Genomic DNA, 90,879 nt, shown 5'->3' on the forward strand with positions numbered 1-90,879 from the left:
ACGATCACACCCGCGAACGCCAGTACCGCGACGAACATCCGCGTCGGGGCTCCGGCCAGCCACAGCAGGCCGAACAGGATGGCCCCGAGGATCATCGCGGTGCCCATGTCCCCGCCCAGCATGATCAGCCCGAGCAGCAGGAAGGCCACCGGGACCAGCGGCACCAGCAGGTGCTTCCACTGGCTCAGCAGCTCCTTGTCGCCCTTGCGGGCCAGCAGGTCGGCGCCCCAGAGGATCAGTGCCAGCTTGCCGAACTCACTGGGCTGGAGCATGAACGGACCGCCAAGGGAGATCCAATTCTGGTTGCCGTTGATCGCCACCCCTATCCCGGGGACCTGGACCAGGACCATCAGGAACAAGGTTCCTGCGAGCACGGGATAGGACAGCGCCCGGTGCAGTTTGACCGGCATCCGGGAGGCGACCAGCAGCAGCCCGGTACCGATCAGGGCGGCCAGGAACTGCTTCTTGAAGAAGTACGCGTCTCCCAGGCCCAGCTGGAGCGCTTTGATCATCGAGGCCGAGTAGACCATCACCAGGCCGAGCACGGTGATGAGCAGCGAGCTGCCGAAAATCAGGTAATACGCGGTGAGGGGCCGGTCCCAGGCCTTGCGCAGCTGCCGCTGCGTACGCCGGACGCTCTCCAGCGGCCCGCGCCCGGCGGGCCGCCGCACGCCCACCGCCGGACGCCTGCGGCCCTGCGCCTTGATCGTCCTGGCGGACCTCGCGGGCTTCGCGTCCTTGACGGACTTGACGGCCTTCGCGGCGGACGGCCGCCGCCCGGGCAGCACTTGCTTGGCCGGCATGTGTGACCTTCCCCTCCACTCGTACGGGGCGAGCAGCCGGTCGGGGAGGACTCGCGGCCTGGGAACGGACCGGCCGGGCCTACGCGCTCTCGGCGGCCAGTTCGCGCACCGCGTCCGCGAATGCGTCCCCGCGCTTGTTGTAGTTCGCGAACATGTCCATCGAGGCACAGGCCGGTGCCAGCAGAACCGTGTCGCCGGGCTCTGCGAGCCGGGCCGCTTCCCGGACCGCTGCGAGCATCGCCCCAGTGTCGGTCCGCTCGAGGTCGACGACCGGGACCTCGGGGGCGTGTCGCGCCAGCGCCTCGGCGATCAGCGCCCGGTCGGCGCCGATCAGCACCACGCCGCGCAGCTGCTTGGCCGACTTCCGGACGAGCTCGTCGAAGGTCGCGCCCTTGGCGAGGCCGCCGGCGATCCACACGACGGGCTCGAAGGCGGCCAGGGAGGCCTCGGCGGCGTGCGTGTTGGTGGCCTTGGAGTCGTCGATGTACGTGACCTCGGCGACCTCGTCCACGTACGCGACGCGGTGCGCGTCGGGGCGGAAGTTGCGCAGCCCGTCGCGGACCGCGCGCGGCGCGACGCCGAAGGCGCGGGCCAGGGCCGCCGCGGCGAGCGCGTTGGCGATGTTGTGCGGGGCCGGCGGGTTGACGTCCTTGACCTCGGCGAGCTCCTGGGCGTTCTTCTGCCGGTTCTCGACGAAGGCGCGGTCGACGAGGATGCCGTCGACGACGCCGAGCATGGAGGGGCCGGGGGCGCCGAGGGTGAAGCCGATCGCCCGGCAGCCCTCCTCGACGTCCGCCTCGACGACCAGGGCCTCGGTCGCGGGGTCGGCGACGTTGTAGACGCAGGCCACCGTGTTGCCCTCGTAGATGCGGCCCTTGTCGGCGGCGTACGCCTCCATCGAGCCGTGCCAGTCGAGGTGGTCGGGGGCCAGGTTGAGCACGGCCGCCGAATGGGCGCGCAGCGAGGGCGCCCAGTGCAGCTGGTAGCTGGAGAGTTCGACGGCGAGTACGTCGTACTTCTCCTCGCCGAGCACCACGTCGATGATCGGGGTGCCGATGTTGCCGACGGCGGCGGTCTTCAGGCCCGCGGCCTTCAGGATCGACGCGAGCATCTGGGTGGTGGTGGTCTTGCCGTTCGTACCGGTGATCGCCAGCCACGGGGCGGAGTCCGGGCCGCGCAGCTGCCAGGCGATCTCGACATCGCCCACGACCTCCACGCCGGCCGCCGCGGCGGCCGCGAAGAGCGGGCTGTCCGGCTTCCAGCCGGGCGAAGTGACGACCAGGTCGGTGCCCTGGGGCAGCGTCTCGGCGTCCGCGAGCCGTACGGAGATGCCCAGCTCTCCGAGTTCGGCGGCCCGGGCCCGGTGGCCCTCGCTGTCGCCGCCGTCCACCACGGTCACCGATGCGCCGAGGCCGGCCAGGGCGCGGGCGGCGCTGATGCCGCTCACGCCGAGACCGGCGACGGTGATGTTCTTGCCCTGCCAGGACGTCACTTGTCCGCTGCCCATCCCGCGTAGAAGAGTCCGAGACCCACGATCACGCACATGCCCTGGATGATCCAGAACCGGACCACCACCAGGACCTCGGACCACCCCTTCAGTTCGAAGTGGTGCTGCAGCGGGGCCATCCGGAAGACGCGCTTCCCGGTGAGCTTGAAGGAGCCGACCTGGATGACGACCGACATGGTGATGAGGACGAAGAGGCCGCCGAGGAGGGCGATCAGGAACTCCGTGCGGGAGCAGATCGCGAGACCGGCGAGGGCGCCGCCGAGGGCCAGCGAGCCGGTGTCACCCATGAAGATCTTGGCGGGCGAGGTGTTCCACCACAGGAAGCCGAAGCAGGCGCCCATCAGCGCGGAGGCGACGATCGCGAGGTCCAGCGGATCTCGTACCTCGAAGCATGCGTTGGGGTTCGTCAGGGTCTGCGCATTGGCGCACGACTCCTGGAACTGCCAGACGCCGATGAACGTGTAGGCGCCGAAGACCATCACCGCGGCGCCGGTGGCCAGGCCGTCCAGACCGTCCGTCAGGTTCACGCCGTTGGACATCGCCAGGATCATGAACAGCGCCCAGACCACGAACAGCACCGGGCCGATCGACCAGCCGAAGTCCGTGACGAACGACAGCTTGGTCGAGGCCGGGGCGTTGCCGCGGGCGTCCTTGAACTGCAGCGCGAGCACCGCGAAGGCGATGCCGACGATCAGCTGGCCGGCCATCTTGGCCTTGGCCCGCAGACCGAGCGACCGTCGCTTGACGATCTTGATGTAGTCGTCGAGGTAGCCGACGAGGCCCATGCCGGCCATCAGGAAGAGCACCAGCACGCCGGAGAACGTGGGCTGACTGCCCGTGATCACCTTCGTCAGGGCGTACGCGATGATCGTCGCCAGGATGAAGGAGATGCCGCCCATGGTGGGCGTGCCCTTCTTCCCGGCGTGGCCGCGGGGGCCGTCGTCGCGGATGAACTGGCCGTAGCCCTTGCGGGCCAGCAGCTTGATCAGCAGCGGCGTGCCGACCACGGTCAGGAACATGCCGATGACACCGGCGAACAGGATCTGCCTCATCGGTCGGCGACCTCGCCCCCGCCGGCCAGCAGCGCCAGAGCGACCCGCTCCAGGCCGACCGACCTGGAAGCCTTCACCAGCACGACGTCACCCGGGCGCAGTTCACTGCGCAACAGGTCGATCGCCGCCTGCGCGTCGGACACGACCACCGACTCCTCACCCCACGAACCCTCGTTATATGCGCCCAGTTGCAGCCAGGACGCTTCCCTGCCCCCGACTGCGACGAGCTTGCTCACGTTGAGCCGGACGGCAAGCCGTCCCACCGCATCGTGCTCGGCCAACGATGCGTCCCCGAGCTCGGCCATGGGACCGAGCACCGCCCACGTACGTCCCCCGTCGGCCCTGGCGGCGCCGCCCATCGCGGCAAGCGCGCGCAGAGCGGCCCGCATGGACTCGGGATTCGCGTTGTAGGCGTCGTTGACGATCGTCACGCCGTCCGCCCGCTCGGTGACCTCCATCCGCCACCGGGACAAGGTGCCCGCCTCGGAGAGCGCGGTGGCGATCTCCTCCACGGACATGCCCAGTACATGGGCGACGGCGGCCGCGGCGAGCGCGTTCGACACGTGGTGCTCACCGTACAGGCGCAAGGTCACTTCGCCGCACCCGGTGGGTGTGTGGAGTGTGAAGGAGGGTTGTCCCGCCGGTGTCATACGGACTTCGGTGGCCCGTACGTCGGCGTCGTCGGCCTCGCCGAAGAGCACCGTACGGGCCTTCGTCCGGGCGGACATCGCGCGCACCAGCGGGTCGTCGGCGTTGAGGACGGCGATTCCGCCCTCGGCCGCGGACGGCAGGGCCTCGACCAGCTCGCCCTTGGCCCGGGCGATCTGCTCGCGGCCACCGAACTCGCCGATGTGGGCGGTCCCGACGTTGAGGACGAGTCCGATGCGCGGCGGGGTCAGGCCGGTGAGGTAGGCGATGTGCCCGATGCCGCGGGCGCCCATCTCCAGCACCAGGTGCCGGGTTTCCTCCGTGGCGCGCAGCGCGGTGAGCGGCAGGCCGATCTCGTTGTTGAGGGAGCCCGGGGTCCACACGGTGGGTGCGTGGGCCTGGAGCACCTGGGCGATGAGGTCCTTGGTGGAGGTCTTGCCGGCGGAGCCGGTCAGGGCCACCACGTCGGTGCCGAGGCGCTCGACGACGGCGCGGGCGAGGGCGCCGAGGGCCTTCTCGACATCGGCGACGACGATCGCGGGGACGCCGACGGGCCGGGCGGCGAGGACGGCCGCGGCTCCGGAGGCGACCGCGCGCTCGGCGTAGTCGTGGCCGTCGACGTGCTCGCCGGCGAAGGCGGCGAACAGGCTGCCGGCCTCCACGTGGCGGGAGTCGATGACGACGGGCCCGGTGATCCGCACGGACGGATCCGGTATGTCGTGGGGCCGCCCGCCGGTGATGTCGGCGATCTCGGCGAGGGAAAGGGCGATCACTGGTTCACCTCGGCCTGTGGGACGTTGCTGCCTTGCTGGCGTTCGATCGCGGCGCGGAGCACCGCGCGGTCGTCGAAGGGACGTACGACGCCCGCGGTGTCCTGGCCCTGCTCGTGGCCCTTGCCGGCCACGAGCACCGTGTCGCCGGGCTCGGCCCGGGCGACGGCGGCGGCGATGGCCGCGGCGCGGTCGGCGTCGACGAGGACCGTGCCGCGCTCTTCGGCGGGTACGGAGACGGCGCCCTCGAACATCGCGGCGAGGATCGCGAGGGGGTCCTCGGAGCGCGGGTTGTCGGAGGTCAGCACGGCGGTGTCGGCGAACCGGGCTGCCGCGGCGCCCATCGGGGCGCGCTTGGTGGTGTCGCGGTCGCCGCCGCAGCCGAGCACGATGTGCAGCCGGCCGGTGGTGACCTCGCGCAGCGCACGCAGCACCGATTCGACGGCGTCCGTCTTGTGCGCGTAGTCGACGACGGCGAGGTACGGCTGGCCCGCGTCCACCCGCTCCAGCCGGCCGGGGACCCCGGGGACCGCGGCGACGCCGTCGGCGGCGGTCTGCGGGTCGAGGCCGGCGGCGGCGAGCGTGACGATCGCGGCGACGGTGTTGGCGACGTTGAACGGGCCGGGCAGCGGAGCCGTGGCCCGTACGCGCTGCCCCTCCGGGCCGACCAGGGTCAGCGTGGAGTCCATGTGCCCGAACACCACGTCCTCGGCGCGCCAGTCGGCGGCCGCATCGCCCGCGGCGGAGAACGAGACCACCGGGATCGCGGCCTCCTTGGCGAGGCGGCGGCCGTACTCGTCGTCGATGTTGACCACCCCGAGGCGGGCGCGGCGCTCGGTGAAGAGCTGCGCCTTGGCCTGGAAGTAGTCCTCCATGTCGGAGTGGAACTCCATGTGCTCCGGGCTCAGGTTGTTGAAGACGGCGACGTCGAAGACGCATCCGTCGACCCGGCCGAGCACCAGGGCGTGGCTGGAGACCTCCATGGCGACGGCCTCGACCCCGCGTTCGCGCATGACCGCGAACAGGGCCTGGAGGTCGGTGGCCTCGGGGGTGGTGCGCTCCGACTTGATGCGCTCGTCGCCGATGCGCATCTCGACGGTGCCGACCAGCCCGGTGCTGCGTCCGGCGCCGCGCAGACCGCCCTCGACGAGGTATGCCGTGGTGGTCTTGCCGGAGGTGCCGGTGATGCCGATCTGGAGCAGGCCCTCGCCGGGGCGGCCGTAGATCGCGGCGGCGAGCTCGCCCATCCGGCCGCGCGGGCCGTCGACGGCGAGGACCGGCAGTCCGGTCGCCGCCGCGCGCTCGGCACCCGCCGGATCGGTCAGCACGGCCGCGGCGCCGAGTGCGGCCGCCTGGGCCGCGAAGTCGGCGCCGTGCAGCTTGGCGCCGGGCAGGGCCGCGTACAGGTCGCCGGGGCGCACGGCACGGGAGTCGTGCGTGATCCCGGTGATCTGCGGGGGCTCCGCCGCGCCGGCTGCGCCGGGGGCTTCGATGCCCAGCAGCGCGGCCAGCTCGCCCAGGGGCGTCGGGCGGGCGGCCTGGGGCCGGGGCGCTCCCGGCGGCGTTGCCGGGGCGTCTTTCTGGGTGGTTCTGGGCTGATCAGCGTGGGGCACGGCGGTGAGCGTACCGGGCGCGGCGGGCCGCTCGCGAAGTGAGGGCCCGGCCGTGCCACCGGCGTCCGTCGGGTTCCCGGGTTTCGGGGTGATCGTTGTCACTGATGGTGCCTCACGGATTTCTGGCGGGCCGGTGGGGCGGCCCGGGTCACTGGCCGGGCTGCGGGGCGGGCTGGGGGGTGGGCTGTGCGGCGGGCTGGGGGCCGGCGTCGAAGGTGACCGGGAGCCCGGCGGGGGCGCCTCCGGTCGGGGCGACCTGGAGGGTCTTGAGCGCGAACTCCATGACCTTCTTGTAGATCGGGCCGCAGATCTGACCGCCGAAGTAGCTGCCCTTGGTGGGGTTCTGGATGGCGCAGTAGACGGTGATCCGCGGGCTGTCGGCCGGCGCGAAGCCGGCGAAGGAGGCGGTGTAGCCCTTGTAGCGGCCGGTGGCCGGATCCACCCGGTTGGAGGTGCCGGTCTTGCCGCCGACCCGGTAGCCGGGGATGCGGGCCTTGGTGCCGGTGCCCTCTTGGTCGTCGACGACCGACTCGAGCATCTCGGACAGCGTCTTGGCGGTCTCCGGGCTGATCACGCGGGTCTGCTCGGGGGCCGGGGCCGGGGTGAAGCGGCCGTCGGGGCCCTTGGTGCCGCGGATCAGGGTGGGCGCGATCCGGACTCCGCCGTTGGCGATCGTCGAGTACACGGAGGCCGCCTGCATGGCGTTGAGGGAGAGGCCCTGGCCGAAAGGGATCGTGTACTGCTGGGAGGTGGACCAGGCCTCGGGCCGGGCGAGGATGCCGCGGGACTCGCCCGGGTAGTTCAGGCCGGTGGGCTGCCCGATGCCGAACTTGTTCAGGTAGGAGTACAGGACCCGGTTGGCCTCGGGCTGGGTGGCGCCGAGCTGGCCGGTGGCCAGGATGGTGCCGATGTTGGAGGACTTGGCGAGGACCCCGTTGAGGGTCAGGTACCAGGTCGGGTGGTCGATGTCGTCCTTGAACAGCCGGTCGCCGCGGTGCAGCCGGTTGGGCACCTCGACGTGGGTCCCGGGGGTGGCCTTCTTCTCCTCGAGCACGGCGGCCATCGACATCACCTTGGCGGTGGAGCCGGGCTCGTACACGTCCTGGAGGGCCGCGTTGCCCATGGCGGCGGAGCTGGCCTTCGACAGGTCGTTGGGGTCGAAGCCGGGGGCGTTGGCCATGGCCAGCACCTCGCCGGTGCGGGTGTCCTGGACGATGACGTAGCCGCGGTCGGCCTCGGACTTGGCGACCTGCTCGGTGATGGCGCTCTGCGCCGCCCACTGGATGTCGCGGTCGATGGTCAGCTCGATGTCCTCGCCGGGTACGGCGGGCTTCTCGCTGGACCCGGCCGTGGGCACGCGGCGGCCGCCGGACTGGGCATACGTGATGGCGCCGTCCTTGCCGGCCAGCTTCTTGTCGAGGGAGGACTCGAGACCGCCGGCCCCCTTGCCCTCGGCGTTGACGTAACCCAGTATCCCGGCGGCCAGGTCCCCGCCCGGGTACACGCGCTTGCTGCTGTCCTCGTTGAACACGCCGGCGAGGACGTTGGCGCCGGGGCCGTTGTTCTTCTTGTCGGCGGCGGCCTTGTCGGCGAAGACCCGCTTGAGGTCCTTGATCTGGTTCCAGACCTGGGGGGTCTGGCGGCGGGCGAGGACGACGTAGCGGGTGTTCTTGGTCTTCAAGCGGGCGGCGAGCTCTTTGGCGTCCTTGCCGAGGATCGGCGCGAGGAGGGCGGCGGCCTGCTCGGGGGCGTCCGGGGCCTTGCTGTCCTGCGGGGTGAACATCTTCGGGTCGGCGGTGATGTCGTACGCGTCGACGCTGGTCGCGAGCGCGACGCCCTTGCGGTCGGTGATCTCGCCGCGCTCGGCGGCCAGGGTGTAGCTCGCGAAGCGGTTCTCGGAGGCCTTGGCGGAGTACGCGGAGGCGTCGACGGCCTGCACCTGGAGCAGCCGCACGACGAAGGCGAGCATGACGAGGGTCAGCCCGACGCTGACGAGGCGCAGGCGGGGCTTGGGGCTACCGAGGCGGATGGTGTGCGGCCGCCTCGCGGGGGCGGGCCGCCGGGTCGCGGGCCGCGAATTGGCCCGCGCCCGCTCGCCGCCGCCGGGCCGCGCCCGCCCGGGCCCGGGCACCCGCCGCCGCCCGTCCTGGCCCCTCACGCCACCACCCCACGGGCCTGTACCGCCGCCGGGGCCGTCTGGGACCCGGTGGGCCGGGTCGCCCGGGCGGCTTCAGCCCCGGCGGCGATCGAGGCGCGGGGGTGCGGGGGCAGGCCCCCGCCTGCGGCGGCGCACCCGTGCGGGGTCCGGGCGGAGCCCGGGGAACGGGGGAAGGGCGGGTGGGGGAAGGCCCCGCGCAGCGGCAGCCCGTCGGGCCCGGCAGGGGCCGGCGATCCGGTGCGGGGGGAAGGTCCCGCCGGGGGTACCCCCGGCGGGAGCGGGGGGAGGGTCCGCGTCACGACGTCACCTTCCGGGGGTCGGGTTGGACTGAGGGGCTCCGCCCGGTGCGGACTGGCCGGTCTGCGGTGCACCCGCCGGGCCGCCGGCCGGGGCGGAGCCCGGGGTGTCGGCCGGGCCGCCGACGGAGCCGCCCGGCTGGGCGGAGCCGGGGGCGCCGCTCGGGCCGGAGCCTTGAGCCCCACCCGGGGCGGAGCCCTGGGGGCCGCCCGAGGCAGAGCCGGGAGCGCCGGACGGGGCGCCCGGGGCCGAGCCGGGAGCGCCGGACGGGGCCGGGCCCGGGGCGGCGGACTGGGTCGGGGGCGGGGGCGGGACCTCCGCTGCTGCCGCCGTGCCCGTGACCTTGCCGTCCGGGCCGATGAAGACCGGGCTGCCCCCCGGGACCAGGCCCAGTTCGTGCGCCCGCCGCTGCAACGCGTCGGGCGCCGAGTACCCGTCCACGTCCCGCTGCAGGGCCTGTTCCTCGTCCGTGAGCGCGGTCGTCTCCTTCTTCAGCCTGCTCAGCTGGAAGGAGCCCTGGTTGAGCGCCGAGTTCAGGAGCAGCAGGCTGATCAGCCCGCCCGCGAGCAGCGCCACCACCAGCAGGACGAACGGCGTCCGCGCCGCCTGCCCCGGCGAGCCGCCGCGCAGCCGCCCCAGTCCCCCGGCTTTGCTCACAGCCGCGCCTCCCGGATGCGCTCGACTCCGCGGAAGCGGGCCGGAGCGGCCCGCCGGTTCTCGGCGATCTCCTCCTCCGTGGGCAGCTCCGCGCCACGGGTGAGCAGCTTCAGCTTGGGCTGGTACTTCTCCGGGACCACCGGCAGCCCGGGCGGGGCCGTCGAGGCCGCGCCCGCCGCGAAGACCTGCTTGACGAGCCGGTCCTCCAGCGAGTGGTAGGAGAGCACCGCGATCCGGCCGCCCACCGCGATCCGGTCCACCGCGGCCGGGATCGCCCGCTCCAGACCGGACAGTTCGCCGTTGACCTCGATCCGCAGCGCCTGGAAGGTCCGCTTGGCCGGGTTGCCGCCCGTCCGCTTCGCCGCCTGCGGCAGCGCGTCCCGGATCAGCTCGACCAGCCGCGCACTGTTGCTGAAGGGCTCCTTCTCCCGCTCGCGCACGATCGCCGACACGATCCGCTTGGCCTGCTTCTCCTCGCCGTACTGGCGCAGGATCCGTACCAGCTCGCCGGGCGCGTACGTGTTGAGGACCTCCGCCGCGCTGATGCCGGTCGTCTGGTCCATCCGCATGTCCAGCGGCGCGTCCTGCGCGTACGCGAACCCGCGGTCGGCCTCGTCCAGCTGCATGGAGGAGACGCCCAGGTCGAAGAGGATGCCCTGGACGGCCGGGATGCCCAGGCCGTCGAGGACCTCGGCGAGATCGGCGTAGATCGCGTGGACCAGGGTGGCCCGGTCGCCGAACGGGGCGAGCCGCTCGCCGGAGAGCCGCAGGGCCTCCTTGTCGCGGTCGAGGCCGATCAGGTGCGCCTCGGGGAACCGGGTCAGCAGGGCCTCGCTGTGGCCGCCGAGGCCGAGGGTGCAGTCGACGACGACGGCCCCGGGCCTCTCCAGCGCCGGGGCCAACAGGTCCAGGCACCGCTGGAGCATCACCGGGACATGTCGGGACTCGCTAGTCAAAGCGCCCTCTCAGATAACGGCGCGGCAGGCATACGCCGCGCCGCGCACGCGGAGTGTTACTGGCGACGCCGGGCGCTGTTGCTCCCCAGGTCGTATGGACCGGGCGGCCGGTGAGGGCCGGGCTCCGGCCGGTTCGCGTCACTTTAGTGCAACGGTCGCCGCGGTCAACGAACCGCCCCGCGCGCCGTGCACCCCTCTCGTACGGAAGCCCCAAAAGCCGCGAATCACCCGAACGGCCGCCCTCACCTCACCCCTGTGGGTTAGCTCACAACAAGGGCGGTTGACCTTCTTTGTCCCCTCTCACTCCATGCCTTTACCTGCGGTGACCACTAACGTCGTATGCATGACGACTTCCGCATCCCTGCCCGCAGAGTCCGCCCCCCAGGCATCCAGCGGCGGCTCCGTCACGGACCGGCTGGTGGCCGCGAACCGGCAGTACGCCGCGCAGTTCACGGACCCGGGCATGGACGCCCGCCCCGTGCTGCACGTGGCCGTGGTGGCCTGTATGGACGCCCGCCTCGACCTGCACAAGGCCCTCGGACTCGAGCTCGGCGACTGCCACACGATCCGCAACGCGGGCGGCGTGGTCACCGACGACACCATCCGCTCCCTCACCATCAGCCAGCGTGCCCTCGGCACCCGCACGGTGATACTGATCCACCACACCGGATGCGGTCTCGAAAGCCTGACCGAGGACTTCCGGCACGAGCTCGAGGACGAGGTCGGCCAGCGCCCCGCCTGGGCCGTCGAGGCCTTCCGGGACGTGGACCAGGACGTCCGCCAGTCCATGCAGCGGGTCCGGACGAACCCCTTCCTGCCGCACCGCGACGATGTGCGAGGCTTCGTCTTCGACGTGCACACCGGACTCCTGAGGGAGATCGATCCCGCCTCGTGAGTGACACAAGGCCACAACGCCGTCAAGAATGCGGGAAGACGCCGCCCGGAAACCCGTCCGGGCCGGCGTCCGTGTCGGGGTGGGCCGGAGTGCGCCGAGGGCGTCGGCCCTGCAGAAAGGGCCGAGGAGAACCAGGTGACGACGTATGACGACCGAGCGAGTCTCGCGGATCTGACGAGCACCGCGGAGCGGGTGCGCCGCTCGGTCGAGAGCGTGATCGAGGGCAAGCCCGAGGTCGTACGCATCGCGCTGACCGTGCTGCTCGCCGAGGGGCACCTGCTCATCGAGGACGTCCCGGGCGTGGGCAAGACCATGCTCGCCAAGACGCTCGCGAAGTCCATCGACTGCTCGGTGCAGCGCATCCAGTTCACGCCGGACCTGCTGCCCTCCGACATCACCGGTGTCAGCATCTACGACCAGCAGCGCCGCGAGTTCGAGTTCAAGCCGGGCGCGATCTTCGCGCAGATCGTCATCGGCGACGAGATCAACCGCGCCTCGCCGAAGACGCAGTCCGCGCTGCTGGAGTCGATGGAAGAGCGTCAGGTCACCATCGACGGCACGACCTACACGCTGCCGAGCCCGTTCATGGTGGTCGCCACCCAGAACCCGGTGGAGATGGAGGGCACCTACCCCCTCCCCGAGGCCCAGCGCGACCGCTTCATGGCCCGCGTCTCCGTCGGCTACCCGAGCCCCGAGGCCGAGCTCCAGATGCTCGACGTGCACGGCGGGATCTCCCCGCTCGACGACCTCCAGGCCGTCGCGCACGCCCACGACATCGTCAAGCTGATAGAGGCCGTGCGCGAGGTCTACGTCGCCGAGCCCGTCCGCCGCTACGTCGTCGACCTGGTCGCCGCCACCCGCAGCCACCCGGACCTGCGCCTGGGCGCCTCGCCCCGCGCCACCCTCCACCTGCTGCGCGCCGTGAAGGCCTCGGCCGCCCTGTCCGGCCGGGAGTACGTGCTGCCCGACGACGTGCAGTCGCTGGCCGCCCCCGTCCTCGCGCACCGTCTGCTGCCCACCGCGCAGGCCCAGCTCAACCGGCGCACCGCCGAGCAGGTCGTCCACGACATCCTCCAGCGCACCCCCGTCCCCGCCGCGCACGTCCGCGGCGAGATGCCGCCCGGCGCGGGCATCCGGAGCTTCTGATGAGCGCCGGTGCCCCGCGCGGCGCCGGCGGCGAAGGCCGGGGCGCGTCCGGCGGCCTGCGCGCCTCGCTGGCGGGGCTGACCACCCGCGGCCGGTCCTTCCTGGCCGCCGGGGTCGCCGCCGCCCTGTGCGCGTACGTACTCGGCCAGGGCGAACTGCTCCGGGTCGGGCTGCTGCTCGCCGTGCTGCCGCTGGTCTGCGTCCTCGCCCTGCACCGCACCCGGCACCGGGTCTCCGGCAGCCGCCGGCTGACCCCGATGCGGGTGGCCGCGGGCTCCGAGGCCCGGGTCCAGCTGCGCATGGAGAACGTCTCCCGGCTGCCCACCGGATTGCTGATGCTCCAGGACCGGGTGCCCTACGTCCTTGGCCCCCGGCCCCGCTTCGTCCTGGACCGGGTCGAGCCCGGCGGGCGCCGCGAGGTGTCCTACCGGGTCCGCTCCGACCTGCGCGGCCGCTACCCGCTGGGCCCGCTCCAGCTGCGGCTGACCGACCCCTTCGGGCTGGTCGAGCTGACCCGCTCGTTCAGTACGTACGACACCCTCACCGTCATCCCGCGCACCGAGGTGCTGCCCCCGGTCCGGCTGACCGGCGAGACCTCCGGCTACGGCGACGGCAGCCGCCGCTCGCTGGCCCTGGCCGGCGACGACGACGTGATCCCGCGCGGCTACCGGCGCGGCGACGACCTGCGCCGGGTGCACTGGCGCTCCACCGCCCGCTACGGCGAGCTGATGGTGCGCCGCGAGGAGCAGCCGCAGCGCAGCAAAGCAACGGTCCTGCTGGACACCCGCGGCATCGCCTTCGAGGGCGCCGGACCGGACTCCGCGTTCGAGTGGGCGGTGTCCGGGGCGGCCTCGTCCCTGGTGCACCTGCTCGAACAGGGGTTCTCGGTACGGCTGCTGACGGACACCGGGACCTCGGTGCCCGGAGACGGCGGCGGCTTCTCTTCCGGCGGGCAGGAGTCCGCGGAGGCGGCCGGGCTGATGATGGACACCCTCGCGGTCGTCGGGCACTCCGACGGCGCCGGCCTCTCGCGCGCGTACGACGCGGTGCGCAGCGGCGGCGCGGGCGGCGGCTTCGGCGGAGCCGGCGGTGACGGGCTCCTCATCGCCTTCTTCGGGGACCTGGACGACGTACAGACGGAACTGGCGGCCAAGATGCGCGTGCGCTGCGGCGGCGCGGTGGCCTTCGTACTGGACTCCGCGCTCTGGTCCGGGCGGCCCTCGCGCGTGGAGGCGCGGGTGCGCAGGCTGCGCGACGCGGGCTGGACGGCGCTGGCCGCACCGCCCGGGGTGGCGTTCGGGGAGCTGTGGCGGCAGGCCGGGAACGTTCCGCTCGGCACGGGTACTTCCGGAGGTTGGGGATGAGCGGGCGAGCGCGCGTGACGCTCTTCGCGATGCTGGCGACCCTGCTCACCTCGTGGTCGCTGGCCTCGCTGGTGGACACGGCGGGCTGGCTGCTGCAGGCAGCGGTGCTGCTGGCCGTGCAGAGCGGGGTGGGGGCCGGGGCCCGGCGGGTGCCGCTGGGGCGCACGCTCACCGCGGCCTCGCAGGTGCTGGTGTCGCTGCTGGTCCTGATGTTCCTGTTCGCGGGCAAGGGCGAATCCACCGGGTCCGGGCCGATGGCCTACCTGGTGACGGACTTCGGCGCCCTGTTCCGGCGGGGCGTCCTGGACGTGGGCGAGTTCGCGATCCCGGCGCCGCTGACGGACGGCATCCGGCTGCTCCTGCTGGCCGGGGTGCTGCTGATCGGGCTGCTGGTGGACCTGCTGGCGGTGACCCTGCGGACCGCCGCGGCGGCCGGGCTGCCGCTGCTCGCGCTGTACTCGGTCGCCGCGGGTCTCTCCGGCGGCGCCGGGGCCTCCGCGGTCTCCTTCCTGCTGGCGGGCTGCGGCTACCTGTTGCTGCTGCTGGCCGAGGGCCGCGACCGGCTCGCGCAGTGGGGCCGGGTCTTCGGCGGGGCCCCGAGCGGGCGGGTGTCGGCGGCCTCGGGGTACGGGGGCGGCGGCGCGGGCACGGGCCAGGCGCTGGCCCCCGTACGCACGGGGCGGCGGATCGGCGCGGTGGCGCTGGGGATCGCCCTGGCGGTGCCGGCGGCGCTGCCCGCGCTCGGCGGCGGGCTGCTGGGCGCGCAGGGCGAGGCCGAGGGCGGCGGCTCCGGCGTCGGCGGGACGATCTCGGCGGTCAACCCGCTGGTCTCCCTGCAGGGCAGCCTGAACGCGCAGGACAACCGGGTCGTGCTGAAGTACCGCACGGACAGCCCGCAGCTCGGCGAGCAGTACCTGCGGATCCTGGCACTGGACGAGTTCAACGGCGTCAAGTGGGAGGCCTCCGGGCGCGCCCTGACCGACGTGCCGGAGCGGCTGCCGGCCCCGCCGGGGCTGAGCGAGCAGGTCCGGGCGACCGGGACCGAGATACGGACGAGCATCTCGGCGGCGGACACGTACGCGCAGCGCTACCTGCCGATGCCGTACCCGGCGACGGGCGTGGACATCCCCGGCAAGTGGCGGTTCGAGCCGGTCGGCCGGACCCTGGTCGGGGACCAGCTGGGCAAGGACAAGTTCCAGAACGTCCAGGGCGCCATGTACACGGTGCGCAGCCTGCTGCTGCGGCCGACGGCGGTGGAGCTGCAGGCGGCGCCGGAGGCGAATCCGGCGATCAAGGCCGAGTACACGAAGCTTCCGGACAATCTGCCTGCCGTCGTCGCCGATACGGCCCGCCAGGTCACCAAGGGCGCGAAGGACGACTACACGCGGGCGGTGAAGCTGCAGGACTACTTCGCCGTGAACGGTGGATTCCGCTACGACACGAAGGTGGCCTCGGGTACGGGGCCGCAGGCCATCGCCCGGTTCCTCGCGGACAAGGAGGGGTTCTGCATCCACTTCGCGTTCTCGATGGCGGCGATGTCGCGCTCGCTCGGGATCCCGGCGCGGGTGGCGGTGGGGTTCACGCCCGGCGAGAAGCAGTCCGACGGCAGCGTGAACGTGTCGATGCGGGACGCGCACGCGTGGCCCGAGCTCTACTTCGAGGGCGTGGGCTGGACCCGGTTCGAGCCGACGCCGCGCCAGGGCATCACGATCCCGGACTACTCCCGGGCCGAGGCCCCGGCGGCCCAGCCGTCCGCGCCGGCGCCGCTGCCCTCGCAGGGTGCGGCGCAGCCGTCGGCGGCGCCGTCGAAGGCCGAGGACTGCCCGCCGGAGCTGAGGAAGCTGGGTGAGTGCGGGGCTGCGGCGGCGCAGCAGAACGCGGGTTCGGGCGGCAGCGGCCCGTCGCTGGCCACGGTCCTGACGTGGACCCTGTCGCTGGGGGTCGTACTGGCCCTTCCCCTGCTGCCCCTGCTGTGGCGCCGGCGGGTCCGTGCACGCCGACTGTCGGGCGGGGCGGTGCTGCCGGCCTGGCAGGAGCTGGGCGACGCGGCCTGGGACGTGGGCATCGCCCCGGACGAGGCGCTGTCGCCGCGGCGCGCGGCGGGCCGTGTGGTGGTACTGGGCCGGCTGGAGCGGGACGCGGCGGATGCGGTGCACCGGGTTGCGGGGGCGGTGGAGCGGGCACTGTACGCCCCGCCCGGCGCGGACGTCTCGTACGAGACCCTGGCGGCGGACGTCCTGCTGGCCCGCGCGGCCCTCCTCGGCTCGGTGAGCCGCGGGTCGCGGCTGCGCGCGCTGCTCCTCCCCCGCTCGGCGATCCGCCTCCGCTGGTCGGCGTCGGCCCGCTGGTCGGCCCTCAAGGCCCGCACGGCACCCCCGCTGGCCCGAGCCACGACCCTCCTCTCCCGCCTCCCCCTCCGGAGCCGCGGCTAGGGCCTGTCTTTCGGATCGCCCGGCATGATCCGAAAGACGCCCCCTAGGGTGCGGCGCCCCCGCAACGGCGACAGCGCGGCGAGGCTCGATCCCCCCGAGCCCCGCCGCGCTGCGTTGCGCCCCCGCTCACGGCGAAGGTACCCGGCCCGCACCGGCCGCCCCGTGTCGGCGGTCCGGGCCGGGTCCCCGTCCGTTGTCCCCAGTCTGGCGTCCGCGCAGGTGGGGGCCCATCCGCCCGCGTACTCATTTCCGCACCTAGGTACACGTACTCAGGCGGCGCCGGCGCCACCAGTTCTACGCCGTCCCGCCCCACCACGGCACCGCCGATCGGGGGGCATCAGACCCCCGCCCGCCCCGCGCCGTCAGCGGTTTCCGCTGACCCGGCCCCGCAGCAGCAGCGACAGCGCCGAGTGGACGTCGTCCAGCGACCGCTCGCTCTGGAACGACTGCCAGTCCAGCGCAGCCACCAGCACCATGCCCACCATCGCGGCAGCAGTCAGCGGCACGTCGATCTCCGCGCTGAGCTCCCCCCGCTCCACACCCTCCCGCAGCACCGTCTCCACGACGGCCACCGCCTCCTGCCGGACCACCATCAGCGTGGACTGCCACGCCCGGTTCGTCCGCCACAGTTCGGCGACGTACAGCTGGGTGAAGGCCGGGTACCGGTCGATGAAGACGAGGCCGGCCCGGATCATCGCGTCGAGCGCCTCGACCCGGCTGCCGCCGCGCTGCTCCGTCTCCTCGGCCGCGGTGCGCAGCGAGGCCGTCAGCAGGCCGACGCCGTGCCGCAGCAGCTCCTCGAAGAGTTCGTTCTTGCTCGCGAAGTTGTAGTAGACGGTGCCCTTCGCGACGCCCGCCCGCTCGGCGATCTCGTCGACCGTGGTCGCGGAGAATCCCTGTTCGGCGATGAGCGTGACGGCCGCCTCGTAGAGCTTCTGGCGCGTCGCCTGCCGGCGGCTGCCGGCGGTACGGGTGCTGCTGGTGTCCATGGCGCTGATTCTCACAGGTCAACCGATCTCTACAGGCTCAGTTCCGGGTGCAGCCGGTCCATCGTCCACACCTGCTTGCCGCGGGCGGCCAGCGTGGTGAGGAGCAGGGAGCCCGCCGTGAAGGCCACCAGGACCGCGCAGCCCACCCAGACCCGGGTGAGGTCGCCGCCGGAGATGAGGCGGCGCAGTCCCTCGACGATGTACGTCATCGGCAGGTACGGGTGGATCCAGTTGAAGAACGCGGGACTGGTCTCAACGGGGTAGGTGCCGCCCGCCGAGGTGAGCTGCAGCATCAGCACCACGAGGACCAGGATGCGCCCGGCCGCCCCGAACTTCGCGTTGAGCCACTGGACCATCGCCGCGAAGCAGCCGGTGGCCAGCGCGAGGAAGCCGATGGCCAGGGCGGGGTGTGCCATCTCCAGGCCGAGGGCCCAGTGGAGTACGGACATCAGCGCGAGCACCTGCAGGACGCCGATGCCCACCACGGGCAACCACCCGGCGAAGGCGATCCGCCAGGGCGAGGCGCCGGCGGCCAGGGCGCGCCGGTTCAGCGGGGCGATGAGCATGTACGCGACCATCGCGCCGACCCAGAGGGACAGCGGGATGAAGTACGGCGCGAAGCCGGTGCCGTAGTTGGGCGCCTTGTGCAGGGACTGGTTGGCGAGCTTCACCGGGTCGGCCATGACCTGGGTGCGGGCGTCGCGCTGCTGCTGGTCGTAGTCCGGGATCTTGCCGACTCCGTCGTGCAGGCCGCCGGCGAGTTCGCCGGTGCCGTCGACGAGCTTGTACATGCCGCCGTCGAGGCGGTGGGCCCCGTCGCCGAGCTTGCCGACGCCCTCCCCGAGGGCCTCGGAGCCGTCGGCGGCCTTGCCCAGGCCGGTGTGGAGCTGGGTCATGCCGGTGGCGACCTTGTGGGCGCCGGTGTTGAGGGCGTTGGCGTCGGCGACGGCCTGGTCGAGCCTGCCGGAGAGGGAGGGGGCACCCGCGGCGAGCTTGCGGGCCTGCTTCTCCAGGTCGGTGAGCTGCTTGCGCAGGTCGGCCAGATCGCCGCCCGAGTCCTTGACCAGGGTGTCGACGTCTCCGGTGAGCTGGGCGGCCCCGGCGGTGAGGTCCTTCAGCCTCTTCATGTCGGCGCAGGTGACCGGAAGGGGCTTGGCGGCGGCGCCCGTGCAGGTGCGGGTGTACGTGTCGGCGGCCAGGTCGGCGGCCTGCTTGCTGACCTTGGCTGCGGCGGGCGCCTTCTTGCTGAAGGTCTCGAGGTGGTCGTTGACGACCCGGGCGGTGTCCGCGACGAGCAGCGCGGTGTCGGCGAGCTGCTTGGGGTTGTCCAGGTAGGGGCGGACCTGGGAGGCGGTGCCGTTGATCTTGTCCGCTACCTGCTGGGTGCCGGCGGCGATGTCCTTCGTACCGGTCTCCAGCTTGCCCGCGGCCGTGTTGAGCTTCGTCAGCCCGCCGGTCAGCTCGCCGTTCTTCTCCTTCGCCGTGTCCAGTCCGTCGGCGAGCTCCTTGGCCCCCTGCTGGGCCTTGCCGGCTCCGTCCTTGAGCTGGTCGGCTCCGTCGGCGGCCTCGGCGGTCTTGTCGTGGAGGTCGGAGAAGGAGACGAAGATCTTGTCGAGGAAGCCGCGGGAGGCGTTGGTGGACGCCGCGGAGCGGACCTCGGAGAAGACGGTGCGCGAGATCGACCCGACGATGTAGTTGTTCGCGTCGTTCGTACGGACCTGCAGGGCGCTGGTGGTGGGGTCGTCACCCGCACTGGAGGTGATCTTCGTGCTGAAGTCGGCGGGCATGGTGAGGGAGAGGTAGTACGTCCCCTTCTCCACGCCCTCGGCCGCTTCTTCGGCGCTGACTTCGCGCCAGTCGAAGGTCTTGCTGTCGTGCAGCTTCTTGGCGATCTCGTCGCCGGCGTCCACGTGCTTGCCGTCGACGGTGGCGCCCTTGTCTGCGTTGACGAGGGCGACGGGCACCTTGTCCAGGTTGTCGTACGGGTCCCAGAAGGAGCACAGGTACAGCGCGCCGTACAGCAGCGGCAGCAGGAGCAGCGCGATGAGGGCGGCCACGGGCAGCTTCCCCCGTCCGAACCGCTTCAGCTCAAGCGCGGCGAGCTTCGGCGAGCGCATCGTCCGCCCCCTTCGTGTCGTCGTCGGTGGCCTTGGTGGCGGGCTTCGCCCCGGCCTTGTCCCCGGCCTTGTCCTCGGCCTTGTCCCCGGCCTTGTCCTCGGCCTTGCCCTCGGGTTCGGCCTGCGTGGTGCCCGTGCGCAGGACCGTCACGTCGTCCGGCGCGTCGCTGCACACCGCGAGGACGGTGGTCCCGCGGGCGGCGATGGAGCGGAGCAGGGTCCAGGCCTCGGCGCGTTCGGCGTCCGAGAGCTTGAGGTCCAGGTCGTCGAGGGCCAGCAGCCGCGGCGAGCCCAGCAGGGCGATGGCCACGGACAGCCGGACCGCCTCCAGGCGCTCCAGGTCCCGTACGGAGGTGCGCGGGCCCTTGGGCAGCCTGGCCAGGTCCAGCCCGGCGGCGGCCAGGGCGGCGTCGATCCGGGCCCGGGTGCCGGCGCGGCGCTCGCCGCGCGGGCGGAGCAGGGCGCGCACGGGGCCCTCGTAACGGCGCTGGAGCAGCGCGCCCTCGCGCAGCTGCTCGGCGACGGTGAGGGACTGGTCGAGCTCGTTGACCCCGGTGACCGGGCCGAGGGCGGCGATCCGGCGGACCGCGGTCATGTGCTTCGGCAGTCGGTGGCCGGCGATCTCGGCGTGCCCCTCGGTGGCCTTCATGCGTCCGGTGAGGGCGAGGAGCAGGCAGGTCCGGCCGCTGCCGGAGGGGCCTTCGACCGCGATGAGCGAGCCGGGCTCCGCATCGAGGCCCACTCCCCGGAACACCCAGCCGCGCGGGCCCTTGAGTCCGAAGTTCTCGGCTTTGACTGCCGCACCGTGCGGGCTGTCCACGCCGTCCCCCCTTCTTTTAGACTGACCGGTCAGTACAAATTTAACACCTTCATGTGCACCACATGCCCACAGGGGGGCAGTTGAGCGGACAGAGGGGGCAAACCAGCAGGTCAGGGCGATTGTCAGTGGTGCCCGTCACGATGGATGCAGGCACAAACACAGACACAGCAGTACGCAACGACAGGAGGTTCGTCATGGCCACACCGTCCCCGTCCCCTGTCCACCCCGTCCCGCGCAGGTCGGCAGCACCGCCGGCCGCGCTCGATCTGCTCGCCAAGGCCCGCGCCGGCCTGGCCGAGGCCGCCCGGCTGTCCCGGCCCAACGAGCGGTACGCCACCGCCCACCTCGCCGCGCTGCGCACCGCCGCGGCCGTGCTCGCCGCGCGCGGGCGGCCGGAGCCGGTCGGCGCGCGGCGCCGGCCCCGGATCCGCAGCGCGTGGGAGGTCCTGCCGGAGATAGCGCCGGAGCTGACCGAGTGGAGCGCGCTGTTCGCCTCCGGCGCCGACCGCCGGGCGCGGGCCGAGGCGGGGATACGGGATGCGGCGTCGGTCCGGGACGCGGACGATCTGGTGCGTGCCGTGGCGATGTTCCTGCGGCTGGTGGAGCGGATGCTCGCCCTCCAGCCGGTGGCTCCGACGCTGCCTCAGCCCCGGCCGGAGCGCCCGGAGTCTGCGGACGCGAGCTGAGCCGGCCGCGGTGACCGGCGGGGCATGCTCCAGGCAATAGGGTGGGGTTCGCATCTCTCACCCTTGTCGCGCCGAGGAGCCATCAGCCGTGTCGGACACTTCCCGCCCCCGTGCCTCCCTCCGCACCGCCGTGGTGTGGGAGGTCCTCAAGGAGGCGCTCGACCGCCGGGTGAAGGCGACCGGGCGGGATGTGCTGGACGTGCTGGACACCGGCGGCGGCACCGGCAAGTTCGCCGTGCCGGTGGCCCGGCTGGGCCACCGGGTGACCGTGGTCGACCCCAGCCCGAACGCGCTGTTCGGGCTGGAGCGCCGCGTCGCCGAGGCCGGTGTCGCCGACCTGGTGCGCGGTGTGCAGGGCGATGCCCAGGGCCTGCTGGACGTCGTCGAGCGCGACGCGTACGACGTGGTGCTCTGCCACGGCGTGCTCGAGTACGTGGACGACCCGGCCGAGGGAGTGGCCAACGCGGTCGCCGCCCTGCGCCCCGGCGGCACGCTCAGCCTGCTGGGCGCCGGCCTCGGCGGGGCCGTGCTGGCCCGCGCCCTCGCCGGCCACTTCACCGAGGCCCGTACGGCGCTCACCGACCCGGCCGGCCGCTGGGGCGCGGGCGACCCGGTACCGCGCCGCTTCACCGCCGAGCAGCTCACCGAGCTGGTCGGTGGAGCCGGCCTGGAGGTCGGCGCGGTGCACGGGGTCCGCGTCTTCGCCGACCTCGTCCCCGGCGTCCTGGTGGACACCGAGCCGGGTGCGGTCGAGGCGCTGCTGCGCCTGGAGGAGGCCGCCGCCGAGCTGCCTGCCTTCCACGCCGTCGCGACGCAACTGCACGTCTTGGGCGAGAAGCACGCCTGATCTGCGCAGCTTCCGCTCACGGAGTGCGCCGGACACCCTCCGATCCGGCGATCGGCCCCGTATGATCGTGCGCAGTGACCGGCATGGTGGACGGGCCGTTGGGGAATAAGCGCCTCAGTGACCGCCCACCCGGCGGTACGGTTTCACGCAGGGTTTTGCTCAGGCGGCGTCTTTCCGGGCGGCGCCTTCTCCGGGCAGCGTTTGGAACCTCGCGTAGAGGGCGGGTATCACGGGGGCGATTCCCCGCCTATCCTGAAGGGGACCCCTGGTCGCTACCCCCCGCGACCGACGGATGAGGAGGACTCCCGTGCCGCTCTCGGAGCACGAGCAGCGAATGCTCGAGCAGATGGAGCGAGCGCTGTACGCCGAAGATCCCAAGTTCGCGACAGCGCTTGAGGGAAGCGGACTGCGTACGTACACCCGGCGACGGGTCTACCAGGCAGTCGCAGGCATTGTGGTGGGTATCGCGCTCCTCATGACCGGTGTGATCATTCCGAACGTACTCTGGGTCAGCGTGGTGGGATTCCTCGTCATGCTCGGCTGTACGGTCCTCGTGGTCACCGGTTGGCGCAAGGCACCCAAGCCTGGCGAGCAGCCCGTCTCCGGCAGTGCAGGCGGTTCGGCCCACGGCCGCAACCGACAGCGTCGGTCGATGATGACCCGCATCGAGGAGCGGTGGCAGCGCCGCCGCGACGAGCAGGGGCAGTAGGCCCCCAGCAGACACGGGTGAGGGGACGGCCGCCACACGGCGGCCGTCCCCTCACCGCTCTGCCGCGCCGATCCGCGCGATCGGCCTGAGTGCCGGATCGCCCCTCCCGCGGCGCGAACCTGCGGCATGATGACCCGGTGAGTGTGCTCCCCCTGGTCTTCACCAGCGGCTGGGCCAGCGGGATCAACGCCTACGCCGTGGTCCTCCTGCTCGGCATCTTCGGCGCGACCGGACTGACCGACGAGGTCCCCGAGTCCCTCCAGCGCACCGACGTGCTCATCGTCGCCGGCGTGCTGTTCCTCTGCGAGGCCGTCGCGGACAAGATCCCGTACGTGGACTCGGTCTGGGACACGGTGCACACCCTGATCCGGCCGGTGGCCGGGGCCGTGGTCGGCGCCCTGCTCGCCGGCCAGAGCGGCTCGCTCTCCGACATCGCAGCCGGGGCGATCGGCGGCTCCACCGCGCTGGCCAGCCATTTCGTCAAGGCCGGAACGCGCATGGCCGTCAACACCTCGCCGGAGCCGTTCAGCAACATCGCGCTGAGCACCGCCGAGGACCTGGGCGTCGCGGGCATCGTCACCTTCGCGATGTTCAACCCTCAGGCCGCCGCGATCATCGCTGCCGTCCTGCTGGCCGCCGGTCTGGCGATACTCGTGTTCCTGTGGACCCGGATCCGCCGCTTCCTGCGCCGCCGGGCCCAGCGCCGCGAGGAGAAGAGACTCGCCGCAGAGGAGCGCGAGGCGGCCGCCCGGGCCGTGGTGCCACCCCGCTGACCTCCCACGATCCCGCTCGATAGGGTCATCCGCATGGCACGAATTGCGGTGATCGGCGCCGGCATGGGCGCGATGGCTACGGCGGCCCGGCTGGCCGTGGCGGGGCACCAGGTGACGGTGTACGAGCGCGGGTCCACCTACGGCGGCTCCGTCGGCCGGTACGAGCGCGACGGCTTCGTCTTCGACACCGGGCCCGGGCTGCTGCACCTGCCCGCCGTCTACCGCGACCTGTTCGTCAAGACCGGCAAGCGCCCCCTGGAGGACTGCGTCGGGCTCGTCCAGGTCGACCCCGCCGTCCGGCACGTCCTGGCCGACGGGACGGCCGTGACCCTCCCGGGCGGCTCGCGCGGCGGGGCCGCTACCGTCCTCGACCAGACCTTCGGCGCGGGCGCGGGCGAGCGCTGGAACGGCGTCCTGGGCCGCGCCCGGGACGCCTGGAACGCCACCCGCCGCCCCCTGCTGGAGGAGCCGCTGCGCCCCGACTGGCAGGTGCTGGGCGGCGATCCGTACCCCGCGCTGCGGGGGAGCGGCCTGCTGCGCCGGCGCCCGCCGACCCTCGCCGAGGTGGCCGGGCGCGAGCTGGGCGGGGAGCTCGGCGAACTGCTGGCAGCCCGGGTGCGGGCGTACGGGATCGACCCCGCCACCGCGCCCTCCGCGGCGGCCGTGCTCCCGTACATGGAGCAGACCTTCGGCAGCTGGTACGTGCGCGGCGGGATGCGGGAGCTGGCCACCGCCGTGTACGAGCGCTGCCGTGAGCGGAAGGTCGCCTTCGTCTTCGATGCGCCGGTACGGGAGGTCCTGGAGCGGGACGGCCGGGCGGCCGGGCTGCTGCTGGCCGACGGCTCCGAGGCAGCGGCCGACCTCGTGGTCTGCGGGGTCGACCCGCGGCAGCTGGGGACCCCGCTGCCGGCCGGCGGCGCCCCGGCCCGCGGGCCGGGCGTGGCCAGCCGGCTGACCCTGCTGCTCGCGCTGCGCGGCGCCCGCCCCGCGGACGCCGTCCACCGCACCCTGGTCCACTCCCCCGGCGCCCAGCTGACGGTGCTGCGTCCCGACGACCCCGCCGTACGGCCCGACGCGGACCACGAGGCGGTCACGGTGAGCGCCGTCTGCGGCCCTGAAGGCGCCTCTGCGCCCCGCGAGGAGGAGTTGCTGGACCTGGCCGCCCGGGCCGTGCCCGGGCTGCGCGAGCGGCTGCTGTGGACGCAGACGCGTACGCCCGCGGACATCGAGGCCGTCACCGGCGCGCAGGGCGGCGCGGTGCCGCCGCCCGCCCTCGCGGGAGCCGGCGGCCGGATGCTCTACCCCGCCAACACCACGGCGCTGCCGGGGCTGTTCCTCGCGGGCGGCTGGGCGCATCCCGGCGGCGGGCTCGCGCACGCCGGGATGACCGGGGCCCTGGTGGCCGGACTCATCGTGGAGGGCGCGGAGTTCCGCGGCTCCCAGTGACACGGACGCCCCCGGGGAACGGTCCCCGGGGGCGCACGCCCTGCTTCACGGCCTCCTCGGCCGCACGGCCTCAGTAGCGGTACTGCTCGTACTCGCCGGAGCCCTGGTACGGGTACTCCTGCGGCTGCTGCGGCTGCTGCTGCGGGTACGGCTGCTGGTCGTCCCCCGGGTAGGGGTGGGCGGCCCCGTCGGTGGACCGCTGCTGCGGCACCCACACCCCGCCCGGCGGGGTGTCCATGGAGTACTGCTGCTGGCCGCCCGCGCTCGCGTACGGGTCGGCGGAGTAGCCGGCGTACGGGGTGTAGTCGTACGGCTGTTGCGGGATGACGGCCCCGCCGGTGCCGATGTACGGGTCCGAGTAGGCGGCGTAGACCTGCTGTTCGCCGCCGGCCGGATAGCCCGTGGAGTAGTCGTAGCCGCCCTGGGTCTGCGGCTCGTAGGACTGCGCGTCGTAGTACGGCGCGTACTGGTGGGCGTCCTGCTCGGCCGTGGAGAACGGCGAGGCGAACGCCGCCGTCTGGCCCGCGTCGGCAGTGGGCGCGAAGCTCTGTATCCCGTACGACCCGGTGTCCTCGGGCAGCGGCTCCGGGCTGTAGAACTCCTCGGTCGCCGCCTGGAACTGCGCCTCCGGCCGCTCCTTGCCGGACGCGTCGGACGTGTCGGCGCCGTCGGCGTCCCCGGCCGTCCCGTCGGACCCGTACTCCAGCCCGGTCACCTGCAGCGCGGGCTCGGGGCGCGGACCGCCCGCCCGGCGGCGCCGGGTCTTCCGTACGGGCTCGCCGCCCCGGCGCAGCGCCCAGCCGGCCTCGAAGCCCTTGCGGAAGGAGAGCGTCACCAGGGTCTGGCCCACGGCGAACGCGGCCGCGCCGACGCCGATGACGAGCACCGAGGGCAACACGACTCCGGCGACCACACCGAGGAACCCGGCGAACGCGAGCAGGCGCCAGCGCAGCCGGGCCTTGTACTGCATCAGGACCTCGGCAAGCAGCCACAGCGCGACGAAACCGAACGCGATGTAGAGGACCGTCATTCCCATGCGTGGCACCTCTCGGTACGGCCGCCCCGCCCAGGAAAACGGGAGCCGGCCGATCAGGCCCGCTGGTGCAGGCCCAGGTTCTCGTAGATCTCGAGAGTCGCCGTGGAATTGTTCAGCGTGATGAAGTGCAGCCCCGGGACACCCTCGGACAGCAGCCGCGCGCAGAACTCCGTGGCGAACTCGATCCCAATGGAGCGTACAGCGGCTGGATCGTCCTTGACGGCGAGCATGCGCTCTTTCACGGCTGCGGGGAAGACTGCGTTGCTGAGTTGTGGCAACCGGTCGAGCTGTTTGATGCCCACAACAGGCATGACCTCGGGGATGATCGGGGTCTCGCAGCCCGCCTTCTCGGCGCTGTCGCGCAGCCGCAGATAATTCTCCGGATCGAAGAACATCTGGGTGATTGCATAGTCGGCGCCGGCGCGGCACTTGTCCACGAAGTGACGGATGTCCGTGTCCCAGTCCGCCGAGCGCGGGTGCATCTCGGGGAAGGCCGCGACGCCCACGCAGAAGTCGCCGGACTCCTTGAGCAGTCGGACGAGGTCGGCCGCGTAGTGCACGCCCTCGGGGTGCGCCACCCACGGACCCATGGGGTCGCCCGGCGGATCGCCGCGCACGGCGAGCATGTTGCGGATGCCGGCGTCGGCGAACTGGCCGATCACATTGCGCAGCTCGGCGATGGAGTGGTCGACCGCGGTGAGGTGCGCGACGGGGGTGAGGGTGGTGTCGGCGGCGATCTGCTGGGTGGCCTTGACGGTGCCGCCTCGGGTGGAACCGCCCGCCCCGTAGGTCACGGAGACGAAGCTCGGGCCCACCGCCTCGATCCGGCGCAGCGCGTTCCAGAGATTGCGCTCGCCCTTCTCCGTCTTGGGGGCCCAGAACTCGAAGGAGTACGACGGGCTCCCGGACGCCATCAGGTCACGGACCGTGCGTGCACGGTCCGTACGGGTGGAAGCGGTACCAAGGGCCATACGGGCAGGTTAGACGCGGGGTCGCGGTCACCGAAGCCGTGTCCGCCTTTTGGACACGTTTTTGGACACCTGCACGGGAGACCGGTGAAGGCTCAGGAGGAAACGCGCTCGCGGACCCGCTTGGCCAGGTCGGCGGCGGCCGCACCCGGGTCGGAGGCCTCGGTCAGGGCGCGGACGACCACGATGCGGGTGGCTCCGGCGTCGAGGACCTCGTCGAGGTTGCCGGCGTCGATGCCGCCGATGGCGAACCAGGGGCGGGCCTGCGCCAGCGAGGCCGCGTACCGGACGAGCCCGAGGCCGGGGGCGTACCGGCCGGGCTTGGTGGGGGTGGGCCAGCAGGGGCCGGTGCAGAAGTAGTCCACGCCCGGCTCGGCGACGGCGGCGTCGACCTCGGACTCGGCGTGGCAGGACCGGCCGATGAGCACCCCGTCGCCGAGGACCGCGCGGGCGGCGGGCACCGGGATGTCGCCCTGACCCAGGTGCAGGACGTCGGAGCCGATGGCGTGGGCGACGTCGGCGCGGTCGTTCACCGCGAGGAGCCTGCCGTGCCGGCGGGCGGCCTCGGCGAAGATCCGGAGGTGCTCGAGCTCCTCGCCGGCCTCCATGCCCTTGTCCCGGAGCTGGACGATGTCCACACCCCCGGCCAGGACCGCGTCGAGGAACTCGGGGAGGTCCCCCTGCCGCTTGCGGGCGTCCGTGCACAGGTAGAGCCGGGCGTCGGACAGCTGGGCGTTCGCGGACATGGGTACCCCCCGGGGTGGAAGCGGTGCACGGGCCGTCCAGGGCCCGTGCACCGCGGATGGATCAGGTGGCTCGGGTCGCTCGGGTCAGAGGGCGAGCGCCTGAGCGCGGCGCTTCACCTCCGTGCCGCGATTCTCGCTCAGCGCCTGTACGGGGGTGCCGGGCAGGGTCGGGTCGGCGGTGAAGAGCCACTCCAGCATCTCCTCGTCGGAGAAGCCGTCGTCGCGGAGCACGGTCAGCAGGCCCGCGAGGCCCTTGACGGTCTTGTCGCCGTCGATGAAGGCGGCGGGCACCTGCAGCGCGCGGTTCTCACCGCGGCGTACGGCGATCAGCTGACCTTCCTTGACCAGCTGGCGGACCCGGGTCACTTCGATGTCGAGCATCTCCGCGATGTCGGGGAGGTACAGCCAGGCGGGGACAAGGGCATCGATCTTTGCGTCAATCTCGGTCACGAGCACAAGCCTGCCACCTCGGACCGACACCCGGTACCCGAGCCGACCCGTCCGGGTCTGCGCCCCCTCCAGGGGGTGTGTTGTGGATCATGCCGGCCTCGCGGCGTCCGGAGCCGGCCCGACCCACGGGACACCGCCTCAGACCAGCGCCGATTTCAACGGGGTCGCGGGGTCGGAGACCTTGGCGGGGTCCACGGCGGCGCCCGTCTCGATCAGTTTCCGGCCCTGCGCCAGGTCCCGCGGCCGGCCCACCGCCAGGACCGCGACCAGGGCCCCGGCCCGGAGCCAGCACACCGACCACGCCGCCTCTTGGGGGTCCCCGCGCCACATCAGCTCGTCCGCCCCCGCGTGGTGCCCCGCGTACTGCACGAAGCGCCCGAACTGCTCGGACCAGAAGTACGGCACCGGGTCGTAGACCTGCGCCGGAGCCCCCGCCACGATGTTCGCCGCGACCACGCGCGGCCCCTGGAGGGCGTTGTCCCAGTGGTGCACCAGCAGCCGCGCCCCGTAGCGCGCCGAAGGGAACGACGCGCAGTCGCCGACCGCGTACACCCCGGGCAGGGAGGTCCGCAGGTACGCGTCCGCCGTGACCGAGCCGTCCGGCCCCAGCTCGACCCCCGAGTCCGCCAGCCACCGGGTCGCCGGCCGGGCCCCGATGCCCACGACCACCGCGCCCGCCGGCAGCTCCCGGCCGTCCGCGAGCAGGACGCGCCCGGACTCCACCGAGGCCACCTTGGCTCCGGTGAGCAGGGCGGCCCCGGCCTCCTCGTACCAGCGGGCCATGGGGGCGGCGACCTCCGCCGGCAGCGCCCCGGCCAGCACCCGGTCCGCCGCTTCGACCACGGTCACCGCGCAGCCCGCCTCGCGCGCCGCGGTGGCGAACTCGGCGCCGATCCAGCCCGCCCCGACGACCACGGTCGCCGGGGCCTGGGCCAGCACCGGGCGCAGCCGGGCCGCGTCGTCCAGGGTGCGCAGCAGGTGCACGCCCTGGACGCCCTCGGAGCCGGGCAGGGTCAGCGGTTCGGCGCCGGTCGCCAGTACGAGCACCCCGTACGGGACCGGTCCCGCCTCGGTGTCCAGCTCGCGCTCGGCGGCCCGCAGCCCGGTGACCTCCACCCCGAGCCGGAGCTCGATGCCCAGCCCCTCGAAGTCCACGTCGAAGGCGGAGTCCTCGGCCTTGCCGAGCAGCACCGCCTTGGACAGCGGGGGCCGGTCGTACGGCTGGTGGGGCTCGGCGCCCAGCAGGGTCAGGGGGCCGCTCCACCCCTGCTCCCGAAGCGCGACCGCGGTCTGCACCCCGGCCATTCCGGCGCCGACGATGACGACGCCGCTCTGTGTCTGTTCCGTCTGCTCGCTCACACCGCCCACCCTAGCGATCTGACGCTCCGTCAGGAACAGCGGCCGGCGAGACGGCCGGGGAGGCAGCCTTACCCGGCCCCGACGCCGGGGTTAGTCTGGCCGTCGTACCTATCGCGGGAGTCCGGGCGCACCGGGCTGAGAGGGAGGCTGGACGGCCTCCGACCGTACGAACCTGATCCGGGTCATGCCGGCGAAGGGAGGGGCTGGACGCCCATGCACTCATCTCGAAAGGGATCCGCCAGGGGATCCGACGTCCTCGTCATCGGGGGCGGGATCATCGGCCTGGTCACCGCCTGGCGGGCGGCCCGGCGCGGGCTGCGGACCGTGCTCGCCGATCCCGCGCCCGGCGGCGGCGCCGCGCAGGTCGCGGCCGGCATGCTCGCCGCCGTCACCGAGCTGCACTACGGCGAGGAGACCCTGCTGGGCCTCAATCTCGCCTCCGCCGGCCGCTACCCGGAGTTCGCCGCCGAGCTGGCCGACGCCAGCGGCGGGATGGACATCGGCTACCGCGCCTGCGGCACGCTCGCCGTGGCCCTCGACTCCGACGACCGGCTCCACCTGCGCGAGCTGCACGCCCTGCAGCGGCGCTGCGGCCTGGAGTCCGAGTGGCTCACCGGCCGCGAGTGCCGCCGCCTGGAGCCGATGCTGGCCCCGGGCGTACGCGGCGGCCTGCGCGTGGACGGCGACCACCAGGTCGACCCGCGCCGGCTGGCGGCCGCGCTGCTGGCCGCCTGCGAGGGCGCCGGTGTGGAGATCCGCCGGGCGAACGCGGAGCAGCTGCTCACCACCGCCGACCGGGCCGTCGGCGCGCTCCTCGACGACGGTACGGAGCTGCACGCCGACCAGGTGGTGCTGGCCGCGGGCTCGCTCAGCGGCCGGCTGGCCGGCGTACCGGCGGACGTGCTGCCTCCCGTACGGCCGGTCAAGGGCCAGGTGCTGCGGCTCGCGGTGCCGGCGGCGTACGCGCCGTTCCTGTCGCGGACGGTACGGGCGGTGGTCCGCGGCAGCCACGTGTACCTGGTGCCGCGCGAGAACGGCGAGCTCGTCATCGGCGCCACCAGCGAGGAACTCGGCTGGGACACCACGGTCACCGCGGGCGGCGTGTACGAACTCCTGCGCGACGCCCATGAGTTGGTACCCGGCATCACCGAACTGCCGCTGACCGAGACCCTGGCGGGGCTGCGGCCCGGCTCCCCGGACAACGCCCCGCTGCTCGGCCCGACCGACCTGCCCGGCCTGCACCTGGCCACCGGTCACTACCGCAACGGGGTGCTGCTGACCCCGCTCACCGGCGACGTGATGGCGGAGCTGCTGACCACCGGCGCGCTCCCGGAGATCGCCCGCCCGTTCACCCCGCGCCGCTTCAGCACCGCACGTCAGGAGTCGTACGCATGACCATCTCCGTCAACGGCGAGCCGCGCGAGGTCGCGGCCGGCACCACCCTCGACGCGGTGGTCGCCATCCTGACCGCGGCTCCGTCCGGCGTCGCGGCCGCGCTCAACGAGACCGTGGTCCCGCGCGGGCAGTGGCCGCTCACGCCGGTCGGCGAGGGCGACCGGGTCGAGATCCTCACCGCCGTGCAGGGAGGCTGAGCGCGATGGCAGACGACGCTTTCGTGCTGGGCGGCCGGACCTTCTCGTCCCGCCTGATCATGGGGACGGGCGGGGCACCGAGCCTGGACGTCCTGGAACGGGCGCTGATCGCGTCCGGTACGGAGCTCACGACGGTGGCGATGCGCCGGCTGGACCCGACGGTCCAGGGCTCGGTGCTGTCGGTGCTGACCCGGTTGGGCATCTCCGTGCTCCCGAACACGGCGGGCTGCTTCACCGCGGGCGAGGCGGTGCTGACGGCGCGCCTCGCGCGGGAGGCGCTGGGCACGGACTGGATCAAGCTCGAGGTCGTGGCCGACGAGCGGACCCTGCTGCCGGACGGGGTGGAGCTGCTGGATGCGGCGGAGACGCTGGTGGACGAGGGCTTCACGGTCCTTCCGTACACGAACGACGACCCGGTGCTGGCGCGGAAGCTCGAGGACGTGGGCTGCGCGGCGATCATGCCGCTGGGGTCTCCGATCGGCTCGGGGATGGGCATCCGCAACCCGCACAACTTCGAGCTGATCGCGGAGCGAGCGGGGGTTCCGGTGATCCTGGACGCGGGGGCGGGCACGGCGTCCGACGTGGCCCTGGCGATGGAGCTGGGCTGCGCGGCGGTGATGCTGGCCTCGGCGGTGACGCGGGCGCAGGCCCCCGTCCTGATGGCGGCGGCCATGCGCGATGCCGTCTCGGCGGGCCGTCTGGCACACCGCGCGGGGCGCATCCCGCAGCGCCGCTTCGCGGAGGCCTCGTCCCCGGCCGAGGGCCGCGCCGCCCTGGACCCGGAACGCCCGGCCTTCTGACGCTCCGCTGCGCGGGGCCCTCTCCCCGCCCCGCCCTTCCCCCGTTCACCGGGCTCCGCCCGGCCCCGGTCCTCACGCGCCGCGCGGGGTCCGGGGCGGAGCCCAGGGAACGGTGGAAGGGCGGGCAGGGGGCAGGCCCCGCAGGGCCGGACCAGCGGCACCCGGCCACCGGCTTCCTGCCGGACGGCAGTGGCGGGAGCACCGACCGGGCACCGCCGGACGGAGTCCGGCGCAGCGCGCCGAGGCCGGTGAGGCCCGCCGGGGCCGAGCCGCGCGAGGGGCGCGTCGAAAAGGGAGTCACGTCACAGCTGCGCTGCAACAAAGCACCACCGGGACGGGACCCCGACCCGCGCTCGTAGAATCGCCGGGTGGATACGACCCTGGATGACCCCCTCGTCGGGCAGACACTCGACGGCCGCTACCGCGTCGACGCCCGCATCGCGGCCGGCGGCATGGCGACGGTCTACCGGGCCGTCGACACCCGTCTCGACCGCGCGCTCGCACTGAAGGTGATGCACCCGGCGCTCGCCGCCGACGGCGGCTTCGTCGACCGCTTCATCCGCGAGGCCAAGTCCGTGGCCCGCCTCGCGCACCCCAACGTCGTCGCCGTCTTCGACCAGGGCACCGACGGGCCGTACACGTACCTCGCCATGGAGTACGTCTCCGGCTGCACGCTGCGCGACGTGCTGCGCGAGCGCGGTGCCCTCCGGCCCCGGGCCGCCCTCGACATCCTCGAGCCCGTCCTCGCCGCGCTCGGCGCCGCCCACCGGGCCGGGTTCGTGCACCGCGACATGAAGCCCGAGAACGTCCTGATCGGCGACGACGGCCGGGTCAAGGTGGCGGACTTCGGGCTGGTCCGGTCCGTCGACTCGGTGACCAGCACCACCGGCTCCGTCCTCGGCACCGTCTCCTACCTCGCCCCCGAGCAGATCGAGAGCGGCAGCGGCGACACCCGCGTGGACGTCTACGCCTGCGGTGTCGTCCTGTACGAGATGCTCACCGGCTCCAAGCCGCACTCCGGCGGCACCCCCGCCCAGGTGCTCTACCAGCACCTGCACGAGGACGTGCCGCCACCGTCGGCCGCCGTCCCGGGGCTGCCGGCCGTCCTGGACCAGCTCGTCGCGTACGCCGCCGCCCGCGATCCGGAGCTGCGCCCCTCCGACGCCGCCGCCCTGCTCGGGCTGGCCCTCGACGCCCGCCGGCTGCTCGGTGACACCGAGCTGGACGCCGTGCCGCCGCAGGCGCGGGCCGAGGCGCGCAGCGCCACCGAGGACCGCACCAGCGTGATCCCGCGGCCCGTCGCGGCGCAGCCGCCCGTGAACCTCACGTCCCGGCTGGAGCTCCCGGACCGTGCGGATCCCGCACCGGCACCGGCCGCGCCGCCGGCCCGGCGCAGGCCGCGGCGCGGCACTCTGCTCGTGATCGCCGGGGTGCTGCTCGCGCTCGGTCTGGGCAGCGGGGTCTGGTACATCAACGCCGGCCAGTTCACGAAGGTCCCCAACCTGCTCGGGAAGAGCGAGGCGCAGGCCAAGTCCGAGCTGTCCGCGGCCGGCCTCGGCGTGAAGCGCATCGACCGGAAGTTCAGCGACGCCTTCGACCGCGGGACGGTGATGAACTCCGACCCCTCGAGCGGCAAGCGCATCCGCGGCAACGGCGCGGTGGTGCTCACGATCTCGCGCGGCCCGGAAGTCGTCGTCGTGCCGGATGTGAAGGGCAGGCCGCTGGACGATGCGAAGGCCGAGCTGACCAAGAGCGGGCTGGCTCCCGGCCTGGTCACGCAGGCGTTCAGCCAGGACGTCGCCCAGGGCTCGGTGATCTCCACCGACCCGACGGGCGGGCAGAAGCGGTCGCCCGACACGGCGGTCGCGATCGTGGTCAGCAAGGGCCGCCCGGTGCAGGTGCCGAACGTGGCCGGGCGCCCCCTCGACCAGGCGCGGGCCGCCCTCCAGGACACCGGCCTCAAGGTCGAGACGGCCGCCGACCAGGTCAACTCGCCGTTCCCGGCCGGTACGGTCGCCAACCAGTCGGTCGGCGCCGGAGCGCAGGCCGCGACCGGTGACACGGTGACGCTCACCGTGTCCAAGGGCCCCCGGCAGATCCCGGTGCCGAACGTGACCGGCCAGGAGGCGGACGTGGCCCGCAGGACGCTGGAGGCGGCCGGTTTCAAGGTGAAGGTGGAGCGTCCGTTCCTGTCCTTCAGCAACACGGTGGACGCCCAGTCGGTACCGGGCGGCCAGAACGCCCCCGAGGGCAGCATCATCGTCCTGCGGACCAAGGGGCTGTAGCAGCAGTGGACCAGAGGGTCATGGACGGGGCCGTGCGCAACCCCGTGGGCGGGCACGTCCCCGTCGCCGGCGGGCTCGCCTCGGTGGGGCTGGCGTACGCGCGGGAGATGGGTGCGGAGGCCGTCCAGGTCTTCGTGGCCAATCCCCGCGGCTGGGCCACCCCGGTCGGCAACCCGGCGCAGGACGAGCTGTTCCGGGCCGGGTGCGCGGCCGGTTCGATCCCGGCGTACGTGCACGCGCCGTACCTGATCAACTTCGGCTCGCACACCGCGGCGACCGTGGAGAAGTCGGTGGAGTCACTGCGGCACTCGCTGCGCCGCGGCCGGGAGATCGGTGCGCTCGGGGTGGTCGTGCACACCGGCTCGGCGACCGGCGGGCGCCCGCGCGAGGCGGCGTACGCGCAGGTCAGGGAGTACATGCTGCCGCTGCTGGACGAGCTGGTGCACGACGACGACCCGTTCCTGCTGCTGGAGTCCACGGCCGGGCAGGGTTCCTCGCTGTGCTCGCGGACATGGGACTTCGGGCCGTACTTCGAGGCGCTGGATCACCATCCGAAGCTCGGGATCTGCCTGGACACCTGCCACATCTTCGCCGCGGGGCACGATCTGGCGGAGCCGGGCGGAGCCAAGCAGACGCTGGACCTGCTGGTGGACACGGTGGGCGAGGGGCGGCTGAAGCTGATCCACGCGAACGACTCGAAGGAGGGCGTGGGCGCCCACAAGGACCGCCACGCCAACATCGGGCAGGGACACATCGGCCGGGACGCCTTCGCCGAGCTGTTCACGCACCCCGCGACGGAGGGTGTCCCGCTGATCATCGAGACGCCGGGCGGCAAGGAAGGGCACGCGGCGGACGTGGCGCTGCTGAAGGAGCTGCGCGAGGTTCACTGAGTCGTTGAGGAATACCCCTGGGGGGTATACGGTTCTGCTATCCGCAGGACCGTTGTCCGGCGTTCCCAGGGGGTTCCGATGGAACACGCGCACGCACACCACGAGCACGACGCACACCACGAGCACAACACGCAGCACCAGCACCAGCACCAGCACCACGGCAGCGACCACGGCGGCACCGGCCGCGGCAAGGCGAGCTGGGCCATGGCGGCCAAGGCCACGCTGCACTGCCTCACCGGCTGCGCCATCGGCGAAGTGCTCGGCATGGTCATCGGCACGGCACTGGGCTGGGGAAACGTCCCGACGATGATCCTGGCGATCGTCCTGGCGTTCTTCTTCGGTTACGCACTCACCCTGCGCGGGATCCTCGCCGCCGGCGTGGACCTGCGTACGGCCGTCCGGGTGGCGTTGGCCGCGGACACTCTTTCGATCGCCGTCATGGAGCTGATCGACAACGGCGTGATCGCGCTGTGGCCGGGAGCGATGGACGCACACCTCGCGGACGCACTGTTCTGGGTCGCGCTGGCGATCTCGCTCGCACTCGCCTTCGTCGTCACGACCCCCGTCAACAAGTGGCTGATCGGCCGCGGCAAGGGCCACGCGGTCGTGCACCGGTACCACCACTGACGGCGGGCGGACCAACGGCTACAGCTCGGGGCCGTCCCCCGGCTCCTCCTGGTAGGAGTAGCGCTGCTCGCGCCAGGCGTCGCCGATGTTGTGATAGCCGCGCTCCTCCCAGAAGCCGCGGCGGTCGGCGGTCATGTACTCGATGCCGCGGACCCACTTCGGGCCCTTCCAGGCGTACAGGTGCGGGACCACGAGCCGTACCGGGAAACCGTGCTCGGCGGTGAGCAGTTCACCGCCCTCGTGGGTGGCGAAGACGGTCCGGTCGGAGGCGAAGTCGGCCAGCCGCAGGTTGGAGCTGAAGCCGTACTCTGCCCACACCATCACATGCGTGACCTGCGGCGACGGCGGCGCCAGGGCGAGGATGTCGCGGGCGAGGACACCGCCCCATTCGGCGCCCTGCATGCTGAACTTCGTCACGCAGTGCAGGTCCGCCACGACCGACTCGAACGGCAGGGCCGTGAATTCCTCGTGGTTCCAGCAGTGTTTGTCACCGTCGGCGGTGGCTCCGAAGACGCGGAACTCCCAGCGGTCCGGCTTGAACTTGGGGACCGGGCCGTAATGGGTGACCGGCCAGCCGCGCTGCAACCGCTGCCCCGGGGGAAGCTCCAGCTGCTCTGCTCCCGGAGATTCCCGGCTTTCCGGCTGACCCATGCCTCCATGGTGACAGACGTGGCGGGGTGGTCACGACCAGCTATGCCCCTATACGGGCAAGTCACGGCAACTCACACTAAGGAGGCACTTACTGGACGGTCTCCTGCGGCGGTGCAAGGATGCGCGCACTCCCCCAGTCACGGCTGGGAGGTACCCCCAGACCCGTCACACAGCTGACATTGCCTGGAAGGAGCCTCTGCGATGCAGGGCGACCCCGAGGTCCTCGAGTTTCTGAACGAGCAGTTGACCGGCGAGCTCACGGCGATCAACCAGTACTGGCTCCACTACCGGATCCAGGACAACAAGGGTTGGACCAAGCTCGCGAACTACACCCGTGCCGAGTCCATCGACGAGATGAAGCACGCGGACAAGATCACCGAGCGCATCCTCATGCTGGACGGGTTGCCGAACTACCAGCGCCTCTTCCACGTACGGGTCGGCCAGACACTGACGGAGATGTTCCAGGCGGACCGGCAGGTCGAGGTCGAGGCCATCGACCGCCTCAAGCGCGGGATCGAGGTGATGCGCGGCAAGGGCGACGTGACCTCGGCGCGCCTCTTCGAGGAGATCCTGGGCGACGAGGAGCACCACATCGACTACCTCGACACCCAGCTGGAGCTCATCGAGAGCATCGGGGAGCCGCTCTACATCGCGCAGCTGATCGAACAGCCGGAGAGCTGAGTCCTACGCGGCTTCCGCGAGCGCCGGGTCGGCCGCGAGCACGGCGGCGACGTTGCCCTTCTCCAGCAGTTCCCGGCGCGGGCAGGCCCCGCGGCCCAGGATGCCCTGGATGGTGCGCACGCAGGATCCGCAGTCGGTGCCGGCCTTGGTGACCGAGGCGATCTGGCGGGGGGTGCAGGCCCCGGCGGCCGCGTGTTCCTTGACCTGCTTGTCGGTGATGCCGAAGCAAGAGCAGACGTACACGCGGTTCACCTCCCTGGAAGGAATGGTTTCTGCAGCCATCCCCTATTCGGTGAGGCTTACCTAACCGTACCCAAAGTGAGGCTTACCTAAAAGCCCTGGCAACGACAGTGGGGCACGGATCACATCGATCCGTGCCCCACTGTCGTACGTTTCTACTTACTGATCGCGGTACATCTCGGCGACCAGGAAGGCCAGGTCCAGGGACTGGCTGCGGTTGAGCCGCGGGTCGCAGGCCGTCTCGTAGCGCTGGTGCAGGTCGTCGACGAAGATCTCGTCGCCGCCGCCCACGCACTCGGTGACGTCGTCACCGGTGAGCTCGACGTGGATGCCGCCCGGGTGGGTGCCGAGGCCCTTGTGGACCTCGAAGAAGCCCTTGACCTCGTCGAGCACGTCGTCGAAACGGCGCGTCTTGTGGCCGGAGGCCGCCTCGAAGGTGTTGCCGTGCATCGGGTCGGTGACCCAGGCGACGGTCGCGCCCGAGGCCGTGACCTTCTCGACCAGCTCGGGGAGCTTGTCGCGGACCTTGTCGGCGCCCATGCGGACGACGAAGGTCAGCCGGCCCGGCTCGCGCTCGGGGTCCAGGCGGTCGATGTACGTCAGCGCCTCGTCCACCGTGGTGGTCGGGCCGAGCTTGATGCCGATCGGGTTGGCGATCTGCGAGCAGAACTCGATGTGCGCGTGGTCCAGCTGCCGCGTGCGCTCACCGATCCAGACCATGTGGCCCGAGGTGTCGTACAGCTTGCCGGTCCGCGAGTCGGTGCGGGTCAGCGCGCCCTCGTAGTCGAGCAGCAGCGCCTCGTGGGAGGCGTAGAACTCGACGGCCTTGAACTCGGCCGGGTCGGTGCCGCACGCCTTCATGAAGTTCAGCGCGTTGTCGATCTCCCGCGCGAGCTGCTCGTAGCGCTGCCCGGACGGGGAGGACTTCACGAAGTCCTGGTTCCAGGCGTGCACCTGGCGCAGGTCGGCGTAACCACCGGTGGTGAAGGCGCGCACCAGGTTCAGCGTCGACGCGGACGCGTGGTACATGCGCTTCAGCCGCTCGGGGTCCGGGATCCGGGCCTCTTCGGTGAAGGCGAAGCCGTTGACGGAGTCGCCGCGGTAGGTCGGCAGGGTGATGCCGTCGCGGGTCTCGGTGTCCTTGGAGCGCGGCTTGGAGTACTGGCCCGCGATGCGGCCGACCTTGACGACGGGCACGGAGGCCGCGTACGTCAGGACGGCGCTCATCTGGAGCAGCGTCTTCAGCTTGGCTCGGATGTGCTCGGCGGACACGGCGTCGAAGGCCTCGGCACAGTCGCCGCCCTGCAGCAGGAACGCCTCGCCCTTGGCGACGGCTCCCAGACGGGCGCGCAGCTGGTCGCACTCGCCCGCGAAAACGAGCGGGGGATACGACTCGAGGTCCGCGACGACAGCGCGCAGTGCCTCGGCATCGGGGTACGAAGGCTGCTGCGCCGCGGGAAGGTCTCGCCAGGTCGCCTTGGCGGCGGGGGCTTGGGTTTCAGCGTTCACGGTCACCTCGTACACATTACGGTGTCTTGCGTCTCGTCCAGCCCGACGCCCACTCCGTGAGACGGGTGTCTCTGCGGGTGCGGGTGGGCTATCGTCGGCGGCATGTACGCGCTCTCGAACCAGAACTGGTGGTGGCCCGCTCCCGGCGGCCCACTTCTCGCGCGTACCCACTGACACGCACGACGCGAAGGCCGCCCGAGGGGCGGCCTTCGGTGCTTTCCGGGCCCGGCCGCTCCTCTTCACCCCGCCGATGGAGAAGGACGCCCGCCCATGGAAACCAGCCGCCTGGAACCCAGCCGCCTGCTCGGCCTGCTCGACGACTCCTGCCCGCCGTTCGCCCTGCTGCGCCGCCGGACCCCCGGCCGCGACCACGACACCGTCGAGGTGTTGATCGGCCCGGTCCACGAGGCCGGGCTCCTCGCCGAGCTGCCCGTACGGGAGCTGCCCACCCTCGCCCTCGTCCCGTTCCGGCAGATCCGCGAGCGCGGGTTCGACGTACGCGACGACGGTACGCCGCTGAGCGTGCTGGCCGCCGAGGAGGCGTACGAGATCCCCCTCGCGGAGGCGCTGGCCGCGCTGCCGGACCACCCGGTGCGGGTCGGGGGCGGCGGCTTCGACGTGCCCGACGAGGAGTACGCGGCGACCGTCGAGCGCGTGATCCGGGACGAGATCGGCCGCGGCGAGGGCGCGAACTTCGTCATCCGGCGCACGTACGAGGGCCGGATCGACGGCTTCGGGCGGGCCGACGCGCTCGCGCTGTTCCGGCGGCTGCTGCTGGGCGAGCGGGGTGCGTACTGGACGTACGTCGTGCACACCGGCGACCGCACGCTGGTCGGGGCCAGCCCCGAGGTCCACGTGCGGATGTCCGGCGGCACGGTCGTGATGAACCCCATCAGCGGGACGTACCGCTACCCGGCCGGGGGCCCGACGTCCGCGTCCCTCCTCGCCTTCCTCGGCGACCGCAAGGAGACCGAGGAGCTGTCGATGGTGGTCGACGAAGAGCTGAAGATGATGTGCACCGTCGGCGACATGGGCGGGGTCGTCGTCGGGCCGCGGCTGAAGGAGATGGCGCACCTCGCGCACACCGAGTACGAGCTGCGCGGCCGGTCCTCGCTGGACGTACGGGAGGTGCTGCGCGAGACGATGTTCGCGGCGACGGTGACCGGGTCGCCCGTGCAGAACGCCTGCCGGGTGATCGAGCGGTACGAGGCCGACGGGCGCGGCTACTACGCGGGCGCGCTGGCCCTGCTCGGCGTGGACGCCTCGGGGTCCCAGACGCTGGACTCCCCGATCCTGATCCGGACCGCGGACATCGCGCCGGACGGCACGCTGCGGGTGCCGGTGGGGGCGACGCTGGTGCGGCACTCGGACCCGGCGGGCGAGGTGGCGGAGACCCACGCGAAGGCGGCCGGGGTGCTGGCGGCGCTCGGGGTCCGCCCGGCGGCCCCGCGGCCGGCGTCCGGTTCGGCCGGCCTCGCCGGCGACCCCCGGGTCCAGGCGGCCCTCGCGGCTCGCCGCCGGGACCTGGCGCCGTTCTGGCTCCGGATGCAGGATCAGCCCCCGGCTCGGCTCGGCCACGCGCTGGTGGTGGACGGGGAGGACACGTTCACGGCGATGCTGGCCCATGTCCTGCGGGTGGCGGGGCTGGAGGTGACGGTACGCCGCTACGACGATCCCGGGCTGCGGGAGACGGCCCTGTCCTGGACCGGCCCGGTCGTCCTGGGCCCGGGGCCGGGGAACCCGGCGGATGCGGCCGACCCGAAGATGCGGATGCTGCGCGGGCTGGCCGGCGAGCTCCTGGCCGGGCACCGGCACGGCCTGCTCGGGGTCTGCCTGGGGCACGAACTGCTGGCGGCGGAGCTGGGGCTGCCGCTGATCCGCAAGGCGGAGCCGGCGCAGGGGGCGCAGACGCGGATCGACTTCTTCGGGAGGGAGGAGGTGGTGGGTTTCTACAACACGTACACGGCGCACTGCCCCGACGCCGCGGCGGCCCGCCTGTCGGAGCAGGGTGTGGAGGTCTCCCGCGACGCGGTGACGGGAGAGGTCCAAGCCCTCCGCGCACCCGCCTTCGCGGGGGTCCAGTTCCACCCGGAATCGATCCTCACCCTCCGGGGCGCCGACCTGCTCCGCGAGCTCCTGGTCGCGGTGACGACGGCCACGGTCTAGTGCTGCGCGGGCCTTTTGCCCCCCAGGGGTCCGCGCGAAAGCGCCGGCGGGGCTGGTTTCAGCCCCGCCGGCGCTTGAGGCGCGGGTCCGGGCGGAGCCCGGTGAACGGGGAGAAGGGCGGGGAGGGGCAGGAGCTCCGCGCGGCGGGAGCCGTCAGGCCGGGGTCGGCTTCGTGCGGCAGGACAGGAGCGTCCGGACCAGCCGGCAGGTCAGGATGGGGCCCAGCAGGGCCGCGCCGGCCAGCAAGACCGTGAGGTTCCCGAAGGCCAGCGCCAGCGACACCGGCGCGCCCACCGCCGGATCCGCGAACGCCAGCCACGCGTCCACCTTCTCCCCCGGCCGGGAACGAAGCGCGGGCCGCAGGGCCCTGACGGCGTACACGAGCTGTACCGCGGCAAAGGCCATCAAGATCCCGCGGCCCCAGGAAGGTATGTCCACGTGGCCGAATTTAGGCCATGCACCCGCCCCGTGCACATGGCCCCCGCCTGAACTCCGGACGAACTCGCGTCACTCGGGGGACAGCGTGTTCTCCGACCTCCGCCCCGCCAGGTAGTCCGCCACGTTCCGGACGGTCGTCTCGACGATCTGGCCCACCGCGTCGTGCGTGTAGTACGCCTGGTGCGAGGTGACCACCACGTTCGGGAACGTGATCAGGCGCGCCAGGGTGTCGTCCTCGACGGGCTCCAGGGACTTGTCCAGGAAGAACAGCCCGGCCTCCGCCTCGTACACGTCCAGCCCGACCCCCTCGAAGCGCCCGGACCGCAGCTCCGACACCAGCGCCTGCGAGTCGATCAGCCCGCCGCGGCTGGAGTTCACCAGGATCGCGTCGTCCTTCATCATCCGCAGCGCGGCCGCGTCGATGATGTGGTGCGTCGACTCCAGCAGGGGCACGTGCAGGCTGACCAGGTCCGCGGACGTGAGCAGCTCCTCCTTGTCCACGTACTTCATGCCCAGCTCCACGCACGCCGGGTTCTGCACGACGTCCCAGCCCAGCAGGTTCATGCCGAAGCCGTGCGCGATCCGGGTGAACGCCTCGCCGATCTTGCCGGTGCCGAGCACGCCCACGGTGCGGCCCCGCATGTCTCGGCCCATCAGCCCGGCCAGCCGGAAGTCGAAATCCCGCGTCCGGTTCGAGGCACGGACGATCCGCCGGTTCACGGCCATCGCCAGGGTCCAGGCGAACTCGGCGACGGAGTGGGGGGAGTAGTACGAGACCCGGCTCACGGTCATGCCGAGCTGCCGGGCGACGTCCAGGTCGATGTTGTTGAACCCCGTGGACCGCTGGGCGATCATCTTCGTCCCGCCCCCGGCCAGGGTCCGCAGCACGCGTCCGTTCAGGTCCGCGTTGACGCTCGACGAGACGATCTCGTACCCGGCCGCGATGGGGGCGGTGTCCTCGGTCAGGAACACGTTCAGGCAGCGCACTTCGTGGTGCCCCGCGGCCGCGAACGCCTTCTCGATCAGCGGCTGCTCGTCGCCCTGCACCCCGAATGCCAGGATTTCCACGTTCACTCCTGCACTGAGCCGCAATTGGACCTTGGGTCGTTTCGTCACTGTACGGCCCTATACGACCCAAGGCCCGCTCGCCCGCTCCGGCTCAGCCGAAGAACACCCCGACCTCCTCGTACAGCGCCGGGTCCACGGTCTTCAGCTTCGCCGTCGCGTCCGCGATCGGCACCCGCACGATGTCCGTCCCCTTCAGCGCGACCATCTTCCCGAAGTCACCGTCGTGCACGGCGTCGATCGCGTGGAGCCCGAACCGCGTCGCCAGCCACCGGTCGAACGCGCTCGGCGTGCCCCCGCGCTGGATGTGCCCGAGCACCGTGGTCCGGGCCTCCTTGCCCGTCCGCGCCTCGATCTCCTTGGCCAGCCACTCCCCCACGCCCGACAGCCGGACGTGCCCGAACGAGTCGGTGGTGGCGTCCTTCAGCACCATCTCCCCGTCCTGGGGCATGGCCCCCTCGGCGACCACCACGATCGGCGCGTAGCTCGCCTTGAACCGGGAGGTCACCCACGCGCACACCTGGTCCACGTCGAAGCGCTGCTCCGGGATGAGGATGACGTTGGCGCCGCCCGCCAGCCCCGAGTGCAGGGCGATCCAGCCGGCGTGCCGGCCCATCACCTCGACGACGAGCACCCGCATGTGCGACTCGGCCGTGGTGTGCAGCCGGTCGATGGCTTCCGTGGCGATGCCCACCGCCGTGTCGAAGCCGAACGTGTAGTCCGTGGCCGACAGGTCGTTGTCGATGGTCTTCGGGACGCCGACGCACGGGATGCCGTACTCCCCGTACAGCTTGGCGGCCACGCCCAGGGTGTCCTCGCCGCCGATCGCGACGAGCGCCTCGACCTCGTACTTCGCGAGGTTCTCCTTGATCCGCCGGACCCCGTTCTCCTGCTTGAACGGGTTGGTCCGCGAGGAGCCGAGGACGGTGCCGCCGCGCGGCAGGATGCCGCGGACGGCGGAGATGCCGAGCGGGACGGTGTCCCCCTCGACCGCGCCGCGCCAGCCGTCCTTGAAGCCGATGAACTCGCACCCGTACTCCTGGACGCCCTTGCGGACGACGGCACGGATGACCGCGTTGAGCCCGGGGCAGTCGCCGCCGCCCGTCAGCACTCCGACCTTCATGGAATCTCCCTTCGCCACAGGGCCCACCGAGCCCGCATGACGGCCACGCTAGTGGTGACTCAGGTCACAGCAAGGGACCGGGGAGGGTCAATTCCGGTGGAATTACGGGGCGTTGCGTCCCCCCGTTCACTCGTACGAGGACGTAAGTACGACGTACGACACCGTGCGCGTCCCCGTTACGCGTCGTCGAGGCCGCGCTCTATCGCGTAGCGGACGAGCTCCACCCGGTTGTGCAACTGGAGCTTGCCCAGGGTGTTCTGCACGTGGTTCTGCACCGTGCGGTGGGAGATGACGAGGCGCTCCGCGATCTGCTTGTACGAGAGCCCCTTGGCCACCAGCCGCAACACCTCGGTCTCGCGGTCGGTCAGTTGGGGGACCTTCGGCTCGTCGGGGGCGGCGGGCGCCGGGTCCGTGGCCAGGCGCCGGTACTCGCCGAGGACCAGCCCCGCCAGGCCCGGGGTGAACACCGGGTCGCCGGCCGCGGTGCGGCGGACCGCGTCGATCAGCTCCTGGGCGCCCGCGGACTTGAGGAGGTAGCCGGTCGCGCCGGACTTCACGGCCTCCAGGACGTCGGCGTGCTCACCGCTGGCGGACAGCACGAGGACGCGCAGCGCGGGGTTGGCGCCGACGAGCTCCTTGCAGACCTGCACCCCGGGCATGCCGGGCAGGTTGAGGTCGAGGACCAGGACGTGGGGGGCGGCGGGCACGGCCCGGCGGACCGCTTCGGGGCCGTCGCCGGCCGTGGCGACCACGTCGAAGCCGGCGGCGGTCAGGTCGCGGGCGACGGCGTCCCGCCACATCGGGTGGTCGTCGACGACCATCACCTTGATCTCGTGCGGCTGCGGCTGCGGCTCGGCGGTCTGGCTCACTGGGTGCTCCCCCTCGGTACTTTCAGTTCCACTTCGGTGCCCTGCCCGGGGACGGACACCAGCTCGGCGCTGCCGCCGAGGTCCCGCAGCCGGCCGCGGATGGACAGGGCCACGCCCATCCGCCCCTCGCCCTCGGCCTGGTCGAGCCGGCCCGCCGGGATGCCCGGGCCGTCGTCGCGGACGGTCACGATCACCTCGTCGCCCCAGTCCTCCACCAGGATCCAGGCCCGGGCCCCGTCCCCGGCGTGCTTGCGCACGTTGTCGAGGGCGGCGCCGACCGCGGCGGCCAGCTCCTTCGCCGCGGGCACCGGCAGCAGCACCGGCGTGCCCGGCTCGGCGAAGCTGACCCGGGATCCTGCGTGCGGGGCGAGGAGGGTCCGCAGATCCAGCTCGCCCTCGTCGGCGCCGGGCTCCTCCACCTCGTACGCGTCCACCAGCGCGCCGAGCGACCCGTCGCGGCAGATCCGGGAGGTGGGCACCAGCCCGCTGGTGACCAGGGTGCGCAGCGCCACCTCCTGCTCCCCGGCCATCCGGCCGAGCTCGGCGGCCTCGCCGCCCAGCTCGGTGCCGCGCCGCTGGACCATGGCGAGGACCTGGAGGACCCCGTCGTGGATGTCGCGGGCCAGGCGTTCGCGCTCGCGGGTGGCGGCCTCGATCTCCAGGGCGCGGGCGAGGGTGGCCTCACTGGCCCGGGCGACCTCGACGACGTACCCGATGGCGATGGAAGCGACCCAGACCAGCAGCACGTTGTGCAGGGTGTCGCGGGTGGGATCGCCGCCGTGGACCAGGACGTTGGCGACGGCCACGAAGGTCGAGGCGAATCCCGCCCAGCGCCAGCCGCCCTTGATCGCGAAGGCGAGGACGGAGCCCGCCGTCCAGATGCTGGGGAGGGTGGGGCCGCCCGCGGCGATCCGCTCGTACGTGTCCGCGACCGGGGTGAGCAGAATCCCGACGAGGGCGACGGTGAGGTCGGCCCCGAGGAAGCGCTTGGTGCAGCTGACGGCGTTCGCCACCTTGCGGTGGGTGGCCACGGTCCAGACGGCGAGCACGGCGAGGTAGCCGGCCGCGACCCAGGGGCGGTCGAAGTCCTTGTACGCCGAGGCGAACAGCAGGGCCGCGTAGACCATGGTGATCAGCCGGTAGGCGGTCAGGGCCCGCCACAACGGCTGCTCGACCGACATGCGCACGACGCGTTCGCGTTTCGCCATCTCCCCCACCCCGTGCGGGCGGTACCGCCCGTTCTGCCCGCGCTGCCCGCCCTGCTCCGCTACTCCGCGCTCTTGGCGGCGTTCTTCTCGGCGGCGGCCTTGGCGGCCTTCTCGGCCTTCTCCGCGTCGGCGATCTGGCGCTTGGCGGCCGTCGCGTAGATGTCGACGTATTCCTGGCCGGACAGCTTCATGATCTCGTACATGACCTCGTCGGTCACCGAGCGCAGGATGAAGCGGTCTCCGTCCATGCCCTGGTAGCGGCTGAAGTCCAGCGGCTTGCCGATCCGGATGCCGGGGCGCATCAGCTTCGGGACGACCTTGCCGGGCGGCTGGATCTTCTCCGTGTCGATCATCGCGACGGGGATCACCGGGGCGCCGGTGGCCAGGGCCACCCGGGCCAGCCCGCCGGGCTTGCCGCGGTAGAGGCGGCCGTCGGGTGAACGCGTGCCCTCGGGGTAGATACCGAACAGCTCCCCGCGCTCGATGACGTCGATGCCGCTCTTGACCGCGGCCTCGCCGGCCCCCCGCGCGCCGGAGCGGTCCACCGGGAGCTGGCCGACGCCCTTGAAGAAGGCGGCCGTCAGCTTGCCCTTGACGCCCGGGGAGGTGAAGTACTCCGCCTTCGCGATGAAGGTGACCTTCCGGTCCAGCACGGCCGGCAGGAAGAAGGAGTCGGAGAACGACAGGTGGTTGCTCGCGAGGATCGCCGGCCCCTCGGCGGGAATGTTCTCGAGGCCCTCCACCCACGGCCTGAAGGCGAGCTTCAGGGAACCCCCGATGGAGAACTTCATTGCGCCGTAGATCAACTCGAAAGCCTTCCTGTGTCTGTCGAACAGACCATATCCCCTGGCTCGGGCGTGAGCGGTCGACGACCCTGGTCGGTGTCACCCCCGTCGCGTACGGTGAAGTCACACAGCGCTACGCACCCCCCACCCGTCGAAGGAGACCCTGGTGCCCGTCCTCCCTGGAGCTGAGCCGTTCCGCCACGAGGGCGGAGAGGTCGGCGTCCTCCTCTGCCACGGCTTCACCGGTTCCCCGCAGTCGCTGCGCCCGTGGGCCGAGTATCTCGCCGGGCAGGGCCTGACGGTGTCGCTGCCGCTGCTGCCCGGGCACGGGACGCGGTGGCAGGACATGCAGCTCACGGGCTGGCAGGACTGGTACGCGGAGGTCGACCGCGCGCTGCGGGAGCTGCTGGACCGGTGCACGCAGGTGTTCGTCTTCGGCCTGTCCATGGGCGGTGCGCTGAGCCTGCGGCTGGCGGCGAAGCACGGGGACGCGATCAGCGGGCTCGTGCTCGTCAACCCGGCCAACAAGGTGCACGACCCGCTGGCCGTCGCCCTCCCGGTGGCCAAGCACTTCATCCGCTCGACCCCGGGCATCGCGAGCGACATCGCGAAGCCGGGCTCGGACGAGGTCGGGTACGACCGGGTCCCGACCCGGGCCGCGCACTCGCTGCGCAAGTTCCTGCAGATGCTGGACACCGAGCTGCCGCAGGTGACGCAGCCGGTGCTGCTGCTGCACAGCCCGCAGGACCATGTCGTACCGCCGGTCGACTCGGCGCGGATCCTCGCGCGGATCTCGTCGACGGACGTCACCGAGACCCTGCTGGAACAGAGCTACCACGTCGCGACGTTGGACTACGACGCGGAGCAGATCTTCGCGGACAGTTTTGCGTTCGTCGGGCGGCTCGCGGAGAGCGTCGGCAGGGAGGGGGCGGCCAGCGGTGGCTGAGCACGAGGAGTCCCCGGGGGGTGTCCCCCCACTGGACGAGGAGGCGGCCTGGGCGGCGATCGTCGCCGGGTACGGGCTGGAGCCCCCGGACCCGCCGGGGTCGAGACCGTTCCGGCCGATCGAGAACCTGATGCTGCCGGAGGAGGACGTGGAGCCGGCTCCGGAGCCTCCGGCGGACAAGGAGCCCCCGGCTCCGGCGCTGGGCAGCTCCGTGGTCTTCGCCCCGGGTGTGGGCGTGCCGGGTCCCGGCACCGGTCCGGGGATCGGGCCGCGGGACCACACGCCGGCGGAGCCGGACGAGAAGGACGAGGGCCACTTCGTCCCCCCGGAGCCGGAGCTCCCGACTGCGGACACGACGGCGAAGTTCGCGTGGCTGGCGGTGGTGGGCGGCCCGGTGCTGCTGCTGGTGGCGGTGCTGCTGCAGTGGGACATGACGTGGTGGCTCACGACGCTGGGCATCGGCGGCTTCCTCGGCGGCTTCGCCACGCTGGTGGCGCGGATGTCGCAGGGCGACGACGAGGACGACGATCCGGGCCGCGGCGCGGTGGTGTAGGACGCGGCCCGGACCCTGCGCCTCAAACGCCGGATTTCCCGGCCGGGAGGCGGAGGGTGGCCAGGACCGGGAGGTGGTCCGTGGCCGCCCGGAGGTCTGTTGCCGTGATGCCGGGTAGATGGGTCGGGACGCCGCAGGTCAGGACCTCCACGCCTTGCGTCGCGAAGATCGCGTCGATCCGCCGCGGCGGGCCGGAGCCGACGAAGGTGTGCTCGTCGCCCCAGGGGGACACCGTCCAGCAGTCCTGGAGGGCGGTGGAGAGACGGCGGAACGCCGGGCCCGACGGCGTCTCGTTGATGTCTCCCGCCGCGATGGCGTACGGGGCGTCCGTGGACGTGAGGCGGTCCACGAGGAGGTCGGCCTGCGCCCGGCGTTCCGCCCCGTCCAGCGACAGGTGCGCGCTCAGCACCGCCACCCGCGCGGCCCCGAAGCGGACCACCGCGGTGGCGAAACCCCGCCGGTGCAGGCCCGGGGTGAGCGGGAGGAGTACGTCCTCCGTCCGCTCCACGAAGGCCCGCAGGGAGCAGAGCAGGAGCGGGCCCGCGGCGGTGGCGCCGCCGCTCAGCACCACCAGGTCCGTCTTCGCGGCCAGCCGCGCCGCGTGCTTGCGCCAGCGGAAGAACCGCGGCGCCTCCTGGATGAAGACGAGGTCGGGGGCGCACGCGCGGATCACCCTGGCCAGCGCCTCCTCGTCGTCCCGCATCGAGCGGATGTTGTAGCTGAGGGCTCGGATCACCGCGGAACCGTCGGGTTCCGTCACAGAGTTCGGCAGCATGCACGGCAACATAGCCAGACTGCCCGCCGTCCCACAGGGGGCGCGGCGGGCAGTCCGGACAACAGGAGGCGCAGGCGTCAGCCCTGGCGGGCCAGGTCCGCAGCGCCGACGAGGCCGGCCCTGCCGCCCAGCTGCGCGGCCAGGACCTGCGCGTGCGGGCGCCATGCGCCGCCGACCAGCCAGCGCTTGAAGGACTTGCGGATCGGGTCGAGGACGAGGTCGCCCTCGTCCGAGACCCCGCCGCCGACGATGAACGCCGACGGGTCGAAGAGCGACGCCAGGTCGGCCAGCCCGGCACCCGCCCAGCGGGCCAGCTCGCGGAATGCGTCGATGGCCACCAGGTCACCGGCCCGCGCGGCCTCGCTGATGTGCTTGCCCTCGATGCCGTCGGCGGTGCCGTCGCCGAGCGAGAGCAGGACCGTCGCGTTCTCGGGGGTGGCCTTGGCGCGCTGCTTCGCGTACCGGACGAGCGCGCGCCCGGAGGCGTACTGCTCCCAGCAGCCCTGGCTCCCGCACCCGCACAGCAGGCCGTCCGGGACCACCCGGATGTGCCCGAACTCGGCCGCCACGCCGAAGCGTCCGCGGCGCAGCTTGTTGCCGATGATGATGCCGCCGCCCAGGCCCGTGCCGAGCGTGATGCAGATGACGTCGTCGTGGCCCTGGCCGGCGCCGAAGCGGTACTCGCCCCAGGCGGCGCAGTTCGCGTCGTTCTCGACGACGACCGGCAGGCCGATGCGCTGCTCGACCTTGTCCTTGAGCGGCTCGTGCCGCCAGTTGATGTTCGGCGCGAAGAGCACGGTCGCGCGCTTGTCGTCCACGTAGCCGGCGGCGCCGATGCCGACGGCCTCGATGGTGTGGTTGCTGCTGACTTCGGACACTGCGGCGCAGATCGCGTCCGTCACTCCGTCCGCGGTCGGCGGGGTGGGCACCTTGTACGTCTCAAGGATGGTGCCCTCTTCGTCGACCACGCCGGCCGCGATCTTCGTGCCGCCGATGTCGACGCCGATGGTGAGTCCCATTAGTCCCTCGGTTTCCGGTCAAACCCCGCCACGGCCAACGGTACCCGAGGGCAGCAGGGTCTCAGTCGAGATCGATCCGCTGCGTCGGACCGCTCCCGCCCTCGTCACGGGGGTCGGAGCGGTCTCCGGAGGGGCGCTCGCCCGAGGGGCGGTCGCCGGAGGGGCCGTCCGGGCCCGTGCCCGCAGCGGACTCGTCGCGGGTCCAGCGGCGCTCGTGGCCCTCGACGGCCGAGCGGTACGCGGCGAGCAGCTCGGAGCCGGCCGCCGCGAGGTGGTCGAAGACCTCGGGGTTGCGCTCGACGACGGGCTTGGCGGCGGCCTTCGCCTGGTTGACGAACTGGCGTACCGCTCCCTGGGCGGCGGCGCCGAGCAGCGGGTTGTTCAGCCCGGAGACCTTGTCGGCGACGGCCTCGAACAGCTTGAAGAGCTCGTCGGCGGCGGTTCCGGTGCCGTCGTCGGTGCCGCCCTGCCGGGCCCGGCGGCGCTCCTGCTCCGCGGCGAGGTCCTCGGCGCAGGCCTTGGCCCAGGCGTCGTCGGCGGGACGGTCGGTGGCCTCGCTCATGGCGGACTCTCCTGCGGCAGCTGCTGGTGCGGTACGTACTACCTTCGACGTTACCCGAACGGGGGTACGCGGTTCAGGTCCTGCGGGGCCAGAGCCCCGGGTCCGGCGTGAAGCGGATGCGGAGCTCCCCGGCGGCGAGGGCGGCGCCGGAGACCGTGCAGCGGCGCAGCGCCGAGGGCAGCGGAACGATCCTGCGGTACGGGCCGGCCGCGAGCAGCAGCTCGTCGCCGCGCCGGACCAGGTCGAGGTCGCGCTTGTGGGCGCCGGGCAGCGGCACCACCCAGACGAGTACCCCGTCGTCGGCGAGGCGGTCCTCGACCACCCAGGCCCGGCGGTCCCGGGCGCTGTCCCGGGCTGCGTCCCCGGGCTCCCCGGAGGCCCCCGGAACGAGCGCCTCCGCCCCGGTGAGCCGTGCGAGGTCCTCCGGCCCCCGGGGGTCCCGCCCGAGGTGGCCCAGCGGCAGCACGGGGGTGTCCCCGGCCCACTGGGCGGCGTACTTCTCCTGCTGGGCGGCGAGCCCGGCCAGCCAGGGGTCGGGCGAGTCCTGCGGCACCATCCGGTTGGCGACGATCGCGGCGACCGGCAGCTGCTCGAGGGCGAGGCCGAGCAGCCCGGTCCGCAGTGCGGCGTCGGCGCCCGGTCCCGGCTCGGCGACGACCCGCAGCGAGGTGGTGGCGGCCTCCACGACGGCCTGGACGGCGGCCAGCTCCTCGTCCCAGCGCGCGGCGGCCTCGTACAGCCACTGTGCGGGCATGGGTACGCCGGCCAGCTGGGCCAGTACGGGCCTCAGGGCGCGGGCCGCCTGCCGCTCGGCCGGGAGCAGCCGGGCCAGGTAGCGGCGCAGCTGGGCGGGGAGGGCGAGGGTGGCCACGGCCTGGTGGAGCGGGGGCATGTCGACGACGACGAGGTCGGTGCCGGGTGCGGAGGCGGCCCGGCGCAGGGCGCGCAGCAGGGCGAACTGCTCGGCGCCGGGCAGCTCGGTGAGCTCCTCGGCCCCGAGCGGGCGGGCGCCGACCATGCCGAGCAGGGCGGATCCGCGCTCCTGGAGGGCGACGAGCTCCTGGCGGAACTCCTCGCCGGAGTCCACGCGGGCCGCGAGGACCCCGGCGACGGGTACGGCCGCCAGCCCGGGCGCGGCTTCGACGGGCTCGCCCGTGGGCTCCCCGAGCAGTGCGGCCAGGGGGTTCCCGGGGTCACCGGAGAGCAGCAGCACCCGCGCACCGCTCCCGGCTGCGGCGAGGGCGGTGGCGGCGGCCACCGTGGTCCGCCCTGCCCCTCCGGGGCCGGTGACGAGCAGAGTGTGCATGCAGGTGCTCCGGTTCGTGTGCCTGTAGTGCGGGAGCCGGGCCGCTCAGACCGTTTCGACGCGCTTCTTCAGGCCGGCCAGGGCGCGGTCGATGATGACCTTCTCGGCCTTGCGCTTGATCATGCCGAGCATCGGGATCTTGACGTCCACGGTCAGCTGGTAGGTGACCTCGGTGCGCTTGCCGCCTTCCAGCGGGGCGAGCCGGTAGGAGCCGTCGAGCTGGCGCAGCATCTGCGACTTGTCCAGGGTCCAGCTGACCTCGTCCGTACCCTTCCAGGTGTAGGCGAGGGTGTGGTCGTCCTTGATCGCGCCCGCGTCCAGCAGCAGCCGGACCTTCTCGGCGCGGCCCTCGGCGTCGGTGGCCAGCACCTCGGCCTCCTTCACCTCTCCGGTCCACTCGGGGTAGCGGGCGAAGTCGGCGATCACGGCCATCACGTCGGCCGGCGCCGCCTCGATCGTGATGCTCGAGCTGGTGTGTTCGGCCATGGCGGTCGCCCCTCCAGGGATTGTTCGAGGAAGTGTGCGGCCTGCGGCCGCCGCGTGCAGGCTACCGTGCGTGCGGAGGTCGCCACTCCAGGGCCCGGGGCTCTCCGCTCCGGGGCCCCCGGCTCACCACTCCAGGGCCCACGGCCTTCCGGTGGCGGCGAAATGCCCGACGTTCACGCATTCAGTTCCGCCGATCCGCATCCGCCGGGCCAGCGGCTGGTGCACGTGACCGAACAGCGCGTACCGCGGGCGGGTCCGCCGGATCGCGGCGAGCAGGGCCTCGCTGCCGCGTTCGAACCGGCGCGCGACCGTGTCGTAGCAGAGTTCGGGAACCTCCGGCGGGATGTGCGAGCAGAGCACGTCCACCTCGCCGAGCGCCTCCACCTTGGCGGCGTACTCGTCCTCGTCCACCTCGTACGGGGTGCGCATCGGGGAGGGCAGTCCGCCGCCGACGAAGCCGAAGACGCGGCCGCCGATCTCCACCCGCTGCCCGTCGAGGACGGTCGTGCCGGGGCCGGCGTACTCGGCCCACAGACCCGGGATGTCGACATTGCCGTAGGTGGCGTACGTGGGCTGCGGGAACGCGGCGAACATCTCGGCGTACTGGCGGCGCACCGCGCCCTCGATCAGCCGTTCCCGGTCGAGCCCGGCCCACAGCCGCCGCCCGAAGTCGCGGGCCTCGTCGAAGCGGCGCGCGGTGCGCAGCTCCACGATCCGGTCGGCGTTCTCGACGCCGAACAGGTCGGGGAAGATGCCGCGCGAGTGGTCGGCGTAGTCGAGGAAGAGCACGAGGTCGCCGAGGCAGATCAGGGCGTCGGCGCCGTCACCGGCGCGGGCGAGCGCCTCGGCGTTGCCGTGGACGTCGCTGACGACATGGACTCGCGTACTACTTTTCCTGCCAACCATGCGCCCCACCCTAGGGGGGCCTGGGGGCAGCGGGTAGAGGAACCTTCACAGGCTGCCTACCTGCGGTTACTTCCGCGTTGCAAACGGGGTCGACTACTGTCGGCTTGGCACGGCCGTGTGCATGTGACGCACGGAACATCTGGCCGGTTCCCTCTATCCGGAACCCACTACCGGTGGGTAACGTCCGGTCGGTCCACATGGTGGCGATGGCGCCCAGAGGAGCAGCAGTCTTGCGCGAGTTCAGCCTTCCGGCCCTGTACGAGGTCCCGTCGGACGGGAACCTGACGGATCTCATCCGCCGCAATGCCGCTCAGCATCCTGACACCGCCGTCATGGCCCGCAAGGTCGACGGCCAGTGGCAGGACGTGTCCGCGACCGAGTTCCTCGCCGAGGTGCGTGCAGCGGCCAAGGGCCTGATCGCGGCCGGCATCCAGCCCGGCGACCGCGTCGCTCTGATCTCCCGCACCCGCTACGAGTGGGTGCTCTTCGACTTCGCGATCTGGAGCGCGGGCGGCGTCACCGTCCCCGTGTACGAGACCAGCTCGCCCGAGCAGATCCAGTGGATCCTCGGCGACTCCGGCGCGGTCGCCGTGGTCGTGGAGAGCCCGGGGCACAGCGCGGCCGTCGCCTCGCTGCGCGACCGGCTGCCGGAGCTGCGCGAGGTCTGGGAGATCGAGCAGGGCGCACTGGCGACGCTGCAGGCCGCCGGCGCGGACGTGACGGACGACGAGGTCGACCGGCGCAGCTCGCTGGCGAACGCCGACGACCCGGCCACCATCGTCTACACCTCGGGCACCACCGGCCGCCCCAAGGGCTGCGTGCTGACCCACCGCAACTTCTTCGCCGAGTGCGGCAACGTGGTGGAGCGCCTGAGCCCGCTGTTCCGCACCGGCGAGTGCTCCGTGCTGCTCTTCCTGCCGGCCGCGCACGTCTTCGGGCGCCTGGTGGAGGTGGCGGCCGTCCTGGCGCCGATCCGCCTGGGCTGCGTACCGGACATCAAGAACCTCACCGACGAGCTGCAGTCCTTCCGGCCCACGCTGATCCTCGGCGTGCCGCGCGTCTTCGAGAAGGTCTACAACTCGGCGCGCGCCAAGGCCCAGGCCGACGGCAAGGGCAAGATCTTCGACGCGGCCGCCGAGACGGCGATCGCGTACAGCCGTGCGCTGGACACCCCGGGCGGCCCGTCCTTCGGCCTGAAGCTGAAGCACAAGCTGTTCTCCAAGCTGGTCTACAGCAAGCTCCACACGGTCCTCGGCGGGCGCGGCGAGTACGCGATCTCCGGCGGGGCGCCGCTGGGCGAGCGGCTCGGCCACTTCTTCCGCGGCATCGGCTTCACGGTGCTGGAGGGCTACGGCCTGACGGAGTCGTGCGCGGCCACGGCCTTCAACCCGTGGGACCGTACGAAGATCGGTACGGTCGGCCAGCCGCTGCCGGGCTCCGTGGTGCGCATCGCCGACGACGGCGAGGTGCTGCTGCACGGCGAGCACGTGTTCAACGGGTACTGGAAGAACGAGGCGGCGACCGCCGAGGCGCTGACCGACGGCTGGTTCCACACCGGCGACGTCGGCACCCTCGACGAGGACGGCTACCTCGCGATCACCGGGCGCAAGAAGGAGCTCATCGTCACGGCGGGCGGCAAGAACGTCGCGCCCGCGGTGATCGAGGACCGGATCCGGGCGCACGCCCTGGTCGCGGAGTGCATGGTCGTCGGCGACGCGAGGCCGTTCGTGGCCGCGCTGGTCACGATCGACGAGGAGTTCCTCGGCCGCTGGGCCGCGGAGCACGGCAAGCCGGCCGGGGTCACGGCGGCGGAGCTGCGCGAGGACGCGGACCTCGTCGCCGCCGTCCAGAAGGCCGTGGACGACGGCAACGCGGCGGTTTCCAAGGCGGAATCGGTGCGGAAATTCCGCATTCTGCCCTCCCAGTTCACGGAGGAGTCGGGTCACATCACGCCTTCGCTGAAGCTGAAGCGGAATGTGGTGGCGAAGGACTTCGCGGACGAGATCGAGGCCCTGTACCGCGGCTGACGGCGGACGGCTATCGGGGGTCCTCCGCGAGGATCCGCGCCATGTTGCGCTCCGCGAGCGCGGTGATGGTGACGAAGGGGTTCACCCCGAGCGAGCCCGGGATCAGGGAGCTGTCGACGACGTACAGCCCCTGGTAGCCCTTGGCGCGGCCGTAGTCGTCGGTCGCGTCGCCGAGGACGCAGCCGCCGAGCGGGTGGTAGGTGAAGTTGTCGGCGAAGTTCCTGTTGTCGCCGAACAGGTCGTACCGGTAGATCGTGAAATTGGCCCGGTTGATGCGGTCGAAGAGGTTCTTCGTGGCCTGGACCGACGGGGTGTTCTGGTCCCGGCGCCAGTTGAGCCGCGCCGAGTCGGTAGCCGCGTCGTACGTGAAGTGGCCGCGCTCGGGGTTCTTGGTGATGGCCAGGTACATCGAGATCCAGTGCTCGAAGCCCATGGGCAGCGGGGCGATCTCCGCGAACACCGGGTGGGCGGCGTTGTCCCAGTCGTCGATGCCCAGGGCCGGCATGGTGGCCTGGTCGCAGCCGACCGTGTCCCACAGGTGGTTGGCGCGGGCGGTCATGATGTTGCCGTTGTGGCCCCAGCCGAGCCCGACCTTCTCGCTGAGCGCGGGCAGCGTGCCCCGCTCACGGGCGCGGAGCAGGATCTCGGTGGTGCCGAGGCTGCCGGCGCCGAGGAAGAGCTGTTTGCAGCCGAGCTCCCTGACCTGGGTGACCCTTCCCGTCAGATCGCTGGTCTGGACGGTGAGCACGTAGCCCCCGGCCGGGTCCTGGCGTACGCCGACCACGCGCTGCATGGTCTCGATGGTGACGTTGCCGGTGCCGATCGCGGCCGCGAGGTAGGTCTTGTCGACGCTCTTCTTGCCGTGGTTGTTGCCGTAGATGACCTCGCCGGCGAGGGCGGATCGGGTGGCGGTGCCGGCGGCTTCGCGCTGCATGTACGAGAAGTCGTACACGTTGGGCACGAACGTGGTCCGCAGGCCGGTGTTCTGGGCGTGCTTGCGGGAGATCCGGGCGAACCGGTACCACTCCGTGGACTCGAACCAGCCGGGGTCGATGTCGTTGACGCCGAGCATCGCGCGGGCGCGGGGGTAGTACGTGCCGTACATCTCGTCGGCGTCGACCCGGGGCAGCACCTCGGAGAAGTACGAGCGCCGGGGCGTCGGGGCCATCCCGCCGTTGACGAGGGATCCGCCGCCGACGCCGCGGCCGACGTACACGGACATGTCGCCGTGGTTCACGCGGTCGAGGACGCCGGGGTAGGGGCTGATGTCGCGGTTGACGACGTCGAGCCAGAGGAACTGGGCGAGCGGGGCCTCGGTGCGGGTGCGGAACCACATGGACCGCTGGTCGGGGGCGGAGGTGGAGGGGAAGACCTTGCCGTCCGGGCCGGGGGTGTTCCAGAGCCGGCCCATCTCGAGGACGACGGTCCGTACGCCGGCCTGCCCGAGCCGGAGGGCGGCGACGGCCGAGCCGTAGCCCGAGCCCACGACAATGGCGGGGGCGTACTGAGCGGCGGCGGGCTCGGCGGCCGCGGCCGATTGCAGGCCTATGCGGGTGAAGCCGAGGGCGGCGGCGGTCTGGAGGGCGCCGATACCCAGGAAATGACGGCGCGTCAGCTGGGGTGTCATGGCCGCATCATGGGCGGAATCCGGCCGTCCACCCAGAGGCGGTGTTGACAGACTTCTGAGGAACAGTCAGATGTGGCGGAGGATCACCGCGCCGGGTCCGGGGCGGGGTGGAAGCGGCGTCAGACCTGCTCGGTCGGGCGGACGAGCATCTCCGCCACCGCGACCCGCCGCGGCCGCGTGACGATGTAGACGATCGCGTCCGCGATGTCCTGCGCCTGCAGCCGCTCGATGTCCCCGAGCACCTTCGCCAGCGCCTGCTGCACCTCGGGGGCGTTGTGCTCGCGCAGCTCGGTGTCCACGCTGCCGGGCTCGACGAGCGAGACCCGTACGTGCTGCCGCGCCAGCTCCTGGCGCAGCGCCTCGCTGAACGCGACCACGCCGAACTTCGTGGCGCAGTACGCGGCGCCCATGGCCGCGGCCTGGCGGCCCGCCACGGAGGACACGTTGACGATGTCGGAGACCTGCCGGGGGCCGTCCCCGGCAGCGTTCGCCAGATGCGGCACGGCCGCGTGGGTGGTGTGCATCAGGCCGGTGAGGTTGATGTCCACCATGCGCTTCCAGTCGGCGAGGGCCGAGCGCGCGGCCTGGCCCAGGATCATCAGGCCCGCGTTGTTCACCAGGGTGTCCAGCCGCCCGAGCTCGTTGACCGTACGCTCCACCACGCGCGCGGCCTCGGCCTCGTCGGCGATGTCGGCGGGCAGCACCAGGGCCGAGCCGCCGCCGGACTCGATCTGGGCCGCCAGTTCCGTGAGCCGATCCCCGCGCCGTGCGGTGAGCGCGACGGTGGCCCCCCGCCCGGCGAGCGCCAGGGCGGCCGCCTTGCCGATCCCGCTCGAAGCCCCGGTCACCAGGGCCACGGTGCCGCGCAGCACGTCGTCCACGGTCCTCACCACTCCTCGCCGCCGCGCAACCGTCGTGCACGTCCGCAGACATGCCTTCCGCGTCCGGCGGGACATGCACGGCCGGGGCCCCGACGCGCCCTGGTCGGCGTAATCGCGGGCCGGGTCGCTCAGAGCAGCTCGCGCAGGCGGTCGGCCAGGAGGTCCCAGCGCCACTTCTCCTCGACCCAGGCGCGGCCCCGCTCGCCCATGCGGCGGCGCAGCTCCGGGTCCTGCAGCAGCGCGATCACGCGGTCCGCCGCGTCCTCCGGGACGCCGCCGCGGACCACCCAGCCCGTCTCGCCCTCCAGGACCGCGTCCGGCGCCCCGCCCGAGTCGCCCGCGACCACCGGCAGGCCCGTCGCCGAGGCCTCCAGGTAGACGATGCCGAGGCCCTCCACGTCCAGTCCGCCCCGGCGGGTCCGGCACGGCATCGCGAAGACGTCCCCGGCGCCGTAGTGGGCGGGCAGCTCGGCCCACGGGACCGCGCCCGTGAAGACCACCGAGTCCGCGACCCCGGTCGAGACGGCCAGCGCCCGCAGGTCCGCCTCGTACGGCCCCCCGCCGACCACCAGCAGCACGGCGTCCGGCACCGCGGCCAGGATCCGCGGCATCGCCTCGATCAGCGTGTCCTGCCCCTTGCGCGGGACCAGCCGCGAGACGCAGACCACCACGGGCCGGTCCGACAGCCCCAGCCGGGCCCGGACCTCGTCGCCGCCCGACCCGGGGTGGAAGGTCTTCTCGTCCACTCCCGGCGGGAGTTGCACCATCCGCGCCGCCGCCCGGTCCGTCAGCGCCGAGGCGATCCGCGAGCGCGTGTACTCGCCCAGGTAGGTCAGCGTGTCCGTGCCCTCGCCGATCCGGCGCAGCAGCTGCCGCGCCGCCGGGAGCTGCGCCCAGCCCGCCTCGTGCCCGTGGGTGGTCGCCACGATCCGCTTCGCCCCGGCGCGGCGCAGCGCCGGGCCCATCAGCCCCAGCGGGGCCGCCGCCCCGAACCACACCGACTCGCAGCCGTGCTCGCGCAGCAGCCCGACCGCCCGCCGGGTCACGCGCGGGGTGGGCAACAGCATCGTCGTACGATCGCGCACGACCTGGAACGGCTGCTCGGCGTCGAAGGCCGCGGTGGCCTCGCGGCCCTCCGCACCGTGCTTCCAGGTGGAGGCGTAGACGACGATCCGGTCGGGATCCAGCCGCAGCGCCATGTTGTGCAGGAAGGCCTGGATGCCGCCGGGCCGCGGCGGGAAGTCATTGGTCACGATCAGCGTCTTGTGCATCGCCAGCCGACAGTACCGGACGGCCCCGTGCGGCCCCTGCCCGGCCGCGGGCGGGCTACGAAGCGCCCAGCTCCTGGCGGAGGCTCGCCTGCCAGGCCAGCGTCAGGCCCGGCAGATCGCCGCCGATCGTTTCCTCCAGGACCGTCGCCAGGGGCTCGCGGCCCGCCCGTTCGTAGAGGCGGACCAGTGTGGCGTCGCCCCACTTGACCGCGATCAGGCGGCAGGCCAGCCATGCGCCCTCGTACGCGCGGGCCAGTGAATCCGGGTCGGCGCCGAAGGCGAACGCCTCGTCGGCGGGGAGCGCGGGCGGCAGCTCGCCGCGGCGGACCGCCCGGGCCAGGGCCGGCGCGGCCTGCTGCGGGGCGGTGGCGCCGCCGCGGTACGCCGCCCAGTCCGCGAAGCCCTCCGAGAGCCACAGCGGGGTCTTCGCGGTGGTCGCGGCGCGGGTGGCCACGTGGGTGACCTCGTGGGTCAGGACCACGCCGCGGCCCGCCGCGCTGAGCTCCGCCCATCCCTCCGGGTTCACGACGACCCGGTCGGCGGGAGCCGCGGCGGCGCCCACCCGGCCCGTCGTGACGGCTCCCATGCCCCGGTACTCGGCAGCCGGCCGTCCCAGCAGCTGCGCCATCCGCTCCAGGGAGCCGGGCACCAGCACGACCACCCGGCCCGCCCACGGCCGCGGCCAGGCGGCGCTCGCCGCGGGCACCGCCCGGTCCGCCTCCGCCCCGATCTCGGACAGGGTCTGCGGCGACTGGCCGACGCCGAGCACCAGCGCGTGCGCTCCCCGGACCACCTCCACCGGGCCCTGGTCCCACAGCTGCGGCGGAGCGCCCGGCGCCGCCCGGTCCCCGGTGACCCGCCATCCTCCGCCGTCCCGGCTCAGCCGCACCTCGCGCGCCGAACCGGCCGGGGCCGTGTCGTAGCCGGCGAGGCGGTAGTGCAGTTCCGCCCGGGCCGTGGCCTGCGCACCGTCCCGGCGGACCGCGGAGACCTCGTACGCCCATCCCTCCAGCGGGATCCCGGCGAGCTGCGGGGGCGGTGTCCGCGACCAGGCGGCCACGGCCTCCCGGATGTCCCCCTCGGCTGCGTCCCGCACCGCAGGCGCCCCGCACCCCGCGAGCAGCACGCTCAGCAGGAGCGGCAGTGCGCGTACGAGGAGCCGACGGACCGGGGACATCCGACGATCGTACGCACGGCCTGCGTCAGGGAAGGGGCAGGGACCGGGTCAGGGACGGGTCACCGAGGACACCGGCATCATCCCGACCGGGTCGTACCGCACCCGCGCCCCCGGGTACGGGGCGTGCACCACCTGCCCGTTCCCGACGTACATGCCGACGTGGCTGGCGTCCGAGCGGTACGTGACCAGGTCGCCCGGCTGCGCCTGCGAGAGCGGGACCTGGCGGCCCGCGTACCGCTGGGCCTGCGAAGTGCGCGGCAGCGAGACGCCCGCCTGCCGGTACGACCACACCATCAGCCCGGAGCAGTCGAACCCGGAGGGCCCGGTGGAGCCCCAGATGTACGGGCGGCCGACCGCGGCCCGGGCCGCCATCACGGCGGTCGCGGCGCGCCCCGAGGAGGGGCCGAGCGAGTTCAGCTCGGGCAGGCCCTCGGGACGGTCGCCGGCGCGGGAGGCCCGCTCGAAGTCGGCCCGTTCCTGCGAGGGCATGGCGTTGAGGAGCCGGCGCGCCGCGGCGAGCTTGGCGGTGACGGCACGCTTCTGGCGGGCCACGTCGGCGCGTACGGCGTCGAGTTCGGCGAGCTTCAGCGAGGCCTCGTGGCGCTGCTGGCCCAGCCGGCGCTGCTCCTTGCGCAGTTCGTCGAGCTGCCGGGCCTGCCGGTCGGTCAACCGGTCGAGCTGGGAGGCCTTGTCGAGGTACTCGTCCGGGTCCTCGGAGAGCATCAGCTCGACGGCGGGGTCGATGCCGCCGGAGCGGTACTGGGCTCCGGCGAAGGTGCCGAGGACGCCGCGCATGGTGTTGATGCGGTCCTGGCCGCGGGCCAGTGCGTCCTGGGCCCGGTCGATGTCGGTGCGCAGCCGGTCGGCCCGCTCCCCCGCCTGGTTGTAGCGCTCGGTGGCCTGTTCGGCCTCCTCGAAGAGCCGGTCGACCTGGGCGCGGGCGCCGGCCGGGGGTTCCTGCGGATGCGCTGGGGCCGCGCTCGCCGCCCCGCCCGCCAAGGCTGCCGCGGCGGTGGCCGCGGCGGCGGTGAGGACGGTGACCTTGGTGCTCCGGTCGAGTCTGCCGAGCCCGGGCCGGCGATGGGACGCCACGAGGAACCACTCCCTTCCGCTGCGCGGGACCGGGTCCGCCCCCCGTGGACGGTCGTGTGCCGGGCTCCGCGCTGGCAGACAGTAGCCGCGCGGCCACGCAGCGGCCAACGACCCCCGGAGGGCGGACACGACGACGCCCCGCCGGAGACGCAGGTCACCGGCGGGGCGTGTGGTCACAGCGGGGCCGCGGAATTCGCCCGGATGGGCGGTGTGCGGCGCGTCCCGCGAAGGAGACCCGGGAGCGTCAGCCGATGCGGACGCCGAACTGGAACGGCATGTTGCCGATGGCCTCGTACTTGACGCCACCGCGCGGGTTCGAGGCGTGCAGGACCATCCCGTTGCCCGCGTACAGGGCGACGTGGTGCAGGTCCGAGTAGAAGAACACCAGGTCGCCGGGCTGCAGCTGGCTCTTGCCGATGCGCGTGCCGTCGTTGGCCTGGGTGTAGGTGGTGCGCGTGATGCTGACGCCGGCCTGCTTGTAGGCCCACTGGGTCAGCCCCGAGCAGTCGTAGGCGCTCGGGCCGGTCGCGCCGGAGACGTACGCGCTGCCCAGCTTGGTCTTCGCGGCCGCGAGGGCCGCGCCTGCGCGGCCCGAGGCCTTGACGTTGCCGAGGTCGGCGCGGTCGCTGTCGCTGCGGCTGGCGCGGGTGTCCTCGTCCTTGAGCGCCGCGCGCTCCTGCGCGGTCAGGGAGTTGAGGAGGGCCTGGGCCTCGGTGAGCTTGTCCTGCGAGGCCTTCTTCTTCTCGCCGAGCTCCGTGCGGGTGGCGTCGAGGTCCGCGAGCTTGCCGGAGGCCTCCTGGCGCTGCTGCGCGAGCGAGCGCTGCTTGGCCTGGATCTTCTGGACCGTTTCGACCTGCTTGCCGCTCAACTGCTCCAGGGTGGAGGCCTTGTCGAGGTAGGTCTCGGGGTCGCCGGAGAGGAAGAGGGCGACGGACTGGTCCATGCCGCCGGTGCGGTACTGGGCGCTGGCCATCGAACCCAGCGTCGTGCGCAGCTGGTTGAGCTCGTCCTGGCCGCGGGCGACCTGGTCCTGGAGCTGGCCTATCTCCTTCTCGAGCTTCTCCTGGCGCTCCTTGGCCCCGTTGAACTTCTCGGTGGCCTGCTCCGCCTCTTCGTAGAGGGCGTCGACCTTGGCCTTGACCTCGTCCTTGTTCGGCTGGGCCGGAGCGGCGGAGGCGCCGTGTGCGGAGAGGGCGACGGCCGCGGCGGCCGTGGCGGTGAGCACGGTCACACGAGTGCGGGTCGGCTGCTTGGGTCGACGGTGGGACGCCACGAAGGCGAGCTCCTTCTTCCTAGAGCCGCCGAAGGAACGCAACTCGGCGACACCCCCGCCGCCACCCCGAATGGGTGATCTACCGCACGAAGGTTTGAGCAGACCCTAGTGACCCGGCTGTGATCAGTTCAAATCCTGTCGAGAAAAAAATCGCTTGCCGACCAGGTTCTTTACCTACAGCCCACGCTCTGTGCAGGGCACTTGACGGTACGTTCCCTCTCGGCCATGCCAAATCGGGCATTCCGTCGACGAGTTACGAAACGCGCGAAAGCCGCTTCAGCAACAAAGCGGACGTCACCGGCCGGGCGCCGGCCTTCGCCACGCCGTCGGCCACCTCGCGGTCCGTGGAGACCACGACCACCGGCCGGCCGGGGGGCTCCGCGCGCACCAGCTGGCGGATCAGCTCGTCCGCCGTGACCCCGGGCTTGGAGAACAGCACGCGTACCCCGCGCGGCGGCGCGAGCAGCACCGGAGCCGCCAGTTCCGCGCCGTCGAAGACACAGGTCATCTCCGCTCCGGTCTGCGCGGCCAGCATCGACAGCCCGCCCAGGAGCCGCAGCCGCTGCTTCTCCAGCGGCATCGTCGGATAGCCGGTCTTGGTCACGTTGTAGCCGTCGACCACCAGATGGGCCTGGGGCAGCGCCAACAACTGGTCCAGCAGCGCCGGGTCGGTCTCCGACAGGGCCCGCGCCGCGATGTCCTTCGGGGTCATCCGGCCCGGCTCCACCGCATCCACGGTGTCGGCCGGCCGCGTCGACACCGGTGGCAGCGCCAGCTCGCGGCGCAGCCCCTGGGCCGCGTCCAGCACGGTGTCCAGCAGCAGCCGCAGCCGCATGTCCTCGACGCTGCGGCCCTCACGGGTGGCCCGGCGAGAGGTCTCCAGCGCCGCCTCGACCTCCGCGAGGCGGGACTTGAGCCGCCGGGTCTCGCTCTCGGCGGCGGCCACCTGCGCGGCCGCGTCGCCCCGGATCCCGTCGACCTCGGCGGTGACCTTGCGCAGGGCCGCCTCGCCGCGCTTCACGTCGCTCTGGGCGCTGCGCAGCTTGCGCTGAAGCGATTCCGCTTCCTTGCGCACCGCCTCCAGCTCGGCCCGCACCTGCTCCCCGCCCAGGCGCTGCGCGTCCCGTGCGTGGGCCAGTTCCTCGCGCAGGCGGTCCAGTTCGCGCCGGGTCTCCTCGCCGACCCGCTCGGCGTCGGCGCGCTGCGCCTCCTCGCCGGCGGAGGCCACCAGCTTGACCCAGCCGACCGGCCGCAGCACGTACGCGGCGGCCGCCACGTCCAGCGGGTCCGCGGCGGCGGGCGGCGCACCGGACTCCAGCGCACCGGCCAGCTCGGCCTGCGCCTCGCGCAGCTTCTCGGCGACGCGGCCCCGGAAGACGGCGTCCGTCTCCACGGCCGCGGCCATGGCGTTGCCCGCGAACTTCGCGCGCCGGGTCGGGGTGAACCGGGCGTACTGGCGCAGCTGCGCCGGGAGGTCCGCGACCGTCAGTCCGCCGAAGGCGTCCGAGACGAGCGCGACGACCCGGCGCCGCACGCCTTCCGGCAGCGGGCGGTCGAGCACCTCCGCGGCGTCGCCGGCCGCGTCGGCCGGCTCAGCGCCGCTTGCTGGCTCCACAATCCGTCACCCCTACCGTGATCTACCTGTGGGCCCGGCTCCGTCAGGAGTCCGTGCCCGGCCTGTCCACGAGCTCGATCTGGTCCACCGCGTTGCACCACCGGCAGCGGACCGACTCGATGGTCTCATTGACCACCTCGCGCTCCTCGACCTTGGGCTCCCCGGCAAGATCCAGGTGGACGTACTCCACGACCTTCGACGAACGAGTGACGTCGAAACGCGTGAGGTTGCCGCACAGCGTGCAGCGCCACCGGGTGGTGTCGGTCGGCAGGGGAACCGTCATCAGGCCGCTCTCTCCTTCGTAGCTGATTCAATTAAAGCCGCCGTCCGCGTCAATCGGCGGACCGCAGCACGTAACCCTACGGCCTGCCGGTGCTCCGGGTGGGTCCGCTTGGGTCATGCTCAATCGCATGATCGTAAGGTGGCAGGCCCTCCGGGAAGCCGTCCGGGGCCCGGTGGTCGTCCACGCGGTGATCGCCGGCTGCTGCGTGGTGTTCCTGCTCGGTCCGGCCTCGGGGCTGAACCCCTCGTACGGGACGGGCGAGCGGTTACTGGAAGCGGGGACCGCGTACTTCCGACGCTGGGGAGTGGTCCCGGACGAGCTGTTCACCGGGTCGGGGCGGGCGCTGCTGACCCCGCTCACCGCGCTGTTCGTGCACGGCAGCTGGCTTCACCTGCTCGGCAACATGCTCTTCCTCTACGTCTTCGGCGTGATGACGCAGGAGCGGATGGGCCGACCGGAATTCCTGTCCTTCTACGTCTGTACGGGTTACCTCGCCCTGGCGGCGTACGCGGCGGCCAACGCCTCCTCGCCCCAGACCCTGGTGGGCGCATCGGGGGCGATCTCGGCGGTGCTGGGGGCCTTCCTGTGCCTGTTCCCCCGGGCGAGGGTGACGAGCCTGTTCCCGTTCCTCCTCTTCCTCCCGCTGCGCTTCCCGGCCTGGATCGTCCTCCTGTTCTGGTTCGGCCTCCAGTGGCTGGCGGCGCACCGCGCGGGGAGCGGCCCGGGGGTGGCGTACCTGGCCCATGTGGTGGGCTTCTCGCTCGGCTTCGTCTACGCGTGGGTGCGGTATCGGCGTACGACTAGAGTGAGGAGACCAGCGACGGCCACCGAGGGAGACAGCCAGCCGTGATCACCGCGATCGTGCTCATCAAGACCAGCGTGGACCGCATCCCCGAGATCGCCGAGTCGATCGCCGCGCTGGAGAACGTCAGCGAGGTCTACTCCGTCACGGGGACGTACGACCTGATCGCGCTGGTCCGCGTGGCCCGCCACGAGAACCTGGCGGACATCATCCCGGGCCGCATCAGCAAGATCCCGGGCGTGGAGGCGACGGACACCCACGTGGCGTTCCGCACGTACTCCCAGCACGACTTGGAAGCGGCGTTCGCGATCGGCCTCGACGCGTAGCGCCTGGTTCGTCCCGGCTCGCGGATCCCGGCCGCATCAGGCCCTCGGCAGTGGCGCGAGGTCATGTGCCCAGCTCCGGCACGCTCTCCCCCGTCCGTGCCGGGCGGCCTTCGGCCAGCCAGAACAGGTAGTCGCGGAGGTGGTCCGCCAGGTCGCCGTCGATGTGGGCTACGTACGCACGGGCCCCGGCCGCGGCGTCGTTCATCCAGTCGCTCCGGGCCGATGCCCAGGGTCCGCAGCCCGCCCTCACGGCCCACTCGCGCACCCGGGCCCGGTCCCGCCACCAGTCCCGGACCAGCTCCGGGGTCCAGTGGGCGTCGCCGTCGCCGCCGTACGCCCGGAAGGGTTCGCATTCGGCGGCGCAGACCAGGGCGTGGACCTCCGAGGGCGTCCGGGGCTGGTGGTACACGAACTCACTGCCGTACGCGTCCTCGTACATGACGTGGTCGGGCGCGCACTGCCGCCCGGTGAGGCAGGTGTCGGTGTGGGCCGCGTAGAAGGGGCCCGGCACGCTCCGCCAGTCCCGCTGCTCCCAGCCGTCGGGCGCAGGCCCGGACCAGTCGCGGCTCACCCGGTCGCCCCGCCACAGCGGATGCGGCTCGCCCGCCATGGCCCGGGCGGTCGGTATCGGATCCCAGTACGTCATGCGGCGAAGCGTATGCCGGGACGGTGACGACGGACGGAGTCCGGCGTGTCAGGAAATGGGCACGCAGCGGCCCTCTTCGGTGCGGTACTGCCACTTGGCGCCGTCGGCGACGAGTTCCTTGACCGCGCGGACGAAGCGGTCGACGTGCTCGTCGGGCGTGCCCGCGCCGAAGCTGACGCGGATCGCGTTCAGCGAGCGCTCGCCCGGGGCCGCCTCGGGGGCTCCGCATTCGCCCTGGGCCTGCGGCTCGCTGCCCAGCAGGGTGCGGACCAGGGGGTGGGCGCAGAACAGGCCGTCGCGGACGCCGATCCCGTACTCCGCCGACAGCGCGGCCGCGAAGTGCGAGCTGTTCCAGCCGTCCACGACGAAGGAGATGACGCCGACCCGCGGGGCGTCGTCCCCGAAGAGGGAGAGGATCCGAACGGCCGGGACCTCCGCCAGCCCGTCCCGGACCTTGGCGATCAGGTGGTGCTCGCGGGCGACGAGGCTCTCGAAGCCCGCCTCGGTCAGGGCCTTGCAGGCGGAGGCGATCGAGTACACGCCGATGACGTTCGGGGAGCCGGCCTCGTGGCGGGCGGCCGTCGTGTGCCACTCGACGTCGACGCCGCCGTCCGCGCGGCGGGCGACCTTCCGGGAGGCGCCGCCGCCGGCCAGGTACGGCTCCGCCTGCTGCAGCCAGTCCGCGCGGCCGGCCAGCACGCCCGAGCCGAACGGCGCGTAGAGCTTGTGCCCGGAGAAGGCCACCCAGTCCACGTCCAGTTCCTGCACGGAGACGGGGTGGTGCGGGGCCAACTGGGCGGCGTCCAGCACGATCCGCGCGCCGTGGGCGTGCGCGGCCGCGGCGAGCTCCTTCACCGGCCACAGCTCGCCGGTGACGTTGGAGGCGCCGGTGACGCAGACCAGCGCCGGGCCGTAAGGGTCACGGGCGGCCAGCGCCCGCTCGAGGGTCTCGACGGCCTGGGCGGGAGTACGGGGGGCGTTGAGGTACGTGACCTGCGTGTCGGCCCACGGCAGCAGCGAGGCGTGGTGCTCGGTCTCGAAGACGAAGACCTGGCAGCCGGCCGGGAGTACGGCGGCGAGCAGGTTCAGCGAGTCGGTGGTGGACCGGGTGAAGACGACCTGGTCGGCGGGGCGGCAGTCGAGGAACTCGGCGACCGTGGTGCGGCTCTGCTCGAAGAGGTCGGTGGAGAGCTGGGAGAGGTAGCCGGCGCCGCGGTGCACGCTGCCGTAGTAGGGGGCGTACGCGGCGACGTCGTCCCAGACCCGCTGGAGCGCCGGGGCGCTGGCCGCGTAGTCGAGGGCCGCGTAGGTGACCTCGCCACCGGTGACGAGCGGGACGGTGACGTCCCGGCCGAGGACCGGCAGCGGCTCGGCACGGGCGGGGTCGACGGGGGCGGCAACGGGGGCGGTCACGGCGGCGGTGGCGACGGCGTTCGGGTACGTGGACATGGCGGTATCTCCCGGCGGGACAGGCTGAATGGCTTCGGACGGCCCGTACACGGGTGCACGGATGCGCGGACGCGCATGCGGCTGTGGGGTACGGGAGTTGCCTCGACGCACGGACGGCTGGGGGCCGTGCGGAGGGTGAAGAGGGGCGGAGTCGCCCTATCGCATTCGCTTGCTCACGGAAAAAGCTCCTCGAGAGACCAGGACCCCTGGTGTCGAGGGATCCGCGCTTGCCGTAGGCCTTTCTGCCTACGACCTGGTCATCACCCGGGGCACCCCGCCACGGAAGGAGGGTTGCCGGACAGCAAGCCGGGGCCTAAACGCTGTCACTCGTGACCTGGTCAGCATCCTGCCACAAGATCCCTCACGCACAAGACCCCGGTCCGCATCGTGGACCGGGGTCATCGCTTTCACGCCTTTCCGGCGCGGCCGGGCGCCAGGCCGGGTGCTAGGCGTTGCTCGCTCGCACCCAGCGCTCCAGGGCGGCCCGCGCCGCACCCGAGTCGATCGACTCGGCCGCGCGGGTGATACCGGCCGCGATCTGCTCCTCCAGGGTGCCGGTGCCCGGGTCCAGCGCCACGAGGGCGGCGGCCGAGTTCAGCAGGACGGCGTCGCGGACCGGGCCGGTCTCGCCGGCCAGCAGGCGGCGGGCCACGTCCGCGTTGTACGAGGGGTCCCCGCCGGCCAGGGCGGAGACGTCGACCAGGGAGATGCCCACGTCACGCGGGTCGAGGGTGTGCTCGGTGACCTTGCCGTCGCGGACCCACCAGATCCGCGAGGTCGACGCCGTGGTCAGTTCGTCCAGGCCGTCGTCGCCGCGGAAGACCAGCGCGGAGGAGCCCCGCTCGGCGAGGACGCCCGCGACGATCGGGGCCATCCGGGGGTCGGCCACGCCGGAGGCCTGGGCCCGGACCCGGGCCGGGTTGGTCAGCGGGCCGAGGATGTTGAAGGTGGTGCGGATGCCGAGTTCCTTGCGGGCCGCCGCGACGTGCCGCAGCGCCGGGTGGAACTTCACCGCGAAGCAGAAGGTGATGCCGGCCTCGGCGGCGACCTCGACGACCCGCGCCGTGCTGAGGTCGAGGTTGACGCCGAGCTTCTCCAGGACGTCGGAGGAGCCGCTCGCGGAGGACGCGGCCCGGTTTCCGTGCTTGACGACCTTGGCTCCGGTGCCGGCCACCACGATCGACGACATCGTCGAGATGTTCACCGTCTTGGCCCCGTCGCCGCCGGTGCCGACGATGTCCACGGTCCGGCCCGGCACCTCGATCAGGTTGGCGTGCTCGTACATGGAGCGTACGAGGCCGTTGATCTCCGCGACGGTTTCGCCCTTGGCCCGCAGCGCCACCACGAAGCCGGCGATCTGGGCGTCGGTGGCCTCCCCGCGCATGATCCTGTCCATGGCCCAGGCGCTCTCCTCGGCGCGCAGGTCCTGGCCGCTCAGCAGCGCGTCGAGGACGCCCGGCCAGCCACGGGCCGCCACGCTGTCGCCGCCTGCCGGGGTCGCAACGTTCATGGTCCGCTCCTGCTTTTGGTCGGCCACCCGGGTCGGGGCCCACGTCGGATGGGAAGGGCTCCAGCCTATCCAGCCCCGGGGACGGCAAAGAGCCCCGTCCGGACACTGGACGGGGCTCTTGCCGTGGCGACACCAGGACTGACCGAAATCAGTCCCTCAAGCGGGATCAGTGGTGGCCGTGGCCGCTCTGGATCTCCTTGTACTCCTCCACCGTGGGCTTCGGAATCTGGCTGTCCTCCGCGTAGTAGCCCTTGCTGAGCTTCGCGCGGAGCTTCTCCATACGGCCGACCTTGCGCTCGACGCCGTTCTCGTCGACCGTCGGGCCGATCTCGACCGGCTTGTACTGCTCGTGCGAGGTCAGCGTGTGCAGCTGGCCCTGCGTCAGCGGCTCGTGGACCTCGACGAACTCACCGTGCGGCAGGCGCTTGATGATGCCGGTCTCACGACCGTGCAGCACCTTGTCCCGGTCCCGGCGCTGGAGGCCGAGGCAGATCCGCTTGGTGATGACGAAGGCGATGACCGGGCCGACGAAGAAGCCGATACGGGCGAACCAGGTGATGTTGTTGATCGACAGGTGGAAGTACTGCGCGAACATGTCGTTTCCACCGGCGATCAGCAGGATGACGTACCACGTCAGCCAGGCCACACCGAAGGCCGTACGGGTCGGGACGTTGCGCGGGCGGTCCAGGATGTGGTGCTCGCGCTTGTCCCCGGTGACCCAGGACTCGATGAACGGGTAGACCGCGATCGCGGCCAGCACCAGCGGGAAGATCACCAGCGGGATGAACACGCCCAGGACGAGCGTGTGGCCCCAGAGGTTGATCTCCCAGCCGGGCATCGCACGGATGAGGCCCTCGGAGAAGCCCATGTACCAGTCGGGCTGCGCGCCGGTGGACACGTGGTCCGGCCGGTACGGGCCGAGCGCCCAGATCGGGTTGATCGAGGCGATCGCCGCGATGGCCGCGATGACACCGAAGACCAGGAAGAAGAAGCCTCCGGCCTTGGCCATGTAGACCGGCAGCAGCGGCATGCCGACGACGTTGTTGTTCGTCTTGCCGGGACCCGCGAACTGGGTGTGCTTGTGGTAGAAGACCAGGATCAGGTGGGCCACCAGCAGGCCCATCATGATGCCGGGCAGCAGCAGGATGTGGATCGAGTAGAACCGCGCGACGAAGTCGCCGCCGGGGAACTCGCCGCCGAAGAGGAAGAACGACAGGTACGTGCCGACGATCGGCACGGACAGGATCGCGCCCTCCATGAAGCGGACACCGGTGCCCGAGAGCAGGTCGTCCGGCAGGGAGTAACCGGTGAAACCGGTGAACATGCCGAGGACCAGCAGCAGGAAGCCGAAGATCCAGTTGACCTCGCGCGGCTTGCGGAACGCGCCGGTGAAGAACACGCGCATCATGTGCACGAGCATCGCCGCGACGAAGATCAGGGCCGCCCAGTGGTGGATCTGCCGGATCAGCAGACCACCGCGGACGTCGAAGCTGATGTCCAGCGTCGAGGCGAAGGCCTCGGACATCTGGACGCCCTGCATCGGCACGTACGAGCCGTGGTACACGACCTCGTTCATGCTCGGGTGGAAGAACAGCGTCAGGTACACACCCGTGAGGATGATGATGATGAAGCTGTAGAGGCAGATCTCACCCAGCATGAAGGACCAGTGGTCCGGGAAGATCTTGCGCATGTTGGACTTGGCCAGGCTGTAGATGCCCAGGCGGCCGTCCGCCCAGTCGGCTACCCGCTCGCCGGCCGGCGCTTTGCGCTTCGAATCGGTGGCAGTGCTCATCCGCGCTCCCAGAATGCAGGGCCGACGGGCACTTCGAAGTCGCCGAGCGCCTCGAGGAAGCCTTCGCCGTTCACGCCGATCCGCAGCTGCGGAAGCGCGTGGCCGGCCGGGCCGAAGATGACACGGGCGCCGTCGGAGAGGTCGAAAGTGGACTGGTGGCACGGGCAGAGCACGTGGTGCGTCTGCTGCTCGTACAGGCTGATCGGGCAGCCGACGTGGGTGCAGATCTTCGAGTAGGCCACGATGCCCTCGTGGGACCACTCGAGTTCCTGCTTGTCCTTGATGTCCTCCGGCTTGATCCGGACGATCATCAGGGCTGCCTTGGCGATCTGCGTCTGGAAGTCGTGCTGCTCCTCCTCCAGGCCCTCGGGCCGGGCGAAGGTCAGCGAACCGACCTGGACGTCCTCGGGACGCAGCGGCTCATTCGTGTTGTCGTTGATGAGCAGCTTGCCCTTGGCCCACACCGTGTGGCGCAGCTTGTCCTCGGGCAGCGGGCCCAGGTCACGCATGATCATGACGGCGGACAGCGGCAGCATGGCCAGCGCGCCCAGCATCGTGTTGCGGATCAGCGGACGGCGGGCGATGCCGGACTCGTTCGCACCGTCGGCGAAGTCCGACAGGACCTTCGCCTTGACCTCCGGCGGCGCCGCGATCTCGTGGCGCTCGTCGGCGACCTCCACGTCGGACATCAGGGTGCGGGCCCAGTGGACCGCCCCCGCGCCGATGCAGAAGAGGGCCGTGCCCAGGGTCATACCGAGCGCGAAGTTCAGCGCGCTCACCTTCCCGATGGGGAAGATGTAGACGATCTTGTCGACCGGGAAGGTCACGTACGAGGCGATGAAGCCGATCGTGGCCAGCATCGACAGCGTGAACAGCATCGCCACGGTGCGCTCGGAGCGCTTCGCGGCCCGCTCGTCGATGTCCTGGATACGGGGCTTGTGGACCGGCAGGCCCGGGTCGGCGAACGGATCGTCCGCGACTGCTACGCCACCGTGGTGCGCGTCGCCCTGCTCGCTCGGCAGGTGCTTCTCTTCGGGAATCTCTTGGCTACTCATGACTTCTTGGCCTTAGCGGTGTGGGCCGCGACCCAGACGGCGACAGCGATCAGCGCACCCAGGCCGAAGATCCAGCCGAACAGACCCTCGGAGACGGGGCCGAGGCCACCGAGCTTCAGGCCGCCAGGGCTGACCGACTTCTCGCCGTTCACGTGCTGGAGGTACGCGATGATGTCCTTCTTCTCCTTCGTCGGCATGGTGCTGTCCGGGAAGGAGGGCATGTTCTGCGGGCCGGTGAGCATGGCCTCGTAGATGTGCTTCGGCTCGACGCCCTCGAGGTTCGGGGCGTACTTGCCGTTCGTCAGCGCGCCGCCTTCGCCGGTGAAGTTGTGGCACTGCGCGCAGTTGTTGCGGAAGAGCTCACCACCCCTGGCGATGTCGGCGCCCGCCGGGTCGTACTGCTTCTCGGTCGGCACGATCGGGCCGGCGCCGAGGGAGGCGATGTAGGCGGCGAGCTGGTCGATCTGCGCCTGGTCGTAGACGACCGGCTTCTTCGGCACCTGCACGCCGGGCTGCTGGGCGGGCATGCGGCCCGTGCTCACCTGGAAGTCGACGGCCGCGGAGCCGACGCCGACCAGGCTGGGGCCGTCAGTGGAACCCTGACCGCCGGTTCCGTGGCAGCTTGCGCAACCCACGGCGTAGAGCTTCTTGCCCTCCTCGATGGCGAGGGACTGGGCGGTTTCATCGGCCTGCGCCTTGCCCGCGGGAGCAAAGGCGGCGTACAGCCCCCCAGTGGCCGCCAGCGCGAGGAGTAGAACGACGACCGCCGCCAGCGGATGGCGTCGTCGTGCGGAGAGCTTTTTCACGGATTACCCCGGTGTCAGGATCTTCTGCGTCGGTGTTTCTGGATGGAGTGCCGGGTCTGGCCCGGTGACGTGTTCGCTACTTGATCAGGTAGATCGTCGCGAAGAGGCCGATCCAGACGACATCGACGAAGTGCCAGTAGTAGGACACGACGATGGCCGACGTGGCCTGTTCGTGGGTGAACCTCTTGGCCGCGTACGTCCGGCCGAGGACCAGCAGGAAGGCGATGAGACCGCCCGTCACGTGCAGACCGTGGAACCCGGTGGTCAGGTAGAACACGGAGCCGTACGGACCGGACGAGAGGCTCATGCCCTCGTGCTTGACCAGCTCGGTGTACTCGAACACCTGGCCGCCAATGAAGATCGCACCCATGACGAAAGTGATCATGAACCACGACCGGAGCTTCTTCACGTCACCGCGCTCTGCGGCGAATACGCCGAGCTGGCAGGTGAGGGAGGAAAGCACCAGGATCGTCGTGTTCGTCGCCGAGAAGGGCAGATTCAAGGCCGAAGCCTGCTCTGTCCAGTACTCGGCACCTGTCACGGATCGCAGGGTGAAGTACATCGCGAAGAGGGCCGCGAAGAACATCAGCTCGGAACTCAACCAGATGATGGTTCCGACGCTGACGAGGTTCGGCCGGTTGACCGTCGGGTGCGCGTGCCCGGTATCTACTGTCGTTGCTGTCGCCACGACCGACATTATGTCGGTCGCTTATCCCGCCCTCACCCCGGGGGGTGCCGTTCGGAGTGTCAGGGGCGTGTGCAAGGCCCGAACGGCCCATCAGATCGGCCCGGGGCGTTCATCGGCGAGGCTGTCCGAACCGATGTTGACACCGGGTCGGACGGAGTAGCATCCCGCGCAACATCAACGTTGTTCACGGCACCGTGGAGGAACGAAATGCGGTCGACTGCACGGGTTCTGGTCTACAGCGACGACGCGAGCACCCGGGAGCAGGTGCGGCTGGCGGCCGGGCGCAGGCCGGCCGCGGACCTGCCGCCGGTCGAGTTCGTGGAATGCGCCACCCTCCCGGCCGTCCTGAGCGAGTTGGACGCGGGCGGGATCGACGTGTGCGTGCTGGACGGCGAGGCGGTTCCGGCCGGCGGCATGGGCGTGTGCCGGCAGATCAAGGACGAGATCTTCCGGTGCCCGCCGGTACTGCTGCTGATGGGGCGTCCGCAGGACGCCTGGCTGGCCACCTGGAGCCGTGCGGACGCGGCGGTGACCCTCCCGGTCGACCCCGTGGAGTTCGCGGACGCCCTGGCGGGCCTCCTGCGCCCCCGCCTGGCCTCCAACTCCGCCTGACCCACCCCTCCCCCCTGCGCCCTACCCCGCCGCCGCTGACGGCACCGGTTGGCTGAGCCGAAGGAGCCGCGTCGGCGAAGGAGGGCGAGCGCCCGGAGGAATCCGCGAGGAACGAGCGGATTCCGAGGACGCACGCCCTCCTGGAGCCGACAAAGGCGGCCCCGGAGGCGAAGCCGACCTAAACGGTCGGCCGCAGGCGGGCCTTGTCGATCGGGCTGCGCCCTTCCTGGGTGCCCTTGAGGAGGGCGCTGCCGTCGCGCCACTCCTTCCAGTCCAGGTTCCAGTCGCCGAAGCCGTTGCCGAACGGCTCCATGTCATCACCGATACTGTTGATCACCCGGACGATGTCGCCCTCGGTGATGTTCTCGTAGAACCAGGCGGCGTTGCCCGTGCTCATGCCGGTGCAGCCGTGGCTGACGTTCTCGTAGCCCTGCGAGCCCACGGACCACGGCGCGGCGTGCACGTATTCACCACTCCAGGTGACGCGGGTCGCGTAGTAGACGGGCAGGTTGTAGTACTCGCTGCCGCCGATGCCGACGGTGTCGCCGCGCATCTGGACGAAGTACTGCTTGCCGAGCACCACCTTGACCCCGTTGCGGGTGGAGAAGCCGGGCTTTCCGGTGGTCACCGGAATGGTGTTGATCACTTCTCCGTTGCGCTCGAACGTGAGGTAGTGCGAGGACGCGTCGGTGGTGACCTCGACCCGGTCCCCGATCTCCAGCTGCAGCGGCTTGGTGGCGGCCCCGTGGAACTCGTCGGAGATCTTGATGCCCTCCAGATTGCTCCGTACGGAGACGGCGGAGTGGGCGGGCCAGTATTCCTTCGGGCGGAAGTGCAGGTGCTTGTCGTCCACCCAGTGCCAGGCGCCCTCGACGCCCGGCGGCGTGTCGACGACCAGGCCCCGTTCCACGATCGCTCGGGCGGCCTTGTCCGTGATGGGCTCGTTGAGTTCGGCCGTGATGGGCTGTCCGACGCCGTACTTGCCCTCGTCCGGCCCGAATTCGACCTTCAGGACCTGCTTGGCCGGAGTCGTCTTGAACGTCAGCCTGCGCTGCCCCGGAGCCCCGCGCTCGTCCTCGGTGTTCACCAGGACCGTGTATTGGGCGCCGGCGGCCATCGGGGCGGTGCTGTGCCAGCGGTCGCCCTTGGCGCTCAGCTCGCCCGCGAGGCGGCGGCCCTGGGCGTCCACGGCGGACACGTCGGTGATCCGGTTGCCGCCGGTGCCCTTGGCGGTGATCTCCAGGGGCTTCTCGGGGTCCAGGGGACGGCCGCCCGGGGGCTGGTTGAAGACGACCTTGTCGCCCGCGTCGTACGGGCGGGCTGACAGCGGGTTGTCTCCGGGCCCGCAGGCGGTGGCGCCGGCCCCCAGGGACGCGACCAGCACGGAGCAGCTGAGAACCGTCCAAAGACGCGGTGAGTGCTTCATGGAGCCCACGCTATGAAGGTATGACCATTGCTGCGCGCGGGGTGACTGCAAACGAGGGGCCCGGACTCCTCCATTGGAGGTGTCCGGGCCCCAGGTCTTGTCTCGGTGCTGCGGTCCTACTGGTTCTGGTTCTCACCGCGGTAGTACTCGTACACCCAGCCCCACAGGCCGATCAGGATGATCGGGGCCGAGAAGTACATGAGCCACCAGCCGAAGATGACGCCGCTGAAGGCGAAGGCGCCACCGATCGCCAGCGAGAGCGGCTGCCAGCTGTGCGGGGAGAAGAACCCCAGCTCGCCCGCCTCGTCGGCGACGTCGGCCTCCAGGTTGTCCTGGGCCATCTCGTCCACGCGCTTGGCCGTGAAGGCCAGGTAGTAGCCGATCATGACGCTCAGGCCGAAGGCCAGGAAGAGCGCGGTGGTACCGACGGGCTCCTTCGACCACACGCCGTACACGACGGCCATGATCAGGATGAAGAAGGAGAGCCAGAGGAACATCTTGCCCTGGATCTTCACTTGCCGGCCTCCTTGCCACCGGTGACGGCCTTGGTGGCGACGCTGTGGTCCTCGAGGTGGTCGAGGGCCGCGATCTCAGGGTGGTGCAGGTCGAACGCCGGGGATTCGGAACGGATCCGCGGCAGGGTGAGGAAGTTGTGCCGCGGCGGCGGGCAGGACGTCGCCCACTCGAGCGAACGGCCGTAGCCCCACGGGTCGTCGACCTCGATCTTCTTGCCGTACTTCGCCGTCTTCCAGACGTTGTACATGAACGGCAGCATCGACATGCCCAGCAGGAACGAGCTGATCGTCGAGATCGTGTTCAGGGCGGTGAAGCCGTCGGCCGCGAGGTAGTCCGCGTAACGGCGCGGCATGCCCTCGGCGCCCAGCCAGTGCTGCACCAGGAACGTGCCGTGGAAGCCGATGAACAGCGTCCAGAAGGTGATCTTGCCGAGGCGCTCGTCCAGCATCTTGCCCGTGAACTTCGGCCACCAGAAGTGGAAGCCGGCGAACATCGCGAACACCACGGTGCCGAAGACGACGTAGTGGAAGTGCGCGACGACGAAGTACGAGTCGGAGACGTGGAAGTCCATCGGGGGCGAGGCCAGGATGACGCCGGTCAGACCACCGAAGGTGAAGGTGACCAGGAAGCCGATCGTCCAGAGCATCGGGGTCTCGAAGGACAGCGAGCCCTTCCACATGGTGCCGATCCAGTTGAAGAACTTCACACCGGTCGGGACCGCGATCAGGAAGGTCATGAAGGAGAAGAACGGCAGCAGTACACCGCCGGTGACGTACATGTGGTGGGCCCACACGGTCACCGAGAGGCCGGCGATCGCGATCGTCGCACCGATCAGACCGATGTAACCGAACATCGGCTTGCGGGAGAAGACCGGGATGATCTCGGAGACGATTCCGAAGAACGGCAACGCGATGATGTACACCTCTGGGTGTCCGAAGAACCAGAAGAGGTGTTGCCAGAGCAACGCTCCGCCGTTCGAGGCGTCGAATACGTGCGCACCGAACTTACGGTCGGCCTCCAGCGCGAAGAGCGCGGCGGCGAGCACCGGGAAGGCGAGCAGGACCAGGACACCGGTCAGCAGGACGTTCCAGGTGAAGATCGGCATGCGGAACATCGTCATGCCGGGGGCACGCATGCAGATGATCGTGGTGATGAAGTTGACCGAGCCGAGGATCGTGCCGAAGCCGGAGAAGGCCAGACCCATGATCCACATGTCGGCGCCGATGCCCGGCGAGCGGACCGCGTCCGACAGCGGGGAGTAGGCGAACCAGCCGAAGTCGGCGGCGCCGTTCGGCGTCACGAAGCCGGCCACCGCGATGGTCGAGCCGAAGAGGTACAGCCAGTACGCGAACATGTTCAGCCGCGGGAACGCCACGTCGGGCGCGCCGATCTGCAGCGGCATGATCCAGTTCGCGAAGCCCGCGAAGAGCGGGGTGGCGAACATCAGCAGCATGATCGTGCCATGCATGGTGAACGCCTGGTTGAACTGCTCGTTCGACATGATCTGCGTGCCCGGACGGGCCAGCTCGGCGCGCATGGCGAGCGCCAGCAGACCGCCGATGATGAAGAACACGAACGACGTGACCAGGTACATCGTGCCGATGGTCTTGTGGTCGGTAGTGGTCATCCACTTCACGACGACATTGCCCGGCTGCTTGCGCCGCACCGGCAGCTCGTTTTCATACGAGTCGGCGGCGGCACCCTGAGATTCGTTGAGGATGCTCACAGTTTGTTCGTCTCCGCATTCCGGGCCGGGTCAGTCTGCTTGATGCCGGCCGGGAGGAAGCCGGTCTGCCCCTTCTCGGCCAGTTCCTTGAGGTGCGCCCGGTAGGCCTCGGGCGAGACGACCTTGACGTTGAAGAGCATCCGGGAGTGGTCGACGCCGCAGAGCTCGGCGCACTTGCCCACGAAGGTGCCCTCCTGGGACGGGGTGACCTCGAAGACGTTGGTGTGGCCCGGGATGACGTCCTGCTTGAACAGGAAGGGGACCACCCAGAAGGAGTGGATGACGTCGTTCGACGACAGGATGAAGCGGACCTTCTCGCCCTTGGGGAGCCAGAGGGTCGGCCCCGGGTTGCCCGTGTCCGGGTTCCGGTCGCCGGGAACGCCCTTCTCGTAGACGCCTTCGGCGCCCGCGGGGAATTCCTTGGTGAAGCGGTCCGGGATGTTGGCGAGTTCCTTGGGAACCTCGCCCGCCTTCGGGGTCACCGCATCGCCGTCGACGTTCTCGACGTAGTTGAAGCCCCAGCTCCACTGGAAGCCGATCACGTTGATCGTGTGCGCCGGCTTCGGGGTGAGCGCGAGCAGCTTCGACTCGTCACGTGCGGTGAAGTAGAAGAGCACCGAGACGATGATGAGCGGGACCACGGTGTACAGCGCCTCGATGGGCATGTTGTACCGGGTCTGCGGGGGGACCTCCACCTTCGTCCGGCTGCGCCGGTGGAAGATGACGCTCCAGATGATCAGGCCCCAGACCAGGATGCCCGTGATGAGAGCGGCTGCCCACGACCCCTGCCACAGGGACAGGATGCGAGGCGCCTCCTCCGTGACCGGATAGGGCATTCCGAGCCGGGGGAAGTCTTGCCAGTTGTACGAGCAACCAGTGGCGGTCGCCAGGACCGCGCCCGCAGTCAGCGCCTGCAGCAGCTTCCGCCGCATCGGGCGCCGCGGCGAGCGGTCGGAGCCGTAGGGACTCACGTAGCGCCTTCCCGAGAGTCTCGGCCCGCGCGGCCGGCCGCGGCCGTATTCGGGTCGGTCGCCGGCCCTGACGCAGGCAGGGGTTTGGATGTTTATGCGGACCAAACCCTACTGGACGCTATTTGGGGTCGCGCGGGGAGGGTGCCCAACGCGCCGCTACTGCCCCCGAAGGGATGGATCCGCCGTACGGGGGACGGCCCAACACCCCCTGAATGGCGGCCTCCGGGGGGCATCTGACGGCCCCTGACCTCGAACGGACCCGGCCGCCGGTTAGCGTGGCGGGATGCCGTACTTCGACACCGCGTCCGCCGCCCCCCTGCACCCCGTGGCCCGGCAGGCGTTGCAGGCCACCCTGGACGAGGGGTGGGCGGACCCCGCCCGGCTCTACCGGGAGGGCCGGCGCGCGAGGCTGCTGCTGGACGCGGCGCGCGAGGCGGCGGCGGAGGCGGTGGGCTGTCGCCCCGACGAGCTGGTGTTCACTCCTTCGGGGACGCACGCGGTTCACACCGGGATCGCGGGAGCGCTCGCCGGGCGCCGGCGCGTCGGCGGCCATCTGATCGTATCGGCGGTCGAACACAGTTCTGTCCTCCACGCCGCGCAGGCGCACGAGGCCGCCGGCGGGACCGTGACCCGGGTCCCCGTGGACCGCACGGGCGCGGTGTCCCCCGCCGGATACGCCTGCGCACTGGACGCGTCGACGGCCCTGGCCTGCCTCCAGTCGGCCAACCACGAGGTGGGTACGGTCCAGCCGGTGGCGGAGGTTGCCGAGGTCTGCGCGGCGGCGGGGGTGCCGCTGCTGGTGGACGCGGCGCAGTCGCTGGGCTGGGGCCCGGTCGAGGGCGGCTGGTCGGCGCTCACCGCGAGCGCGCACAAATGGGGCGGCCCGCCGGGAGTCGGGCTGCTGGCGGTCCGTAAGGGTGTCCGCTTCTCGCCCCAATTCCCCGCGGACGAAAGGGAGTCCGGCCGCTCCCCCGGTTTCACCAATCTCCCGGCGATCGTGGCGGCGGCGGCCTCGCTGCGCGCGGTACGCGCCGAGGCCGACGCGGAGGCGGCCCGCCTGCGGATCCTCGTGGACCGCATCCGGCGGCGCGTGGCGCGACTGGTGCCGGACGTGGAGGTGGTCGGTGACCCGGAGCGGCGGCTGCCGCACCTGGTCACGTTCTCCTGTCTGTACGTCGACGGCGAGACGCTGCTGCACGAGCTGGACCGGGCGGGCTACTCCGTCTCGTCCGGCTCCTCCTGCACCAGCTCCACGCTGACCCCGAGTCATGTGCTCCAGGCGATGGGCGTGCTGTCGGAGGGGAACGTACGGGTCTCCCTGCCGTCGGGGACGACGGCGGAGGAGGTGAACGGCTTCCTGGAGGTCCTGCCCGGGGTGGTGGCGGGGGTCCGCGCCACCCTCGGCGTGGGCGAACCGGTGGCCGTGGCGCCGGTGTCGGACGCGCTGGAGATCGATGCGCTGGGCCTGCGCTGCCCGCAGCCGGTGATCGAGCTGGCGCGGGTCATCGGCACGGTCCCGGTCGGCGGGACCGTGACCGTCCTGTCGGACGACGAGGTGGCCCGGCTGGACATCCCGGCCTGGTGCACGATGCGCGGCCACACGTACCTGGGCGAAGCCCCCCGCCCGGTGGGGGTGGCGTACACGGTCCGCCGCCGGGTGTGACGCCGGCGGGGCTGCTTCCAGCCCCGCCGGCCCTGCCCCGGCCCCGGCCGCTACGCGGCCAGGTGGGTGCGGACCTCCGACGCCGCGGCGTCGCCGTAGGCCTTCGTGAAGCGCTCCATGAAGTGCGCACGCGCCAGCGTGTACTCCTGGGTGCCCAGGGTCTCGATCACGAGCGTGGCCAGCATGCAGCCGACCTGCGCGGCCCGCTCCAGGCCCACGCCCCAGCCCAGACCGGTCAGGAACCCGGCGCGGAACGCGTCGCCGACGCCCGTCGGGTCGATCTTCGCCGTCTCCTCGGGGCAGCCGACCACGATCGGCTCCTCGCCGACCCGCTCGATGCGCACGCCCCGCGAGCCCAGCGTCGTCACCCGGGTGCCGACCTTGGCGAGGATCTCCTCGTCCGACCAGCCGGACTTCGACTCGATGAGGCCCTTCTCGTACTCGTTCGAGAAGAGGTACGTCGCACCCTCCATCAGGGTGCGGATGTTCTCGCCGTCCATGCGGGCGATCTGCTGCGAGAAGTCCGCCGCGAACGGGATGCCCCGCGTCCGGCACTCCTCCGTGTGGCGCAGCATCGCCTCGGGGTCGTCGGCGCCGATGAGGACGAGGTCGAGCCCGCCGACCCGGTCCGCGACCGCCTTCAGCTCGATCAGGCGGGCCTCGCTCATCGCGCCCGTGTAGAAGGAGCCGATCTGGTTGTGGTCGGCGTCCGTGGTGCACACGAAGCGCGCGGTGTGCAGGACCTCGGAGATCCGCACGGAGGCGGTGTCGACGCCGTGCCGGTCCAGCCACGCGCGGTACTCGTCGAAGTCGTACCCGGCCGCGCCGACCAGGATCGGGCGGGTGCCGAGCTGGCCCATGCCGAAGCAGATGTTCGGGCCGACACCGCCCCGCCGTACGTCGAGGTTGTCGACGAGGAAGGAGAGGGAGACCGTGTGCAGCTGGTCCGCGACGAGCTGGTCGGCGAAGCGGCCGGGGAAGGTCATGAGGTGGTCGGTGGCGATGGAGCCGGTGATGGCGATACGCACGGCGTGGACGCTCCTGCGAGGGACGGCGAGGGGGACAGTCAAAACTACCCGGTCGCTGCCCCGCGGCCGACCGCACGAAACTACCCCGTAGTAGGTCTTTCTTCACCCGCCGAGCCGTGCCTACCGTGCCCCATGACCTCTACCGATGGTTTCGGGTACGAGAACGCGGCCGACACGCAGCCCGAATTCGCGCGGCTGCTGGGCGACTGCGCCAGGATGGCCCCGCACTGGACGGTCCCGGCGCACCCCCGTCCGACCCGGGTGGCGCCCTCCCAGATCCACGGGATCAGCGTCCCGCCCTCCTCGGCCCGCCTGATCGCCTCCACGGCCGAGTACGGCGACTAGGGGAACCGGTTCGCCGTCTGTTCCGTCACAGCCGCATCAGCCACTGCGGTACAGGCGAAGGAGCAAGCGGTGACCAGCGAACAACCCGACACATCACGCGGCACACGGCGGCGGCCGGCCTGGGCCATCGGCTCGATCGCGGCCGCCGTCCTGCTCGCCGGCGGCGGTACGGCGTACTGGGCGGCGGCGGCCTCCGGCGACGGTACGCCGGGCGGCCGTACGGGTGACAGCGCGGCCTCCGCGCCCCGCGTCGCGCCGAGCCCCTCGGGGCCGGGCATCGCCCCCGGCGAGCCGGATCCGCACGGCAGCGGGGTGACGTACCGGGCGGACGTCGCCCTCCCCGAGGCTCCGGCGACCGCGCCGGCCTTCGCCGTGACCGGCGAGGTCACCTCGGAGGAGGTGGCCCGGCTCGCGACGGCCCTCGGCGTCCCGGGCGCCCCGCAGCTGACCGGCGACGTCTGGCAGGCCGGGGAGACCGCGGACGGCGTCGGACCCCGGCTCACGGTGAACCGCAAGGCGCCCGGTACCTGGAACTTCTCCCGCTTCCAGGGGACGGGCGGCGCCGGTGACGACTGCAAGCGCGGCAAGGACACCTGCGGCCCGGCCACGCTCCCCCAGGGTGCCCAAGAGGCGGACGGCGCGGGCGGTACACCGGTGAGCGAGGAGGCCGCCAAGGCCGCCGCCGCCCCGGTGCTCGCGGCCGCCGGGCAGGGCGGGGCCACGCTGGACGCCCGGCTCGTCCAGGGCGCCGTCCGCGTGGTCAGCGCCGACCCCGTGATCGACGGGCTGCCCACGCAGGGCTGGTCCACGAAGGTCAGCGTGGGTGCGGACTCCCAGGTGGTGGCGGGCAGCGGCGAGCTGAAGGCACCCGTACGCGCCGCCGATCAGCCGGTGGTCGGGGCCGTCGAGGCGCTGGCCCGGCTGAACCGGTCCTCGGCCGGGACGGGCGGTACGGACCCGGGGCCGAGCGGGTGCGCGACCTCGGTCCCGCTGACCCCGGACACCCCGGTCGGGCCCTCGGACACGCCGCCCTGCAACCCGGAGCCGCGCCCGATGAAGCCTCCGCGGACGGAGACCGTGAAGGGGGCCGTGCTCGGGCTGGCCCCGGGGACCGTGGACGGCGCGCGCGGCCTGGTGCCGGCCTGGCTGTTCGAGGTGGCGGGCAGCAACGGCGGGCCCGGGCGCACCGTGGTCCAGCCGGCCGGAGAGAACGGCTCCACCGCGCCTTCGGCCCCCAAGGGCGGCCGGACCGTGCCCGGGTTCTCGTACAAGGAGGCCGACCGGAAGCTGACCGTGAACTTCTGGGGCGGGGTGTGCAGCACCTACGCCCTGGAGGCGCGGGAGGAGGCCGGGTCGGTCATGGTGAAGATCACAGACACCCCGAACGAGCCGGGCCGGGCCTGCATCATGGTCGCCCAGGACATGACGGTGTCGACGACCCTCCAGCAGCCGCTCGGTGAGCGCAAGGTGGTCGACGTGACCTCGGGCAAGCCGCTCCCCCGGCAGTAGCCCCTACGCGAAAGGCCCCCGGCACCGAGAGGTGCCGGGGGCCTTTCGTCGTTCGGGCTCGCTCAGGGCTCGGCCGGACGACGGGCTTAGCTGAACGAGTCGCCGCAGGCGCAGGAGCCGGTGGCGTTGGGGTTGTCGATCGTGAAGCCCTGCTTCTCGATGGTGTCGACGAAGTCGATCGAGGCACCGTGCAGGTACGGGGAGCTCATCCGGTCCGTGACGACCTTCACGCCGTCGAAGTCCTTGACGACGTCACCGTCGAGGGAGCGCTCGTCGAAGAAGAGCTGGTAGCGCAGGCCGGAGCAGCCGCCGGGCTGGACGGCGACGCGAAGCGCCAGGTCATCGCGGCCTTCCTGCTCCAGCAGGGTCCTGACCTTCTCGGCGGCGGCGTCGGACAGGAGGATGCCGTCGCTCACAGTGGTCTTGTCGTCCTGTACGGACATCTGCATTCACTCCCGAAGTGGGCGGCTCCCCGCCGGAAGCAGGGAAACGTCGGACTCTTGCCGTGGATGGCAACGAGCGGGGTCGCGGATTCATTCCGGACCCGACGTATGTCTTAGACATTCATGCTCGCACACCGTCGAGAGCAGCCGGGCCCGACGGACCGAGTGCTTCATCTCAGGGGAATTCGTCACATCGACACTATCGGCATCGTCAAAGTGACGTGAAGCAGCTATCATAGATAGCGTCAAATAGACGAGAAGTCGAAGCTCTGCTTCAGAAGTCCCCTTGTCGCAGAACAGAAAGGGTGCGTGTCGTGACCACCGCCCAGCCTTTGGACGTCCAGCCGACGCCCCTTGCCCTGCTGCTGCTCGGCCGTGAGGCCGACCCCAAGAGCGAGCGCGGGGTGGAATGCCCCGGCGACCTGCCCTCGCCGTCGGACCCGAACCTCGTGGCACGCGCCCGCGCGGCCAAGGAGAAGCTCGGGGACAAGGTCTTCATCCTCGGCCACCACTACCAGCGTGACGAGGTGATCGAGTTCGCCGACGTCACCGGCGACTCCTTCAAGCTGGCCAAGGACGCGGCCGCCAAGCCGGAGGCCGAGTACATCGTCTTCTGCGGCGTCCACTTCATGGCGGAGTCCGCGGACATCCTGACCTCGGACGACCAGAAGGTCGTGCTGCCCGACCTCGCGGCCGGCTGCTCGATGGCCGACATGGCCACCGCCGAGCAGGTCGCCGAGTGCTGGGACGTGCTCACCGAGGCGGGCATAGCCGACGTGACGGTCCCCGTCTCGTACATGAACTCCTCCGCCGACATCAAGGCGTTCACCGGCAAGCACGGCGGCACGATCTGTACGTCGTCCAATGCGAAGAAGGCCCTCGAGTGGGCCTTCGAGCAGGGCGAGAAGATCCTCTTCCTCCCGGACCAGCACCTGGGCCGCAACACCGCCGTCCGCGACATGGGCATGTCCCTGGACGACTGCGTGCTCTACAACCCGCACAAGCCGAACGGCGGCCTGACCGCCGAGCAGCTGCGCGACGCCAAGATGATCCTGTGGCGCGGTCACTGCTCGGTGCACGGCCGGTTCTCGGTCGACTCGGTCAACGACGTGCGCGCCCGCATCCCCGGCGTGAACGTCCTCGTCCACCCCGAGTGCAAGCACGAGGTCGTGGCGGCCGCGGACTACGTCGGCTCGACGGAGTACATCATCAAGGCGCTGGAGGCGGCCCCGGCCGGCTCCAAGTGGGCCATCGGCACCGAGCTGAACCTCGTCCGCCGCCTGGCGAACCGATTCGCCGCGGAGGACAAGGAGGTCGTCTTCCTCGACAAGACGGTCTGCTTCTGCTCGACGATGAACCGCATCGACCTCCCCCACCTGGTGTGGACCCTGGAGTCCCTGGCCGAGGGCAACCTCGTGAACCAGATCCAGGTCGACAAGGAGACGGAGAGCTTCGCGAAGCTCGCCCTGGAGCGCATGCTCGCGCTCCCGTAGCCGGACCGCCCGTACGCCCGTACGCCCGGAGTACGCCCGAAGGGCCGCCCCTCGATCGAGGGGCGGCCCTTCGGCGTTCGTCAGAACGTGCGTCAGACCGTGACCGGGGACTCCTCGTCCGAGGACGCGTCCGGGGACGGGACCACCGTCAGGCGGGCCGTGCGCTTGGCCTCGTGCTTCGCGCGGCGGCGCTCCTTGCGGAGCTCGACGGCCGTGTACAGCGTCGGTACCAGGAGCAGCGTCAGCAGGGTCGAGCTGACCAGGCCGCCGATCACCACCACCGCGAGCGGCTGCGAGATGAACCCGCCGCTGCCGGTGACGCCGAGCGCCATCGGGAGCAGCGCGAAGATCGTCGCCAGGGCCGTCATGAGGATCGGGCGCAGCCGGTGCCGGCCGCCCTCGATGACGGCCTCGACGACGCCGAGGCCCTGGGCCCGGTACTGGTTGACCAGGTCGATCAGGACGATCGCGTTGGTCACGACGATGCCGATGAGCATCAGCATGCCGATCATCGCCGGGACGCCCAGCGGGGTGCCGGTCACCAGCAGCAGGCCGAGGGCGCCGGTCGCCGCGAAGGGGATCGAGACCAGCAGGATCAGCGGCTGGTTCAGCGACCGGAACGTGGCCACGAGCAGCATGAACACGATCGCGACGGCCGCGAGCATGGCCAGGCCCAGGTTGGCGAACGCGTCGTCCTGGTCGGCGGAGACGCCGCCGATGGTGGCCGTGGCCCCGTCGGGCAGGTCGAGCGCCTTGATCTTCGTCTGGAGCGCGGCGCCGATCGCCCCGGTGTTGTCGCCGACCGGCTTCGCGGTGACGGTGGCGGCGCGGGCGCCGTCGATCCGGGTCATCGAGACCGGGCCGGGGACCTCCTTGACCTCGGCGACGTCGCCGAGCTTGACCGGGCCGACGGGCAGCGCCTGCAGTTCGGCCAGGGTGGTGGCCGGGTGCGCGGACTTGATGACGATGTCCCGCTCGGTGTTGTCCAGTACGGCCTTGCCCGCCGGGTTGCCCCGTACGGCCTGGGCCACGATCGCGCCGAGCGCGGCCTGGTTCAGGCCCGCCTCGGCGGCCTTCGGGGTGGCGGTCACCGAGATGCGGGGCACGGACTGGGACAGGTCGCTCTGTACGTCGGTGACGTCGTCGAGCGTGGCCACCTCGGCCCGGACCTGCTCGGCGGCCTTGGCGAGGACGCCCGCGTCGCCCGCCTTGACGATCACGCTGAGGTTCTGGCTGCCGAAGCCGCCGCCCGCCGAGATGCCGGTGTCTCCGATGCCGTCGAGCTTGCCGAGCGCGTCCTCGATGCGCTTCTTGACGGCCTCGGATTCGCCGGAGTCCTCCAGGGTGACCTGGTAGGAGGCCTGGTTGGAGCCCGTACCGCCGCCGAAGGCGGCCAGGAAGCCGGAGGAACCGACGGTGACCTGGTAGTCCTTGACTCCCTTGACCTCGGTCAGGGCCTTCTCGACCTTCTGGCTCGCCGCGTCGGAGGCGGCCAGCGAGGTGCCCGGGGGCAGCTGCTGCTTGACCGTCAGGACGCTCTGCTCGCCCTGGTCGAAGAAGTTGGTCTTCAGCAGCGGCGTCATTCCGAAGGTGGCGAGGAGGACGATCACCGCGACGGCCTGGGTGGCGAACCGGCGGCGGGTGACCAGGCGCAGGGCCCGCACGTAGAAGCGCTGGAGGCGGCTGTTCGCCTCCTTCTCCTCGGCCTCGCGGCGCGCCTTCGCTGCGCTCTCGGGGTCCCCGGCCGTCACGCCCTCCGGCGCGCGCAGGAACCAGTACGAGAGCACCGGCACGACCGTCAGGGAGACGATCAGCGAGGCCAGCAGGGCCGCGGCGACGGTGAGGGAGAACGGGCCGAAGAACTCGCCGACCATGCCGCCGACGAAGGCGATCGGCAGGAAGACGGCGACGGTGGTCAGCGTGGAGGAGGTGACCGCGCCGGCGACCTCCTTGACCGCGGCGATGATGGCGGCCTCGCGCTCCTCGCCGTAGCCGAGGTGGCGCTTGATGTTCTCCAGGACCACGATCGAGTCGTCGACGACGCGGCCGATGGCGATGGTGAGCGCGCCCAGGGTCAGCATGTTGAGCGACAGGTCGCTGGTCCACAGCACGATCAGCGCGAGGACCACGGACAGCGGGATGGAGACCGCGGTGACCAGCGTCGAGCGCAGCGAGGCCAGGAAGACCAGGATCACGATCACCGCGAAGAGCAGGCCGAGCAGGCCCTCGGTGGTGAGGCTGGAGATGGACTTGGCGACGGGCGGGCCCTGGTCGCTGACGACGGTCAGTTCGGCGCCGGCGCCGAGCGCGGTGCGCAGCTCGGGCAGCTTGTCCTGGACGGCGTCGGAGATCGCGACGGCGCTGCCGTCCTTGTCCATGGTGAGGACGAGGGCGAGGCTGGGCTTGCCGTTGGTGCGGGTGATGGAGACGGCCTTGGCGGGCTCCTGGTTGACGGTGGCGACGTCGCCCAGGCGCACGGCCGGCTTGCCGGGGCCGGCGCTCAGGCGCAGGTCCTGGAGCTGGGCGAGGGAGGTGTAGCCGCCGCCGACGCGGACGGTCCGGTTCTTGCCCGCCTCGTCGAAGGAGCCGGCGGGGACGGTCGCGCCGCCCGCCTGGAGGCCCTGCGCGAGGGCGGCGCCGTCGAGGCCGGCCGCCGCGAGCTTGGCGTTGTCGGGGATGACGGCGACCTGGAGGTCCTGGACCCCGTCGACGCTGACCTGGCCGACGCCCTCGATGTCCTCGAGGACGGGGACGACGGAACGGTTCAGCTGGTCGGCGAGCGCCTGCTGGTCCTTGTCCGAGGTGACGGAGAGGACGACGGTCGGGATGTCGTCGGTGGAACCGGCCACGACCTGCGGGTCCACCTCGGCGGGCAGCCGTACGCGGGCCCGGTTCACGGCCTGCTGGACGTCGGCGACGAGCTGCTTGGTGCCGCTGTCGCCGTAGTCGAACTTGGCCATGATGAGGGCGTTGCCCTCGCTGGCGGTGGAGGTGATGCCGGTGATGCCGTCGACGCCCTTGAGCGTGGCCTCGATCGGCTCGATGACCTGCTTCTCCACCACGTCGGGCGAGGCGCCCTGGTACGGCGCGAGCACGGACACCATCGGCAGGTCGATGGACGGCAGCAGCTGCTGCTTGAGCTGCGGGATGGCTATGGCGCCGAAGAGCAGCGCGGTGATGGACACGAGGCCGATCAGCGCTCTTTGCGCCAGGCTGAATCGGGACAGCCAGGACATGGGTGGGATCTCTCTGCTGGGGCGTGCGCGGGGCTGGGCCTGAAGGCCGCGGGCCTTCAGCCTTCCGCACGCCGGGGCGGCGCTGCGTCGCCCCCAGGTGCCGCGTCTTTATCCGCCGCATACCGCGTCCGCAGTACGCGCCCGTACTCCACGGCCCTGCGCGCCGGCCTGCGCGCGGTCGCGCCGCCAGGGCCTGTCTTTCGGATCATGCCGGGCTCGCGGGGCCCGGCACGCGCCCCGATCCGGCCTGATCCAAAAGGCAGGCCCTAGTCCGCCCGGGGCCGGACGAGTCCCGATTCGTAGGCGGTGACCACCAGTTGGGCCCGGTCGCGGGCGCCGAGCTTCGCCATGGCCCGGTTCACATGGGTCTTGACGGTGAGCGGGCTGACCTCGAGCCGGCCGGCGATCTCGTCGTTGGACAGGCCCGCGGCGACGTGGACGAGGACCTCGCGCTCCCGGACGGTCAGCGCGGCGAGCCGCTCGGCGTGCACGGCGGCGGGGCCGGCGGGGTCGGCGCCGCCGCCCTGGGCGAGGAAGGTGGCGATGAGCCCTTTGGTGGCGGCCGGGGAGAGCAGGGCCTCCCCGGCGGCGGCGACGCGGATGGCGTTGAGCAGTTCCTCGGGTTCGGCGCCCTTGCCGAGGAACCCGGAGGCGCCGGCCCGCAGGGACTGGACGACGTACTCGTCGACCTCGAAGGTCGTCAGCATGACCACGCGGACAGCGGCGAGTTCGGGGTCCGCGCTGATCATGCGGGTGGCGGCGAGACCGTCGGTGCCGGGCATCCGGATGTCCATGAGGACCACGTCGGGCCGGGTCTCCCGGGCGAGCGCGCAGGCCTGGGCCCCGTCGGAGGCCTCGCCGACGACCTCCATGTCGGGCTCGGAGTCGACCAGCACCTTGAAGGCGCTGCGGAGCAGGGCCTGGTCGTCGGCGAGCAGCACCCTGATGGTCGTCGGCGTATCTTCCACGCCCCGAACCCTACGTGTTCCGCTCCGGGGGCACGGGGGTCAGCCCAGGGCCAGGACGACGAGGGCCGTGGTCGCCGCGATCTCGGCGAGGGCGCCGAACACGTCGCCGGTGACCCCGTCGAAGCGCCGTACGCAGCGGCGCAGCAGGTGTTCCGCCGCCGCCAGGGCGATCAGGACCGCGCCCGCGCACTGGACGGCGGCCCCCGGGCCCACCGGCAGGGCGGCGGCCCCGGCCAGGAGGGCCACCAGTGCGGCGATGCCGGCGGCCGAGCCCTTGGGGAGCACCCCTGCGACCGCCGCCCCCAGCCCCTCGTGGCGGGCCGGTGGTACGCCGTCGCGGGCGGCCAGCGTCATGGCCAGCCGGGCGGTGACGGCCGCGATGACCGTTGCCAGGGCCCCGTGGACCCAGCTCTCGGCGTAGAGGTCGGCCAGCGCCCCTGCCTGGACCAGCAGCACCAGCAGCAGCGCCACCACCCCGAAGGGGCCGATGTCGGACTGCTTCATGATGCGCAGCGCCGTCTCGGCCGGCTTCGCGCTGCCCAGCCCGTCGGCGGTGTCGGCGAGCCCGTCGAGGTGCAGACCCCGGGTCAGGGCGGCCGGTACGGCGACGGTGACGGCCGCCGCGAGCAGCGGGCCGCCGCCCAGGATCAGCAGCAGCACCCCCGGCACGGCCGCGATCAGGCCCACGACGAGCCCGGCGAGCGGCGCACACGCCATGCCGGTGCGGGCCGCGGGCCGGTCCCATCGGGTGATGCGGGCGGGCAGCACGGTGAGCGTGCCGAACGCGAAGCGCACGCCGTCGCGCAGCGAGGCGCGCTCCGCGGGCGGCGTCAGGGGCGACGCGGGGGGCTGGTCGTCGAACGAATCTTTCATCGGCGCGAACGCTACCCGCTCGCCGAGGGCGGTAAATTGCCGCATACGGGAAAATTGGGGAGCTGCCCACAACAGGGAGCCGGCGGTATGGGTCACTGGTGGTACCGGAACATCGTCGAACCGGGGAAGCTCCCGCTGCTCCTGGCCCTGCTTTCGTTCGTCATGTCGTTCCTCGTCACCCGTGTGATCACCCGGCTGATCCGGGCCGGGCGGGGGCCGTTCAAGAACGTCACCCCGGGCGGTGTGCACATCCACCACGTGGTGCCCGGCGTCGTCCTCGTGATCATCGGCGGTTTCGGGGCGGTGGGCAGCGGCCGGCACGGCTTCGGCGCGATGCTCTCCGCCGTCATCTTCGGGCTGGGCGCGGGCCTGGTGCTGGACGAGTTCGCGCTGATCCTGCACCTCGACGACGTCTACTGGAGCGAACAGGGCCGCAAGAGCGTCGAGATCGTGGTCCTGACGGCCGCGCTGGTGGCGTTGGTGCTGGGCGGGTTCCTGCCGTTCGGCGTCAACGACCTGACCGCCGACGAGCGGCAGAGCCGCGGGCTCATCATCATGAACACCGCGACGAACTTCTTCCTGGCCCTGATCGCCCTGTGGAAGGGCAAGGCGCGCACCGCGTTCTTCGGCACGGTCATCCCGTTCGTGGCGCTGATCGGGGCGATCCGGCTGGCCCGCCCCGGCTCCCCGTACGCGAAGAGGTTCTACGCGAAACGTCCGCGGGCCCGCGCCAAGGCCAAGCTGCGCGCCTTCCACCACGACCGGCGCTGGGCGGCCCCGCGCCGCAGGTTCGAGAACTTCATCGGCGGGACCCCGGACCCGGAGCGGACACCGGTCTCGAAGTCGACCAAGCACTAGAGGAAGCACTGGACGAAGCGCTGGACGGAGCGCTGGACATGGGGGCGGGGGGGGGGGGGGGGGGGGGGGGGGGGGGGGGGGGGGGGGGGGGGCTGGGGGGCGGGAGGGGGGGGGGGGGGGGGGGGGGGGGGGGGGGGGGGGGGGGGCGCGCCCGCCGGGCGCCACG

General features: G+C 71.9%; 83 protein-coding genes and 2 riboswitches (1 of these 85 running past the window's edge). Of the genes, 28 read left to right on the top strand and 55 right to left on the bottom strand.

Annotated features, from left to right (window positions below):
- The 8 genes from ftsW to rsmH all read right to left on the bottom strand — a co-directional run.
- A protein-coding gene (ftsW, locus tag ACZ49B_RS03535) for a putative lipid II flippase FtsW (protein ID WP_468300026.1) crosses the window boundary here: on the bottom strand, positions 1 to 803 show its 5' portion. 613 nt of this gene lie to the left of the window's left edge; 803 of the gene's 1,416 nt are visible here — the first part of the coding sequence; its start codon is at positions 801 to 803; its stop codon lies beyond the left edge, outside the window.
- Between the two features lie 79 nt (positions 804 to 882).
- Positions 883 to 2,310, bottom strand: coding sequence for a UDP-N-acetylmuramoyl-L-alanine--D-glutamate ligase (gene murD / locus ACZ49B_RS03540; RefSeq protein WP_468300028.1), 1,428 nt, complete (start codon positions 2,308 to 2,310; stop codon positions 883 to 885).
- Positions 2,292 to 3,362 carry a phospho-N-acetylmuramoyl-pentapeptide-transferase gene (mraY, locus tag ACZ49B_RS03545; protein WP_099893131.1) on the bottom strand — a complete coding sequence of 357 codons (1,071 nt, stop codon included), beginning with the start codon at positions 3,360 to 3,362 and terminating at the stop codon, positions 2,292 to 2,294. The genes murD and mraY overlap by 19 nt, the downstream gene beginning before the upstream one ends.
- A complete protein-coding gene (locus tag ACZ49B_RS03550; protein ID WP_468300031.1) occupies positions 3,359 to 4,783 on the bottom strand; it encodes a UDP-N-acetylmuramoyl-tripeptide--D-alanyl-D-alanine ligase in 1,425 nt (474 codons plus the stop codon). Before ACZ49B_RS03550 ends, mraY begins: the two co-directional genes overlap by 4 nt.
- A complete protein-coding gene (locus ACZ49B_RS03555) occupies positions 4,780 to 6,495 on the bottom strand; it encodes a UDP-N-acetylmuramoyl-L-alanyl-D-glutamate--2,6-diaminopimelate ligase (protein ID WP_468300033.1) in 1,716 nt (571 codons plus the stop codon). Before ACZ49B_RS03555 ends, ACZ49B_RS03550 begins: the two co-directional genes overlap by 4 nt.
- Before the next feature lie 46 nt (positions 6,496 to 6,541).
- Positions 6,542 to 8,551, bottom strand: coding sequence for a peptidoglycan D,D-transpeptidase FtsI family protein (locus ACZ49B_RS03560; RefSeq protein ID WP_468300035.1), 2,010 nt, complete (start codon positions 8,549 to 8,551; stop codon positions 6,542 to 6,544).
- A gap of 303 nt (positions 8,552 to 8,854) precedes the next feature.
- Positions 8,855 to 9,505, bottom strand: coding sequence for a cell division protein FtsL (gene ftsL / locus ACZ49B_RS03565; protein WP_468300037.1), 651 nt, complete (start codon positions 9,503 to 9,505; stop codon positions 8,855 to 8,857).
- Positions 9,502 to 10,431, bottom strand: a complete 930-nt coding sequence (rsmH, locus tag ACZ49B_RS03570) for a 16S rRNA (cytosine(1402)-N(4))-methyltransferase RsmH (protein ID WP_030291891.1) — start codon at positions 10,429 to 10,431, stop codon at positions 9,502 to 9,504. The genes ftsL and rsmH overlap by 4 nt, the downstream gene beginning before the upstream one ends.
- Before the next feature lie 310 nt (positions 10,432 to 10,741).
- Here rsmH and ACZ49B_RS03575 point away from each other — a divergent pair, with 310 nt between their 5' ends.
- From ACZ49B_RS03575 to ACZ49B_RS03590, 4 genes are all read left to right on the top strand, one after another.
- Positions 10,742 to 11,356, top strand: coding sequence for a beta-class carbonic anhydrase (locus ACZ49B_RS03575; RefSeq protein WP_468300039.1), 615 nt, complete (start codon positions 10,742 to 10,744; stop codon positions 11,354 to 11,356).
- Between the two features lie 135 nt (positions 11,357 to 11,491).
- Complete coding sequence (locus ACZ49B_RS03580; protein ID WP_468300041.1) at positions 11,492 to 12,502, top strand: AAA family ATPase; 1,011 nt, start codon at positions 11,492 to 11,494, stop codon at positions 12,500 to 12,502.
- Positions 12,502 to 13,866: a DUF58 domain-containing protein gene (locus ACZ49B_RS03585; RefSeq protein WP_468300043.1), complete on the top strand. Its 1,365-nt coding sequence runs from the start codon at positions 12,502 to 12,504 to the stop codon at positions 13,864 to 13,866. Before ACZ49B_RS03580 ends, ACZ49B_RS03585 begins: the two co-directional genes overlap by 1 nt.
- On the top strand, positions 13,863 to 16,298 hold the full coding sequence (locus ACZ49B_RS03590; RefSeq protein ID WP_468300045.1) for a transglutaminase TgpA family protein: 2,436 nt from the start codon (positions 13,863 to 13,865) through the stop codon (positions 16,296 to 16,298). The genes ACZ49B_RS03585 and ACZ49B_RS03590 overlap by 4 nt, the downstream gene beginning before the upstream one ends.
- A gap of 362 nt (positions 16,299 to 16,660) precedes the next feature.
- Here the strand turns inward: ACZ49B_RS03590 and ACZ49B_RS03595 are convergent, their stop codons facing one another.
- From ACZ49B_RS03595 to ACZ49B_RS03605, 3 genes are read right to left on the bottom strand one after another with little or no spacing between them, the layout of a single operon-like run.
- Positions 16,661 to 17,287 (bottom strand): TetR/AcrR family transcriptional regulator, encoded by a 627-nt coding sequence (locus tag ACZ49B_RS03595; protein WP_468300047.1) that lies wholly within the window; start codon positions 17,285 to 17,287, stop codon positions 16,661 to 16,663.
- A gap of 29 nt (positions 17,288 to 17,316) precedes the next feature.
- A complete protein-coding gene (locus tag ACZ49B_RS03600; RefSeq protein ID WP_468300049.1) occupies positions 17,317 to 19,404 on the bottom strand; it encodes a YhgE/Pip family protein in 2,088 nt (695 codons plus the stop codon).
- Positions 19,376 to 20,224: an ATP-binding cassette domain-containing protein gene (locus ACZ49B_RS03605; protein ID WP_468300051.1), complete on the bottom strand. Its 849-nt coding sequence runs from the start codon at positions 20,222 to 20,224 to the stop codon at positions 19,376 to 19,378. The genes ACZ49B_RS03600 and ACZ49B_RS03605 overlap by 29 nt, the downstream gene beginning before the upstream one ends.
- Before the next feature lie 194 nt (positions 20,225 to 20,418).
- Here ACZ49B_RS03605 and ACZ49B_RS03610 point away from each other — a divergent pair, with 194 nt between their 5' ends.
- From ACZ49B_RS03610 to ACZ49B_RS03630, 5 genes are all read left to right on the top strand, one after another.
- Positions 20,419 to 20,910 (top strand): SAV_6107 family HEPN domain-containing protein, encoded by a 492-nt coding sequence (locus ACZ49B_RS03610; protein ID WP_468300053.1) that lies wholly within the window; start codon positions 20,419 to 20,421, stop codon positions 20,908 to 20,910.
- A gap of 88 nt (positions 20,911 to 20,998) precedes the next feature.
- Entirely contained in the window at positions 20,999 to 21,757 is a 759-nt protein-coding gene (locus ACZ49B_RS03615) for a class I SAM-dependent methyltransferase (RefSeq protein ID WP_468300055.1), read from the top strand.
- Positions 21,758 to 22,064: 307 nt separating this feature from the next.
- Complete coding sequence (locus tag ACZ49B_RS03620) at positions 22,065 to 22,466, top strand: DUF3040 domain-containing protein (RefSeq protein ID WP_030156028.1); 402 nt, start codon at positions 22,065 to 22,067, stop codon at positions 22,464 to 22,466.
- A 137-nt stretch (positions 22,467 to 22,603) separates the two neighbouring features.
- On the top strand, positions 22,604 to 23,239 hold the full coding sequence (locus ACZ49B_RS03625; protein ID WP_468300057.1) for a DUF4126 domain-containing protein: 636 nt from the start codon (positions 22,604 to 22,606) through the stop codon (positions 23,237 to 23,239).
- A 33-nt stretch (positions 23,240 to 23,272) separates the two neighbouring features.
- Positions 23,273 to 24,685, top strand: coding sequence for a phytoene desaturase family protein (locus ACZ49B_RS03630; RefSeq protein ID WP_468300059.1), 1,413 nt, complete (start codon positions 23,273 to 23,275; stop codon positions 24,683 to 24,685).
- Positions 24,686 to 24,755: 70 nt separating this feature from the next.
- Here the strand turns inward: ACZ49B_RS03630 and ACZ49B_RS03635 are convergent, their stop codons facing one another.
- From ACZ49B_RS03635 to ACZ49B_RS03655, 5 genes are all read right to left on the bottom strand, one after another.
- Positions 24,756 to 25,721: a hypothetical protein gene (locus ACZ49B_RS03635; RefSeq protein WP_468300061.1), complete on the bottom strand. Its 966-nt coding sequence runs from the start codon at positions 25,719 to 25,721 to the stop codon at positions 24,756 to 24,758.
- Between the two features lie 53 nt (positions 25,722 to 25,774).
- Complete coding sequence (gene metF, locus ACZ49B_RS03640) at positions 25,775 to 26,692, bottom strand: methylenetetrahydrofolate reductase [NAD(P)H] (RefSeq protein ID WP_468300063.1); 918 nt, start codon at positions 26,690 to 26,692, stop codon at positions 25,775 to 25,777.
- Between the two features lie 92 nt (positions 26,693 to 26,784).
- Positions 26,785 to 27,435 carry a thiamine phosphate synthase gene (thiE, locus tag ACZ49B_RS03645; protein ID WP_468300065.1) on the bottom strand — a complete coding sequence of 217 codons (651 nt, stop codon included), beginning with the start codon at positions 27,433 to 27,435 and terminating at the stop codon, positions 26,785 to 26,787.
- 84 nt (positions 27,436 to 27,519) lie between these two features.
- Positions 27,520 to 27,885, bottom strand: a complete 366-nt coding sequence (locus ACZ49B_RS03650) for an Rv2175c family DNA-binding protein (protein ID WP_030291860.1) — start codon at positions 27,883 to 27,885, stop codon at positions 27,520 to 27,522.
- 138 nt (positions 27,886 to 28,023) lie between these two features.
- Complete coding sequence (locus tag ACZ49B_RS03655; RefSeq protein ID WP_468300067.1) at positions 28,024 to 29,244, bottom strand: NAD(P)/FAD-dependent oxidoreductase; 1,221 nt, start codon at positions 29,242 to 29,244, stop codon at positions 28,024 to 28,026.
- 103 nt (positions 29,245 to 29,347) lie between these two features.
- Positions 29,348 to 29,460: riboswitch (TPP riboswitch) on the top strand.
- On the opposite strand from ACZ49B_RS03655, the gene thiO reads away from it, so the two are divergent.
- The 6 genes from thiO (at position 29,458) to ACZ49B_RS03685 (ending at position 35,438) form a co-directional block, all read left to right on the top strand.
- Positions 29,458 to 30,639 carry a glycine oxidase ThiO gene (gene thiO / locus ACZ49B_RS03660; RefSeq protein WP_468300069.1) on the top strand — a complete coding sequence of 394 codons (1,182 nt, stop codon included), beginning with the start codon at positions 29,458 to 29,460 and terminating at the stop codon, positions 30,637 to 30,639. It overlaps the preceding riboswitch by 3 nt.
- Positions 30,636 to 30,836 carry a sulfur carrier protein ThiS gene (thiS, locus tag ACZ49B_RS03665; RefSeq protein WP_053785183.1) on the top strand — a complete coding sequence of 67 codons (201 nt, stop codon included), beginning with the start codon at positions 30,636 to 30,638 and terminating at the stop codon, positions 30,834 to 30,836. Before thiO ends, thiS begins: the two co-directional genes overlap by 4 nt.
- 5 nt (positions 30,837 to 30,841) lie before the next feature.
- A complete protein-coding gene (locus ACZ49B_RS03670) occupies positions 30,842 to 31,636 on the top strand; it encodes a thiazole synthase (protein ID WP_468300071.1) in 795 nt (264 codons plus the stop codon).
- A 368-nt stretch (positions 31,637 to 32,004) separates the two neighbouring features.
- A complete protein-coding gene (gene pknB, locus ACZ49B_RS03675) occupies positions 32,005 to 33,921 on the top strand; it encodes a Stk1 family PASTA domain-containing Ser/Thr kinase (RefSeq protein WP_468300072.1) in 1,917 nt (638 codons plus the stop codon).
- Between the two features lie 20 nt (positions 33,922 to 33,941).
- Positions 33,942 to 34,811, top strand: a complete 870-nt coding sequence (locus ACZ49B_RS03680) for a deoxyribonuclease IV (RefSeq protein ID WP_468300743.1) — start codon at positions 33,942 to 33,944, stop codon at positions 34,809 to 34,811.
- Between the two features lie 78 nt (positions 34,812 to 34,889).
- A complete protein-coding gene (locus tag ACZ49B_RS03685; protein ID WP_468300074.1) occupies positions 34,890 to 35,438 on the top strand; it encodes a DUF4396 domain-containing protein in 549 nt (182 codons plus the stop codon).
- An 18-nt stretch (positions 35,439 to 35,456) separates the two neighbouring features.
- On the opposite strand, the gene ACZ49B_RS03690 is transcribed toward ACZ49B_RS03685, so the two are convergent.
- Positions 35,457 to 36,089 (bottom strand): sulfite oxidase-like oxidoreductase, encoded by a 633-nt coding sequence (locus ACZ49B_RS03690; protein WP_053785179.1) that lies wholly within the window; start codon positions 36,087 to 36,089, stop codon positions 35,457 to 35,459.
- 201 nt (positions 36,090 to 36,290) lie between these two features.
- On the opposite strand from ACZ49B_RS03690, the gene bfr reads away from it, so the two are divergent.
- Entirely contained in the window at positions 36,291 to 36,770 is a 480-nt protein-coding gene (gene bfr, locus ACZ49B_RS03695; protein ID WP_030291847.1) for a bacterioferritin, read from the top strand.
- A 3-nt stretch (positions 36,771 to 36,773) separates the two neighbouring features.
- On the opposite strand, the gene ACZ49B_RS03700 is transcribed toward bfr, so the two are convergent.
- A complete protein-coding gene (locus tag ACZ49B_RS03700) occupies positions 36,774 to 37,052 on the bottom strand; it encodes a (2Fe-2S)-binding protein (protein WP_468300077.1) in 279 nt (92 codons plus the stop codon).
- Between the two features lie 117 nt (positions 37,053 to 37,169).
- The gene (locus ACZ49B_RS03705; protein ID WP_468300079.1) at positions 37,170 to 38,534 is read right to left on the bottom strand and encodes a class II 3-deoxy-7-phosphoheptulonate synthase; all 1,365 of its coding nucleotides are present in this window, start codon (positions 38,532 to 38,534) and stop codon (positions 37,170 to 37,172) included.
- A gap of 255 nt (positions 38,535 to 38,789) precedes the next feature.
- On the opposite strand from ACZ49B_RS03705, the gene ACZ49B_RS03710 reads away from it, so the two are divergent.
- Positions 38,790 to 40,685 (top strand): anthranilate synthase family protein, encoded by a 1,896-nt coding sequence (locus ACZ49B_RS03710; protein WP_468300081.1) that lies wholly within the window; start codon positions 38,790 to 38,792, stop codon positions 40,683 to 40,685.
- A 153-nt stretch (positions 40,686 to 40,838) separates the two neighbouring features.
- Here the strand turns inward: ACZ49B_RS03710 and ACZ49B_RS03715 are convergent, their stop codons facing one another.
- From ACZ49B_RS03715 to ACZ49B_RS03740, 6 genes are all read right to left on the bottom strand, one after another.
- Positions 40,839 to 41,123, bottom strand: a complete 285-nt coding sequence (locus ACZ49B_RS03715; RefSeq protein WP_468300083.1) for a hypothetical protein — start codon at positions 41,121 to 41,123, stop codon at positions 40,839 to 40,841.
- Between the two features lie 69 nt (positions 41,124 to 41,192).
- The gene (locus ACZ49B_RS03720; RefSeq protein ID WP_468300085.1) at positions 41,193 to 42,191 is read right to left on the bottom strand and encodes a 2-hydroxyacid dehydrogenase; all 999 of its coding nucleotides are present in this window, start codon (positions 42,189 to 42,191) and stop codon (positions 41,193 to 41,195) included.
- Between the two features lie 91 nt (positions 42,192 to 42,282).
- Positions 42,283 to 43,311 carry a 6-phosphofructokinase gene (locus tag ACZ49B_RS03725; RefSeq protein WP_468300087.1) on the bottom strand — a complete coding sequence of 343 codons (1,029 nt, stop codon included), beginning with the start codon at positions 43,309 to 43,311 and terminating at the stop codon, positions 42,283 to 42,285.
- 176 nt (positions 43,312 to 43,487) lie between these two features.
- Positions 43,488 to 44,132, bottom strand: coding sequence for a response regulator (locus ACZ49B_RS03730; protein ID WP_468300745.1), 645 nt, complete (start codon positions 44,130 to 44,132; stop codon positions 43,488 to 43,490).
- Between the two features lie 44 nt (positions 44,133 to 44,176).
- Positions 44,177 to 45,388, bottom strand: coding sequence for a MacS family sensor histidine kinase (gene macS / locus ACZ49B_RS03735; RefSeq protein ID WP_468300089.1), 1,212 nt, complete (start codon positions 45,386 to 45,388; stop codon positions 44,177 to 44,179).
- A gap of 59 nt (positions 45,389 to 45,447) precedes the next feature.
- The gene (locus ACZ49B_RS03740; RefSeq protein WP_468300091.1) at positions 45,448 to 46,194 is read right to left on the bottom strand and encodes a lysophospholipid acyltransferase family protein; all 747 of its coding nucleotides are present in this window, start codon (positions 46,192 to 46,194) and stop codon (positions 45,448 to 45,450) included.
- Positions 46,195 to 46,339: 145 nt separating this feature from the next.
- On the opposite strand from ACZ49B_RS03740, the gene ACZ49B_RS03745 reads away from it, so the two are divergent.
- Together ACZ49B_RS03745 and ACZ49B_RS03750 are read left to right on the top strand one after the other, a co-directional pair.
- A complete protein-coding gene (locus ACZ49B_RS03745; RefSeq protein WP_468300093.1) occupies positions 46,340 to 47,119 on the top strand; it encodes an alpha/beta hydrolase in 780 nt (259 codons plus the stop codon).
- Positions 47,112 to 47,672 (top strand): hypothetical protein, encoded by a 561-nt coding sequence (locus ACZ49B_RS03750; RefSeq protein ID WP_468300095.1) that lies wholly within the window; start codon positions 47,112 to 47,114, stop codon positions 47,670 to 47,672. Before ACZ49B_RS03745 ends, ACZ49B_RS03750 begins: the two co-directional genes overlap by 8 nt.
- 22 nt (positions 47,673 to 47,694) lie before the next feature.
- Here the strand turns inward: ACZ49B_RS03750 and ACZ49B_RS03755 are convergent, their stop codons facing one another.
- The 6 genes from ACZ49B_RS03755 to ACZ49B_RS03780 all read right to left on the bottom strand — a co-directional run bounded on the left by ACZ49B_RS03755 (position 47,695) and on the right by ACZ49B_RS03780 (position 52,726).
- Positions 47,695 to 48,459, bottom strand: coding sequence for an endonuclease/exonuclease/phosphatase family protein (locus ACZ49B_RS03755; protein ID WP_468300096.1), 765 nt, complete (start codon positions 48,457 to 48,459; stop codon positions 47,695 to 47,697).
- A 65-nt stretch (positions 48,460 to 48,524) separates the two neighbouring features.
- Positions 48,525 to 49,466 carry an ROK family glucokinase gene (locus ACZ49B_RS03760; RefSeq protein ID WP_468300098.1) on the bottom strand — a complete coding sequence of 314 codons (942 nt, stop codon included), beginning with the start codon at positions 49,464 to 49,466 and terminating at the stop codon, positions 48,525 to 48,527.
- A gap of 61 nt (positions 49,467 to 49,527) precedes the next feature.
- Positions 49,528 to 50,028 (bottom strand): DUF5304 domain-containing protein, encoded by a 501-nt coding sequence (locus ACZ49B_RS03765; RefSeq protein WP_468300100.1) that lies wholly within the window; start codon positions 50,026 to 50,028, stop codon positions 49,528 to 49,530.
- A 73-nt stretch (positions 50,029 to 50,101) separates the two neighbouring features.
- Positions 50,102 to 51,334, bottom strand: a complete 1,233-nt coding sequence (locus ACZ49B_RS03770; RefSeq protein WP_468300102.1) for an ArsA family ATPase — start codon at positions 51,332 to 51,334, stop codon at positions 50,102 to 50,104.
- Between the two features lie 45 nt (positions 51,335 to 51,379).
- Entirely contained in the window at positions 51,380 to 51,820 is a 441-nt protein-coding gene (locus ACZ49B_RS03775; RefSeq protein ID WP_468300104.1) for an SRPBCC family protein, read from the bottom strand.
- 123 nt (positions 51,821 to 51,943) lie between these two features.
- Positions 51,944 to 52,726 (bottom strand): metallophosphoesterase family protein, encoded by a 783-nt coding sequence (locus ACZ49B_RS03780; RefSeq protein WP_468300106.1) that lies wholly within the window; start codon positions 52,724 to 52,726, stop codon positions 51,944 to 51,946.
- Between the two features lie 230 nt (positions 52,727 to 52,956).
- Here ACZ49B_RS03780 and ACZ49B_RS03785 point away from each other — a divergent pair, with 230 nt between their 5' ends.
- Positions 52,957 to 54,753 (top strand): AMP-dependent synthetase/ligase, encoded by a 1,797-nt coding sequence (locus ACZ49B_RS03785; protein ID WP_468300108.1) that lies wholly within the window; start codon positions 52,957 to 52,959, stop codon positions 54,751 to 54,753.
- Positions 54,754 to 54,763: 10 nt separating this feature from the next.
- Here the strand turns inward: ACZ49B_RS03785 and ACZ49B_RS03790 are convergent, their stop codons facing one another.
- The 8 genes from ACZ49B_RS03790 to ACZ49B_RS03825 all read right to left on the bottom strand — a co-directional run bounded on the left by ACZ49B_RS03790 (position 54,764) and on the right by ACZ49B_RS03825 (position 63,972).
- The gene (locus tag ACZ49B_RS03790) at positions 54,764 to 56,380 is read right to left on the bottom strand and encodes a GMC oxidoreductase (RefSeq protein WP_468300110.1); all 1,617 of its coding nucleotides are present in this window, start codon (positions 56,378 to 56,380) and stop codon (positions 54,764 to 54,766) included.
- A 119-nt stretch (positions 56,381 to 56,499) separates the two neighbouring features.
- Entirely contained in the window at positions 56,500 to 57,270 is a 771-nt protein-coding gene (locus tag ACZ49B_RS03795) for an SDR family NAD(P)-dependent oxidoreductase (RefSeq protein WP_468300112.1), read from the bottom strand.
- 119 nt (positions 57,271 to 57,389) lie between these two features.
- Positions 57,390 to 58,532 carry a glycosyltransferase family 4 protein gene (locus tag ACZ49B_RS03800; RefSeq protein ID WP_468300114.1) on the bottom strand — a complete coding sequence of 381 codons (1,143 nt, stop codon included), beginning with the start codon at positions 58,530 to 58,532 and terminating at the stop codon, positions 57,390 to 57,392.
- Between the two features lie 55 nt (positions 58,533 to 58,587).
- Complete coding sequence (locus tag ACZ49B_RS03805) at positions 58,588 to 59,709, bottom strand: hypothetical protein (protein ID WP_468300116.1); 1,122 nt, start codon at positions 59,707 to 59,709, stop codon at positions 58,588 to 58,590.
- 48 nt (positions 59,710 to 59,757) lie between these two features.
- On the bottom strand, positions 59,758 to 60,801 hold the full coding sequence (locus ACZ49B_RS03810) for a C40 family peptidase (protein WP_468300118.1): 1,044 nt from the start codon (positions 60,799 to 60,801) through the stop codon (positions 59,758 to 59,760).
- 244 nt (positions 60,802 to 61,045) lie between these two features.
- Positions 61,046 to 62,074, bottom strand: coding sequence for a C40 family peptidase (locus ACZ49B_RS03815; RefSeq protein ID WP_468300120.1), 1,029 nt, complete (start codon positions 62,072 to 62,074; stop codon positions 61,046 to 61,048).
- A gap of 253 nt (positions 62,075 to 62,327) precedes the next feature.
- Positions 62,328 to 63,692, bottom strand: coding sequence for an NYN domain-containing protein (locus tag ACZ49B_RS03820; protein ID WP_468300747.1), 1,365 nt, complete (start codon positions 63,690 to 63,692; stop codon positions 62,328 to 62,330).
- A gap of 40 nt (positions 63,693 to 63,732) precedes the next feature.
- On the bottom strand, positions 63,733 to 63,972 hold the full coding sequence (locus tag ACZ49B_RS03825) for a hypothetical protein (RefSeq protein WP_030291802.1): 240 nt from the start codon (positions 63,970 to 63,972) through the stop codon (positions 63,733 to 63,735).
- A 127-nt stretch (positions 63,973 to 64,099) separates the two neighbouring features.
- On the opposite strand from ACZ49B_RS03825, the gene ACZ49B_RS03830 reads away from it, so the two are divergent.
- Positions 64,100 to 64,822 (top strand): rhomboid family intramembrane serine protease, encoded by a 723-nt coding sequence (locus ACZ49B_RS03830; protein ID WP_468300122.1) that lies wholly within the window; start codon positions 64,100 to 64,102, stop codon positions 64,820 to 64,822.
- The gene (locus tag ACZ49B_RS03835; protein WP_030013053.1) at positions 64,819 to 65,100 is read left to right on the top strand and encodes an Lrp/AsnC family transcriptional regulator; all 282 of its coding nucleotides are present in this window, start codon (positions 64,819 to 64,821) and stop codon (positions 65,098 to 65,100) included. Before ACZ49B_RS03830 ends, ACZ49B_RS03835 begins: the two co-directional genes overlap by 4 nt.
- A gap of 61 nt (positions 65,101 to 65,161) precedes the next feature.
- Here the strand turns inward: ACZ49B_RS03835 and ACZ49B_RS03840 are convergent, their stop codons facing one another.
- From ACZ49B_RS03840 to ctaE, 7 genes are all read right to left on the bottom strand, one after another.
- Entirely contained in the window at positions 65,162 to 65,746 is a 585-nt protein-coding gene (locus ACZ49B_RS03840) for a ferredoxin family protein (protein ID WP_468300124.1), read from the bottom strand.
- A 48-nt stretch (positions 65,747 to 65,794) separates the two neighbouring features.
- Positions 65,795 to 67,195 (bottom strand): aminotransferase class V-fold PLP-dependent enzyme, encoded by a 1,401-nt coding sequence (locus tag ACZ49B_RS03845; RefSeq protein WP_468300126.1) that lies wholly within the window; start codon positions 67,193 to 67,195, stop codon positions 65,795 to 65,797.
- 218 nt (positions 67,196 to 67,413) lie between these two features.
- Positions 67,414 to 67,530: riboswitch (SAM riboswitch) on the bottom strand.
- A gap of 110 nt (positions 67,531 to 67,640) precedes the next feature.
- Positions 67,641 to 68,705 carry an anthranilate phosphoribosyltransferase gene (gene trpD, locus ACZ49B_RS03850; RefSeq protein WP_468300128.1) on the bottom strand — a complete coding sequence of 355 codons (1,065 nt, stop codon included), beginning with the start codon at positions 68,703 to 68,705 and terminating at the stop codon, positions 67,641 to 67,643.
- 166 nt (positions 68,706 to 68,871) lie between these two features.
- A complete protein-coding gene (gene qcrB, locus ACZ49B_RS03855) occupies positions 68,872 to 70,497 on the bottom strand; it encodes a cytochrome bc1 complex cytochrome b subunit (protein ID WP_468300130.1) in 1,626 nt (541 codons plus the stop codon).
- Positions 70,494 to 71,552, bottom strand: coding sequence for a cytochrome bc1 complex Rieske iron-sulfur subunit (gene qcrA / locus ACZ49B_RS03860; protein WP_468300132.1), 1,059 nt, complete (start codon positions 71,550 to 71,552; stop codon positions 70,494 to 70,496). Before qcrA ends, qcrB begins: the two co-directional genes overlap by 4 nt.
- A complete protein-coding gene (gene qcrC / locus ACZ49B_RS03865) occupies positions 71,549 to 72,358 on the bottom strand; it encodes a cytochrome bc1 complex diheme cytochrome c subunit (RefSeq protein WP_468300134.1) in 810 nt (269 codons plus the stop codon). The genes qcrA and qcrC overlap by 4 nt, the downstream gene beginning before the upstream one ends.
- A 76-nt stretch (positions 72,359 to 72,434) precedes the next feature.
- Positions 72,435 to 73,055, bottom strand: coding sequence for an aa3-type cytochrome oxidase subunit III (ctaE, locus tag ACZ49B_RS03870; protein ID WP_383507996.1), 621 nt, complete (start codon positions 73,053 to 73,055; stop codon positions 72,435 to 72,437).
- Between the two features lie 198 nt (positions 73,056 to 73,253).
- Between ctaE and ACZ49B_RS03875 the strand changes: the two genes are divergently transcribed.
- Positions 73,254 to 73,658, top strand: a complete 405-nt coding sequence (locus ACZ49B_RS03875; protein ID WP_266629973.1) for a DNA-binding transcriptional response regulator — start codon at positions 73,254 to 73,256, stop codon at positions 73,656 to 73,658.
- A gap of 178 nt (positions 73,659 to 73,836) precedes the next feature.
- On the opposite strand, the gene ACZ49B_RS03880 is transcribed toward ACZ49B_RS03875, so the two are convergent.
- From ACZ49B_RS03880 to ctaC, 4 genes are all read right to left on the bottom strand, one after another.
- On the bottom strand, positions 73,837 to 75,084 hold the full coding sequence (locus tag ACZ49B_RS03880; RefSeq protein WP_468300136.1) for a L,D-transpeptidase: 1,248 nt from the start codon (positions 75,082 to 75,084) through the stop codon (positions 73,837 to 73,839).
- A gap of 116 nt (positions 75,085 to 75,200) precedes the next feature.
- Complete coding sequence (locus ACZ49B_RS03885; RefSeq protein WP_468300138.1) at positions 75,201 to 75,599, bottom strand: cytochrome c oxidase subunit 4; 399 nt, start codon at positions 75,597 to 75,599, stop codon at positions 75,201 to 75,203.
- Positions 75,596 to 77,326: an aa3-type cytochrome oxidase subunit I gene (ctaD, locus tag ACZ49B_RS03890; protein ID WP_468300140.1), complete on the bottom strand. Its 1,731-nt coding sequence runs from the start codon at positions 77,324 to 77,326 to the stop codon at positions 75,596 to 75,598. Before ctaD ends, ACZ49B_RS03885 begins: the two co-directional genes overlap by 4 nt.
- Complete coding sequence (ctaC, locus tag ACZ49B_RS03895; protein WP_468300142.1) at positions 77,323 to 78,297, bottom strand: aa3-type cytochrome oxidase subunit II; 975 nt, start codon at positions 78,295 to 78,297, stop codon at positions 77,323 to 77,325. The genes ctaD and ctaC overlap by 4 nt, the downstream gene beginning before the upstream one ends.
- A gap of 283 nt (positions 78,298 to 78,580) precedes the next feature.
- On the opposite strand from ctaC, the gene ACZ49B_RS03900 reads away from it, so the two are divergent.
- A complete protein-coding gene (locus ACZ49B_RS03900) occupies positions 78,581 to 79,960 on the top strand; it encodes an aminotransferase class V-fold PLP-dependent enzyme (RefSeq protein ID WP_468300144.1) in 1,380 nt (459 codons plus the stop codon).
- A 50-nt stretch (positions 79,961 to 80,010) separates the two neighbouring features.
- On the opposite strand, the gene ACZ49B_RS03905 is transcribed toward ACZ49B_RS03900, so the two are convergent.
- The gene (locus ACZ49B_RS03905; protein WP_468300146.1) at positions 80,011 to 80,988 is read right to left on the bottom strand and encodes a carbohydrate kinase family protein; all 978 of its coding nucleotides are present in this window, start codon (positions 80,986 to 80,988) and stop codon (positions 80,011 to 80,013) included.
- A gap of 132 nt (positions 80,989 to 81,120) precedes the next feature.
- Between ACZ49B_RS03905 and ACZ49B_RS03910 the strand changes: the two genes are divergently transcribed.
- Together ACZ49B_RS03910 and ACZ49B_RS03915 are read left to right on the top strand one after the other, a co-directional pair.
- Positions 81,121 to 81,333, top strand: a complete 213-nt coding sequence (locus ACZ49B_RS03910) for a hypothetical protein (protein ID WP_468300148.1) — start codon at positions 81,121 to 81,123, stop codon at positions 81,331 to 81,333.
- 69 nt (positions 81,334 to 81,402) lie between these two features.
- Complete coding sequence (locus ACZ49B_RS03915; RefSeq protein WP_468300150.1) at positions 81,403 to 82,842, top strand: hypothetical protein; 1,440 nt, start codon at positions 81,403 to 81,405, stop codon at positions 82,840 to 82,842.
- Positions 82,843 to 82,928: 86 nt separating this feature from the next.
- Here the strand turns inward: ACZ49B_RS03915 and erpA are convergent, their stop codons facing one another.
- Entirely contained in the window at positions 82,929 to 83,285 is a 357-nt protein-coding gene (erpA, locus tag ACZ49B_RS03920; RefSeq protein WP_030010511.1) for an iron-sulfur cluster insertion protein ErpA, read from the bottom strand.
- Between the two features lie 305 nt (positions 83,286 to 83,590).
- Here erpA and nadA point away from each other — a divergent pair, with 305 nt between their 5' ends.
- The gene (nadA, locus tag ACZ49B_RS03925) at positions 83,591 to 84,778 is read left to right on the top strand and encodes a quinolinate synthase NadA (protein WP_468300152.1); all 1,188 of its coding nucleotides are present in this window, start codon (positions 83,591 to 83,593) and stop codon (positions 84,776 to 84,778) included.
- A 92-nt stretch (positions 84,779 to 84,870) separates the two neighbouring features.
- On the opposite strand, the gene ACZ49B_RS03930 is transcribed toward nadA, so the two are convergent.
- The 3 genes from ACZ49B_RS03930 to ACZ49B_RS03940 all read right to left on the bottom strand — a co-directional run bounded on the left by ACZ49B_RS03930 (position 84,871) and on the right by ACZ49B_RS03940 (position 89,855).
- On the bottom strand, positions 84,871 to 88,014 hold the full coding sequence (locus ACZ49B_RS03930) for an efflux RND transporter permease subunit (protein ID WP_468300154.1): 3,144 nt from the start codon (positions 88,012 to 88,014) through the stop codon (positions 84,871 to 84,873).
- 266 nt (positions 88,015 to 88,280) lie between these two features.
- A complete protein-coding gene (locus tag ACZ49B_RS03935) occupies positions 88,281 to 88,982 on the bottom strand; it encodes a response regulator (RefSeq protein WP_468300156.1) in 702 nt (233 codons plus the stop codon).
- Between the two features lie 39 nt (positions 88,983 to 89,021).
- Positions 89,022 to 89,855 carry an adenosylcobinamide-GDP ribazoletransferase gene (locus tag ACZ49B_RS03940; protein WP_468300158.1) on the bottom strand — a complete coding sequence of 278 codons (834 nt, stop codon included), beginning with the start codon at positions 89,853 to 89,855 and terminating at the stop codon, positions 89,022 to 89,024.
- An 87-nt stretch (positions 89,856 to 89,942) separates the two neighbouring features.
- Between ACZ49B_RS03940 and ACZ49B_RS03945 the strand changes: the two genes are divergently transcribed.
- Entirely contained in the window at positions 89,943 to 90,713 is a 771-nt protein-coding gene (locus ACZ49B_RS03945; RefSeq protein WP_468300160.1) for a hypothetical protein, read from the top strand.
- The last annotated feature ends 166 nt before the right edge of the window (positions 90,714 to 90,879 follow it).

The organism is Streptomyces sp. NPDC031132 (assembly GCF_055570595.1).

Bases quoted from the DNA above. Each gene is read 5' to 3' on its own strand.
- murD (WP_468300028.1), bottom strand. From the start codon at position 2,310: ATGGGCAGCGGACAAGTGACGTCCTGGCAGGGCAAGAACATCACCGTC.
- mraY (WP_099893131.1), bottom strand. From the start codon at position 3,362: ATGAGGCAGATCCTGTTCGCCGGTGTCATCGGCATGTTCCTGACCGTG.
- rsmH (WP_030291891.1), bottom strand. From the start codon at position 10,431: ATGCTCCAGCGGTGCCTGGACCTGTTGGCCCCGGCGCTGGAGAGGCCC.
- ACZ49B_RS03585 (WP_468300043.1), top strand. From the start codon at position 12,502: ATGAGCGCCGGTGCCCCGCGCGGCGCCGGCGGCGAAGGCCGGGGCGCG.
- ACZ49B_RS03590 (WP_468300045.1), top strand. From the start codon at position 13,863: ATGAGCGGGCGAGCGCGCGTGACGCTCTTCGCGATGCTGGCGACCCTG.
- ACZ49B_RS03595 (WP_468300047.1), bottom strand. From the start codon at position 17,287: ATGGACACCAGCAGCACCCGTACCGCCGGCAGCCGCCGGCAGGCGACG.
- ACZ49B_RS03600 (WP_468300049.1), bottom strand. From the start codon at position 19,404: ATGCGCTCGCCGAAGCTCGCCGCGCTTGAGCTGAAGCGGTTCGGACGG.
- ACZ49B_RS03610 (WP_468300053.1), top strand. From the start codon at position 20,419: ATGGCCACACCGTCCCCGTCCCCTGTCCACCCCGTCCCGCGCAGGTCG.
- ACZ49B_RS03630 (WP_468300059.1), top strand. From the start codon at position 23,273: ATGGCACGAATTGCGGTGATCGGCGCCGGCATGGGCGCGATGGCTACG.
- ACZ49B_RS03635 (WP_468300061.1), bottom strand. From the start codon at position 25,721: ATGGGAATGACGGTCCTCTACATCGCGTTCGGTTTCGTCGCGCTGTGG.
- metF (WP_468300063.1), bottom strand. From the start codon at position 26,692: ATGGCCCTTGGTACCGCTTCCACCCGTACGGACCGTGCACGCACGGTC.
- thiE (WP_468300065.1), bottom strand. From the start codon at position 27,435: ATGTCCGCGAACGCCCAGCTGTCCGACGCCCGGCTCTACCTGTGCACG.
- thiO (WP_468300069.1), top strand. From the start codon at position 29,458: ATGCACTCATCTCGAAAGGGATCCGCCAGGGGATCCGACGTCCTCGTC.
- thiS (WP_053785183.1), top strand. From the start codon at position 30,636: ATGACCATCTCCGTCAACGGCGAGCCGCGCGAGGTCGCGGCCGGCACC.
- ACZ49B_RS03670 (WP_468300071.1), top strand. From the start codon at position 30,842: ATGGCAGACGACGCTTTCGTGCTGGGCGGCCGGACCTTCTCGTCCCGC.
- ACZ49B_RS03680 (WP_468300743.1), top strand. From the start codon at position 33,942: ATGGACGGGGCCGTGCGCAACCCCGTGGGCGGGCACGTCCCCGTCGCC.
- ACZ49B_RS03685 (WP_468300074.1), top strand. From the start codon at position 34,890: ATGGAACACGCGCACGCACACCACGAGCACGACGCACACCACGAGCAC.
- ACZ49B_RS03690 (WP_053785179.1), bottom strand. From the start codon at position 36,089: ATGGGTCAGCCGGAAAGCCGGGAATCTCCGGGAGCAGAGCAGCTGGAG.
- bfr (WP_030291847.1), top strand. From the start codon at position 36,291: ATGCAGGGCGACCCCGAGGTCCTCGAGTTTCTGAACGAGCAGTTGACC.
- ACZ49B_RS03700 (WP_468300077.1), bottom strand. From the start codon at position 37,052: ATGGCTGCAGAAACCATTCCTTCCAGGGAGGTGAACCGCGTGTACGTC.
- ACZ49B_RS03710 (WP_468300081.1), top strand. From the start codon at position 38,790: ATGGAAACCAGCCGCCTGGAACCCAGCCGCCTGCTCGGCCTGCTCGAC.
- ACZ49B_RS03725 (WP_468300087.1), bottom strand. From the start codon at position 43,311: ATGAAGGTCGGAGTGCTGACGGGCGGCGGCGACTGCCCCGGGCTCAAC.
- ACZ49B_RS03730 (WP_468300745.1), bottom strand. From the start codon at position 44,132: ATGGTCGTCGACGACCACCCGATGTGGCGGGACGCCGTCGCCCGCGAC.
- macS (WP_468300089.1), bottom strand. From the start codon at position 45,388: ATGGCGAAACGCGAACGCGTCGTGCGCATGTCGGTCGAGCAGCCGTTG.
- ACZ49B_RS03755 (WP_468300096.1), bottom strand. From the start codon at position 48,459: ATGTTGCCGTGCATGCTGCCGAACTCTGTGACGGAACCCGACGGTTCC.
- ACZ49B_RS03760 (WP_468300098.1), bottom strand. From the start codon at position 49,466: ATGGGACTCACCATCGGCGTCGACATCGGCGGCACGAAGATCGCGGCC.
- ACZ49B_RS03765 (WP_468300100.1), bottom strand. From the start codon at position 50,028: ATGAGCGAGGCCACCGACCGTCCCGCCGACGACGCCTGGGCCAAGGCC.
- ACZ49B_RS03770 (WP_468300102.1), bottom strand. From the start codon at position 51,334: ATGCACACTCTGCTCGTCACCGGCCCCGGAGGGGCAGGGCGGACCACG.
- ACZ49B_RS03775 (WP_468300104.1), bottom strand. From the start codon at position 51,820: ATGGCCGAACACACCAGCTCGAGCATCACGATCGAGGCGGCGCCGGCC.
- ACZ49B_RS03780 (WP_468300106.1), bottom strand. From the start codon at position 52,726: ATGGTTGGCAGGAAAAGTAGTACGCGAGTCCATGTCGTCAGCGACGTC.
- ACZ49B_RS03790 (WP_468300110.1), bottom strand. From the start codon at position 56,380: ATGACACCCCAGCTGACGCGCCGTCATTTCCTGGGTATCGGCGCCCTC.
- ACZ49B_RS03800 (WP_468300114.1), bottom strand. From the start codon at position 58,532: ATGCACAAGACGCTGATCGTGACCAATGACTTCCCGCCGCGGCCCGGC.
- ACZ49B_RS03805 (WP_468300116.1), bottom strand. From the start codon at position 59,709: ATGTCCCCGGTCCGTCGGCTCCTCGTACGCGCACTGCCGCTCCTGCTG.
- ACZ49B_RS03825 (WP_030291802.1), bottom strand. From the start codon at position 63,972: ATGACGGTTCCCCTGCCGACCGACACCACCCGGTGGCGCTGCACGCTG.
- ACZ49B_RS03830 (WP_468300122.1), top strand. From the start codon at position 64,100: ATGATCGTAAGGTGGCAGGCCCTCCGGGAAGCCGTCCGGGGCCCGGTG.
- ACZ49B_RS03840 (WP_468300124.1), bottom strand. From the start codon at position 65,746: ATGACGTACTGGGATCCGATACCGACCGCCCGGGCCATGGCGGGCGAG.
- ACZ49B_RS03845 (WP_468300126.1), bottom strand. From the start codon at position 67,195: ATGTCCACGTACCCGAACGCCGTCGCCACCGCCGCCGTGACCGCCCCC.
- trpD (WP_468300128.1), bottom strand. From the start codon at position 68,705: ATGAACGTTGCGACCCCGGCAGGCGGCGACAGCGTGGCGGCCCGTGGC.
- qcrB (WP_468300130.1), bottom strand. From the start codon at position 70,497: ATGAGCACTGCCACCGATTCGAAGCGCAAAGCGCCGGCCGGCGAGCGG.
- qcrA (WP_468300132.1), bottom strand. From the start codon at position 71,552: ATGAGTAGCCAAGAGATTCCCGAAGAGAAGCACCTGCCGAGCGAGCAG.
- ctaE (WP_383507996.1), bottom strand. From the start codon at position 73,055: ATGTCGGTCGTGGCGACAGCAACGACAGTAGATACCGGGCACGCGCAC.
- ACZ49B_RS03875 (WP_266629973.1), top strand. From the start codon at position 73,254: ATGCGGTCGACTGCACGGGTTCTGGTCTACAGCGACGACGCGAGCACC.
- ACZ49B_RS03880 (WP_468300136.1), bottom strand. From the start codon at position 75,084: ATGAAGCACTCACCGCGTCTTTGGACGGTTCTCAGCTGCTCCGTGCTG.
- ACZ49B_RS03900 (WP_468300144.1), top strand. From the start codon at position 78,581: ATGCCGTACTTCGACACCGCGTCCGCCGCCCCCCTGCACCCCGTGGCC.
- ACZ49B_RS03910 (WP_468300148.1), top strand. From the start codon at position 81,121: ATGACCTCTACCGATGGTTTCGGGTACGAGAACGCGGCCGACACGCAG.
- erpA (WP_030010511.1), bottom strand. From the start codon at position 83,285: ATGTCCGTACAGGACGACAAGACCACTGTGAGCGACGGCATCCTCCTG.
- ACZ49B_RS03930 (WP_468300154.1), bottom strand. From the start codon at position 88,014: ATGTCCTGGCTGTCCCGATTCAGCCTGGCGCAAAGAGCGCTGATCGGC.
- ACZ49B_RS03940 (WP_468300158.1), bottom strand. From the start codon at position 89,855: ATGAAAGATTCGTTCGACGACCAGCCCCCCGCGTCGCCCCTGACGCCG.
- ACZ49B_RS03945 (WP_468300160.1), top strand. From the start codon at position 89,943: ATGGGTCACTGGTGGTACCGGAACATCGTCGAACCGGGGAAGCTCCCG.